Origin of the sequence: Hymenobacter sp. HSC-4F20 (assembly GCF_019599275.1) — a bacterium.
Classification (GTDB): Bacteria; Bacteroidota; Bacteroidia; order Cytophagales; family Hymenobacteraceae; genus Hymenobacter.
Map to the genome: position 1 here is coordinate 512,292 of NZ_JAHZTD010000003.1, position 110,547 is coordinate 622,838.

Here is a 110,547-nt window from a genome sequence, read left to right on the forward strand (position 1 = left end):
TCTGCTCCTTCTTCGGAACACACAACAGCAACTAGGTCCATCTTTTCGGGTGGCATATTTGTACATACCGGCCGGCTTCGCTTGGCCGGCGTTTGCTTAGCCGGGGGAGCGTAGGTAACAGAGAGCAAGCAGGAAGTCGAAAATTATTTTTAATTCAATATAATCACAGTAAAGTATCATACTATATTTTTCGGAGCTTAGCAGCCAGCCAAAACGTAGGGCTATCCGTTATAGGCTCGGCTTCGGCCAGTATTTTCCAGACTCTTTCCTTTCTCTATCGTTCCCACCCTTACTTCCATCACCATGATGCGAACCATTACTATGACCAGCCTTGGCCGGCCACTTGCCGTGGCGTTGCTGGGGCTGTTGTCTTTTTCCGGAGCCGTAGCACAAAAGCGGCCTGTGTCGGCGGCTACTAGTGTACGGCAAGGCGCGCGTGCTCCGCAGGCCGCTATCAGCTCCACCGCTACGGGCGGCAACTGGAGCGACGCCACTACCTGGGTTGGGGGCGTAGTGCCCACAGCCAACGACGAGGTAACCATTGCGAGTGGCGCTACGGTTACGCTGGACGTGAATGCCACCTGCGGCAACCTGACCGTTGCCGGCGGCGCTTCCCTGCTGACCTCGGCCAGCACGGCGTACCAGCTGCAGGTAGCCGGCAGCCTGCTCAACAACGGCACCCTGGACCTGAGTAACACCACCGGCACGGCTACCGTGGGCTCGGAGCTGCGGTTTACGGGCGCGGGAAATGCCAGCTTTAGCGGCACGGGTACCACGGATCTGCAAAGCCTCTCATTGGGCAAAGCCGCCGCGACGGATGTGGTAAGCCTGGATTTGCCGAATCTGGCGGTGCAGGGCGCGGCGGGCACGCCTAGCACCGGCACGGGCTTCCTGATAACACGCGCCGGCTCGCCGGCGGCCGATTACATGACCGGCATTTTGCGGCTGGCGGGTACAGCTACGCTCACCAATAAAGTGGTGCAGTCGGCTTCCTACATCATCCCGGCCACAGGAGGCATCTGGCTGAGTAACCCAAATTTTACGGTAGTAGGCCAGAATGGCTCCGTGACCAACAACGGACTGCTGCGCGTGTCGGCGGGCACGTACACCATTGGTAGCAGCTCGGGCAACTCGTTGGGCTTTGGCAGCGGGGCCGCTCTGACGGTGGAAGGTGGGGCCCTGAACGTGGCTGGCCGCCTGAATGCGGCATCCACAGCGCCCATTACCTTTACTCAGAGCGGAGGCACTATCAGCGTACTGACGCAGGCGCCCTCCACCAGCGCATTTGCTTCCTTTGGGCTGCTGAGCAACGACCCGGCCAACGTGCAGAACATCTCGGGCGGTACCATCGTGCTGGTGAACCGCAACGGGGCGGTTACGCCGGGCAACGACTACAACGTGCTGGGTACCATGAACTACACGGGCGGGACGCTGCAAGTCGGCTCGGGGGCCACGGCCACCAATTTTAACTTCAGAATCGGGGGTAACGTACCGGGCCTGGTCATTGACAATACCACCAACGCCAAAACGGTAGCCCTCGGCGCTCCTACCACTATCTACGGCCCGGTTACCATTAACTCAGGTACGTCTCTGGACGTGGGGGTACTGGAGCTAACCTACCGTGGCCCGGGCATTACCAACAATGGCACGCTCACGGCCACCAGCGGCCGGCTGGCCTTTACCGGCACTACTGCCCAGACGCTGGGTGGCACGGGCACCTTTTCGGCAGTGGGCACGCTCACGCTTAACAACGCCGCCGGCCTGACGCTGGGCACTCCGCTGACCGTGGCCGATAACCTGGTACTTACCAGCGGCAAGCTGGCTACTACAGCCACCAACCTGCTGACGCTGCAAACAGCCAGCCCACCCACCGGCTCGGCTGCCAGCTACGTACAAGGGCCCCTGGCTATTCAGATCAATAGCTCATCAGTGGCGGCGCGCACGTTTGCCGTGGGGGACGCCACCGCTTGGCGTCCCATCGTAGTAAGCGGCCTGACTACTACCGGCATGCAAACCTTTACGGCTACCGTACTCAGCGGCACGCCCGCAGCCACGCGTACTGCCCCGCTAACGGTAATTAACACTACCCGCTACGCCCGGGTACAGGGGCCGCTCCCGGCCTCGGCCACCGTGCAACTCAGCTACGGCTCGGACGACGTGGTAGGCAATGTTTCCTCGGCGGTAGTGGCGCAGGCCGCCGCCCCGACCGGGCCCTACACGTCGGTGGGTGGTGCCCCAACCAGCACGCCCACCACGGGCTTGTTTTCCACCGCCAGCCTGACTAGCGGCCAGGAGTACTTCGTGCTGGCCAATACGCAGCAGGAAGGTGGGGTACTGAGCAGCAGCATTGCGGGCGGCTGCCCCGGCATTGGCGGCACGCTCACGCTCACCAACTACAGCGGTACCATTGTGGGTTACCAGGTAGATACGGGCGCGGGCTTCCAAGACGTGGCCGGCACTACTACTTCCCCTACGCTGACCTTCAGCAACCTCACGCAGACGTCCACTTTCCGGGCCGTGCTGCGCACTGTAGATGGCCGTACCGTGTTTTCCCAGCCTGTTACCGTTACCGTAACGCCGGCCCCGGTGGCTACCCTCACGGCTACCTCCGCCACTACCTTCTGCGGCTCGGGTACGCTCACGCTCACGGCTCCGGCCAGCACGGGCACTGTGTTTTACCAGTTTTTGCGCAACGGCCAGCCCATTGCTGGCGCTACTGCCGCTACGTATACCACCACCGTTACGGCCAGCGCGTCGTACGCGGTAACGGTAAGCAATACCAGCGGCTGCTCAACCACCTCAACTCCTGTTGAGGTAACGGTAAACCCCGCTACCACGGCGGGCTTCAGCTACGCGGCCAGCAGCTTCTGCACCTCCGGCACGGCTAACCCCACCCCAACCCTGGCTACTGGAGCTACGGCCGGCACGTTTAGCAGCACCACGGGGTTGGTGCTGGACGCTGCTACCGGAACCATTGATTTGTCTGTCAGTAAGCCGGGCACGTACACCATTACCAACTCGGTAGGCGGCAGCTGCCCCTCCAGCGCCACGTTCCAGGTGACCATTACGGCCCCGGCTGCGGCGGGCTTCAGCTACGCCAGCACCAGCTTCTGCACTTCCGCCAGCGGCGCGGTAGCTCCCACACTGGCCACGGACGCCACGGCCGGCACTTTCAGCAGCACGGCTGGCCTGACCCTGAACCCGACTACCGGCGCCATCACGCCGAGCACCAGCACGCCGGGCACCTACACCATTACCAACACCGTAGCTGCTGCCGGAGGCTGCGCCGCTGCTACGGCTACGGCCACGGTAACCATTACGGCTCCGGCCACCGCCGGCTTTAGCTATGCCAGCGCCAGCTTCTGCTCGGGTGACGCCGCCACTCCCACCCCTGCCCTGGCAACGGGAGCTACGGCTGGCACCTTCAGCAGCACTACCGGCCTGACGATAAATGCGGCCACTGGCGCCATTACGCTGGCCTCCAGCACTCCCGGCACGTACACGGTCACCAATAGCGTGGCCGCTTCGGGAGGCTGCGCGGCGGTAACAGCTACGACTACTGTCACGATTAACGCTACCCCGGCCCGGCCCACGGTTACGGCCACCTACAGCGGCAGCACCACTACCCTGACCAGCAGCGCGGCTACCGGCAACCAGTGGTACCTGAACGGCACGGCTATTCCCGGCGCTACCAATTCTACCTACGTGGTTAGCGCTGCCGCGCAGTATGGTACCTACACCGTAGTCACTACCTCGGCGCAGGGCTGCGCCTCGCCAGCTTCGCAGCCGCTGGTAGTCACTACCAGCGTGAAGCCTCTGGCTGGCTCCTCGCTCATGATTTATCCTAACCCTACCTCCGATGGTCGCCTGACCCTGAAGCTGCAGGGCTACTCGAAAGCGGTGGAGCTGACGGTGTATAACAGCGTGGGCCAACCCGTGCGCACACTAACCGTACCAGCCGGCCGCCTCGACCAGCCCCTGGACCTGAGCCAGTTACCCAGCGGCGTATATCTGCTACGCGCCCGCACAGAGGGGGGCCTGGATGTTCGCCGCATCGTGAAGCAGTAAGCAGCTTCTTGGCTTACTCAAGGCAATGCCCCGTCGGCTTTCCGGCGGGGCATTTTTGCTGCCGATGGCCCTCGTTAGTCGCGGACAAGGGCGCGCACCCGGCGGGCTTGGCGGTTGGCAACGGCGGGCAGACTGGCGGCCGGTGCTAGGCCAGGCAGCGGCAGGTGAATACGCATCTGGCGGGTAGGCCGTAGCTTTGCTCTGATGTCGCCTTCCGTTTTCACCACCTATCTGCAGCTTGGGTTTCACCACATCTTCAACCTGCAGGCCTACGACCACCTCGTGTTTCTGCTGGCGCTGTGCGCGCCCTACGTGCTGCAAGACTGGCGGCGGGTAGTAGCGCTGGTTACCAGCTTTACCGTGGGCCACTCTATTACGCTGGCCCTGGCCACTCTCGACGTGGTCAGCTACTCGCCGGACCTGATCGAAACCCTGATTCCGATAACTATTGTTCTCACCTGCCTGCTGAACCTGGCGCGGGCTGGCCGGCCGGCCAGCCGGCCCGGGGAACGGCCCGAGGCATCCGGCCTCGTCCTGACCTTACCCAACCTGCTGGCTGCGGTGTTCGGGCTGATTCATGGGCTGGGTTTTTCCAGCTACCTGCGCCAGCTGCTGGGCCGACAGAGCCGGCCAGTGCTGGAGCTGCTCAGCTTCAACCTGGGCGTCGAGCTAGGCCAGCTGCTGATTGTGGGACTCATCTTGCTGATTGGCTTCGTGTTACTGCGTATCTTTACCGTAACCCGCCGCGACTGGCTCCTGGTAACCACCGGCGCTGCGTTAGGTATTGCCCTCACTCTTTTGGTGGGCTAAGTGGTACCGTAGTGAACTTGATTTGCAACCCGCCGCGGGCGGGTGTGTCTTTCGCCGCACGCGGCGGGTAGCAGTTGCCGCCGCCTGCGTTTCAACCCAATTCTGCCTTTTTCTCCCCTTTTACCTATATGCTGAAACCTACTCTGCTGGCCGCCGGGCTGGCGGCGCTGCTGGCCTTGCCGGCGGCGGCGCAGAACACTAACTCCGGCACCGATAAATTCGCCCAGCTGGAAACTCTGCTGCCGACCCCTAACTCCTACCGGACGGCCTCGGGCGCGCCCGGCAGCGAGTACTGGCAGCAGCGCGCCGACTACAACATCCGGGTAAAGCTGGACGACGCGAAACAGTCGATTTCCGGCGACGAGGACATTACCTACACCAACCTCTCGCCCGACGTGCTGACCTACCTGTGGGTGCAGCTCGACCAGAACATCCTCGACAAAAACTCGATTACTACCGCTACCGAAGTAGGCCAGATTCAGCCGCGCATGTCGTTTCAGGCGCTGGATTACCTGCAGCGCAGCGAGTTTGATGGGGGCTTCAAGATTGCGGAAGTGAAGATGAAGGGCGGCAAGGCCCTGCCCTACGTCATCAACCACACCATGATGCGCATTGACCTGCCGACGCCGCTGCGGCCCAAGCAGGCCGTCACGTTCAGCATTAAGTGGGCCTACAATATCAACGACCAAACCAAAATTAACCAACGCTCGGGCTACGAGTATTTCCCGGAGGACAAAAACTACCTCTACGAAATTGCGCAGTTCTACCCCCGCATGGCGGTGTACTCCGACAACCAGGGCTGGCAGCACAAGCAGTTCCTGGGCAACGGCGAGTTTGCCCTGCCCTTCGGCGACTACCGCGTAAGCATCACGGCCCCCGCCGACCACGTAGTGGGGGCTACCGGCACCCTGCAGAACGCTTCGGAAGTGCTAACCTCGACCCAGCGCCAGCGCCTGGAGCAGGCCAAAAACGCCAAGAAGCCCGTTCTGATTGTCTCGCCCCTGGAGGCGGAGCAGGCGGAGCTAAAGCGCGCCAAAGGCACCAAAACCTGGACTTTCGCCGCCAAAAACGTGCGCGACTTTGCCTGGGCTTCTTCGCGGAAGTTTATCTGGGATGCCATGGGCATCAAGCAGAACGGCACGCCCGTGATGTGCATGAGCTACTACCCCAAGGAAGGCAACCCGCTGTGGGGCAAGTACTCCACGGAAGTAGTGGCGCACACCATCAAAACCTACTCGAAGTTCACCATCCCCTACCAGTACCCGGTGGCCATTTCGGTGCACGGTCCGGTGGGCGGCATGGAGTACCCCATGATCTGCTTTAACGGCGGCCGCCCCGAGAAGGACGGTACCTACTCGGCCGACCGGAAGTATGGCATGATTTCGGTGATTATCCACGAGGTAGGCCACAACTTCTTCCCCATGATTGTGAACTCCGATGAGCGCCAGTGGACGTGGATGGACGAGGGCCTGAACACCTTTGTGCAGTACCTCACGGAGCAAGAGTGGGAGCGGAACTACCCCTCCAAGCGCGGCGAGCCGGCCAACATCGTCGCCTACATGCAGACGGACAAGAGCCTGCAGACGCCCATCATGACCAACTCGGAATCGGTGCTGCAGTTTGGCAACAATGCGTACGGCAAGCCTGCTACCGGCCTGAACATCCTGCGCGAAACCATCATGGGCCGCCAGCTCTTCGACTACGCCTTCAAGGAGTATGCCGAGCGTTGGGCCTACAAGCACCCTACCCCCGCCGACTTCTTCCGCACTATGGAAGATGCCTCGGGCGTAGACCTCGACTGGTTCTGGCGCGGCTGGTTCTATTCCGTGGATAAGACCGACCTGGCCATCGACGGCGTGAAATGGTACACGGTGGATTCCAAGAACCCCGAAATTGAAAATGCCCGCAAGCGCGAAATGATCAATAAGGCGCCCCAGAGCATTTCGCAGCAGCGCAACCTCCAGGACATTCAGAAGACGCTGGTAGATGAGAAGCCCGACCTAAAGGACTTCTATAACAACTACGACCCGCTGGCCACCACCGAAGCCGACAAGCAGCGCTACCAGCAGTTGATAAAAGGCATGAGCCCTGAGCAGCAGCAGCGCCTGAGCAACGGCCTGAACTTCTACGAGGTAAGCCTGAAAAACAAAGGCGGCCTTACCATGCCCGTGATTGTGCAAATGACTTATGAGGATGGCAAGCAGGAAATCATGAACATTCCGGCTGAAATCTGGCGGAAGAATAACGCCGAGGTAACCAAGGTGTTTATCACCGAAAAGCCAGTGGTAAGCTTCGTGCTGGACCCCTTCCAGCAAACTGCCGACACCGACCTCTCGAACAATGCCTGGCCCCAGAAAGCCGCACCTTCGCGTTTCGAGCTGTTCGAGTACCAGCAGCGCGCCCAGCCCAACCCCATGCAACAACAGTCGGCCCTGCAACAGAAGGAGCAGAAGCCGGTGAACGGCACTACCTCCCCGGGCGGCACCAACTAACTGTCATTCCTCGCTTGGCTCGGAATGACACCGCCTTTTAAGCGAAAAGCGCCGGATTACTCTGTAGTCCGGCGCTTTTGTTTTAGCTTCCTCTCCATCTTTCCACCTCACCCTTACCTCTATGGGACTCCTTGATGCCCTCCTCGGCAACGCCGCCGAAACCGACGCCCAGGAAATTCAACTCGAACTCAGCCAGCTCCTGGCTCCGGGCGAAACCGTGCGCGCGGCCTACGCCGTAGTGCGCGACCTGCTGGTATTCACTACCAAGCGCCTGATTTTGGTGGATAAGCAGGGCGTGACGGGTAAGAAGCGCGAGTACCTAAGCCTACCCTATCGCAGCATCGAGCGGTTTTCCATGGAAACCACCGGCCACTTCGACCTAGATGCGGAAATTAAAATCTGGGTGCGCGGCCAAACGGAGCCCATCAGCAAGACCTTCCGCAACGACAAGAACATTCACGACGTGTACCGGGCCCTGAGCGAGTTTGCGCTGTAGCGCGGAGGTAGTGACGTGCAACCATCTGGCCAGTAGGCAGCTCTTGGTAGTAACCTCTACTTCCTTCCCCTATGATGCGTTCGTTACTCTCCATAACCTTGGGCAGCCTGTTTCTGCTAGGCCTGCTAGTTAGCTGCCAGACTGAGGAAGAGGCGCAGGAGCCCGATCTGAGCTGTGTTTCCGTGCGGGTGCTCGGGCTCAGTTGCAACGGCATGCTCCTGCAGCTGGATGAGAATGTAAACTTCGGCAATACCATCATGTACCGCGACACTTTACGTACGCACGTAGTTGGTACGTACTCTGAGCTGCCGACCGGGGCCGAGCCAGGCCGGAAGATTACCTTTGCGCTGCGCAACCCCACGGCTCAGGAAGCCGCTTCGCGCCCGTGCCTGGCCATCTACCAGAGGTTCGACGTGCCCCAGATGGTAGTAGAGTCCCCGCGTTGCAGCAAATAGATTGTTAGCCAGTAAAAAAGCCCGGGGCATATACGCCACGGGCTTTTTTTGTTGATCATAACGGCTCTTACTGGCCGCCAGCGCTGGTGCTTCCGGCTTTCAGGTACTTGTCGTACCAGGCCAGGTACCGGTCGTAGCGGTCCTTCACGTAGCTGGGCTTGCTGATGCCGTGGAACTGGCCCGGGTAGATGATCAGCTGGGTGGGCACCTTCCGACTTTGCAAGGCCTGGTACATCTGCTCGGTGTTAAGCAGGGGCACGTTGAAGTCCTTTTCCCCGCAGAGAAACAGCGTGGGCGTGTTGATCTGGCCGGCGTGGAAGAAGGGGTAGGAAATGCGCATCCACACGTCGGTATGGTCCCAGGGGGTGCCCAACTCAGTTTCGTAGTCGCGGATGTACTGGTCGGTGCCGTAGCCGGCCAGCACGTTGGCAATGCCCGCGCCGCTGGTGGCAGCCTTGAAGCGCTTGTCGCGGGCAATGAGGTGGTCGGTGAGGATGCCGCCGTAGCTCCAGCCGCCCACGCCCAGCCGGCCTGGGTCGGCTACCCCCTGCTGCACGGCGTAGTCCACCACGGCCAGGGCGTCGTCGGAGTCCTTGTTGCCCCAGTCGGCGTAGATGGCGCGGCAGTATTCCAGGCCCCGGCCCGAGCTACCGCGCGGGTTGCTGGCTACCACCGCGTAGCCGCGGGCCGCCAGCACCTGCCACTCCGGCGAGAAGCTGTACGCAAACTGAGACACGGGCCCGCCGTGAATCCGCAGTACCGTAGGGTACTTCTGGCCGGCCTGGTAGCCCACCGGCTTCACCACAAACCCACTGACCAGGGTACCGTCCTTGCTTTTGGCCTGAATGGGCTCCACGGCCCCCAGCTGCACGGTTTTCAGCCAGGCGTCATTCTGCTTGGAGAGCGGGCGCAGGCCTTTCTTCTCGAAAGCAAACACCTCGTCGGGCAGCAGCGGCTCGCTGTTCACAACCACTACCTGGCCTTTCGGCCCCAGCTCAAACTCCGTGATTTCGCGCTGGCCATCGAGCACCCGCTCCACCTTGCCGCCGGTGGCCGACACCCGGGCCAGCACCTGGGCGCGGTCGTCTTCTAGCAGGAAGTACAGGCTCTTGCCATCTTTGGACCATTGCGGTTTCAGGGTGTTGCGGTCAAGGCCCTGGGTGAGCAGCCGGGGCGTGCCACCCGTAGCCGGAATAACGGCCAGCTGGTGCAGGCCATAGACTAACTGCTCTTTAGGTCCGCCTTCCACGAAGGCAATCTGTTTGCCATCGGGGCTCCAGGCGGGGCGGCCGCTCCAGTTGCTGGGGGCGCTGTCGGCTACGTCGGTAGTGGTGAGCTGGCGCGGCTGGGCGCCGGGGGTAGCGTCTATAGCGTACAAGTCGAAGTTGTCGTGGCGGTCAGGGTCTTCGCCGCGCTTGCTCACGAACACCAGCTGCTTGCTGTCGGGGCTCCAGGCGGGAGCGTGCTCATCGTAGCGGCCGGGCGTGAGGTTCACCAGCTTGCGCGTGGCCACATCGAACACGTACAGGTGTTGGCGCTGCTTGTTGAGGTAGCCATCCACGTCCTGCTTGAACTGAAACCGGTCAATGACAATAACCGGCGGGGTTTTCTTTTTGGCCCGCTGCACCTGGGTAAGTGAGTCGGGGTCAGCGTCGCGGATGATGAGGGCCAGGCGCTTGCCATCGGGGGCCCACACGTAGTCCTGCACGCTGCCTTTCAGCTTGGTGACTTTCTCGGCCTCGCCCCCGTTGCGGTTCAGCAGCCAAAGCTGGGCGTGGCCTTCCTCGCCCTCGCCCCTACTCGACAAAAAGCTGAGGTACGTACCGTCGGGCGAGAAGCGGGGGCTGGTTTCGTTGTCGGGGCTGGTGGTTACGCGCAGGTTGCGGCTGCCGTCGTAGCGGGCCATCCACACGTCGGCGTTGTTTTTATCGGCGGCCGTATCGGCTTGGCTGACTACGTAGGTAACCCACTGCCCATCGGGCGAGAAGTGGGCGTCTTTTACGTCGCGCAGCTGCTGCAGGTCGCGGGCCGTGAGCGGGTGCGGGGCCGATTGTGCCCACGCCGCCGCCGGGGCCAGCACTCCCAGCAGAAGTAGTAGCTTTTTCATGTAGTCAGAGGAGAAACGAGGAAAGGGAACAAGGACGGCGCTCGAGAAGTGAAGTTGCGCCCGCCTGCTTACTGAAGATAGTAGCCAGCCGAATAAGATTTAGGGGTTACTTTGCTCAGAGCCCGGAATCAGTCCTGCTTATCGTCTTTTCTCTCTGCCTTGGAACCTGCGTCAGCCTTTCTTCCTACTCCCCCTACCCCTTCCCAGTGGAGCAAGCTGGAAATAAGCTGCGTCCGGGACTACTCGGTACTGACGATGAGCCGCAGTGTGCAGCCGCTGAAGCTGCTGAACCCACGGGCCGCCGGCGGCAGCTGCCACATAGTGCTTTCCAGCTACGGGGGCGGCCTGCTGGCCGGCGACGTAATCCGGCTGCAGGTTGTAGGGCGCATGGGCGCGCGTTTCTTGCTGGGCACCCAGGCCAACACCCGCATTTACCGCTCGCCGGAGGGTAGCGTAGCCGAACAACTTACCGAAGCTGCCCTGGAGCCGGGTAGCCTGGCGGCCGTGCTGCCCGACCCCGTGGTGCTGCAGGCCCAGAGCCGCTACCGTCAGCACCAGCATTGGCACTTGGCCCCCGGGGCCCTGCTGCTGCTGGCCGACTGGTTCCACTCGGGCCGCATGGATAGTGGCGAGCAATTCGCGTTTACGTCCTACGAGTCGGAGTTGCGGGTAAGTGTGGGGGGTAGGCTGCTGGTCCTGGATCGGTTTGCTTTTCGCCCCGCCGAGCATATTGCTACCTCCCCCGCTCACTTCGACCGGTACCAAACTTCCTTGGCCGTGTACCTGGTTGGCAGCCCAACGGACGCCCGGTTCCACCGGCTTCGGCAGACGCTGGAAACCCAGCAGCCCCACTCCCGCGACGGACTTTCGCCCGAGCTTTTTACCCAGGAGTGCGTGGTAGCGGTTACCGCCGTCCGGCCGGGGGTGCACCTGCTGCGCGCCTTTGGCACCAGCCGCCACGCATTGCAGCCCATCTACGCAGCCTTGCACGAGGCCTTAGCAGCCCCGGACCTGTTGGGGTATCATCCGGGCCTCCGGAAATACTAGGGGGCTCTTTCTATACTGGCGCTGCTTACCTTCTATCCTCGCGCACCGATTCCAGGGCGCGGGCTTTGGCGGCGTGAATATGCTGAATGATGTCGTCGAGGCCATGGCCGTGCAGAGCGCGGGCAAACAGAAACGGCCCCTCGCCGCGCATGCGCCGGGCGTCCAGGTCCATCACGCCCAGGTCGGCCCTCACTAGCTCGGCCAGGTCGGTTTTGTTGATGACCAGCAGGTCTGACTGGGTGATGCCGGGGCCGCCCTTGCGCGGCACCTTGTCGCCGCCCGATACGTCAATGACATAGATGGAGTAATCGACCAGCTCACGGCTGAAGTGGGCCGCCAGGTTGTCGCCGCCGCTTTCCACAAACAGGTAGTCAAGCTGGTGGTCGAAGCGCGTCATGAGGCCTTCCAGCGCATCCATATTCAAGGAAATATCCTCGCGGATGGCGGCGTGGGGGCAGCCGCCGGTTTCCACGCCCACAATGCGGTCTTCGCTGAGGGCGCTATGCCGGATAAGAAACTCGGCGTCTTCGCGGGTGAAGATGTCGTTGGTTACTACCCCCAGCTCAAACTCATGGCGCAGCCGCTCGCACAGGGCTTTCAGCAGGGCCGTTTTGCCCGTGCCCACCGGCCCACCAATGCCCACGGTGAAAGCCCGCTGCCGAAAGTTGCGGTGCGAAGGCAGCCGCCGCGTTTCACGTTGCGCATAGTCGCCCGGCGACTCGTAGTACTCGTGGGTGTGGCCATGAAGCAGCAGGGCGAGTTTATCGATGAAGGCCATGGTGCGAAGTGAAGGATAAGAGAGTGTTAGAAACAGAAACGGACAAGCAATAGCGCTACCGCCGCATCCTGGTCAGTTTTGAAAAAGACGCGAATAGACCTGCTCATGCAGCATCTGGGCGGCGTCGAGCAGGCTGGCAGACCGGGTGGCCGCGCGGTAATCCAGGGCTTGGGCACCGGCCAGCAGGTCATCGAAAATGGCGTAGAACTCATGCTGCAGCCGGTGCCCTTCCATGGGCCCCACGCACCCCAGGCGAATGGCCGCACTAATTTGGTCGCGCAGGGCCAGGTGCAGGTAGAGGGTATGAACTTCGGGCAGTGCGTATCCCAGCCGGGCCAGGCTCAGGGCCAGCACCGGCACGAAATGCAGCGGTACTTCTTCCTGGGCAAACCACTCAGCCAGCGCTGCTACCCCTGCTTCCGGCTGAAACGAGTGTAGTACCCGCAGCCAGGTTTTGCCCTGGGTGAGGCTGCCCTTGTGCAGGGCCGGAACCAACAGCTGCGCGTCGTATTCGCTTACCACGAGCGTCAGCAGCTCCGCATCAGCGGGCAGGCTTATCTGGAAGCAGGAGTTCAGAAATGGAATTTCCAGCCCTACTACCTGCTGCAAATACGAGTACAGGTAGTTGCGCAAGCCGCTTTGGCTGCGCACCAGCCCAAACGTGCGGCTACTTTCCAACCCGTAGGAATACGCAAAGCCGCCCGTCGGCAGGGCCGAATCGGCGAGGTGAAGCAGGCGGGCCAAACGGGTAGACACGGGAAGAAAACAATTTGAGAGGGGTAGGTAATCTGCTTGTCGTCGCCTCTTTATCAGGCTGAAGGGTGGGCTCTTACTGCTTAATTAGGGTAGCCCTTATATTCGGCAGAGGGCCCTGGCCCTACCCCACCGGATAACCAGAAGATTCTAGCCAATTGCTTTATTGCAGCCAGCCAACCAGCCAGTTAACCTATCAGGCGGCGCTAAAACAGATTGTACAACTGCGCCAGCGGGAGCTTCTCTACCGGCTCACAGGTGAGGTGCACGCCATCCACGGTGACGCGGTAGGTTTCGGGGTCCACGGCAATGTTGGGCAGGTAGTCGTTCAGGGCCATGTCCTTTTTGGTCACGGTGCGGCAGCCTTTCACGGCTACTACCTTCTTCTGCAGTCCATACGTGCCGCGCACATGCTGCACTGAGGCGGCTGAGACAAAGGCCAAGGAAGTTGGACCGGTAGCGCCGCCAAAGGCGCCAAACATAGGTCGCGAGAAGGAAGGCTGCGGCGTGGGAATAGAGGCGTTGGCGTCGCCCATCTGGCTGCGCACAATTACCCCGCCCTTAATCACCATTTCGGGCCGGGAGCCGAAGAAAGCGGGCTTCCAGAGTACCAAATCCGCCAGCTTGCCCAGCTCCACCGAGCCGATTTCCTCGGCGAAACCGTGGGCGCGGGCGGGGTTGATGGTGTATTTGGCCACGTAGCGGCGGGCCCGGAAGTTGTCGGTGCCGCGGGTGGCATCTTCGGGGAGCAGGCCGCGCTGCTCGCGCATTTTGTGGGCCGTTTGCCAGGTGCGCGTCACTACCTCCCCCACCCGGCCCATGGCCTGGGAGTCGGAGGAAATGATGCTCAGGGCACCCAGGTCGTGCAGGATGTCTTCGGCGGCAATTGTCTCGCCCCGGATGCGGCTTTCCGCAAAGGCCACGTCCTCGGGAATGTTCTTATCGAGGTGGTGGCAGACCATCAGCATGTCGAGGTGCTCATCAATGGTGTTGCGGGTAAAGGGCCGGGTAGGGTTGGTGGAGGACGGAATCACGTTGGGCTCCCCGCAGATTTTAATGATGTCGGGGGCGTGGCCGCCGCCGGCGCCTTCGGTGTGGTAGGAGTGAATGGTGCGCCCCTTGAACGCGCCCACCGAGTTTTCCACGAAACCGCTTTCGTTCAGCGTATCGGTGTGGATGCACACCTGCACATCGTACTCCTCGGCCACTTGCAGGCAGGTATCAATGGTAGCGGGGGTAGTGCCCCAATCTTCGTGCAGCTTGAAGCCCAGGGCACCCGCTTCCAGCTGCTCGCGCAGCCCTTCGGGCCGGGACGTATTGCCCTTGCCCAGGAAGCCAAAGTTGAGCGGAAACGCATCGGTAGCCTTCAGCATCATTTCAATGTAGAATGCACCCGGCGTGCAGGTAGTGGCGCTGGTACCCGCCGAAGGCCCGGTGCCGCCCCCCAGCATCGTTGTCAGGCCCGATGCCAGCGCCTCGTCAATCTGTTGAGGACAGATGAAGTGAATATGACAGTCGATGCCGCCCGCGGTCAAAATTAGCCCCTCGCCCGCTATTACCTCGGTGGTTACACCGACCGTCATACCGGGCGTGACGCCCGGCATAATGTGCGGATTTCCCGCCTTTCCGATGCCGCTGATGCGCCCGTTTTTCACTCCAATATCGGCCTTGTAAATGCCGGTATAATCGAGCACCAGGGCGTTGGTGATGAGCAAATCCAGGGCCTCGGATTGCGGAATACCGGCGGCCTGGCCCATGCCGTCGCGCAGCACCTTTCCCCCGCCGAATTTGCATTCTTCGCCGTAGGTGCAGAAGTCTTTCTCCACCTCAATCACGAGGCTGGTATCACCCAACCGCACCCGGTCGCCGGTGGTGGGGCCGTACATATCGGCGTACGCGCGCCGGTCAAGGGAAAGGGACATGGGGAGAAGAACTAATCTTGGCCTAAATAAAAAAACGCACCATTTTTCTTATTCACATACCCAAACTGAGTGTTATTATAAGTTATAGATATAACCTCTTCATTTTTATCAAACCCTTCAATTTTCTTTTTTAAAATATTACAATATATACAACGCTCAAAATTAAAGCTCACTATTATTGGCCTCACAACTCTATACATCTGTGTTTTACTTTGTTTATGTGGATCCGTTTTCCATTTTACTTTCCCATTACTACCAATTGCGGTTATATATACTCTAGTTGAGTCCAGAATATACTTTGTTCCATCTTTTTTGTCAATTAGAAATAACTGCTTTGGTTTGCCATTTAGTGTGGCATGCGCGACATATTGTCTACTTTGCGCTTTGCAAATATTTACATATATTAAGTATATCAATAGCAAGAGCAGCCTTTTCATTCTTGTTGTTTTTTCAGGCAATAATCTGATTACACTTCGACGTCAGCACGCAAGATTCCTCGACTTTGCTCCGCTACGCTCGGAATACCTTCGTAAAAATCTTAATCCACCTTCCCATTAATCCGGGCGTTGCCGCCGTACACGATTCTCTCCCCAGCCAAGGCTACCAATTGTACTCGTTTCCGCTCGCCGGGCTCGAAGCGGACGGCGGTGCCGGCCGGGATGTTGAGGCGGAAGCCGCGGGCCGCGGCACGGTCGAAGTCGAGGGCGGCGTTGGTTTCGAAGAAGGGGTAGTGCGAGCCCACCTGGATGGGCCGGTCGCCGCGGTTGAGGACTTCCACGGTGAGGGTTTCGCGGCCTTCGTTCAGGGTCAGGTCGCCGGGTAGCAGGTGGTACTCGCCGGGGGTAGGCGCAACCGGCGCGGCAGCGGCGGGCTGGGTTCGGGTGAGGCCGGAGCCGTAGAGGGCCAACTCCGGGGAGCCTTGTTCCCGGCAAATGGGGTGGTGCACCGTTACCAGCTTGGTACCATCGGGGAAAGTGCCTTCTACCTGCACTTCGGCCACCAGCTCGGCCACGCCGGGCAGCACGTCCTGGAGGCCCAGAATCTGCTTGCCCTTGTCCATGAGCACGGCCACGGTTTCGCCGTCGCGGATAAACTCCAGCAACTGGGTAGCCAGCAGGGCCACGGCTTCGGGGTAATTCAGGGCCAGGCCGCGGGCGTAGCGTTTCTGAGCTACCACGCCGGCTTGGTGCAACACCAGCTTATCGAGGTCTTTGGGCGACAGGTGCATTCTTGTGAGAGCTGAGAGCTTAGATTCGAGAGATTAGGCTACCTAAGCCACTCCGATTTTCTGGCGGTGGCGTTGACCGGGTTTGAGTTCTTGGCTCCTGTTTCGGAGCCCCGAACAGATTGCCGTACACCATCCAACCGCCATAGCCGATGCTAAGCAGGGCCGAGGCTACTACCATACCAGCGCGCAGGTTGCGGCTAAAGCGCATGCGTTGGGTAAAAGGAATGCTCATCAGGCCGGTGGCGCCCAGCATGCCCAGTACCGAGCCTAGCCCGAAGAGCAGCAGGTAGGCCACCCCCAGCCAGGGATTTTTCAGGCTTCCCATCAAGAGCAAGACCAAGGCCCCACTACCCGCCAAGCCGTGCACTAGCCCCACGGCGTAGGCCGTGCCGCGGCGGTAACGCGGCGGCGCCGTTTGGTAGTAGCTTTTGTCGGTCAGGCGGCTTAGGCCCATCACCAACAGCATCAGGCCCACGGCCGCCTCGAAGTAATTGGAGTGGCTGATGAGTGCCCGGCTCAGTAGCAGTGCCCCGCCGAACACTACCAGCGTAGTGGTGTGCCCTAGCCCCCAGAACAGTCCTTCCTGCACGGCCCGTAGGCGGCTGTCGTGGCGGGCTACCAGCGTACTAACGGCAATCAGGTGGTCGGCCTCGAAAGCATGCCCCATGCCGGCCAGAAAGGCAAACGCAATGGGAAGCAAGTCGTGCATGCCAGGTTAGGTATTGGTTGATTCGGGTCTTAATCTAGGGGCTTCTAGCGGAATACTAGCTATTTTCTTTGCTTAGCACCCTAAAAAAATACCCCACCTTCTCAGGCGGGGTATTGTTCTGACTCAGGAAGCCCTTTCATACTACCCTCCTAGTACAGCTGCATTAGGTACCGGCACAGAGGGGTTATACTCGGAGGTAGAGGCGTTGTGCTGAGCCGAGTTCTTGCCTTTATCGTCCTTGAAATCGTGGCGCTTGTAAGGCCGGATGATAAGGCGCAGTGCCTTATCGGAGCTGAAGTAGCTGATGGCCCAGCTTACCAGCGTCACGGCCTTGTTGCGGAAGCCAACCAGCGTCATCAGGTGCACAAACAACCAAGTGAGCCAGCCCAGGAAGCCTCCGAAGTGCCGGTCGCCGGGCAAATCCACTACGGCGCGGTTGCGGCCTACAATAGCCATGCTACCCTTGTTGAAGTACTTGAAGGGCTGCAAGGCTTCGCCCTGCAGCAGGCGCTTAAAGTTTTTGGCCAGCTGCTCGGCCTGCTGAATAGCTACGGGGGCCAGCATGGGGTAGCCGCGCGGCATTTCCTCGGTGGCCATGTTGGCTACGTCGCCGATGGCGTACACGTTTTTGCTGCCCAACAAGCGGTTTACGGTGTCTACGTTGAGCCGCTTATTTTTAGCCACTACCTCCGCCGGAAAGCCTTCCACCGCGGCACCGTTCACGCCGGCCGCCCAAATCAGGTTTTCCGTGCGCAGAAACTCGGTATCGGAATAATAGAGCTTGCCGTCCTCGAAGCGGGTAGCCTTGGTGTTGAGTCGAATATGGATGCCCATTTCCTCCAGGTACTGCTTGGCCTGCACCTGTGAGTCGACAGACATGGGCCCGAGCACTTCCCCACCCGACTCTACCAGGTAGATTTCCATCTGTTTCAGGTCCAGCTCGGGGTAGTCCTGGGGTAGTACATCTTTACGCATTTCGGCCAGGGAGCCGCAGATTTCTACGCCGGTGGGGCCGCCGCCTACCACTACCACGTTCATCAGAGCCTGCCGCTGCATGGGGTCTTCGGTGAGCAACGCCTTTTCGAAGTTCTGGAATAGGTAGCTGCGCAGGTTCAGGGCATTGGGAATGCTCTTGATTTGCATGGCATTGCGCTCAATGCTTTCCAGCCCGAAGTAGTTGGTGAGCGAGCCGGTAGCTACCACCAGGTGGTCGTAGCGGATTTCGCCGATGTTGGTAACGACGGTGTTGCGGGCCGGATCTACCCGCTGCACATCGGCCAGGCGGAAAAAGAAATTCGGCTGGCCCACAAATATCTTACGGATGGGGTAGGCAATGCTATCCGCCTCCAGGGCGCCGGTAGCTACCTGATAAAGCAGGGGCTGGAAATTATGATAGTTATTCCGGTCGATGACGACTACCTGCACGGGCGCGTCGGCAAGGTCCTTGGCCAGCCGCAGCCCAGCAAAGCCACAGCCAATAATTACAATACGCGGCTGAGTGGTAGCCGGGAGGTTGGTATCCATATCTGATACAGCTGAATGTCGGCGTAAGAGTACGACAAACTGCGGCAAAAGCGCCAAAATCCTGTACCGAAAATCGGAAGTATAGGTTGTGCTACCTGTTTAGCTTACCCGGAGGAAAGACTAGCACGCTGCCCGGCAAGTATTTGCTACCTAACCCCTACCCTCTCGCAAATGCGCAAGCCCTTGCTGCGAGGATACACAGCAAGGGCTTGCGCGTGGAGGAGGGGTAGGGTTCGAGACGAAAAACTGTGCGGCTTGCCCGAACCACACTGGCTTAGTAGTCTACCCCTTCTTTCTTTTTAAACTCCCCATCCTTCACCTGCTTGATAAGCTGCAGCCAGCTGAATGGGTTGAGCAAGGGGTTGTTGGTAGCGGGCGTAGGAGCCATGCCCATGCGCCGCTGCTGGTCGTACTGCTGGTTTTGCATGGTTTGGCGGTAGTTGCCCATGCTCGTGACGGGCAGCGTGTTAAACATGCGGCGCATTGTCTGCTCGTTGAGCTTCTCGGCGGCCGTCCGGTCGCTTTCCGCCGGGGCTTTCATGGCCAGAAAGGCTTCCTTGAAAGCCTTTTCGGTAGCATAAGGAAAAATACGAACCTCCGGCAGCACCGTGGCATCTTCCCGAAGCTGCACAATCACGGAATAGCTCTGGCGGGGGTAGTTAGGCGGAATGACAACGTACTGATTGCGGTAGCCCAGGCTCCGAATCACGATACTGTCGCCGGCCAGCACCGGGATAGAGAAGTAGCCGTAGGGGTTGGTGGTGGTGCCACGCCCGGCCTTGGGCACAAACACGGCCGCGCCCGGCACCCCCAGCAGGGAGTCGCCGGAGGCCACAATGCCGGTGAACTGCACCACCTGGCGCTGGCCCTGCGCCCGCGCATGGCCGGGGGCCAGCAGCAAAGCCACCAGCAGCAACCCGAACAGAACGGGTAGAAAAGACATTCGAATTCGGGCCACAGCAAACATACAAGGCATTACAAGCGACAAAGATACGGCACTTTCGGGGGCCGCTGGCGGGTTTAAGGTAAATTCGGGCCCGCCCGATTTGGTTCAGGGTTCTATTTTCCTGCTTTCGACTAAAGATGCGCCTCAAACACTTTACCGTTGCATTCGGCCAGCAACTATTCAAAGCCCTCGGCGACGAGAGCCGGGTGCGCATCTTGCATTTGCTCTGGCGCAACCAGGAAATGTGCATCTCCGACCTGGAGCAGGTCTTGGATTTCACCCAGACCAAAACCTCCAGGCAACTAGCGTACCTGAAAAATGCGGGCCTCGTCAACTTCCGCCGCCTCGACAATTGGGTGTTCTACTTCATTAAGGATGAAGCCCAGGATTTTCTGCACCAGCTGCTGAGCTACATGGAGCGCGACCCCCAGCTACTCCGCGACCAGAAGATTTACCAAACGCTCTGGTCGAACCGGGAGCTGGCCGCGTATAAGCTGCAAAACCGTCGCTGGACCGGAGTTTCCGACGCTCATTGAGGTGGGAACTTCTGCCGACTGCCGGCGGCTTTTCTGCCTTTTAACCGTTGCTACCTGTGAAATCTGCCGCCGCTGTTACCCGATTGTTTGTTTGCACTGCCCAGAAAGATGAAGTTGGGAAGGACGTGGCCAGGGCGCTGAAAATAGAGCTGAAGAAGCAGGGCCTGAAAACCCTCTTGAGCGGGGGCGAAAAGCGCAAAACCCGGGTGCAAACCTGCAACTGCCTCGACCTGTGTAAGCACTGCAAGAAAGGACCCGGCGCCGCCCTCATCGTGTATCCCGAAGGCACGGTATACGGCGACGTGAAGCCCAAAGACGCTCCTGATATTGTGCGGGAACACTTAAGCGAGGGCCGGGTTGTAAAGAGGCTGCGGGTGGAGTAAACGCCTTTATAGCATCAACCTCTGCCAGGCAAGGCCGCGCCGTGCTACGGTGCTGGTGCGTACGTTTACTTTTTGCTACCCCCTCTTCTGTCCTGTACCTTCTTCACCTGCTACTTCTGCCCCTTGAAATACCGTCATATTTTCTTCGACCTCGACCATACGCTCTGGGACTTCGAAACCAATGCCAATGAAACCCTGCGTCATTTGTTTGCGCAGCACGAGTTGGGGCGCTACGGTTCCTTTACAGTTGAGGAGTTTATTCGGGTGTATTCCGATATCAACCATGGGCTCTGGCGCCTGTACCAGGGGGGCAAAATCACGCAGCAGCAGCTGCGGGCCACCCGTTTCCCGCGCACCTTCGTGAAGCTGGGCCTGACGGAAGCCGACGCGCCGGCCGATATGTCGTCGGAGTTTACGGATCTGCTACCCCACAAAACGGCCGTATTCCCTTACACCTACGAGGTGCTCGACTACCTCCGCGACAAAGGGTATGTGCTCCACCTTATTACCAACGGCTTCAAGGAGATTCAGCACGTAAAGCTCAGCGCCTCCCGCCTGACGGACTACTTCCAGGAAATTGTAACCTCGGAGTGCTGCGGCCATCTCAAGCCCGATGCCCGTATTTTCCAGCATGCGCTCGAACGCAGTGGCGCTACCGCGGCGGAAAGCCTCATGATTGGCGACAACCTGGAGTGCGACGTGCTGGGGGCCTACAACGCCGGCATCGACCAAGTGTACTTCAACCCCGAAAAGCGCCGCCACCTTGCCCACACTACCTACGAAATCAGCTGCCTAAGCGAGCTGAAGGACATTTTGTAGGTAGCTTGGAGGGCGTAGCGCCGCGGCGTAAGCTCGCCCAGACGGCACCTCCGGACGCAGGTACTTACCTTTGCGGCCATGATCAGACTGATTGGCCTCTCGGGACGCCGTGGCAGCGGCAAAGACACTATTGCCCGCATGCTGCAACAACTTCAGCCAGAGCGGCGCTGGCACATTCGCTCCGTAGGCGAGCCCATTAAGGCCGTGTGCGCCGCCCTGGCCGGCGAAGGGGTTACCCCCTACTTCTCCCAGGCTGGCAAGGCGGAGCGGCTGCCGGCGTTCGGGCGCACCCGGGGCGAACTGCTGCAGCAAGTGGGGTTAGCCCTGCGCCAATGGGAGCCCGATATCTGGGTACAGGCCTTTTTCTCTCGCCTTCCCACCGACCAGTGCACGGTCATTCCTGATGTGCGCTTCCCCAACGAGGCCGACCTGATCCGGAGCCGGGGCGGCCTGATGCTGCGCGTTGAAGGCGACCCGCTTCGCCAGCGCGGCGACGGCACCCGCGACGACAACCACCCCAGCGAAACCGCCCTCGACACCTACCCCCACTTCGACCTCCTACTCCGCAACGAAGGCTCGGTGGCAGAACTAGAGCAGCAGGTACGGGAGCTATTAGAGCGGGTGTAGAATGCTAGGCTGGCGCCGCCTGGTCTTCCCACGAAGGGGTTCCGCCCGAAAGCAGCCGGGGCCAGCCAGCTACATATTCCAGCCGGTCTAGCAGCATCACGCGGCGCGAGAAGCCTTGTTCATCATCAATAGCATCGAAGGTTGGCTGCCACGGGTCAATAGCATGGTAGGCCAGCCAGTCCTGCCCGGCCACGTCCGTAACCACGCAGTTGTGGCCGGGGGCGTGCCAGTGGTCGTTGCCTTCCAGCAGCATGGCGTAGGGGTTGCCGGTGGCTTCAGCCAGAGTTTCGAAGGGGCCGGTAGCCGCGCGGGACCGGGCTACCAGCACGCCGTAGTGGGCATCGGGGCCGCAGCAGTTGTTGCCGGAGTAAAATAGGTAGTACCAGCCGTGGCGTAGCACCACCCAGCTACCTTCCAGCAGCTGGTCGTAGCGCCGCGGGTCGCCGGCCCCGGCGGGCTCCAGCAGCGTTATTTCCTCACTGCCTGGTGCAAAGGAAAGTCGGTCTTCGGCTAGCTCCCGTACCCGCAGTGCCCCGAAGCCCGAGCCCCAGTACAGCAGCCGCTTGCCCGTGGCGGGGTCATCAAACGCCATGGGGTCGATTTCCAGGAAGCCTGTGCCGCATTGCAAGGGTGCGCCTATATCCTGGAACGGTCCGGCGGGGGTAGTAGAGGTAGCCACGGCCAGGCAAAGCCCGGCGCCCGAATCGGGTTTGGCCGAGTAATAGAGGTAGTACATGCCGTTATGCTCACTTACGTGCGGGGCCCAAAACTTTTGCGTAGTACTCGCCCAAATCGGTTTCTGCGGCAGGCCTTCGCCCAGGTATTCCCAGTGCACCAAATCCGGGGAACGAGCTACCTGCAGGTTGATGATGAGGTTACCGGGCCGCTTGGTCTGGGTACCGTAGGCGTAGTAATAGCCATCCGCCGCCCGAATGAGGGTAGGATCCGGAAAGTCGAAGTCCCAGATGGGGTTGCGGTAGGTAGCGGCGGGGTTGGGCATAACAGCGGGGGTAGTCGATACACCCGTATGCAAACGAATTTCAACTGGCTTGGATACTGGCTCTACATTTTGGGCCGGGAACATAGCCCCTGGTAGTAGCTTTACTACGCGCTCCTGGCATAGCAGTACGCCTACCCTTTTACTTATGTAAGGTGTGCTTATTGGCTCTATTGATCTGGTATTCTGTTTCTATTTCAACCACGCTCTTTCTACTTATCTCAACCTGATATGACAACTGACAGCCGCCTGAGAAAACTAGTAGTTGTTGGAGGCTGGGTGGTTGCTGCACTCTTTGTGTGCTACCAATTTTATGAGGAGAAGCAGTTAGACACCGCCTCTGTGGCCTTGGCCCGGGTACAGCGTTTCGGTAAAAACACGGGCAAGACCACTTCCTATTTTGCTCAGGTGGCTTTTCACCCCCCGAATGATACATCACGGCTTGTCCTTACTGAGGTGCCAGTAGATATGCGCCTGTATGACCGCCGACATCTCTGCGATACGCTAGCCATCCGCTATTTGCCTTCTCACCCGGAAACAGCTGCCTATCTCTCTTCCAATACAAGCATAGTCTGGGTTACTGTTATGGTGGGTTTTGCGCTGCTGGCAGTTGGCAGTGCGTATTGGCCGGCGCACTGGTTAGCTAAGCTACAGAGCTGGCAGTGGTTTCAACTCAGCAAGCATAGCAGTCTGGCGCTGCTGGGGGCAGGTGTGTTAACGGCCGGACTACGAGGGTGCATTGAATGGTCGGGGCGGGATGGGCAGTTGGGACCCTATTACCAAGGCCCGCATGTACTGGGCCGGGTAGTAGGGGCCAGCACGCCTGGTACAGCACCTGGCGTGTATGTTTCTTTCCGGCCCCCGGATGAACCCGCCTCTTTCGAGGCGCGCCTACGCCTGCTACCCCTGCCAGCAGTGTACCACTACACCTTCGGGCAAGCACTGGCACTAGGCTGGCACCCTCAGGTAGAGGTGTGGTATCCTGAGCACCATCTGGAACAGGCGCAGCTGCTGCTCCAGCTTCAGCCTACCGCCACAGAGCGGAAAGGCGGTTCTGACGGTCTTCTGGTAGTAATGGGCTTCGTCCTGCTCATGACGCAGATCAGGCTGCTTGAGGAGTGGCGTTACCGCAGGCACTCGGAGCCAGACTGAGCCCATTAGCTGCCGTATGCTTCTCCCGGCAGGTATTAGCCCTGGCCTCTTTACCTTTGCCCTCCCCCTCCACCATCTAAGTACCCAAAACCCAGTAAGGACTATGGCCAACGCCTTTTTTAACGTTCCCGCTCCGGTCAACGAACCCGTGAAAGGGTACGCTCCCAACTCGCCCGAACGCACCGAGTTGCTCAAGACTCTGAAAGAGCTGAAGCAGCAGGAGCGCGACATTCCTATGCACATCGGCGGCCAGGAAGTACGCACCGGCAACACCCAGCGCATCTTCCCGCCCCACGACCACCAGCACACCCTTGGCTACTTCCACGAGGGCGACGCCTCCCACGTACAGCAGGCCATTGACGCCGCCCTGGCTGCCCGCCCCCTGTGGGCTGAGCTGCCCTGGGAGCAGCGCGCGGCCATCTTCCTGAAGGCCGCCGAGCTGCTGGCCGGCCCCTACCGCGCCCGCCTCAACGCGGCCACTATGCTGGGCCAGAGCAAAAACGCCTTCCAGGCCGAAATCGACGCGGCCTGCGAGCTGATCGACTTTTTCCGCTTCAACGTGCACTTCATGCAGGAGCTGTACCACCAGCAGCCCCAGAGCCAGCCCGGCATGTGGAACCGCCTGGAGCACCGCCCCCTGGAAGGCTTCGTGTTTGCTCTCACGCCTTTCAACTTCACTTCTATTGCCGGTAACCTGCCTACCTCTGCCGCCCTGATGGGCAACGTGGTGGTATGGAAGCCCGCCTACACCCAGATCTACTCGGCGCAGGTGCTGATGGAGCTGTTCAAGGAGGCCGGTCTGCCCGACGGCGTTATCAACCTGATTTACGTGGATGGCCCCATTGCTGGCGACGTTATTTTCCAGCACCGCGACTTCGCCGGTATCCACTTCACCGGCTCTACGGGCGTATTCCAGAACATCTGGCAGACGATTGGCCAGAACATCAAGCGCTACCGCTCCTACCCCCGCATCGTGGGCGAAACCGGCGGTAAGGACTTCATTGTCGCCCACCCCTCGGCCCACGCCAAAGCAGTGGCTACGGCTATTACCCGCGGCGCCTTTGAGTACCAGGGCCAGAAGTGCTCGGCTGCCTCGCGCATTTACCTACCCAGCAACCTCGCCGACGAAATTCTGGGCTACGTGAAGCAGGACCTCGCCTCGTTCAAGATGGGCGACGTAGAAGACTTCTCGAACTTCATCAACGCCGTTATCAGCGAAACTTCCTTCGATAAGCTGGCCAAGTACATTGATGGAGCCAAAGCCGATGGCAACGCCGAAATTGTGGCGGGTGGCGGCTACGATAAGTCGAAGGGCTACTTCATTGAGCCCACGGTTATCGTGACCAAGGACCCCAAGTACACCACCATGTGCGACGAGCTGTTCGGCCCCGTAGTAACGGTGTACATCTACGACGAAGCCGAGTTCGAGCAGACCCTGGAGGTAGTAGATTCCACTTCGCCCTACGCCCTCACCGGCGCCATCTTCTCCCAGGACCGCTACGCCATTGAACTGGCCTCGAAGAAGCTGGTACAGGCCGCCGGCAACTTCTACATCAACGACAAGCCCACCGGTGCCGTGGTAGGTCAGCAGCCCTTCGGCGGGGCCCGCGCTTCCGGTACCAACGACAAGGCCGGCTCCCTGCTGAACCTGCTGCGCTGGGTGTCGCCGCGTGCCATCAAGGAAACCTTCGTACCCGTAACCGATTACCGCTACCCCTTCCTGGGCGTGGAAACCGGCGAAAACCTGAACGTAACCGGTCAGGGAGGTTTCTAAGGTAGTTTGAGGATTTACCAGATAAGGCCGCTTCGGGATTCCGGAGCGGCCTTATCCTTTTGTAAGGATCCACCTTTCCCCTACCCTCCCATTTCGCGTTTGTTCCGCCCGCATTTCGTGGTACCTTTGCCTTCCATGCCGTTTCTGAGCGGCCTCACGCTGTCGATATCTATGCTTCTCGCTGTTCCAACCCAATATCAACCCTCTGACTTTCTGCCGATTATTGTGCAGTTTGTGCTGGCCATAGCCTTCGTTGCGTTTTCCATGGTAGCCTCGCACTTGCTGGGGCCGCGCCGGAAGAGCGTAGTAAAGGACGAAGCCTTTGAGTGCGGTATCGAATCGGTGGGCAATGCCCGCACCCCCATTTCGGTAAAGTACTTCCTCACGGCCATCTTGTTTGTACTCTTCGATGTGGAGGTAATCTTCATGTATCCCTGGGCCGTGAACTTCCGGGCTTTGGGTACTACTGGCTTCATTCAGATGATCGTGTTCCTGGCCCTGCTGATGGCGGGTTTTGCCTACGTGATTAAAAAGGGCGTTTTGCGCTGGAACGAGTCGCGCTAAGGGCAACCTTTGCGCGCCCGCTTGTGTTGCCTGACTGAAGCCTTTCGCTTCCCCCAAACTGACTGACCATCATGGAAAATAGAGCTCCTGAAATCAAAATGGTAGACGCGCCGGAAGGCATGGAAGGCGCGGGCTTTTTTGCCACTTCCCTAGAGAAGGTAGTGGGTATTGCCCGCGCTAACTCGCTCTGGCCCCTGCCCTTTGCTACCTCCTGCTGCGGCATCGAGTTCATGGCCACCATGGGTGCCCGCTACGATATTTCCCGCTTCGGCTCCGAGCGCCCCTCGTTCTCACCTCGTCAGGCCGACCTGCTGATGGTAATGGGCACCATTGCCAAGAAGATGGCCCCTATTGTAAAGCAGGTGTACGAACAAATGGCGGAGCCCCGCTGGGTGCTGGCCATGGGTGCCTGCGCCTGCTCGGGTGGCATCTTCGATACGTACTCCGTGCTGCAGGGTATCGACCGGATCATCCCGGTGGACGTGTACATTCCCGGCTGCCCGCCCCGCCCCGAACAAGTGCTTGACGGCCTGATGCGCATTCAGGACCTGGCCAAAAACGAATCCCTCCGCCGCCGCAACTCGCCCGAGTACCAGGCTCTGCTGGCGTCTTACAACATTAAGTAAGTAGTGAGTAGTGGGTATTGAGTAGTTAGACTTTTTATGGTCGGCCTCTCAATACTCAATACCGAATACCCAATACTCAGAAATGGCTGATCAGAACGAATCCATCCCGGCCCAGGAAGTGGCCGCTGCTCAGGACCCGGCAACGCAGAAAAACGCGCAGTTGCTGGCTCTACTGCACCGCTTGTTCGGCGAGGACACTTTCACCGATGTGGAAGAGCCCTACGGTCTGCTGACCGCTACGACCACGCGGGAACGGATTCACGATATCATTGCCGGCCTGCAGCAGGATCAGGAACTGCAAGTGAACTTCCTGACCACCATGTGCGGCATGCACTTCCCCGACAAGGAAGGGCAGGAGTTGGGCATGGTGTACCATCTGCACAGCCTCGTGCACAACGTACGCCTGCGCCTGAAAATCTTCTTCCCCATCTCGGACCCAGTAGTGCCCACGATGACGGACCTCTACTCCACCGCCAACTGGATGGAGCGTGAGGCTTACGACTTCTTCGGCATTCAGTTTCCGGGGCACCCCAACCTCATTCGCATCCTCAATGTGGAGGATATGGATTACCACCCGATGCGCAAGGAATACGCGCTGGAAGATGGTACCCGCGAAGATAAAACCGACCTTTTCTTCGGCCGCTAGGCCCCTGATACCTTTATCATGGCAGTAAACGATACGCTGGAAGGCACCCGCAAAATTGTGGAAGAGGCCGAGGCGCAGAGACCCAATCTGCACCCACTGGCGCCTTCCGTCAACGACTTTAACCAGGAGCTGACCACGCTCAACCTGGGCCCTACTCACCCCGCTACCCACGGCATCTTCCAGAACATTCTGCAGATGGATGGCGAGCGGATCGTGACGGGCGTACCCACTATTGGCTATATCCACCGCGCTTTCGAGAAGATTGCCGAGCGCCGGCCTTTCTACCAGATTACGCCCCTGACGGACCGCATGAACTACTGTTCGTCGCCCATCAACAACATAGGCTGGCACATGACGGTAGAGAAGCTGCTGGGCGTGGAAGTGCCCAAGCGCGCTCAGTACATGCGCGTGATTCTGATGGAACTGGCCCGTATTTCGGACCACCTCATCTGCAACGGCATTCTGGGGGTAGATACTGGGGCTTTCACTGGCTTCCTCTACCTGATGGATGAACGGGAGAAGATTTACGAAATCTACGAGGAAGTAAGCGGCGCCCGCCTGACCACCAACATGGGCCGGGTAGGCGGTATGGAGCGCGACTTCACCGACGTAGCCATCCAAAAGCTGCGCGCCTGGCTGAAAACCTTCCCGGCCGTGATGAGCGAGTTCGAGAAGATGTTCAACCGCAACCGCATCTTCATGGACCGCGTGGTAGACGTAGGTGCTATTTCCGCCGAACGGGCGCTGAATTATGGGTTCACCGGCCCCAACCTGCGAGCTGCGGGTGTCGACTACGACGTGCGGGTGATGAACCCCTACTCTAGCTACCAGGATTTCGAGTTTGAAATTCCGGTGGGCACGAAGGGCGACACCTACGACCGGTTCATGGTGCGCAACGAGGAAATCTGGCAGAGCCTGCGCATCATCAACCAGGCGCTGGAAAACCTGCCCGAAGGTCCTTACCACGCCGATGCGCCGCACTACTACCTGCCGCCCAAGCAGGCCGTGTACAAGAATATGGAAGCCCTCATTTATCACTTCAAGATTGTGATGGGCGAGATTGAGGCTCCCGTGGGCGAGGTGTATCACTCGGTAGAAGGAGGCAACGGGGAACTGGGCTTCTACTTGGTTTCCGATGGTGGCCGTACCCCTTACCGTCTACACTTCCGCCGCCCTTGCTTCATCTACTACCAGGCTTACACCGAAATGGTAACGGGCCAGACGCTCTCCGACGCCATCGTGACCTTGTCGTCGATGAACGTAATTGCCGGCGAGCTGGACGCGTAGTTTTTTGCTGAATTTGACTTTTATGGAGACGACTGCCGTCAAGCCGCAATTTTCTGAAGCCGCCCAGGCTGAAATCAAGCGTCTGCTCACCCACTACCCCGACGACCGCCGGAAGTCGGCTCTGCTACCGGTGCTGCACATTGCCCAGGCCGAGTTCGGTGGTTGGGTAAGCCCCGAGGTACAGGACCTGGTGGCCGAGGTGTTGGATATCAAGCCCATTGAGGTGTATGAGGTGGCTACCTTCTATACCATGTTCAACCTGAAGCCGGTAGGCAAGCACGTGCTGGAAATCTGCCGGACGGGCCCCTGCATGCTGCGCGGCTCCGATGAGCTTACGGCTCACTTGGAGCGCATTACCGGCGCCAAAGTGGGCGGCCCGGCTTCGGCTGATGGTTTGTTCACGTTGAAGGAGGTAGAGTGTCTGGCGGCTTGCGGCTTCGCTCCTATTGTGCAGGTACGCGAGAAGTACTACGAGCAGCTGGACACCCCGGAAGCCGTGGATGCCATGCTCACGGAGCTGCGCAACCAGGTGCACCGCCCGGCCCTGCCGTGGGAAGAAACCGGCCTCCCGAATGCGCTGGCTAACAATTAATTGTTTGCGGCCATGGACGAACGAAATAAAGACCTACCGCTGATTGTCTCGGAAATTCTCATTGAGATGCACGAGATGAAAGAAGCTCTTAACCGAGTAGCGTCTGTTGTTGTGAAGCAACAGGAGCATATGAATTCTATGTTCAATGTGTTGCTCGATGAGAATAAAAAGAACGTGTCGTTCATGGCTTCAATAATGGCTGACGCGCGACAGGAAAATATTTCGCTCATTAATGAGGTTCGGCGCGAAGGCGAAGAAGGTCGTCAGTTCATGACCTATTCCATCAATAAAGCATTGGGGCAACAGCAGCAGATAAACGCCGCTTTCGAGCAACGTCTGGCTGTGCTAGAAGCGAAATACAACGGCTAACTGCCTACTACTATGGGACGCAAACTGCTGACCGAACATATTAACGTTGAAGGCATTAACACCTTTGAGGTATACCGCAAACACGGCGGCTACCGCTCGGTGGAGAAGGCCCTCAAGACAATGACTCCCGACGAGGTGGTGGAAGAAGTGAAGAAGTCGGGCCTGCGGGGCCGCGGCGGCGCTGGCTTCCCTACTGGTATGAAGTGGAGCTTCCTGGCCAAGCCCGAAGGGGTGCCGCGCTACCTCGTTTGCAACGCCGACGAATCGGAGCCGGGCACCTTCAAGGACCGGCAGTTGATGTCGAAGCTGCCCCACCTGCTCATCGAGGGCATGATTACGAGCTCGTACGCGCTGGGCGCCAACACCTCGTACATCTACATCCGCGGGGAGCTGTTGTATGTGCTGCGCATCCTGGAAAAAGCCATTGCCGAAGCTTACGCGGCCGGTTTCCTGGGTAAGAACATCCTGGGCTCGGGCTACGACCTGGACCTGCACGTGCATCCTGGTGGTGGTGCCTACATCTGCGGTGAGGAAACGGCTCTGCTGGAATCGTTGGAAGGCAAGCGCGGCAACCCGCGCAACAAGCCGCCGTTCCCGGCTGTGCAGGGCTTGTACGCCCGCCCCACGGTAGTAAACAACGTGGAGTCTATTGCGGCGGTACCGGTTATCGTGAATGAGGGTGGCGACGAGTACGCCAAGCTTGGCGTGGGGCGGAGCACTGGCACCAAGCTGATTTCGGCATGCGGCCACCTCAACAAACCCGGCATCTACGAAATTGAGTTGGGCCTTCCCGTCGAAGAATTCATCTACTCCGATGAGTACTGCGGCGGCATTTGGAAGGGCCGGGAGCTAAAGGCCGTAGTAGCCGGTGGTTCTTCGGTGCCGATTCTACCCAAGGAGCTTATCCTAAAAACAGCTGCCGGCGAAAACCGCCTCATGACCTATGAGTCGCTGTCGGATGGTGGTTTCGTAACGGGTACCATGCTGGGCTCGGGTGGCTTTATCGCCATGGACGAGACGACCTGCATTGTGCGAAACACCTGGAACTTCTCCCGCTTCTATCACCACGAGTCGTGCGGGCAATGCTCGCCCTGCCGCGAGGGTACGGGCTGGATGGAAAAGGTGCTGCACCGCCTGGAGCACGGCCACGGCCACATGGAAGATATCGACCTGCTGGTAAGCGTTGCCAAGCAAATCGAGGGTAACACCATTTGCCCGCTCGGTGAAGCGGCCGCTTGGCCCGTTGCCGCCGCTGTACGTCACTTCCGCCACGAGTTTGAGTGGCACGTGACCCACGCCAAGGAAGCGGCCCAGCCCGGCGCCGTGTACCGGGCTAATGCCGTGCTGGTTTAATTTCTAGTAACTGACTTTCTCTTCCCGATCAGGAAGCTTTGAATAATGGCTAAAATAACTTTCGACGGCGTTGAGGTAGAAGTTCCGGACGGAACCACTATCCTGAATGCTGCCCGCCAAATTGGGGGTAGCATTGTGCCCCCGGCCATGTGCTACTACACCCCGCTGAAAGGCTCGGGAGGCAAGTGCCGCGCCTGCCTCGTACGGGTAGCAGCCGGCTCGGCCAAGGACCCGCGCCCTATGCCTAAGCTGGTGGCCTCGTGCGTAACTCCTGTGCAAGACGGAATGGTAGTGGAAAACACTACCTCTGAGCAGGTGCTGAACGTGCGCAAGGGCATTGTGGAAATGCTGCTCATCAACCACCCGCTGGATTGCCCCGTGTGCGACCAGGCCGGGGAGTGCGACCTGCAGAACTTTGCCTTCGAGCACGGTGTAAGCACCACCCGCTACCAGGAAGAGCGCCGCACCTTCGAGAAAATCGACATTGGGCCGCTGATTCAGCTGCACATGACGCGCTGCATCCTGTGCTACCGTTGCGTGTACACGGCCAATCAGATTACCGATAACCGGGTGCACGGCGTGCTGGGCCGCGGCGATGCGGCAGAAATCGGCACGTACATCGAGAACATCATCGACAACGACTTTTCTGGCAACGTCATCGACGTGTGTCCGGTAGGCGCCCTCACCGACAAAACGTTCCGCTTTAAGCAGCGCGTGTGGTTCACGAAGCCCGTGAATGCCCACCGCGACTGTCCGAAGTGCTCCGGCAACGTGGTGCTCTGGTACAAGGGTAAAGAAGTGCTCCGCACGACAGCCCGCAAGGATCAGTACGGCGAGGTGAAGGAGTGGATCTGCAACGAGTGCCGCTTCGAGAAGAAGGAAACGTCGGACTGGACCATCGAAGGCCCCGCCCACATCGACCGTTCTTCGGTAATTTCGGCTAACCACTACGAGCTACCCGTGCTGAACCAGTCGGTAATAGCCGACCTGCCCGAAAGCACCCAGCGCGACCTGGAAAAGAACCCTCCTCTGAAACTGGGCAGCTAACAAACAGAACGTCATGCTTCCTTCGTTAGCATGGCAAACGTGAAAAACTAATGATTGAACTACCCGCTCTAGGCTGGCAATCCATTGTCATCTTCGTCGTTTTTGCGCTTTCGCTGCTGATTGCGACCTACTGCACCTACGCTGAGCGCGTTATTGCAGCCTTCCTGCAAGACCGCGTGGGTCCGGACCGTGCTGGTCCCTACGGCCTGTTGCAGCCCCTGGCCGACGCCGTGAAGATGTTCACCAAAGAGGAATTCTTCCCCGGCGGCGCCAACAAGGCCCTGTTCATTTTCGGCCCCTGCCTGGCGATGATTACGGCCCTGATGTCGTCGGCGGTGATTCCGTTCGGCAACAATGTGAGCTTCGGCAACAACGCCTTCTTCCTGCAGGGTATCGAGGTGAACGTGGGTATGCTGTGGGTGTTCGGGGTAGTATCTCTGGGGGTGTATGGTGTGATGATTGGCGGCTGGGCCTCCAACAACAAGTTCTCCCTGCTCGGCGCGGTGCGCGCAGCTTCTCAGAACATCAGCTATGAACTCGCCATGGGCATGGCTCTGATTGCGGTGCTGATGATGTCGGGCACGTTGAGCCTGCGCGAAATTACCCTGCAGCAGTCGGTGGCTGGTGAGTGGCATTTCTGGAACATCGTGAAGCAGCCCCTGGGCTTTATCATCTTCTGTGTGTGCGCCTTCGCTGAAACCAACCGCACACCCTTCGACCTGCCAGAGTGCGAAACGGAGTTGGTGGGTGGTTATCACACGGAATACTCCTCGATGAAGCTGGGCTTGTACCTGTTTGCCGAATACATCAACATCTTCGTGGCTTCAGCCGTGATGAGCGTACTGTACTTCGGTGGCTTCAACTTCCCCTTCCAGTACGAGCTGCGCGACTGGCTGGTGAGCAACCACGGCTGGGAGCTGGCTTCGGCTCAAAACCTGATTACGGTACTCGGAACCGTGGGTCTGTTCGCCAAGATCTTTGGATTCATCTTCTTCTTCATGTGGGTGCGCTGGACTCTGCCACGCTTCCGCTACGACCAACTGATGCGCCTGGGCTGGACCATCCTCATTCCGCTGGCCGTCCTTAACATCCTCATCACCGGCGGGCTCATCCTGTTCGGGGTGATTCAGTAACTTTCCATCCCTACCTCGTTGCGCCCGCTCAAGCCGGGCGTAACACCTGGTCTGACGATATATGCAACTCACGAATAGAGCCAAGAAACTAGAGAAGAAGCCGATGACTTTGGCGGAGCGGGCCTACTTGCCTGCCATCTTCCAAGGTTTGAGCATCACGATGCGCCACTTCTTTATGAAGAAGGCCACCGTGCGCTACCCCGAAGAGGTACGCCCCTTCTCCCCCGTGTTCCGCGGCCTGCACGTACTCAAGCGCGACGAGCAGGGCCGGGAGCGGTGCACGGCTTGCGGCCTGTGCGCCGTGGCCTGCCCCGCCGAAGCCATTACCATGGTAGCCGGTGAGCGAAAAAAAGGCGAAGAGCACCTCTACCGCGAGGAAAAGTACGCCATCAGCTACGAGGTAAACATGCTGCGCTGTATCTTCTGCGGCCTCTGCGAAGAAGCCTGCCCGAAGGCCGCCGTGTACCTGCAACCCGATAAGATTGCGCCCCCACGCTACGAGCGGGACGAGTTTATCTACGGCAAAGACCGTCTGGTCGAGCCAGTATCACCAGATGCGCGCTCGGTCCGCGGCATTCAGCTCACGCCGGAACAGGCAGACTCCCTTCGCAACAAGTTGGCGCAACAGCCCGCCTAGCGCATTCCTCCTACCCCTTGCCAGGGCTGCACCAGGCAACGCGGTTAAATCATCCGATATGTCTCCTCTTTTTCTCTTTCTGGCTTTTGTGGCGCTGCTGAGCGCACTAGGGGTAGTATTCGCTAAAAACCCGGTGCACAGCGTGCTGTTTCTGATTCTGACGTTCTTTGCTTTGTCGGGCCACTACTTGCTGCTGAACGCGCAGTTCCTGGCCGCCGTGAACATCATCGTGTACGCCGGTGCTATTATGGTGCTGTTCCTGTTCGTGATTATGTTCCTCAATCTGAATGTGGACACGGAGCCGCATAAGCCAGCCTTGGCCAAAATTGCCGCAGCTGTTGCCGGCGGCTCCTTACTGCTTATCCTGGTTGCGGCCCTCAAGGATGTACGACCCACCGGCGCTGCTCTGGATGCCAGCTTCGACTCGCAGATTGGCATGGTAGACCGCCTGGGGTTGGTACTCTATCAGCAGTATTTGCTGCCCTTCGAGCTGGCCTCGGTGCTGTTTCTGGTAGCCATGGTGGGTGCCGTGATGCTGGGCAAGCGGGAAGCCGGAGAACGAAACTTTTAGTAGCCTCTAAAGCACTTGGAAAAAGGCCGCTGAATCTTCAGTGGCCTTTTTTATTGGGTACCTATCAGCATGAAAGATCCTACCCTCACTCCTACTCTCTACGCGGCTTTCACCCAGATAAGCAAATTCGAGCTTATGTGCTTGTTCAAGCATCATGGCTGGCTTGTTAGGAAATCATCATGGACAGACTACGAGTTGGAAAATGAATGGTCAGCGTTAGAGTTGGATGGGCCAGACAGCGCGCCTCTCCTGCACGGCCTTATTCTTTACACTGAGCCGCATTGGATATTCCTAACAGAACTACTCGTACGCCTTGTCTGCCCTTGTCAGGTAGAAGTATACCGGGAAGATGGTATGCTGCTGTGCGAATACCAACGGGGCTGAACAAAGCCCGTGCTTAGTAAATAATAGAACTATCCTTATTTCCTTGCTTCTTAAGTTACCAGTAACGCTGTAAGTTATCAGCTGAATTTTATTAATATAATTCAAATTTATACTGCAAAAGGCTAGCAATTTTATCAAAAATATCTAATAGACTTGTACGTCTGCATTCAGGCTGCGGCAGCTGGATTTAGCTGTGATAGAGACTGTTTTATTAGGTTGGTTCTGTGAAGAAGTTGCTTGCCCTCCTACTGGGCTTGCTTGCCTTTCCGGCATGGGCGCAAACAGGGGTATCATCGTCTGAAACAGCGCCCTGTGACGCCGTGATACAGAAGTTTATGAGCCGCTGGAAGATTCCGGGCGCTTCCGTAGCTATTAGTCGGCAGGGAAAACTGGTGTATGCCCGCGGCTTCGGTTACGCCGATTTAGCCAAGACCCAGCCCATGACGCCTGCTACCCTGCTACGGGTGGCTAGCGTCTCGAAGCCGGTAACGTCGGTGGCTATTATGAAGCTGCTGGAGGAAGGACGCCTGAACCTGCAACACAAAGTATTCGGGGCGGACGGCTACCTCAATGATGCCTACTACACGAGTGTCATCACCGACCCGCGCATTTACGGCATCACGGTGCGGCAACTGCTGGAACACACGGCGGGTTGGAACCGGGACGCCGGGGTAGACGGGTTCAGCAGTTCCGACCCCATTGATTTCCCGCTGCATGTGGCGCAGGTAATGCAAGTACCTAATCCGGTGGGCGACTCCACGCTGGTGCGCTACCTGCTAAGCCGGGGACTAAACTTTACCCCGGGCACCCGCTTTGCCTACTCCAACGTTGGCTACCTGGTGCTCGGCAAGATAATCGAGAAGATAACCGGGCAGCGCTACGAGGCCTGGGTCCGCCACAGCATTCTGGAGCCGGCGGGCATTCGGGAGGCTCACTTGGGGCACAACCTGCGCACGGCCAAACTGGAAAACGAGGCGGAGTACTTCTGCCCAGCTACTGGCGAGTCGTGCTACGGTACGGGTAAGAAGGTACCGTATGCGTATGGCGGGGCTAACCTGGAGGCCATGAATGCTCACGGCGGCTGGCTGTTTACAGCCCGCGACTTGGTGCGCCTGCTACTGGCCGTCGATGGCTCGCCTACCCGCCCCGATATTCTGCTACCAGCAACCCTGGACACGATGACGGCGCCGTCGGCTGAGGCCCGGCGCTACGCCAAGGGCTGGATGGTCAGCAAGCACGGCTTATGGTGGCATACGGGCTGCCTCAACGGCTCCACCAGCCTGGTAGCCCGCACAGCCGAGGGTTACACCTGGGCCATTTTGTTTAATGCCTGCCCCAACACGACCCGCTTCTGGAACGACGTGGAAGAATTGGGCGGGAACTGCGTGAAGAGCAGTACCATGTGGCCCTCCTACGACCTGTTTCCACCCGAGCAACATGCTACCCGCCTGCGGGTGGCCCACACCAACGCCAAATCTGCTACGCTTACCTGGGCCAACGGCAACGGCACCCACCGGTTGGTAGTGCTGCGCGAGGGTGCCCCGGTGAATGCATTTCCACTGGAAGGTCAGTTGTACGCCGGCGGCCGCACCTTCGGGCACGGCGCTAGCCTGGGGCAGGGAAATTACGTGGTAGCCGCCGGCCCAGACAGCAGCGTGCAGGTAACGGGGCTGCTGCCGGGCCGCACCTATTACGCCCGCGTGATGGAATACCGACTGAACGAGGAAGCCCGGATGCAGCCGGTCTACTCGTTCGATGGTAACCCCGAACTGCACTTTCGCCTGTCCGAGGCCGCGCCGGTGGCTAAGTCACGGCTGACCAACCGCAGCAAGGCAGTGGCCAGTAAAACCCGCCTGAAAAAGCCTGCTGCTCCCGCGGCCACCAATCCGGCCTTTCCGCCTGCACCGGCTACCGCAACACAGGCTTCTTATCTGGGCCGCTTACGCTCCTTTCTAAGCTGGCGGAAAGGGTAGCACCGTACCCAATACCGGCAGCAAAAAGCCCCGGCACTGCCGGGGCTTTTTGCTGCACTAGCAGGACTAGCTTACGTCTTCGGTCGTGCGGCGCCGCATCCAGGCGGGGCCACAGGCACCCTGCATTTTCTGGCGGAAGCGCTCCTGCTCCTCCGGCGTCAGGCCGGCCATGCGGGACTCCATCTTCTGCTTCCAGATGCGCCGCCGCCGGGCCCAGGCTCCACTGCGGCCACCACGGCCCCAGCCACCAAACAAAATACGGGAAAGCACCAGCAACCCAATGGTTTGCCAGAATGTGATAAAAGGGCCGTGAAACAGTTCAGGCACCAGCCAGTTCCACAGATTCATGGTGAGGTAGCCGGCCGCGGCCACGAACAGGCTGGCGAAGAGAATAAATTTAAGGCCGCCAAGCAGCCAGAAGGAGCGGTTCATGGGAAGTAGTAGCTTGCTGGGAAGAAGAGCACCGCCGACGGCAGCCAGGCTTCTTTCTATCAAATGATTAATCGGTAAACAGCTCGGTGTAGAGCGTTTGCAGGCGTTTGCGCAGGTGCTGCACGGCGTAGTGCTTGCGCGAAATCAGGGTTTTGAGCGGCGTGCCGGTTTCCTCCTCCATTTCGCGGAAGGTTTTGTCTTCCAGCTCGTGCCAGATGAATACTTGGCGCTGGGCGGCGGGTAGCTCGGCCAGCGCATCGGCTAAGGCTTCCATCAGCGTTTCGCGGAGCAGGCGGTTTTCCGGGGCATCGTCGGCGGCAGGCAGAATGTCGGCCAGCAGCAGAGAGTTGTCCTCGTCATCATAGCCACGCACCAACTCCTCTTCCAGCGAGGAGGGGCGCTTCCGTCGGTAGAGGTCCGTAATTTTGTTGCGCGCCACCCGAAACAGCCAGGCCGCTGCCTGCTCCACGGGCTTGAGCATACGGTAGCTCTCAACCAGTTCGGCGAAAACGTCCTGCAGTACGTCCTCCGCCTCGGTTTCATCAGGAATGCGGCGACGGATGAAGGCCAGCAGCCGGCCGCGCTGGGTGCGCACGGCTTCCTGAATTTGCAGGTCCTGGTGGCCAGCCGTCATCAGCGAAGCGTCGAGGGGTAATACGATAGGTTCCATTCTGCTCCGACAGACGCGGGAGCAGGTAAAATACTTTAGGCTAGGTAGAAATTATTTCGGAACCGGCTCCCTACCTGTCATCCCGATTGGAGGCGAAGCATCCTATGCGAATGCTCCCCAGGGCCCGAGGCAGATTCCAGCTGGCACCTCAGGGGTTACCCACCTTATATGCAGGGGTCTGTCCTCTCGCCCGGAAGCATAAGGAAACCGCCAGCAGCAGGATTATACGAAATGGTACAGGAAGGTGATGACGCCCGTGTAGGCGGGCTTGCGGCTGCCTTCTACTTCTAGGGTTACCTCAATGCGCGCCTTGGCAATGCCGCGTAGGTCCTTCACCGATAACAGCTTAGCCCGGAGCCGCACCTGGCTGTCGACGGTCACAGCTTGGTTGAAGCGCAGGCTTTCAATTTCGTAGTTCACCTGCATCTTCAGATTCTCAATGGTTATAATCTGGCTCCACAGGTAGGGCAGCAGCGACACGGTGAGGTAGCCGTGGGCAATGGTAGCTCCGAAGGGCGACTCCGTACCGGCCCGCTCTGCGTCGAGGTGAATCCACTGGAAATCGAGGGTAGCGGCCGCGAACTGGTTGATTTGCTCCTGCGTGATAATGTGGTAGGCCGAAACGCCCAGTTCCTGGGCTTCGTACTGTTGCAGGTCGGTGAGGCTGCTGATGGTGAGGCTCATGGCGGAGGTAAGAGTGAGAGTTGGTGGGCGAAGGTACGGCGACTAGGCCGATACGGGTACTGTGGCCTCTGCCCGGCTGGGCCACCGCCGCGCGGTCGGCGTTTTCCTACCTACCTGCCTTGCCCCGCCTGAGCGAATCATCGTCTTACCGCCCGCGGGAAACGGGTGCATTTTGCCGTGGCGTTTTCCGATTTTCAGGATACCTTTGCCGGCTAGTGTCCCGGACCTCCTCCGTGAGGAAGGGCATTCTTTTCGCCGTCAGCTCTACCGCATGGACCAGAACATACCGCAGGTTATCCAAACGGTTCCTCTCCAGTATTACGTTTTCTTCGCCGCTGCCCTCTTCAGCATTGGCGTGCTCGGAGTTCTTACCCGACGTAATGCCATCATTATCTTTATGTGCGTGGAGCTGATGCTCAACGCCGTAAACGTCCTACTGACGGCTTTCTCCGCCTACCGCGCCGACGCGAACGGACAGATATTCGTGTTTTTCATCATGGCTGTTGCCGCCGCCGAAGTGGCCGTGGGCTTGGCCATTATCGTGATGATCTACCGCAACCTGCAGAACACCGACGTCAATCTGTTGAACCGCCTGAAGTTCTAGTTTTTCCTGTCCTCCGGAGCGCAGCGAAGGACCTCTACCGCGTAGCTAGGGGTAGTCATTACCCTCGGCAGAGGTCCTTCGCTGCGCTCCGGATGACAAACGCGCTTCTGCATCCCTGATTTATGCAAGAACAAGTAATACCCGCTGCCGGCGCCCCGTACCCCACGCTGCTGTACGTACTGATTCCGCTGTTGCCGTTTCTGGGCTTTCTGATCAACGGGCTGCTGAACCGGCGCCTATCGGGTACGGTAGCCGGCCTGATTGGCTCGGCCGCGGTGCTGGGCTCGTTTCTGATTTCGGCCACGCTGTTCGCCACCTTCCAGTACCCCTACACGGTCACCCTGTTCGAGTGGATTCGCGTAGGCTCCCTGCAGATTCCCTTCTCCTACCAGATTGACCAGCTAAGCCTGATTATGCTGCTGCTGGTAACGGGTGTGGGTTTCCTGATTCATGTCTACAGCATCGGGTACATGCACCACGACGAGAACGTGGGCAAGTTTTTTAGCTTCCTGAACCTGTTCGTGTTCAGCATGCTGGTGCTGGTGCTAGGGGCCAATTTCGTGATTCTGTTTATTGGCTGGGAAGGCGTGGGCCTGTGCTCCTACCTGCTCATCGGCTTCTGGAACAAGAATACCAGCTACAACAACGCCGCCAAGAAAGCCTTCATTATTAACCGCGTTGGCGACCTGGGCTTCCTGCTCGGCATCTTCCTGATTTACCTCACTTTCGACTCGGTGCAGTACGCCGAGGTGTTTCAAAAGGCCAGCACCTTGCAGATTGGAACGGGGGTAGTAACGGCCATTACCCTGCTGCTCTTCGTGGGCGCCACCGGTAAATCGGCCCAGCTGCCGCTTTACACTTGGCTGCCCGACGCCATGGCCGGTCCTACCCCGGTTTCGGCCCTGATTCACGCCGCCACCATGGTAACAGCGGGCATCTACATGATACTCCGCGCCAACGTACTGTTCACCCTAGCCCCCGATACACTGGAGGTTATTGCCATCATCGGTGGCGCTACGGCTTTGTTTGCCGCTACCATTGGCCTGGCCCAAAACGATATTAAGAAGGTGCTGGCTTACTCTACCGTTTCGCAGCTGGGCTATATGTTCCTGGCCCTGGGCGTGATGGGTTACAGCACTTCCCTGTTCCACGTGCTGACCCACGCCTTCTTTAAGGCCCTGATGTTCCTGGGTGCGGGCTCCGTGATTCACGCCATGAGCAACGAGCAGGACATGCGCCGCATGGGCGGCCTGCGCAAAGCCCTGCCCATCACGTTCATCACCTTCCTGGTGGGCTGCCTGGCCATTGCCGGCATCCCACCCTTCGCGGGCTTTTTCTCTAAAGATGAAATCCTGCTGCACGTGTACCAGCACAGCAAAGTGCTGTACGCGGTAGGGTTGTTCACGGCTTTCCTGACGGCCTTCTACATGTTCCGTCTGCTGTTCCTAACCTTCTTCGGCGAGTTCCGGGGCACCGAGGAGCAGAAGCATCATCTGCACGAGTCGCCCGCTTCCATGACTCTGCCCCTCATTGTGCTGGCCATCTTGGCCGCCGTGGGTGGCTTCATGAACGCGCCCTTTTTCCTGGGCGAAGAAAACGCCTTCCTCTCCAACTACCTCGCGCCCCTGTTCACCTACTCCCGGAAGCTGAACCCCGAAGCATTTGGCCTGGAGGTTGACCACGCTACCGAACTCATGCTCATCGGCCTGTCAGTAGGCGCGGGTGTACTGGGTATTGTGTTTGCCTACGTGCAGTACGTGAGCCGCGGCGTACGCCCGGCCGAGGACGAAGCGCACCGTTCGGCTCCCGAGAACCTGGTGTACCACAAGTACTACGTTGATGAGCTGTACAACGCCCTGTTCGTGCGTCCCATCATGGGCCTTTCGCGTGGCCTCTACCGCTTCGTGGAAAACGGCATCATCGACCCGGTAGTAAATGGCCTCGGCCGCCTGACCATGGGTGGCGGGCAGCTGCTACGCTACGTGCAAACCGGCTCCGTGGAGACCTACCTGATTCTGATGGTAGTGGGCATCGTGCTGGTGCTGGCCCTGAATTACTTTCGCTTCTAATTCTCTCTGACGGGTGAGGCCGGCGTTTTGCCGTGGCTTCACCTGCACCCAGATAACGTATGCTAACTGTCTTACTGCTTCTCTGGCCCGTGGCGGCCGCCCTGCTGCTGCACTTCTTCAAAGGCGGCGCTGCCCGGGTGGCAGCGTTTGGCGCGGCGCTGGTTGAACTTGTGCTGGCGGCCTACGCGGCCTTCGCCTTCAACCCCAACAACGCCGGGCAATTCTCCCTGAACCTGCCCTGGATTTCCTCCGCCGGTATCAGTTTCCACGTGGGCATGGATGGCCTGAGCCTGCTGCTGGTGCTACTGACAGCTTTCCTGGTGCCCATCATTCTGCTGGCCGCGTTCCGCCGCAACTTCGAGAACGAAGGCGTTTTCTACGCCCTGGTGCTGTTCATGGAAACCGGCCTGATTGGCGTGTTCACCGCCCAAGATGCCTTCCTGTTCTACTTCATGTGGGAGGTGGCCCTAATTCCGATTTACTTCCTGGCCGGCGTGTGGGGCGGCGTAAATCGGGCGAAAGTCACGTTCAAGTTTTTCCTCTACACCATCGTCGGCTCACTGTTCATGCTGGCCGGCTTTGTGTACCTCTACTTCCAGACTGGGGCTTCGGCCGATGGTCTGGCAGCGCACAACTCCAGCCTGGCCGCCTTTTACAACCTAAACCTGCCGGCCGAAACGCAGATGTGGTTGTTCTGGCTGATTTTTGCGGCTTTTGCCGTGAAGATGCCCATCTTCCCTTTCCACACCTGGCAGCCCGACACCTACACCGAGGCTCCGGCCCCGGCAACCATGCTGCTCTCAGGCATCATGCTGAAAATGGGCATCTATGGCTGCATGCGCTGGCTGCTGCCGGTAGTGCCCCTGGGCGTGGACCGGTGGCAGAATCTGGTGCTGATTCTGGCTGTTATTGGCATCATCTACGGGGCCATTATTGCCATCCGTCAGCAAGACGTGAAGCGGCTGATTGCTTATTCCTCCCTCTCCCACGTAGGCCTGATGATTGCCGGCGTGTTCTCCCTAACCCAAATTGGCTTGCAGGGAGCCAGCATTCAGATGCTGGCTCACGGGGTGAACGTGGTGGGTATGTTCTTCATCGCCGACGCCATTGAGCGCCGCACCGGTACCCGCACTATTGCTGACCTAGGCGGCCTCACCCGCCAGGCACCGGTACTGACCGTGTGCTTCCTGGTGCTGCTGCTGGGTACAGTAGCCCTGCCGCTCACTAACGGGTTCGTGGGCGAATTCCTGCTGCTGGAAGGCGTATTCGAGTATAACGCCTGGATGGGTGCCGTAGCCGGCGTAACCATCATTCTGGGCGCGGTGTACTTGCTGCGTATGTTTCAGCGCGTAATGCTGGGCCCGGATTCATCGTTTACCGCCACGTTCACCGACCTAACCGGCGCTGAGCTGGCCTTGCTAGTACCGCTTCTCGTGCTGGTCTTCTGGATTGGCTTGTTCCCAAACACCTTCCTGCAGTTGTCGGAAGGTAGCGTGTTAAATATTCTCAGCGAGGTAGTAAAGCGCTAACCTATAGCGCGGAGCTCCAGCCTCGCGCATCGTCTGCACCGTCATAACGATTATCGTTCGACGACTTCGTTCAACGATACGCGAAGCTGGAGCTTCGCGCTACCATCAGCCGACAATGAATTCCATCATTCTACTTTCCGTTCTGGGCCTTGGCAACCTGTTCCTCGGGTTCCGCCGCTCCAACCGGCTCCTGCTGCCCGCGGCCATGCTTATGCTGGTTGTGGTGCTCGGAGTAAACTTTCTTGATTGGGGCACGTCGCAGTCGTTTTTCAACGATATGCTGGTCATCGACAACTTCTCGGTGGCTTTCACGGCCATTGTGGTCCTGACAGCGCTGCTGCTGCTGCCCTTCTCGCAGAAATACGTGCAGGACGGCGAGGCCAATCTGGCTGAGTACTACTCTCTGCTGCTGTTCTCGCTGGTAGGCGCTATTATGATTGTAGCCTACAACCACCTGCTAATGCTGTTTTTGGGAATTGAGACGCTGAGCATTGCCATGTACGTGCTGGCCGGCTCCGAGAAGCGCAGCCTACGCTCCAACGAAGCGGCCCTGAAATACTTCCTGATGGGCTCCTTTACTACGGGCATCCTGCTCTTCGGGATGGCGCTGGTGTACGGGGCCACCGGCACCTTCGTACTGCGCGACATCAGCTTTGCGGTGCAGAACCCGGTGAATGCCTCCCTGATACCCATGCTCTACATCGGCATGCTGCTGATGCTCATTGGCATGGGCTTTAAAGTATCCGCGGCGCCTTTCCATTTCTGGACGCCCGATGTGTACGAAGGCACGCCCACGTTCTTCACGGCATTTATGAGCACGGTAGTGAAAGCCGCCGGCTTCGCTGCTTTCCTGAAACTGCTGGTACAAGCCTTTCCGGCGGCTTCGGCTCAGGGGCTGTGGCTGCCTACTCTCACGGCCATGTGCGCCCTTACGCTGCTGGTCGGGAACGTAGGTGCCGTAACGCAAACCAGCGCGAAGCGCATGCTGGCTTACTCCAGCGTATCGCACGCGGGCTACCTGCTGATTGGCTTGGTGGCTTTCAACGGGCAGCTGGAAGGCGCCTCGGCCAACGGTATCTTCTTTTACTCGTTGGCTTACTCCATAGCCACGGTAGCGGCCTTCGGCGTGCTGAAGCTGGTTTCCGATGCCCGCTCGCGCGAGGATTACAACGGTCTGAACGGCCTGGCCAAAACCAACCCACTGCTGGCCTTCGTGCTGACGGTAGCCATGCTGTCATTGGCCGGAATTCCGCTCACGGGAGGCTTCTTCGGTAAGTTCTTTGTTTTCTCGGCGGCTGTAGAGAAGGGCTATATTGGGCTGGTCATATTTGCCGTGGTCATGTCAATGGTGAGCATCTACTACTACCTGCGCCCCATTATCGCCATGTACATGCGCGACGCCGACGACGAAGCAACGGCTACGGCGGTACCGGTTTCGGGCTTCCAATCGGGCGCGTTACTGGTGCTGGCTTTGCTGACGGTCGTGCTGGGTGTGCTGCCAGGCCTGCTAGCCGGCATTCTGTAATTACGAGAATCACCTTTGCGGTTAAACAAAAAGAGCGGCGCTTGCGCCGCTCTTTTTGCTGTAGTACTACCCCCTCTACTTTTTGATAACCCGAATACTGATGCGGCGGTTGAGGGCCCGGCCTTCGGGCGTAATATTAGAGGTGACGAAATACTTGCCTCCATATCCCTTGGCCTGCAGCCGGTTCATGTCGACCCCCAGGCTGGCCAGTACCAGCATCGCCGTTTTGGCCCGGTCTTCACTGATCTGAAAGTTTTTCACAGCGTTGCCAGTACTATCGGTGTACCCTCCAATTTTAACTACGGAACGCGGGAAAGTCTTGAGGATGCTGGCTACGTTGCGCAACTGCTGAAACGACTCATCCGTGAGGGTACTTTGCCCGGTTTCGAAATACACCCGGTCGAAGTTTATCCAACCCTTGGTCCGGTTAACAGAATCCACTTGCATAGTGGGGTCGGCCAGAAACGTGTACAGCCGGTTTTCCGTGGAGGTGGCCCCCACTTTCTGCGTAGTGCCGTCAGCCAAACGCAGAATCAGCGGTTGCCCCGTGTCGTAAATGTACGTGTCATTGACGGGGTCGTAGTGGCCTGCTGTAGCAGCCGCTGCCGAAGTAGCTGCGGTGGGCGTGGCCGGGGTCATGGCTGCATTACTGGTTGCCACCAGCCCAGAGCCAGCGCTTTCTTTGCCGTCGCCCGAGTCATGGCCGAAAAAATAGCCCAAGCCTACCGCCGTCAGCAGCAGCACGCCCCAGGCCCAGGGCTGGCTGGCAATGGGCGTAGCCGGGGTTGCCGCTGGCGGAGGGGGCGTGTAGGTGCGGCCACCACCAACCGTAGCCCAGGCACCATTTCCACTCGAGGTCGTGGCCAAACCGCTACTACCACTACCCAAGGTTACTTGGGGTACTGGAGTAGATGGACGTTCAGCAGGTGCGTTACCGGCCAGCAACAGCCGGCAGATACCTTCTTCATCCTGCTGAAACCAGCGAGCAAGCGCCCCGGCATCGAAGGTATGCTCCTGACTGTACTCGCCAGCCACGCCGAGCGCGGCCACGGCCGTTACGCTCAGTAAATGCGTGACCGTTGGGGAACTGATGCCGGCGGCCGCCGCTACCTGCAGACTGGTAAAATGATAGGCTTCTCCTAGCAGCCCCCGCATCAGCGCCTCACCCCGCTGCAGCCAATTTTCCTGCCCCGGCTCCACAATGGTTTCCAGTACGCTGGCTCCGTACGCTTCCCGGCTAAGCTTCCAGATGGCCTCCGGCCCATCGGGGCCGCTGGCCCGGCCAGCCAGCGAATGCACTACCAACGGCACCAACTGGCTTAGGGCACCCCAGATTCCCGTTTGGCTCTCATGCGTTTGTTCGGCCAAGCGGCCTACTACTTCGTGTGTAAAAAATACCTGTGCAGTGTGCGTTACAGTTTGTTCCATGACTATGCATTCCCTATCAATCCAACATACCACAAAGTACAATTATTTATTGCAATAATTACGTTATAGAGCCTCTATTTTTATTTCTTTCGGTCTGTTGTTCTGCTTTTTAGCGCGGCGGGTGGCCCTTTTCGGCGCGCACTCCGCGCCCCACCAGATAGTTCAACCACCTGTATGGCCCCAGGCGGAGGTGCTTTCTTACCCCGTGCAACAGCTAGGTTTTTTTTGCTCTGCCGAAATGGCTACGCGCGTCGTGGCACAGTTTCCTCGGTGGACTCGGCGTAGATACCGCCCTGCTCGAACAGTGCGGCGTGCAGGGTATCGGGCAGAGGCGCACCGTGGTCGTAATGGGAAATCCAGCCTTTTTCGCGGCGCAGGGCATGGCATTTACGCTCCCACAGCTCCTTCAACATCTTCTTCAGGTCGTTGTGGCAACCCACGCAGGGTATGGGTTCAATATCCGGTACGAATACCTCGTCGAGTTTCAGGCCGCGGAACAGGCGCACACAGGCACGGGCAGGAAGCGAGGAGAGAAACAGGATAGATAGAAGAAGCCGCCAGCATAGAACCATACGCTGGCTTTATTACTACCCCAGGCCATTCGGCATGATCTACTTCACTCCTTTTGCTGCCGCCATTTCCTGCTGATACAACCAATAAGAATATGCGTACACGGCTACCGTTGTCCCGAGCACACCTGTCAGCAGTACGCTCATGCCTACCTCCCCCGACCAAACTAAAGCCAGAAACGCGCTCAGCACGCCGGTAGCAAAGAACAGCCACCCGCCCAGCCGGTGTGTGCGCGCCCAAATCAGGGGAAACTCCAGGGCCCAAGGCGTTTTGAACCCGACAAAGTAGTTGGGCTGCACAGTAGTTAGGTAGTTGCCCATGAGGGCAAAGAACACACCCATGACAACCGCCAGCCCCCGACCCGGCTGCACGGAAGGGTGCAGGGCCGCGTACAGACTGAATAGGCTGAGGCCACTCATTAGGGCCACCAGTAGCAGTTGCAGCTTCTGGTAGTTCGTGGTGTTGGCATCCAGCCGCCTTTTAGGGTCGAGGCGGGGCAGGAAAGTTAGCAGTAGATAAGTACCTGCCGGCAAGCCCAGGCAAAGCAGCCACATATTCTCTTTGGCCGTGAAGCCATCGGCAGTGCCGGCCGCATTGAAGTGGGTAGGAATCTGGGTCGGTAGCGCGGGCCAGGTATACGCCAGATACGCGGCCGGCAACACCAGCACTAGCAGCGTCAATAGTTTCCAGCTAATAGTCTTCATGGATTTGTATCAGTAGTGTTAGTGGGCTTGAATTGCAGGAGCCAGCTCAACAGCTCGTCCATCACGGTCATGTTCAGGGTGTAAGTCACAAACTGTCCCTGTTTATCACTCGTCACCAGCTCAGCCTGGCGAAGCAGATCGAGGTGGTGGCTGATGGTAGGCTTCGAGAACTGAAAGTGTTCGGCTATTTCGCCGGCCGTGCGCGGCTGCTGACGCAACAGTTCCAGAATGGCACGGCGCGTGGGGTCGTTGAGGGCTTTAAAGAGAGCGTTCAAGATTGGTTAGGTATTTAGACAAATATCTAATTATTTTAATAGGAAGCAACATTTCCCTATCTATATTTGAACGCTACCTCTTCCCCACCTCTATGAGAATCAGTATCCTTCTGCTACCCGGTCTTTTACTTCTTTTTGCCAGCTGTACTTCTTCAGCTGACAAAGTGGAGCGACCGGGCGAGCCTGCTATTTATAACGTAACGGCTGAGGATGCGGAAATGAACCACGCCATGAAACAGGGTAAAGCTACCTTGCCTCAGTTTCTGACCACTATCAGCAAACCTGATTCGACTATCTCCAACCCAGCTGTCAAGGTTCATTACGACGATGGTGAGCAGAAGGAATTCCTGTGGATTAGTGACCCAGTCTTGGAAAATGGTCAGTGGTATGGCACCGTAGCCAATACGCCGGAGTACACCAAGCAAGTTGCAGCAGGGCAGAAAGTGCGAATAGATACTGCCGTTGTGGTTGACTGGGATTACACACAAAATAACCACCTCATGGGAGGTTATACAGTCAAGCTACTTCGCAATAGAATGACGCCTGAAGAAAGATCAGCGTTTGACCAATCAACCGGCTGGATTTTTGACAAGCAATAAGTTAAAAAGCGGCTCCTGATGCATCAGAAGCCGCTTTCTTGTTTAGCCCAATATCAATTGTTACTTCCCTACCACTGCCGTAGCAATACTTAGCTCTTTAAGCTGCGCCTTGGAAATGGGTGAGGGTGAGTCGATCATCACGTCGCGGCCGGAGTTGTTCTTGGGGAAGGCAATGAAGTCGCGGATGGAGTCGGCGCCGCCGAAGAGGCTGCAGAGGCGGTCGAAGCCGAAGGCAATACCGCCGTGGGGCGGGGCGCCGTACTCAAAAGCGTCGAGCAGGAAGCCGAACTGGGCTTTGGCTTCCTCATCGGAGAAGCCCAGCAGCGAGAACATACGGGCCTGCACCGCCCGGTCGTGGATGCGGATGGAGCCGCCCCCTACTTCTACCCCGTTAATCACCATATCGTAGGCGTTAGCCCGCACCTCCCCAATGGTCTCAGGGTTGTCGAGCAGGGCTACATCCTCGGGCTTGGGCGAAGTGAAGGGGTGGTGCATGGCAAAGTAACGACCTTCCTCCTCGTTGTATTCGAGCAGAGGGAAATCGACTACCCACAGGGCCGAGTACGTGTCCTTGTCGCGCAGGCCGAGGCGCTGGCCCATTTCCAGACGCAGCTCCGAGAGGGCCTTGCGGGTTTTGTTTGGTTCGCCGGCCAGAATGAGCAGCAGGTCGCCGGGCTGGGCGTTGAAAGCGGCTTTCCACTGCTGGAGCACCTCCTGCGAGTAGAACTTATCTACCGATGATTTCACCGAGCCATCGGCCTCTACGCGGGCATACACCAGGCCGGTAGCGCCAATCTGGGGGCGTTTCACGTACTCCGTTAACTCATCAAGTTGCTTGCGGGTGTAGGTGGCGGCGCCAGTGGCGCAAATGCCCGCTACCAGTCCTGCAGCTTCAAACACCGGGAAGCCGTGGCCTTTTACTACCTCGTTCAACTCCACGAACTTCATTTCGAAGCGCGTATCGGGCTTGTCGTTGCCGTAGTAGCGCATGGCATCGGCATAGGTCATGCGGGGCAGCTGGCCGATTTCCAACCCCTTCACTTCCCGGAACAGGTACTGCACCAGTCCTTCGAAGGTGTTCAGGATATCTTCCTGCTCCACAAACGACATTTCGCAGTCAATCTGGGTGAACTCAGGCTGGCGGTCGGCGCGCAGGTCTTCGTCGCGGAAGCACTTCACAATCTGGAAGTACCGGTCGAAGCCCGACACCATCAGCAGCTGCTTGAAGGTCTGGGGGCTTTGGGGCAGGGCGTAAAACTCGCCGGGGTTCATGCGCGAGGGTACCACGAAGTCGCGGGCACCTTCCGGGGTGCTCTTGATGAGTACGGGCGTCTCTACTTCGATAAACTGCTGGCCGTCGAGGTAGCGGCGGGTAGCCTGGGCCACACGGTGGCGGAGCATCAGGTTCTGGCGCACGGTATTGCGGCGCAAATCGAGGTAGCGGTACTTCATCCGCAGGTCGTCGCCCCCGTCGGTTTCGTCCTCAATCAGAAAAGGCGGCAGCTTGGCCGGGTTCAGCACCTCTAGCTTCTGCACCCGAATTTCGATGCTGCCGGTGGGCATCTTGTCGTTTTTGGAGTGGCGCTCCGATACCGTGCCGGTTACGCTCAGCACAAACTCGCGGCCCAGCTGGCGGGCCTGCTCGCGCACTTCGGCCGTTTCTACCCCTTCTTCCAGGGCCAGCTGCGTGAGGCCGTACCGGTCGCGCAGGTCAACCCACAGGATGCCGCCTTTGTCGCGGGTGCGCTGAACCCAGCCGCAGAGCGTAACGGTTAAACCAATGTGTTCGGGGCGCAATTCGCCGCAGGTATGAGTCCGGAGCATCTTCTTACTAGAATGAGGAATGAAGAATGAAGAATGCGGAATAGAATTGGGAGTCACGCTGACGGCAATTCTTCATTCCTCATTCTTCCTTCCTCATTCGATTACAGGGCGAAGGTAGGCAGGAAAATCAGTCAAATGCTGAAAAAACGTCGGGCTGGGAACGGGACTTACCGGGGGCGTAGTTGAGGGAAACTAGGATTTCCCGGCTGGGGGCTCCTTTTTTGCATACTCTATCCAAATCCGGCACGGAGTATGCAAACTGCCCTGTACGAACCATTCTTCACGTGCCACACTCCCTTTTTACCTATATGAAACGCTCCGCTCTGCTCGCCCTGACTGCTACGCTGCTCTCGTTTTCCGCTGCGCAGGCCCAGACCAAGGTGAAGACCAAAACCAAGTCTGACAACGGCACGGAAATCAAAACCAAGTCGGAGGTGGAGCCCGTGACCCTGAACGGCCCCATTAAGCGGGTGGAAACCCTCTCGGGCATCGACGTATTTCCTTCTTCGAGTGGCCAGAGCATCATGCTCAGCTTTACCCAGCAGTTTACCAAACCCGGCACGCTGGTGATGACCAACTACAAGAAGCAGGCCGTGTACACCACCGAGCTGGACCCGCAGAACAATACCGGCGAGCCCGTGGACCTGGGTCGTATTCCGGCCGGCACCTACCTGATTGAAGCCAAAACCGGGAACTACGTGTACTGGAAAAAGGTGAGCATCAAGTACCCTTCGGTATCCGTTTCCAAGAAGCGTCGCTAGAAGCCGTTTTGCACGTTTTCGGGCTCCGGAGTCGTTACGGCTTCGGAGCTTTGCATTTGCGGAACTCCACCGTTTGCTCCAGACCGAGTAGGTTGCACTTCCTACCCTACCCCTTTCCCGACTATGACAACGTTTCGTTTTTTGCGGTTTGCTCCGCTCCTGCTGGTAGTAGGCGCACTTCTGGCTTTTGCTGGCCCTAAGCTTAAAAAGACGCCCATCGGCCAAAACATCACGCTGGGCGTACCCGAAGGCTTCGCGGCCCTGCCCGACGACGGTATTGCTGCCAAGTACCCGGCGGCCCGCAAGCCCCTGGCCGTGTTCAGCAACCCCAGCGGCCGCATCGACTTGAGCGTGGCCCAGAAGCCCACTACCTTCAGCAACCGCGACTACGCTCTGCTGCTGAAAATTTACAAGGCCAGCATCCAGAACATGTACTCGAAAGTGCAGTTTCTGCAGGAAGACATCCGCACCGTCAACAAGCGCGACTACGTGGCCCTGGAGTTCGTCTCGACCGTGACCGACAACCGCCGCGGCGGCAATCTGGCCCCCATTCGCAAGTACCAGTTTGTGCAGTACGCCATCGAGGGCGACCAGTTATTTGTTTTCACCTTTGTGGCTCCCGCCGAGGAGCAGGCCCAGTGGCAGCCCATTGCCCAGGCGGTTATGAATAGCGTGGCGATGAAGTAGCTAGTGGGAGGGCGAAGTAGCACGGGGGAGCTTCTGTTTGTCTCCTTTGCACTAGCTGCTCCTGCCCTCGCTGTTTCACCATCTTACCAGCTCACTACCCCATGACTCTTTCTCTTTATTCCGACGAACAGTACATGCGCGAGGCGCTTAAGCAGGCGCGCTACGCATTTGAGGAGGAGGAAATTCCGATTGGCGCCGTAGTTGTGCTGGACAAACGCATCATTGCCCGGGCCTACAACCAGACCGAGAAGCTGCAGGACGTAACGGCCCACGCCGAAATGCTGGCTTTAACCGCCGCCGCTAACCATCTGGGTAATAAATACCTCACCGACTGCACCTTGTACGTAACTGTGGAGCCCTGCGTCATGTGCGCCGGGGCCACGGCTTGGTCGCAGGTACGCAGGGTAGTGTATGGAGCGGCCGAGCCCAAGTTTGGGTTCCGCCGCCACGGCAACCTGCTGCATCCGCGGGCCGAGCTGGTGAGTGGTATCCTGAGCAATGAGAGTGAGGAGTTGATGCGGGAATTCTTCGCGCAGAAGCGGAAATAGTCTACTTTTGGCCGCTTCCGTAACCCTGAGGCCACCGCGGCGGTTATAGCTGCAGGTACCCCGGAGCGGACGCGTCCCTCCCTCTTTCCACCACTCAAACCCTTCTGTTATGGCTTTCGAACTGCCCCAACTTCCCTACGCCTACGACGCCCTGGAGCCGCACATTGATGCGCAAACCATGGAAATCCACCATACCAAGCACCACCAGGCTTACGTTACCAACCTCAACAACGCCATTGCCGGTACCGAGTTGGAAGGCAAGAGCCTGGAAGAACTGCTGCACAACATTGCGGCTGCTCCGGCCGCCGTGCGCAACAACGGTGGCGGCCACTGGAACCACTCCCTGTTCTGGACTATTCTGGGCCCGAACGGTGGTGGTGAGCCCACCGGCGCTATTGGCGAGGCTATTACCCAGGCGTTCGGTAGCTACGAGAAATTCAAGGAAGAATTCACCAAGGCCGCTACCACCCGTTTCGGCTCGGGCTGGGCGTGGCTGTGCAAGCAGCCCGACGGCTCAGTGCAAATCTGCTCCACTCCCAACCAGGATAACCCCTTGATGCCCGACACTGGCTGCAAGGGCACCCCCGTACTGGGTCTCGACGTGTGGGAGCACGCCTACTACCTCAAGTACCAAAACCGTCGCCCCGACTACATTGCGGCTTTCTATAACGCCATCAACTGGGACGAAGTAAACCGTCGTTTCGCTGAGGCCGCTTAGCACAGGCCACCAGTTCCGGCTTATAAAAAAGGCTTCCTGCGTAGCGCAGGAAGCCTTTTTGTTGGTAACCTAGTCTGAGCGCCCACGAAAACTCAGGCCTTAACCAGGTTGCGGTACCGCGCCAATGCTTCCAAGCAAAAACCAGTCGTCATTTCCTCTGAGCCCCACCCCACCACAAGCTTAGGACCACCGTAGTATAGCAGCCAGCGTGGCCACTCTCCGGTGGCATTCTGCGCGCGCAGAATATACTGTATAGCTGCCTCTAGCTCAGGCGGTTGGCAGTGCAAATTAAGTAAGCTGCACACTGCCCAGGCTGTATCGGCCAATGTTTCCCCCAAACGGCCATCAGGCTTTGCCAGGGCTAGAATTCGGTCGATAATGGGCTGACGCAGAGGTTCCAGTTTGGTAATGCCTGAATAGTAACACCGCGTGAAGGAGTAGTATACGAATAAGGAGTCCCGGTACCACAGGTCGCAGTTTCCTTCCCGCTTTTCCGCAATGATGCGCAGCAGAAAGGCTATTACCGGCTGGGTTGCCGGAATATCTCCCAGATAATACAGTGCATTGGCATTCACTACCCCATCTACGTCACCACGACTAGCCTCTACCCCGTACCAAAACAGCATACTCTGAATTGGATGCAGGAGCTCACGCACCGTTACGCGCCAGAAAGTACGGCTTGGTATCCAGCGCCAGCGCATAATGAACCAAGAGTAGAATAACCCTTCCCGGTTCCGGTTTGCCAAAAACAGGGGGGCATTCGTTGGTACCGGGCACTCAATTCCACGGGCCCGCAGCAGAGCCGATACGCACGCGGTATCGTCGACATCGAGCGGGCAGAGGTGACGCAGCCGGTGAATAGAGGTGAAGTGATTCCACAGCCCCCCAAAGTTCATCTGATTTTGCAGGAACAACGTCGTCCGCTTCAGCATCTGATCCGCTGACGGATATTCTGCTACGTGCAATAAGCAATGCGCAATCAGGGCAGTAGGAAACACTGCGCTGTCAGCATAAATCCAGCCCTGCATGGGGGCGTCACCAGCGCAATAGGATGCAAACTGGCCATCTGCAAACTGGTGTTGGTGCAAATAGGCCAATGCTTGCTGGATGGCGCAGTCAAGTTGCTCTACTCCAATGGCCGGATTACGCAAAGAGCTTTCTTCCAGTATAGCACTTTTCTCCTGATTGAATACCGCTGTTTTCAACATGCCCTGAGGTGTATAACTAGCTTAGCTTGCAATTTACCACTTGGTTTTTTGCACAAGGGCATTCTGCCATCAATATTAAAAAAATTATAAATCTATGCTACTTCCCTATATTTGAAGAGAATTTCAATTTATTTACTCAAGTTATTACGCTTGTCTTGCAGCAAGCACCTTAAAATGGCATACCTACCCTCTGCCTACGTGCAAACGCTAGGCAGGAAATTAACCGAAATCACCCGGGTACAATCGTGGTGGAGTTATAAGTTTTCGCCTGTCCTAGCTACCTTTTACGCAACTGCCTGCTTTACTGGAGCCCCGGTCTGGCCCTTGGTGCCTAAGCTACTGCTGCTCTTACTCTCCTTGGTAGTAGGCGCTACCTATGTCAGCGTCATCAACGACTGGACAGACCTGTACGATGACCGTATTGGGGGGAAGTACAACCACATGGCCGGCAAATCAAAAGTGTTTCCGGCGCTGTTGGTTGCGGGGTGTCTTCTTGTAGGTTTGGGCATGGGTGTCTACTTCTGGCAGTGGAACCCGGCCAGCGGCTGGCTCTACTTAGGGCCCTGGATTACCTTTTCGTGTTATTCTCTGCCACCCATCCGGCTGAAAAACCGTGGGTTACTGGGAGTATTAGCTGATGCATCGGGCTCTCACCTTTTTCCTCAGTTGCTTACCGCTTCGTTAGCGGCCGCCTGGATTGGCCACTCCCTGCCCGTACTCTGGTACGTGGCGTTGGGAGCCTGGGCTTGGGCCTGTGGCATCCGCAACATCCTGCGCCATCAGCTCGACGATGTTGAGGCGGATGCAAAAGCCGGCGTTCATACCTGGGTGCGGGTGCGGGGCCCACAGTTCACGCGCCAGATAGGACGAACAGCTATTTTTCCGATTGAGGTAGTGAGCTTTAGTCTGCTGCTGGTGCTAGGTCAGCAGCTGTGGCCGGTCCTGTTTCTGCTCCCGTACCTGCTTCTGGAAGGCTTCAAGTGGCGGTTGTGGGGAAACCGGGCTAAAATACTGGATCCACAGGCCCGGGTACTACTCAATGAGTATTACGAGGTATTCTACCCCCTGGCGCTTCTGCTAACGCTAGCCAGCCACCACCCTGCGGACTTGCTCGTGGTGGGGCTACACTTACTCCTGTTTGCCGGCTGCTTTTGGCAAACTGCTAAATACCTGGGCTGGGCAAGCAGCCTAACAATGCGCAAAACCCTACACCGGCTGCAATAAAGGACTAGCCTTCTGGTACGATTGCCTCGGTAAAGGCGGCGCTTCATAGACCATCCTCAGCAGCTTTCCGGCAAACTCTTCCAACGCATTCGCGGGCACAATTGCCCGGGCCTGCCGTGCTGCTTCCGCGCCTATTACAGCCCAATTGGCCCGGGCAGCCCAGGCATTTTCCAGTGCCTCATCCAGCGCTTTTACCGTGAGCCCCGCCGCCAGAAAGCCGGTCACACCGTCGGTCAGTAACTCCGCTATTCCGCCGGCATCAGCCGCAATAGCGGGCCTTCCCGATAACATGGCCTCCACTAAAGCTAAGGGCAGGCCTTCGTAGCGCGAAGGCAATACCAGCGCATGGTGGGTACGCCAGACCTGGTCAACCTGGGCCACATGACCGCCAAAACGCACCTGCTGCTGCAGGCCCAGAAACTCCACCATACCGCGCAGGGCCGCTTCATCGGGGCCGGCCCCGTACAAGGTAAGGAACAGAGGCCGCTGCCGCCACTTGGCCTGGGCTAACGTCTGCAGCAGGATATCCTGGCCTTTGTCAGATAAGAATAAGCGAGCCACGCACGCTAGACGGAATACGCCATTTTCCTCCGTAGGCCAGGGCAGTTCCCCGTCGAAAGGAACATTGTAAGGGTTTCTGACTACCTCAGCCGCCGGCAGTTGCATACCCAGCTGCAGCTGCGTCAGCTCCAGGTTATGCTGGGATACGAAGTAACTACGCCTAGCCTTCCGGTACACCTCCTGCACCTGGGCACGCTCAACCGCATAAGGGGCCCGCGAATTGGTGGCCTTTTGGGCTACCAAGGCATAAGGAATTCTTAGTTGACGACAGACGTCGGCAAACAGGATACCGTCGTAGTTCGCTCCCTGCGAAACGACTACCACGTGCGGTTTAATATCCTGTAGCCGCTTGCGCAACATCTGCTGACTACTCTTTTGCCGGGTGTACTGCCAGTGGTAAGGCAATAACCGGTTCGTCATGCGGTTAAATAGAGGAGTTGCTCTGTCTAGCTCACTGATACGACACCCTGCTGCCCGCAGCTCACCAACCAGCGGCTGGTGCTCGTCTACATTTGTCTTAAATGCATACACGTTGTGCCCGGCTCGCGCCAGCCACAAGGCAGTACCAGCCCACAACTCCTCACTTCCGCCCCAGCTTCCATCGCACGAGCTAACAAAAACAATACGTAAGCGGGACGCTTGGACGGCTTTATTGGTAAGTAAAGTAACCACGGAATAGTAGTGCTCAAGCATTCCAAGGCTGATGGCTCTCTGCTCAGCTCAACTGTATTGCGCCTCGAATATACCTACTCTGCTGCGAATACGCTTAACTAAATCTACCTATCTTCCCTAGTACCGCAGTAAGCTAGTGTGTCTAGGATATGCCCAAGAGAACAGTAGCGCAGGCCCGGCCTACCCAGCTGGTAGCCAGCATCTAGCCAAGAGACATCAACCTGGCTTATCCTCAATGGCCACGACGATAAGTAGCGGACTAATGATACCTTGTGGCTATAGTTTCTTTCGCTCCCAATCCACTCTTGCCTTAGCTTCCTCGACCATCCCGAGGGAGGCACCTACCGCATATCGTTTCCTACAAGCGCTGTTTTTTCGCTTCAGCCAGCACTTACAGCTACCTCGTAGTTTCTCTACCTTCAGCAAAGCTCATGCTGTATAGCTGAGCGCTACCCCGGGTAGGCAGCGAGGTACTCTGGTAGCAACTGCCTTCGTTTCTGGGCGAATTTTCACGGGAAAGAATTCTTGTATCTTTAGGTTCGAAATTTTGTCCCCTTCCTTTTCTCAACCGTAGTTGCATGAGTACGAAGCTGCGTCTCATTATTCTGAGCTTTTTACAGTTTTTTATCTGGGGCTCGTGGCTGATAACTATCGGCGCGTACTGGTTTCAGACGAAGCAGTGGTCGGGGGCTCAGTTTGGAGCCATTTTCTCCACCATGGGCATTGCGTCCATCTTCATGCCCTCGCTCATGGGCATTGTGGCCGATAAGTGGGTGAATGCCGAAAAGCTCTACGGCCTGCTACACATCCTGGGCGGGGCAGTTCTCTGCATTGTGCCCTTGGTTACTGACCCTGGCAATATGTTCTGGGTAATGCTGCTGAACATGATTTTCTACATGCCCACCCTGGCCTTGTCTATTGCCGTGTCGTACTCGGTGCTGAAGCGCGAGGGACTGGATGTGGTGAAGGACTACCCCCCCATCCGGGTGTGGGGTACCATTGGCTTCATTGCGGCCATGTGGACGGTGAGCTTCCTGGGCTTCGAGAAGTCGGCCAACCAGTTTTACGTAGCCGCCGCCGCGGCTTTTGCCCTGGGCATTTACTCGTTCACGCTGCCTGCGTGCCCGCCGCCCTCCAAGAACACCCCGAGCCGCTCCTTGGTGGATGCCCTGGGCCTGAAGTCGTTTGCCCTGCTGCGCGACACCAAGATGCTCACCTTCTTCCTGTTCGCGCTACTGCTAGGCGCTGCACTGCAGCTTACCAATGCCTACGGCGACACCTTCCTGCACGATTTTGACAAGGTGCCTGCCTACCAGGATACGTTTGCGGTAAAGTATCCGGCCATCATCATGTCCATCTCACAGATTTCCGAGACGCTGTTCATTCTGGCCATTCCGTTCTTTCTGCGCCGCTTTGGCATTAAACAAGTAATGCTGTTCAGCATGATTGCCTGGGTGCTGCGCTTCGGCCTGCTGGCCTTCGGTACCCCCAATTTTCCCGGCATTACTTTAATTATCCTGTCCTGCATCGTGTATGGCATGGCCTTCGACTTCTTCAACATTTCTGGCTCGCTGTTCGTGGAAACTCAGACTGCCTCTTCCATCCGGGCCAGCGCGCAGGGCCTGTTTATGATGATGACCAATGGCTTTGGCGCGGTGCTGGGCAGTTCAGTTAGTGGCATCGTCATAGAAAGATATTTCACTGCTCCCGATGGCGTAACCAAGGACTGGCAAGGCATCTGGCTGACATTTGCTTTGTACGCCTTGGTCATTGCCGCGCTGTTTGTTGTGCTCTTCAAGCACAAGCACACCCCACAGGCTGCCGACGATGAAGCACATGCCGAGCCATTGCTTGCCACCGGGCAGCCTAGCCAGGCATAGAGCACCTGTTAATCGGGCAGCCAACACCTGCCAGCCAAGCCCCCGCCGCCGGTTTCGGCAGCGGGGGCTTTTTGCTGAGTAGGGCAGAATAAGGTCGCCCAAGCAGTCCGATATTACGCGCGGGCTTATTCACCTTTTGTGCTAATTCCCTATCTATGTGGTAGCACTGCTCTCCTTCGACTTTGGAAAAACAAACGACTGCTCCCCCCTCCCCCGCTGTTGTACCAGGCCTTATGCCTATGTTCGATACGGCGTTTTACTTCCAGCCCGTTAGTTACTTCTACCAGCGGTACGGCAAATTGCCCCGGCGCCTGAACTTCCAGCTGGCCGGCAAGGAAGATCGACAAACCTTGCTTGCCCGGCTCAGCGTCTACTACGATCTGGAAGCGTCCATCATCGTGCATACGCAGTCGTACGAAAAAGCGGGCGAAAACCCGGAGGTGCTGACGACAGCGCTCCTGCTGGCGCCGGAGCTGCTGCTGTTATTCGGCGACCGAAGCGGCTACGGCGACCGGGGAGCGTTTGTGTTCTACTCCCCCGACACCAACCGCCAAGACCTGGAACGGGTAACCACGCTTCTGACCAGCTTGCTTGATGCCGGGGAACAGGAGCGCCACCGTATTCATGTGCTACGCTTGGCCTTCAACGACCTAGAATTTACCCCGCTGAGCATCAAAATTCCGGAACTGGACTTGGCCACCCACTACAACGATGATCTGCTACTCACCCACGAAACTATCGTGCAGCGCCTGCGCCAGCCCCAAGACAAAGGCATCGTGATTCTGCACGGGCAGCCCGGCACCGGCAAGACCAGCTATATCCGGCACTTGTGCGGCCTCACGGATAAGGCCAAGCTGTTCATTCCGCCTAACTTGGCGGCGCGCATCGCCGACCCGGAATTTATCAACCTGCTGCATGATAATACCAACTCGGTGCTGCTTATTGAAGACGCCGAGGAACTACTACTCAAGCGCGACGGCGGCCGCGGCAGCAGTGCTGTCAGCAACCTGCTGAACCTGTCCGACGGGCTGCTGGCCGACTGCTTCCACATTCAGATTGTGTGCACCTTTAACACCGATCTGGCCCGCATCGATAACGCCCTGCTGCGTAAAGGCCGGCTTATTGCCGCTTATCATTTTCAGCCCCTGGCTCAGCTTAAGGCGCAGGCGTTGGCTACCTCGCTAGGCCAAACAGAACCCGTGACTACCCCCCTGGCCCTCGCCGATATTTACAACCGCGATGCGCCAATCTTCGACACTCCCGTTAACGGCAGTCGTATTGGGTTCAGCCGCTGAACCAGCTTTACTAGCACTAAACTAGCACATAAGTAGTCTATAAATAGTCTGTGTATGGTACATAAAAAATCCTGCTTCATGAGCTATGAAGCAGGATTTTTCAGGTTTAACGCCATCAGAGGCCCTCGGCTTAGCTACCCTATAGCGGGGAGCCAGCATCTACCTGATGTTTAGAACTTCTCGTCGGCCGAGAAAAAGAAGTCACCTTCAATTTGCGCGTTTTCGTCGGAGTCGGAGCCGTGCACGGCATTGGCTTCGATGCTCTTGGCGTACTTCTTCCGGATGGTGCCCTCGGCGGCCTGGGCGGGGTTGGTGGCGCCAATCAGGGTGCGGAAGTCTGCTACGGCGTTGTCTTTCTCAAGGATAGCCGCTACGATGGGGCCCGACGACATATATTTCACCAGATCCTGGTAGAAGGGGCGCTCCTTGTGTACTTCGTAGAATTTGCCGGCGCGCTCGGGGGTCAGCAGTACTTTTTTCAGGCTAACGATGCGGAAGCCGCCTTCCTCAATCATGCTCAGGATGCCACCAATGTGGTTTTCCTGGGTAGCGTCGGGCTTAATCATCGTGAACGTGCGGTTCGTGGCCATGGTAGTCGTATGGTTGGGGTTGAAATGGATACTGCGTGAAGAGCAACGTGGGGTTTGCGGGCGCAAAAGTAGCGGGTTTACCCGGCATTGCGTGGTGGAACTGAAGTATTCCACAAAAGTGTCTTGCTATTCTCCGTGGGCAATAAGCGCCTTAAACGCACCTTTCCTACCGAGGTTTTGTTGGAACCCAGAATATTTCCGACTTTTGCCGCCTTTGTACGCGGCCTAATCGACCGAAATTCAGTCACCTACCCCGTAGGCAATGTCCACAATATCTGAGTTAAAGGAGTTGCTAGCGCAACCCCGACAGATCTTCATCACCACGCACCACAAGCCCGACGCGGATGCCCTGGGCTCGTCGTTGGGCCTGGCCGGCTACCTGCGCAAGAAGGGCCACTCCGTGACGGTGGTTACTCCGTCGGACTACCCTAACTTCCTGGCCTGGATGCCCGGCAACGATGAGGTGGTAGTATACGAGCCGCGCGAAAACGATGCCCAGGTCCGCGACATTATCGGGACGGCCGAGGTGCTGTTCTGCCTCGACTTTTCGTGTCTGGGCCGCATCAATGAGCTGGGCGAGTACATTCGGCGGGCGCCTGGCACCAAGGTGCTCATCGACCATCACCAGGAGCCCGAGCAATTCGCCGACCTTGATTACTCAAACTCCAAAGCGGCCGCTACGGCTGAACTGGTGTTTGAAGTTATTCGGGACCTGGGCGACCAGGACCTGATTGATACGGGTATTGGGGAGTGTCTCTACGCTGGCATCATGACGGATACAGGCTCTTTCCGCCACCCCAGCACCTCCCGCAACGTACACCTGATCATTGCCGAGTTGCTTAATGCCGGCATTAATCTCTCCGATGTACACCGCCGCATTTACGACTCCCACTCCGAGGAGCGGTTGCGCTTCCTGGGCTTCGTACTCAAGGACAAGCTCACGGTGCTGCGCGAGTACAACACGGCCTACATTGCCATTACCGCCGATGAGCTGCGGCAGTACCACTCCAAAACCGGCGACACGGAAGGACTGGTGAACTTCGCCCTCAGCATTGAAGGCATCGTGTTTGCCGCCATCCTGATTGACCGCAGCCAAGCCGTCAAGATTTCGTTTCGCTCGGTGGGCGACTTCTCGGTCAGTGAGTTTTCGCGCCGCCACTTCGAGGGCGGTGGCCACCACAATGCCGCCGGCGGCATCAGCCGCGACTCGCTGGACGTGACGGTGCGGCGCTTCCTGGACTTGTTGCCCGAGTATCAGACCCAATTAGTTACGGCTCCGCTGGCGGCCACACCGCCATCGGTATAATTCAGTGTAACTTGGGCCCACATTCTGTTTTAACGCTAAACCCTTTCATGCTCCTTCAACGCAACCTTTTGAGCCTGGCCCTCGCTGCCGGTGTCCTGGGCCTCGCCTCCTGCAACAAAGGCGGTGATTTCAGCAAGACGAAATCGGGGATTGAATACAAAGTTTTCAAAAGCACCGGCGGCAAGTATGACTCCCGCGAGCTTGGCGCCGAAGGAGACCCTACCTACAAAGACCGGGTAGGCAAAATCATGGCGCTGCACGTGGAATACCGCACGGCCAAGGACTCTATCCTGTTTAACTCGCGCAAGCAACAGATGGGCTTCCCGGTGCGCGTGCCCCTAGACTCAGTGCGGAAGGAGCAGCGCGGCGGTTTGGAAGAAGCCATTAGCCTGCTGCAACCCGGCGACTCGGCCGTGTTCCGCTTCAATGTGGACAGCATTTTCGCCAAGTCGTTCCGCCAGCCCGTGCCGCCCTTCATGAAGAAGGCTGGCAACACCATGACCATGTACGTGAAAGTCGACAAGGTGCAGTCGCGCGAGGAGGCCATGACCGACGTGCAGAAGATGCAGGTGGAGCAGCAGCAAAAGATGATGGCCCACGCCGAAGCGCAGCTCAAGAAAGATGATGTAACGCTGCAGGATTACATCAAGAAAAATAACCTGAGCGCCCAGAAAGATGCTTCGGGTGTGTACGTGGCCGTAACGCAGCCCGGTACCGGCCCCAAGCCCAAGCAGGGCCAAGTGGTATCGGTGCAGTACAAAGGCACCCTGCTCGATGGCAAGGAGTTCGACTCCTCGGCTAAAGGTAACCAGGGCAAGCCCATTGAATTCCCGATTGGCGTGGGCCAAGTAATTCCGGGCTGGGACAAAGCCATCCCGCTGCTGAACAAAGGCTCGAAAGCCGTACTGCTGATTCCGTCCTCGTTGGCCTACGGACAGCGTGGGGCCGGCGCCAACATCCCCGCCGACGCTATCCTGCGCTTCGACGTGGAGTTGGTCGACGTGAAGAACGCCCCAGCCGCGCCGGCTGGGCAACCCAACGCGGCAGATATTCAGCGGCAGATTGAGGAGATGCAACGCCAGCAGCAGGGCCAGTAACCCCGTCGCTTAGGTAGTTTCTTGCAAAAGCCCCCGGTCCGGTGCAACCGGGCCGGGGGCTTTTCTACTCTTGAACCCACACGGTTGTTTATTTTTGAGTATGCACACTTCATTTTTCCGTTTGCGGGTAGGGTGGTTACCCGTTTTTCTGCTAGGCATACTGTTTCTTTCGCTCACTTCGTGTAAGAAAGATGAAGAACAGGTAACCGTTGACTACAGTGCGCGCGACGAAGAAGCCATTAAGGCCTACATTGCCGAGAATAAGCTTACGGGCTTTCAGCGCGACTCGACGGGCGTATATATCATCATCACCCAGCCAGGGACGGGCGCTACTGCCGTAAAAAAGCAGAAGGTAACGACCAAGTATGTGGGTACTACTCTCGATGGCACAGTGTTCGACAAAAGCAATCCGGCGGCCATTGGCTTTCAGTTTGTGTTGGGCGTTGGCGACGTAATCAAGGGCTGGGACCGGGGCTTCACCTACCTCAACAAGGGTAGCAAGGCCATTCTATTGATTCCTTCGGGCCAGGCCTATGCCGAGCAAGTCGCGGGGTCCATCCCGCCGAATTCTATTCTGCGCTTTGATGTGGAGGTAGTCGACATCAAATAAAGCTGCCCTTACAACTCATTACTGGCAGGTGACTCGGCTGGCTTTGCCGCCAGTCACCGCGCTAGATACCGCTTTAGTCCTTCCTCTCTATTCTATGCACACTGCTTTTTCTCCCTCCCCACTAGCTCGGTTGCTTCTGGTACTGCTGGGCTTATCTACGCTGCTGTTAGGGGCCTGTCAGAAGGAAGATACTATCGACTACGCCGCCCGCGACGAGGCAACGATTCAGCAGTACCTCACTGACAACAAGCTTACGGGCTTTCAACGGCAGTCCTCGGGACTGTACCTAGCCATTACGCAGCCGGGTACCGGAGCCCTGGCTCAGAGAAACCAGTGGGTATCGGCCAAGTACAGTGCTAGCTTACTGGATGGCAAAGTGGTTGACAGCAACACTTCTTCCTACCGTCTACTGGATTTTGCCCTAGGCCAGAATACGATGATTCCGGGCTGGGAGGAAGGGTTCACCCACCTCAACAAAGGGGCTAAAGCGACCTTCCTGGTTCCTTCTGGCTTGGCTTACGGAGAAATCGGGGCCGGTCCAATTCCGCCCAATACCGTCCTGCGCTTCGACGTGGAGGTCGTGGACATTGCCAGCTCAATCGACTACGCCGCCCGCGACGAAGCAACGATTCAGCAGTATATTGCTGACAAGAAGCTTACCGGCTTTCAGCGGCAGCCCTCGGGCTTGTACGTGGCCATTACGCAGCCGGGCACTGGCACTGCTATCCAAAAAGGCCAAAGGGCTTCGGCCCTGTACACCGGCACTACTCTGGACGGGCAGGTGTTTGATACTACTAAGCCAGCCAGCCCATTCTCCTTCACGGTGGGTACCGGACAGGTAATAGCTGGTTGGGATGAAGGGTTTACCTTGTTGAACAAAGGCAGTAAAGCTATTCTGCTGTTGCCCTCCAACCTGGCCTACGGAAACCGAGCCATCAGTGCGCTTCCGGCTAACTCCATTCTACGTTTCGATGTAGAAGTAACTGATGTCAAGTAAATTAAGTCCGGACAACATACTCAGGAGTCCGTTACCTTTTGCGTTTACCCCATGAAAAAGTTTGCGCTGGCCCTTTCCCTGCTGGCCCTGCCGCTCCTGACCGCGCCGGCTCTCACCAGCTGCAACACGGAGCCCGACCACATCAAGAACGCCCGAAAGCTGGAGGAAGATCAGAAAAAGGCGGACGACCTCACCATTCAGGCTTACCTCACGCGGCACAGCATTACGAACTACTCCCGCCTGGAGTCTGGGATTTACCTAGTGCCCGTCACGGACGGCCCCACCAGCAACCCCCTGATTAAAGCAGGTAACAAGGTGACCATGGTGCACGTCGGGAAATTCATCGGTGAGAAGAATGACGGTCAGGTATTCGAAGCTTCCAGCGAAAACCGGTCTGTATGCGGGTGCATCGGCTTCGTGAATGGCCAGAATGGGGTTGTTCCGGGCTGGAACACCGCTACCCTGCAGATGCGGAAAGGTGACCGTAAGCTGATTCTGATTCCTTCATACTTAGCATACGGTACCATTGGCTCCAGTGCCATTCCATCTAACACGCCACTGCTGTACGACATCGAAATCACCGACGTACAATAAGACCGTTATTTCGTAGCCATTCCCTTCCTCATGCAGCACTGGCAATATGGCATTTTAGCACTGGCAGCAGGTCTGTCCCCCTTGACGGTAGTGGCCCAGCAGGTGCTGCCGGTAGCGGTGCCCACAGCCGATACGCTGCTACCCCGCGCCACCACTACCGCTTCCGGCCTGCGCTACCTGATTCGGCAGCCGGGAAGCGGCCCCACAGCCCGGCCCGGCGACAAGGTTTCGGTTCAGTACACCGGGTTTCTCCCCGATGGGCACATCTTTGATGCATCTGCCAAGCAGGGCGGGCCGCTGAAAGTGCGCGCTGGCCGGGGCGAAGTAGTGCGCGGCTGGGACGAAATGCTGCTGCTGCTACCTCAGGGGAGCCGGGCGCGGGTCTGGATTCCGGCCGCGCTGGGCTACGGGGCCGAAGGACGGCGGGACCCGGACGACGAGCGGCGCTACCTCATCCCGCCCAATGCCGACTTGGTGTTTGAGCTGGAAGTGCTGAAAGTAAAATAACCGCTGACCCAAGGGCACCCCGCCGTTGGGTCAGCTTGTTTTTAGCTCTTCCAACTAGGTATAACCAACCCGTAGGCTGTAGTGCCCTGCCCGGCTTGGACTGTCGGCCCCGAAATCCGACTTAACTTGACCGTCTGACGTTATTCTGTATGTGGCTTTCTTCCTCCCGCCTGCTTTTCTCACCTCCTGTCCTCCTCCTCCTGCTTGGGGTGCTCATCCTCACGGGCTTCCAAGAGAAGCCACCGGGCTTTAATAAGCTGAAATCGGGCTTGGAGTACCGGATTTATCACCGCGAAAACGGCCGCTACGTGCTGCGCCCGGCCTTATCCCCCGCCGGCGACCCCGCGTACGCTGCCCGCGTGGGCCGCATTATGAGCCTGCATCTGGAGTTTCGCACTGCCACTGACTCGGTGTTGATGCACTCGCGCCGGCAGGGCGGAGGCCGGCCCGTACGGGTACCCCTAGACACGATTCGGCGCCAGCAGGTAGGGGGAGTGGAAGAAGCGCTTTCGCTGCTGCAACCCGGCGATTCAGGGGTGTTTCGCCTGAATGTGGACACGGTGTTTGCCAAGTCGTTCCGCCAGCCGGTACCGCCCTTCCTTCACAAAGCAGGCTCTACCCTCACGGTGCTGGCCAAGGCCGAGAAAATTCAGACGGAGGCGGAGGTTCTGCAGGAAATCCAGCAACAAAGAGCCCAGGCGCAGGAGCAGGCCAAAAAGCAAGCTGCTCAGCAGGCCCTGAAGGATGATGCCCGCATTCAGGCCTATCTGAAGCAGAACAAGCTGAAAGCCCTGAAAACCCCAGGCGGCGTGTACTACGTCATCACCAAAGCCGGCACCGGTCTGAAGCCCAAGAAAGGCCAAACGGTATCGGTGCTCTACAAAGGCTTGCTGCTGAGTGGGAAAGTGTTCGACTCGTCGGAGAATAACGGCAACCAGCCCATTACGTTTCCGCTGGGGGCCGGCCAGGTGATTCCCGGCTGGGACCAGGGTATTGCCATGCTCACCAAGGGTAGCAAAGCCATCCTACTGATTCCATCAGGCCTAGCCTACGGGCCACGCGGGGCCGGAGCCGATATTCCACCTAATTCCGTGCTGCGCTTCAACGTGGAAGTGGTTGGGATACAGTAAGGCTTCCTGATTCTACTCACGCAACGAGGCCGGCTCTACTCCAGAGCCGGCCTCGTTGCGTGAGTAGAACAACTAACTCCAGCCCCCTTACAACTCAGCCAGCACCTCGGACAACACGGCCAGGGAGCGAATGTCGCCGAGGTGCTCCACGTGCAACTGGTAGTAGCGGATGAGCACGCCCAGCAATTCCCGCCGCACGCGGCCGTTGGGAATACTAGCCGTGGCGGGCTGGCGAAGCAGGGCGTCAAAATAGGCTTCGAACTCCTGAAACCGCATGGCGGTGGCACTGTTGCTGGTGACTGCGCCGGGTGTCTCGGAGGCAAATGCCACCTGGGAAGTAATCTGCTCCCCCGTTTCGGGCCCGAAGCCCAGGTACTGGCTCAGGCCCAGCAGAAACTCCAGGGCGAAGTTCTCGAAGTTCTCTTCCTGCCGGTCAAAGGCCAGAATGGAGTCGTGCAAAAAGCTAAACAACGGCTCGTTCTTTTCTTCCTCCTGCAGCACCCGCCCGGTAATTTCCGACAGAAACAAGGCCACGCTGCTCTTGCGTACGTCGTAGGGCAGGGAGCGGAACGGCTCGGCACACCGGTATTCGGAGAGGCGCGTCAGACCCCCGTTGCGGGAAGTATAGGCCACCAATTCCAGCAGCGTAAACGGTTGAAACAAGGCAATGCGGCCCGGGGGCTTGGCTTTGCGCACGCCGTTGACCACGTAGCTCTGCAGGCCAAGCTCCTCGGTGTAGATACGGGCAATAATGCTGGTTTCGCGGTAACGCATGTAGTTGAGCACAATACCGCGGGTTTTGATAAGCATACGCTGGATGACTAGTGAGGAAAAGAGAAACTGGCCGCTACCCGCCAAAACGCAAGGGCTTGGCCTCCGGAGCGGCTGCCGCTCCGGAGGCCTATACGGCAAGCTTGCCTCTGGTAGAGAAGAACACGCAAAACGACCAGTTAGCTCCTTCACACGGCTCGGAAGCCGATAATCAGCTCAGTTTTACCGCTCTACTACCGCTATTTTGCTTACGCACCCGTTTTTCCCGTCCGCATCAGAGGATAACACCAAGTACACTCCCGACTGCACCCGGCGGCCATTGTAGTCGGTCAGGTTCCAGGTGACAGTCCCCCCGTTGGCGCGGGTCTGGTACACAAGCTTGCCGGTCACATCGGTGATTTTGACCGGGGCGTTGTTGGCCAGCCCGGAAATGCCTACCTGCCCGGCGAAATTGGTGCGCACAGGGTTGGGAAAAACGCTGGCACAGTTGGGCTTGCCCTCCGTAACGGTAGCGGCGCCGCGGTAAGCAACCAAGCCGGCATCCGTCACCACGAACACCTCGCCGGTCTTGTCGTTTACGTCCACGTCCACGATACGGTCAGAGGGGAGCGGGCTGTTTTCAGTGGTAAAGTGCTCCAGGGCCTCGTCGCCGTCGGGGCTAAAAAGCCACAAGCCCCGGTCGGTGCCAAACCACTTGCGGTTGCCGCCATCCACAGCAATAGCGCGCACGGCTTCGTTGAACAGGGCCGGAAAGCCCGTGCCCTCCCCACGCCGCACGATAGGCGTCTGGAAGCCCAGGGCCAGGGAAAGGTCGAAGGCGGAGGCGGGGCCGTTGAATACGGCGGGGCCCAATCTGGTAGCGGCCCAAATGTCTCCGTTCCGGTCTTTTACGATGTCGTACAGTTCAGCGGAAGGCAGGCCTTCGGTGACCCCGAAATGGCGGCTTTCGTTGGTAGTTGGGTTGAGGACATTCACGCCCCCAATAGTGCCCTGGGGAGCCCGCGCGCCGGTTACCCAGGCACCGCCAGCATCATCCAGGGCAATACGGTCTAGGTTTTCACTGCCGCTGAAGTACGGCAGGGTCGTCCAGGTGGAGGCCACGGGGTCGAAGAGGAACAGGCCCGACTGCCCGGCTACTTGGTGGCGGTTCACTACCCATACCTTGCCTTCGGCATCGGCTGTTACATCCGTTACCCGGGTATAATTTTTTGCGTTGATATCAGTGCTGGTGTCGGCGCTGCGTAGCGGGTTGGGCAGGCCGGAACTGGGGTTGAAAAGCCGAAAGTCACCGGGGCCTTTCCACTCCAGCAGCCCGTTGCCGTAGCTGGCTACGTAGAGCGTGCCATCGGGCGTACGGGTTCCCCGCGCCACATCCTTGGGGTTGGGATACTGAGTTGCTGCGGGCAGCGTGGCGCTGGTAATATTGGTCCACTGCCCGTTCTTGTACTCAAAAAAGCCCCGATAGAAGTCGCGCTGCTTGTACCGCTCCTCGTACCCACCGCTGAACACGTCCACGGTGTTAGTGCGGGCATCGGCCAGCACGCTGAAGGCCTGGGCCTGGGCCGGCGCATTGGTAACGAACTGCTCGGCCAATTGACCCGTGCTGGTTTTCAGCAGCCCATTGGTGAAATCCGCCAGAAAGTACGTACCCTCCCGGGACCGAATGGCCGCCTGCGGATCTTGGAGCTGGGCCGGCCGCAGAGTAGCACTAACGGTTCCCGTAGCCGTGTTGAGCACGGCCACGTTGGTGTTGGTTACCACCAGCAGCCCCGCCCGCGAGGGCACCAGCTGGCGGAACTCTGCCCCGCGCAGGGTAGCGGCCACGGGTTGCCAGCCGGCGGCGGGGGTAGCCGGGGAATAGCGGTACAACTGGTCGCCGTTGCTGCCGGCCACCACCAGCCCCTGCTGCACGGCCACTGTCCGAAACGAATCGGTGCCCCGGCTGGGCAGGTCGGTGGTCCAGTTGCGGTAGTCGAGTAGGTTGGCGGAAAGCAGGCCCCGCATCAGGCCGTTGGACGTGGCGGCAAACAGCTGGTTACCGGCTACCGCCGTGGCATACACCTGCACTACCGTGCCGCCCGGACCGATGTTGGAGTAAGTATCCCGGATTTCCAGCCGACTTAAATCCAGTACCACAATTCCGAAGCTACTGGCCAGGTAAGCCATTTTGCCGCTGACCACAATGTGGTTGATGGTTTTGGTGCCGCTGATTTCCTTACGCAGAATGGCATTGAGGTTTACCACGGCCCCATCCTTCAGGCGCAGAATATCGAGGTTGGTGTTGCGGTAGGCGACTACCAGCTGCTGGCTGACGGAGTCGTAGGCCAGCGCGTTTACGCTCACATCGTGCAGACCGTCGCGGCGCGAGAGTAGCCGGGTGGTGTTCAGGCCCTTATCGAAGTAGAAGAAGGCATCCTCAGCGGCCACATACACCCGGTCGGCGGCCTCGGCCAGGGCTTTGGCCCGGTTGGTGGGCAGGTGCAGCTGCCAGTCGCCGTAGCCAGCCGTTGACTGGGCCCGGGCAGCAAGAGCGGACACGAAGAAAGCCGCGAGAGTAGCCCCCCGGCGCAGGCGTAACACTAGAGTCATCGGCAGAGAAGTACGGCACACTGGAAGCCGTGGCAAGATAACGCCTGCGGGCGGGCTTTCGTGTAGCTACCGGCCGGCACCCCCAGAAAAGCGCCGCGCGCAGTGCCGCTTTAGTGCACCTCGGCCTGGCTGCTGGGCTCGGTGTTTTTCTCGCGCATACCTTCCTGGAAGCAGTGGCGGCAGCGCGCCTCGTAGGCGTCGGTCTCGCCCAGCAGAATTTTGCTTTCCGAAGCCGCTACCCGGAACGAGTACGAGGCAATTTCGCCGCAGCACACGCATACGGCGTGCACTTTGGTTACGAACTCGGCCACGGCCATCAGAGCGGGCATGGGGCCGAAGGGCTGCCCCATATAGTCCATATCGAGGCCAGCCACGATGACGCGGGTGCCCCGGTTGGCCAGCTGCACGCACACATCCACCAGGGACTCATCGAAAAACTGTGCTTCATCGACGCCTACCACGTCGCAGCCGGCGGCCAGTAGCAGCATCTCCTGAGCCACCGGCACCGGGGTAGAGCGGATGCTGTTCTGGTTGTGCGAGACGACGTCTTCGGCGTGGTAGCGCGTATCAAGGGCGGGCTTGAAGATTTCCACCCGCTGGCGGGCAATTTTGGCCCGGTTCAGGCGCCGGATCAGCTCCTCCGTCTTGCCCGAGAACATAGAGCCGCACACAACTTCAATCCAGCCCCGACGGGCAATATCACGGCCGGTACCGACGCGGGGTTCGATAAACACAGGATGGGAGAGTAAAGAGGTGAGCGAATACGTCCGGAGGCGGACCTGGGCGGCAAGCCAACTACCGAAATTACACGTTTACCGTCGGATACCCGCAACTAATTAGGAGCCTAGACCGCTGGCGCACCCGCCCCTGCCTAGTCCGGCACTAGCCTACCTTACTCATTATCTGGGCCATAGCTGAGCTTAAGTTTATCGTCTTTTTCCGGGTGTAGACAGTGACTGGCTGCTTCGCAATGGGTGCGCCATCGGCCCGGTGCAGCCAGGCCCGAAGGGCTATACCACGGGCCTTACTCAGCGTAGGTAACGTGCGGCAGCTTGGTAGCGTCCGGCACGCGCCCTACCACCTGGCCGCTAACCATACGGGTCTGGCAGGTGAGTCGCTCGGTAGGTAGCAGCCGACCCGCCGCCCGGTAACGCAACTCCGGTTCCGTGGGCGGCGTTAGCAGCTCGAGGCCGCTGACTATTTGCAGCCGACAGGTGGTACACCGCCCCCGGGCCCCGCAGGCGTGCAGCCAGTCGTGGCCGGCGGCCTGTATGGCAGCCAGCAGGGTTGTGCCCGCGGGTACTGCAATGGCCCCGTGGGGCAGATTTTGCACAAGTAGAGTGGGCATCTTTCCCTAAATTGCCCGTTGAATCAGGCTTTCGATGAAGACCAAATATAGCCACGCCAAGCGTGAACAATACGGCCGGCTGCTGGCCGCGCTGCTCTGCGACCAACACTTTGGAGCCCGCCCCACCGCTACCCTCGACGGCCCGGCGGTGCTGCGCTTTACGCCCATCCGGCAGGTTAACCTGTTTGTGGTGCAGCAGCTGCTAGGTAAGTGGACGTCCGAAATGGCCAAGCTGCGCAGCCCGTATTTCGATTTTGAGGATGCGGATGTGCGCCAGGCCCTGACCCAGTTCATGAACATCCTCTCCCGGCGCATTAAGCTTAGCCGCCCCGTGTTTGAACCCTTGCTGGCTCAGGCCATTACCGATACGCTCGGTGGGGCTCTGGTGCCGGCGGAAACCTTTGCGCAAAAACTGCTGGGTGAGGCCACCACCTGCACCCCCGAGCAGCTGCGGGAGGGCCTGCGCTACCTTGACCTGAACAAGCCCGTATTCGAAAGCTTTCTGGCCACGCTACCGGCCGGCCAGGAGCAGGAGCGCGACTATCTGCTCAGTCGCTTCCGCCTGCATGAGGAGGCCAACACCGCTGATTTGCAACCCATTGCCGCGGTGCTGGAGCCTTTTAACGTGCTGCTGCCCCTGACGGAAAAAGACCTGTACGAAGAGGAGCTGCCTACTCCGGCTCCTGCCCCGGTAGCAGCGCCGACTTCTGCTTCCCCACCAACCTTTGCGCCCGGGCCTACCCCTCCGGCTCCGGTCGTAACCCCAGCTCCAGCTCCAGCAGCAGCGCCGGCGGCTCCCGCGCCGGCTACCCCGGTACCTACCCCGCCGGCGGCGCCCGAAGCTGCCACGGAGGCCCGCCGCCCGTTGGCTGAGGCGGCGGCTTCAGGCACCGCCGTCCCGCTCTACGAGAAGCTGAAGGCCGGGCAGCCCGCGGCTCCCAGCCTCAGCGAAACCCTGCGCCAGGACCGGACCAGCACTACCCTGGCTGACAAAGTCCCGAAGGTGGAATCCTTGCGCGAGGCTATTTCCATCAATCAGCGGTTCAGCTTTATCAATGAGCTGTTTAACGGCGAAAACATGGAATACCACGCCGCTATTCAGCACTTGGACACCCTGCCCGACGCCAGCTCGGCCAAGCGCTACGTTACAGAAAACCTGATGAGCAAGTACAGCTGGGTGCGCAAGGAAGAGCACATTAACAAGCTGCTCAAGCTCATCGACCGTAAGTTCGGCAATTAAGCTACGTAGCCCAGTAGCTACCTGTCTAACAGCGCGGCCCTAGCCTGGTGTACTGCCAGCCGCCGGGGCCGCGCTGTTCTTTTTACCGGGTTTCTTGCCGCCAGGCTCCCGCTACCAGGCCGGCCCCGGCCAGCAGCAGGGGCAGCACGGGCACGGCAAACCGGGCAGCTCCCAGCGGACCTGTCAGCAGGGCTACGTAGCCCACCAGGCCCACCAGCACCAGGCGCTGGACCCAGGGGTAGCGGCTACTGCAGGCAAACCGCAGCAGCAGGGCCAGCCGTAGCAGGTTGCCGGCCGCTACCAGCAGCAGCCCGCCCAGCAGGGCCAGCGGCAACCGGCGCACGGCGCCTAGCACGGCAGAATATCCTCCCTGGTTAGCCTGCTGCAGAAGGCCACCGCCCGCTTTTTCGGGTAGGCTCAGGAAGTATACCACGTCGAACCGGCCGGGGTCGAGCAGCAGATTTATCATGCCCCGGGCGTGCTGCGCGGCGTAGGTGCCCGGGTACTGACGCAGCTTGGCCAGGCTGCGACGCCGCAGCAGCAGCTGCCCCTGCCGAAAGCTCGGCTGTCGGCTGACAGCGGCTTCGGTGCTATCCACGAAGGCATCGGCCGCGGCCAGGCCCTCAGTGGCTTGGAGCACACCCCGCACGTTATAGTGCAGCAGGTTTATTTCGGCAATGCTGGAGAAGTGAAAGTAGCCGGTGCGCGCTTCGTTACGGACCATCCACAGCAGGGCTACCGCCAACGGCACAGCGCCCAGCAAGGTCAGCAGGGGCCGCCGCTGCTGCCAGGCGGCCCACCCGCCTACCCCCAGCAGCACCAGGGCAAACGGGAAGAACACAGGCTTAAGCAGCAGGGCCAGGGCCGCCGCCCCCGCCGCCCCGGCCAGGTAGTAGCATCCCCGGTGCGGCGCGCTCAGAAAGGCCTCCAGGGTCAGCCACAGCCCCACCACAGCCGTTTGCAGAAGCGTTTCGCTCATGAGCACATTGGCGTAGATGTACTGCGCCGGCATGGTGGCGGCCAGCAGCAGCACTACGGCCCACTGCCAAGCCGATTTTACGCCGCCCGCCCGGCGTGCCAGCCACCGCAATGCCAGTCCCAGGTTCAGCAGGCTCAGCAAGTTTTGCAACACCAGCGTCAATATGGGCAGGGCCTGGGGCAGCGCGCCGGTCAGGAGCAGAAACACGGGGTAGCCAGGGGGCCGGATGCTGTATTCTGGTGGGTGCAAGGGCCGCTCGGTGAGGGGCCGGGCGTAGAGGAGGCCGGCGTCGCGTAGGTTACGAGCAGCCTCCAGATACCGGTCCGAGTCGGGGAAGAGAGGCTGCCGGTGGTAGAGCTGCCAGCCCAGGGCCAGTATATGCAGCAGTACCAGCCCCAGCCACACCCACCACGGGGCACGATAGGTTGCGGGCGGGGGCGCGAGGGTAGGCTGCTTCAGAGGCATGGGGTGCAAGTTGGCACGCCCGGCAACACCACACAACACCGCCGCGCGGGCTCGGCGCTACCTCCAAGGGTTAGTACCGCTCCAAGTCCTGCTTGCGGTAGGCATCAATGGCCAGCAGAATGAAGAGTAAGGTAGTAAACGACCACAGCGAGGAGCCTCCGTAGCTGAAGAAGGGCAGCGGAATGCCCACTACCGGGGCCAGGCCAATGGTCATGCCGATGTTGACGCAGAAGTGAAAGAAGATAATGCTGGCCACGCAGTACCCATAGGTGCGTCCGAACACCGATTTCTGCCGCTCCGCCACGTACACAATGCGCGCCAGCAGGGCCATGAACAGGATAATGGTCGTCATGGTGCCTACCCAGCCCCACTCCTCCCCTACGGTGCAGAAAATGAAGTCAGTACTTTGCTCGGGCACGAAGTCGAATTTGGTTTGCGTGCCCTGCAGAAAGCCCTTGCCGGCCAAGCCGCCCGAGCCAATGGCAATTTTCGACTGCGTAACGTTCCAGCCTACCCCCAGCGGATCGGCCGAAGGGTTGATGAGCACCTCAATGCGCTTGCGCTGGTGGGGCTGCAGCACGTTGTTGAAAAAGAAATCAACCCCGAACACCATCCCGATGACCACGGCCCACACGCTCAGGGACAGGGGCAGGTGGTGGCGCATCACGCGGGAGTTGAAGGCAAACACCAGCCCCAGCAGCACGGTGAAGGCGCCCACCAGCCACAACTTAGGCACGAGCAGGGCCAGAATCAGGATGAGGCCGGCCGCGGCCAGAATCAGCAGAATCAGCGGCGACATGCCCTCCCGGAAGTAGGCCAGCAGGAACGCCCCGAACACCAGGGCCTGTCCGGTTTCGTTGGCCGCCACAATCAGCAGGGGTGGCAGCAGCGTGAGGCCGGCCAGCACCAGCTGGTCGCGGAAGTTCTGCTGGCGCAAGTTGATGCCGGCCATGTAGCGCGAGGCGGCCAGGGCCGTGATAAACTTGGCAAACTCGGCCGGCTGCAGGCGCACCGGCCCCAGTTCCAGCCAGGAGCGGGACCCGGCAATGGGCCGGGCTATAAAGGGGGTGATAATCAGCAAGGCAATCATAACCCCGTAGAGCACAAAGGCAAACGTATCGTAGGCCTTGTAGTCGATGACCAGCAGAATGACGATGAGCACGATGGAGGTGCCAATCCAGAGAATCTGCTTAAACCAGTTGAAGCCCATCAGCTCCTGAAAGCTGAGGGTGCTGAGCGGATTAGCCGGCGCATCGGGCGAGTAGCTGGCCGCGTACACGTTCAGCCAGCCCAGCCCCACCATCAGCAGGAAGAGCAGCACGGTGGGCCAGTCGATGCTACGCGAATAGCGAGCGGGGGAAGTGGGCATATACTGGTGTCACGCCGGGCGAAGCAAGCAACCGGAGGTAGTAGTTGAACCTGATCCGGATTCCTCCACCTGGCAGAAGGGCAATTAACGATGTCGGACAAACTTTTCGGCGGGCCCTTGCAGCCAGAACTCCCAGCGCTTGCGCCAGGGAGCAATGTTGCCGCGCAGGTATTTCTCCATCATGAGGGCGGCCATGGGAGCGGCGGAGGTACCACCAAAGCCCGCGTTTTCAATGAAGACGGCAATGGCAATTTTGGGGTCCTCGGCCGGGGCGAAGGCGGCGAAAGTGGCATGGTCGTCGCCGTGGGGATTCTGCACGGTGCCCGTTTTGCCGGCCACCGAAATGCCAAACTCCGCCAGCGACGCCAGGCTGCCCGTGCCACCCCGGCCGTCTACCACTGCCTGCATGCCCGGAATCAGGGCCTCGAAATGGGCGGGGTCGACGCCGACGGTGTGCCGCTCCCGGAACTGGGGCAGCGGCCCGCCCTGTCCTACGCTCTTCACGAAATGCGGGGTGTAGTAGAAGCCGCGGTTGGCAATGGTAGCCAGCACGTTCGCCATTTGCAGACCCGTAATCCCGATTTCGCCCTGCCCGATGCTGAGGGAGTATACCGTGCGGTAGTTCCAGCGGTGGAAACCGTTGCGCTTATCGTAGAAGTCGGGCGAGGGAATCAGGCCCTTTTTCTCCTGGGACATATCTACGCCCAGCCTATCACCAAGGCCGAACTTCATCACCTGCCGGCGCCACTCGCCCAAGCCCAGGCGGGCGTCCTCGAAGCGGTTGGTGGAGCGCCCGCGCATCACAGCGGCCCGCATTACCTGGTAGAAATACGGGTTACAGCTGTTCTTGATGGCAATGCCCACGTTGCTGGGGTACTCGTGGTTGTGGGTGCAGCGCACCAGCCGCTGGTTGCAGGGAAAGCCTGTGCTGGCCGTCACCACGCCCATCTGCATAGCTACTAGCTCATTCACCAGCTTGAACACTGAGCCGGGGGGGTAGGTAGCCATGAGCGGGCGGTTGAACAGTGGTCGCTCGGGGTTATTGAGCAAGTCCATGTAGCGGTTGCCCATCCCCTTGCCCGAAAGCGTGGCCGGATCGAAATTAGGAGCCGACACGAAGGCCAGGATTTCGCCGGTTTTGGGGTCAATGGCCACAATGGAGCCCCGCTTGCCCTGCATTAGCAGCTCCCCGTAGGCCTGCAGCTCCGAGTCGATGCTCAGGTGCAGGTCCTGGCCGGCCACGGAGAGCGTATCGAACTCGCCGCCCCGGAAGGCGCCCTTCTCAATGCCACGCACGTTTACCATGCGGTACTGCACCCCGCGGCGGCCCATCAGCTGCTCCTCGTAGTACGACTCCAGCCCCGTGATGCCCAGGAAGTCGCCGGCTTGGTACTTCGAGTACTTGGGCTTTTCCAGGAAGGCCGGCGGAATGGAGCCTACGTAGCCCAGGGCGTGAGCGAGCGTGTGGGTATTGTAGGAGCGAGCCATCCGCGACTTAATGGTAAAGCCTGGAAAGTCGATGAGGTTGTCCTGGATGGCGGCCAGCTCTGGTGTGCTCAGGTTTTGGATCAGGGGCGAGGCTTTCACCCGGCTGAAGGCCCGGGCCGCTTTCAGGGCGGTTCGCACTTCTTCCAGAGGCAGCTGCAGCACTTGGCAGAAGCGCAGGGTATCCAGCTGCTTGACTTCCCGCGGCGTGACCATCAGGTCGTAGACGGGGGTATTCTGTACCAGTATCTGACCTTTCCGGTCGTAGATCAGGCCCCGGTAGGGGGTCTGCACAATGCGTTGGAGGGTATTGCGGTCGGCGGCGAGCTTGTAGCTGCCGTCCAGCACCTGGATGTAGAATAGGCGCGTCGCAAACACCAGCGCGACGGCCAGGAAAATTGCCTGGATTACGTACTTGCGGCCTTCGAGGTATTGCAAAGCAGAAAAACTGAGAGGGAACGAGTCCGGCTTTCGTGCCGGATTCGCAAAGATACTACACGGTGAAATGGTTAGTTCGAGGTTCTCTTACCCGCACGGGCGCAGGCAGAACGTCAAACTCATCATTTCACCTATTTCTGCGGCGGGTGGGAAAGAAAATCAGCTGGATAATGAGCAGGGTCAGGCTGGTGTAGAGGGTGCTGACTACTATTTTGGCCAGCGTGATGCCCGGCACCTGAAACGAGCCCAGCTCCAGCAGGAAAAAGGCCAGGTGATGAATGCCCACGAGCATGGCCAGATACACCACCATCCACTGCCAGCCCATCTGATGAATGTTCACTGAGTCCTGGGCATCGTACCCGTCGCGGGGGGTAAGCAGGCGCAGCACCCAGGGCCGCACGTACATCAGCAGTACGGCGGCGGCGGCGTGCACCCCGCCCGTATCAAAGGTAATGTCCAGGATAATGCCCGTCAGGAAGCCCAGCACCAGCTGCACCACAATGGGGGTAGCAATGGGCAGAAACAGCAGGAACCCCAGGTAAATCAGGCACCAGCCCAAGTTAAACAATACGAAATCGGTGCCGCTGATGAGCAACACGTAGAGGGCAATGTAGCCGATGCCGCGCAGTAGCTGCCAGACGATACCTAACGCGCCTCCCCTCATGGCTTGCCCTCCCCTTCCGGTAGTACACCCGCCCGGGCCTCCAGCGTGTCGCGCTCGGCCTTGGGGCGGCTGGTAACCAAATACACGTATTTCAAGCTCGCAAAATCCACCGCCAGCCGCACGCGTACCGTCCAGAAGTTCTTATCCGGCTCCCGCACAAACGAGTCAACGGTTCCGATGAGCACCCCTTCCGGAAAAACGGCATTGTAGCCCGAGGTTACCACCGTATCGCCGCGCACCAGCTTGTTCTGGCGGGGCACCTCGTCGAGCAGCACGTAGGTAGGGTCTTCGCCCAGCCAGCGGACTGTGCCAATGGTGCCGTCGCGCTGAATGCGGGCGGAAATGCGCGTTTTGGAATGCAGCACCGACGTAATGGTTGTGTAATGCTCCGAGGTCACCTTTACGCGACCCACCACACCCGCCGCCGATATAACGCCCATGCCTTCCTTCACGCCATCCACTGTTCCTGCGTTCAGGGTCAGGTAGTTATCTACCCGGCGCAGGGTACCGCTTACTACTCGGGCCGGAATCAGGGGGTAGTCTGGGTCGCGGGCCGGAAGTTGGCGCAGCCCCAGCAGCAGCGAATCGGGCCGGCCAAGCCGGGCCAGGCGCGCCTGCGTCAGGCTGTCCTTGCGCACGGGCAGGGAGTCGGCCTCCCGGGCGCTCAGGTCAGGGCGGTAGAGTTGCTGACGGAGCCGGGCATTCTCCTGCATTAGCCCCTGATTTACCTCAATGAGGCGAAAGTAATCCTGCACTTGGTTGCGCCAGTCCAGGACCTGACCGACGTAGGCGTTCGAGGAGTTAAAAAATGCGGCCCGCTGGTAGGTACTGTTCCGAATCAGCAGGTATAAGCTCAACACTTCCAGCACCGCAAACACGAGGATACCCCGGTAGCGAAACAGAAAGGCGAGGAGATTATTCATGGAAGGAGGGAATGAAGAACGAAGAATGAGGAATGAGCAGTCGGGAACCCCGGCCAGTGCTCATTCCTCATTCTTCGTTCTTCATTACAATTTACGTCAGCAGTACGCTACGGAAAGCCGGAATATTTTTGATGGCCGCCCCGGTGCCGCGCACCACGGCACGCAATGGGTCCTCGGCAATGTGGATGGGCAGCTTGGTTTTCACGGCCAGGCGCTTGTCGAGGCCGCGCAGCAAGGCCCCGCCGCCAGTCAGGTGAATGCCGTTCTCGTAAATATCCGCCGACAGCTCGGGCGGGCTGATTTCCAGGGCTTTCAGGACGGCCTCTTCGATTTTGGCCACCGATTTGTCCAGGGCAATGGCAATTTCCGAGGAGGTTACTTTAATTACCTTCGGAATACCCGTCATCAGGTCGCGGCCGCGCACCTCGAAGTCGGCCGGCGGTACTTCCAGCTCAGTCAGGGCCGCACCTACCTCAATCTTGATGCGCTCGGCTGAACGCTCCCCAATCAGCAGGTTGTGCTGGCGGCGCATGTAGTCCAGAATGTCCTGGTTGAACACGTCGCCGGCGGTTTTGATAGACTGGTCGCAGACGATACCCGACAGGGCAATCACGGCAATTTCAGTGGTACCGCCCCCGATGTCAATAATCATTGAGCCCACGGGCTGCTCCACGTCGATGCCGATGCCGATGGCGGCGGCCATGGGCTCCTGAATCATCCAGACTTCCTTGGCCCCGGCGTGCTCGGCGGAGTCGCGCACGGCGCGCTTCTCTACCTCCGTAATGCCCGAGGGAATGCAGATCACCATCCGGTGCGAGGGCTGAAACAGCCGCGTGCGGGTGTCAATCATCTTAATCATCCCCTTGATCATTTCCTCGGCGGCGTGGAAATCGGCAATAACACCGTCTTTCAGGGGACGAATGGTTTTGATGTTGTCGTGGGTTTTTTCGTGCATTTGCTGCGCCTGCCGCCCCACGGCAATTACCTTATTAGTCGTGCGGTCTTTCGCAATGATGCTCGGCTCATCCACCACGATTTTATCGTTGTGAATGATGAGGGTGTTGGCCGTGCCCAGGTCAATGGCAATGTCGCTGGTCAGAAAATTAAAGAAACCCATCGAGTAACGGCAAGTAAATGAGAACGGGCCGGTTGCGGCCGTCAAAAGTGGGGGCAAAAGTAAGCAAGTTTCGGCGAAGCCCGATGCCTGCGGGTACGGCTGCACCAAAACACTACGCGAAGGTTCCGCCCCGCAAGCCAGGGTAACGTTCAGCTAGGCTGAGTTCGTACATGGTAGAGCCAAAGCCAGCCTCCTAATGGGAAAGTTTAGCATATAGGCATTTTAGTATGTAATTACCAAAGTGCCCGTTGCGCGCGTATCAGCAGTAGTAGCTGGCCTGGCAGCTTTTTCCGAGATATTGCCCAACCCGCTACCGAAGGCTATTTTTTTAGTACAGCTACCCCGAGTTTTTATGTTTCAACCTGCCCTGCCCACCCCGCCCCTGCCCCCGGCAACTCCTGATGCCGCCGCGTACGCCAAGCTACAGGAGCTGTATGAGCACCTGCAACGCGCATATGCCGCCACCGAGGCTAGCCAGGCCTACTACCAAGGACTGCACGAACACGCCCCGGTAGCCTACTGCACGCTCAGCACCGATGGCACCGTGGTGCACCTGAACCAGCAGGCTGAGCGCCTGCTGGGCCGCAGCACAGCGCAGCTGCGCGGGGTGGCTTTCGCTACGCTCGTAAGTCCGCTGCAGCGGTGGGATTTTCTTCACTCCTTCGAGCAAATTATGACGACTACGCTACCCCAAACCGGGGAGGTAGTATTGCACACCGGCTACGGCCACGCGCTTACGGTGCAGCTGGAAGGCACCACGGCCCTCACGCCCGAGGGCGAACGGCAGTGCTATCTGGCCCTGCTTGATATTACGGAGGCCCGGCAGGTGGCGGTGGTGCTGGCGGCCAGCGAGCAGAAGTTCCGGCGGCTGTTTGAGCAAAGCACCGACGCGGTAGCCTTAATGCAGAACGAACAGTTTATTGATTGTAACGCGGCGGTGCTGGAGCTGCTTGGGGCCACTGACAAGCAGCAGATTCTGGGCCACTACCCCTGGGACCTGGCCCCTTACGAACAGCGGCCCGGCGTCAGCTCCGTTTCCTACTTCCGGGAATCGGTAGCGGAGGCGTTGAGGTCGGGCTCAAAGCGGTGCGAGGGCATCCTGTGCCGCTTGTCCGGAGAGTTTATGTGGGTAGAAGCCGTCCTGACTCCGGTTAAAACCGATGGGGAGTTACTGCTGCACGTCCTCTGGCGCAATATCACGGCCCAGAAACAGGAGCAGCGCCGCCGGCAGGAGTGCGAGCAGCAGCTAGAGCTGACGCTGGCCGCCACCAATGCCGGAATATGGTCGTGGGATGTGGCGACGAACCAGGTGCACTGTAATGCCCAGGCCCGGATTTACTTCGGCTGGCCGCCGGAAGATACCACCGCCCTGTCCCTAGATCTGCTGCAAGCCACCGTGCACCCATCCGACGCCGCACCGCTGCAGGCCGCTCTGGAACACGCCTACCAGCACGGCGTCATGCCTCCACACGCGTTGCACGCTCTATGGCCCGATGGCTCTGCTCACCCGCTTGTGCTGCAAGGCCAACGAATTAGCAATGAGTTCGGCCACCCGCAACGCATTCAGGGCATTGTGCACCAGCCCTGCGCTGCTCTCCCCAACGCAGGTACCGGCGCCGCGTAACAGCACTGCCGCGGGCATCTTCCCAAGCTTCGGGAAGACGCCCGCGGCAGCGGACAGTAGAGGAAAGCCTAGTGGCCCAGCACGATTAGTGTTTGAAATGCCGAACCCCAGTTAGCACCATGGCCATGCCCAGGCGGTTAGCGGCGGCAATGCTATCCTGGTCCTTAATAGAGCCGCCTGGCTGCACCACGGCCCGAATACCGGCTTCACCAGCAATTTCAACGCAGTCGGGGAAGGGGAAGAAAGCGTCGGAGGCCATAACGCTACCCTGCAGGTCGAAGCCGAAGCTGCGGGCTTTCTCGATGGCTTGGCGCAGTGCATCCACCCGTGAGGTCTGCCCCACGCCGGAGGCCAGCAGTTGCCCGGCCCGGGCCAGCACAATGGTGTTGCTCTTGGTATGCTTGCAGATTTTAAGGGCAAACTCCAGGGCCGCTACCTCCTCGGCCGTCGGGGCCGATTCCGTAACGGTGCGGAACTCCGGGGCCCCTTCCACTACGCGGTCAAAGTCCTGCTCAATAATGCCATTAAGCAACGTTTTCACTTGCTTGGCGGGAAACTGCACTGGCTTCTGGCGCAGCAGAATACGGTTTTTCTTGCTTTGCAGAAGGGGCAGAGCATCGGCCAGGAATTCCGGGGCAATCAGCACCTCGAAAAACAGCTTGTTCAGCTCCTCAGCCGTGGCCGCATCCACCGGCTTGTTCACGATAATCACCCCGCCAAACGCGGATACCGGGTCGCAGGCCAGAGCATTGAGGTAGGCGTCGCGGAGAGTTGCGGCCTGGGCTACCCCACAGGCATTGGTGTGCTTAAGGATAGCGCAGGCAGCGGGGCCGTCGGTGGCAAACTCCTGCATCAGCAGCACGGCCGCGTCCACATCCACGAGGTTGTTATAGCTCAGCTGCTTGCCGTGCAGCTGGTCGAAGAGCGCTGCCAGGTCGCCGTAGAAGGTGCCGGCCTGGTGAGGATTTTCGCCGTAGCGCAGGGGAGTAGCAGGCTTCTGGCTGAGTTTGAGCGTAGCTCCGCCCAGCTCCGTACCCTGGGCCATATACTGGAAGATTTGGGTATCATAGTGCGAGGTAGCCTCGAAGGCGGCGGCGGCGTAGTGGCGGCGGTCTTCCAGGTCGGTAGCGCAGCCCTTGGCCTGCAGTAGCTCGGTCACGGCCGCGTACTGCTCGCGGCTGCTGACCACCAGCACGTCGCGGAAGTTCTTGGCGGCGGCGCGCAGCAGTGAAATCCCGCCAATGTCAATTTTTTCAATTACCTCCGACTCGGGGGCCCCGGAGGCTACGGTTTCCTCGAAGGGGTAGAGGTCGACAATTACCAGGTCGATGGGTGGAATCTGGTGCTGCTCGGCTTCCTGCAAGTCGGCGGCCTCGTGGCGCCGGTGCAGGATGCCCCCGAACACCTTCGGGTGCAGGGTTTTTACTCGTCCGCCGAATACGGCCGGAAAGCCCGTGAGGCTTTCCACCGCCGTTACGGTACCCCCCTGCTCTTCAATAAACTGCTGGGTTCCGCCCGTAGAATAAATGGTTACGCCGTGTTCCTTTAGTAATGCTACCAGGGGCCCCAGACGGTCTTTATAATAAACGGAAACAAGGGCGGAACGAATGGGCTGCGACATAACGAGCAACTGATTGGTGAAGAAGTGAAACGCGCCGCGAAGGTAGGCACCACCCCCCAGAGCGATGTTACGGAATTATTAACTGCCCGTGCAGCGGCCCGCACCTACCCCTCAGCTTCCCTCCCTACGGTCAAGTTATCGTATAGTCGAGTATTCCTTTGCTGGTACCTTATATGCCCGAAGCACGTATTTCACCGCCCGTTGCTCGGTTTCTGGTTACTCCTGAGCTGGCCGAAGCTGCCGCACAGGCCCCATGACTTTTTCAGCGTGCTGCCTTTTCTGACTACGAAGGAGGCTTTCCGGTAGAAGAAATCCAGTGGCTGCGCGACGTAGGGCTGCTGACGGCGCCCCTATCCCCTGTCTGGAGAGAGGCCGGCCTTGGAAAGTGGAGCACACCTACTTGCTGCTTAGCGTCCTGCGGCACAGTATCCGCGGCAACCTGGCGTTCCGGCGCGTGTACGAAGGCCACGTAAATACCCCCAGCTTCTGCAGCGCTTCGGCCGCCACAACTTGGGTAGCCGCTAGGCATCCCATACCTAAGCCGGGCACTTGTTTGGGGTGTGGAACACCGAAGCCGCTGATGGCGTGACTGGCCCCCGCTGCCGAACGGGTGCTTTTGCCTGCATGGCAGCAAAACCTTCGACTCGGGGGCCAGTCACGTCACTTGTCCGCTGCTAACGGCGACTTGGTCGGTTTGCGCGGCCAGAGTTGCAAGGGTTGTGCGCAGAGTAGCAGCTGCATCTTTAGTTCGGATAATAATGCTGGCCTGCACACCACGGATAGGCAGCAACGGGAATAGCGTAGGAAGTGAGGAATGAAACCCAGCAGAAAGCAGGTAGGAAAAGATGCCCGCGCTAGAATGCCTCACCCACGGCGAAGATGATACCGGAATTTCCGCCCGAGCCTACGCCATAGTCAAGGCGGATGTTGAGCCGGTCGCGCCGGTTAAACCGGAAGCGGGCTCCCACGCCGCCCGCGTACTTCATTTCGTCGACCTTATAGTCGCCGAGGCGGGGCGCTACCTGGCCCGCCGCCCCGAACACGACGCCGTCGAAGCGCCAGAACAGTTTCTGCCGGATTTCGGCTTGGAAGGTGGAGAATTGCCGGTCCCGGAAGCGGGCCTCGTAGATGCCGCGCATCAGGTAGGCATTGTTGTAGAGCGAGCCGCCCAGCGTAGCTCCCATGCCGCCCAACTCGCGAAACGGTACGCTACCCGTGTGGTACTGGCCCAGAAACTGCAGGGCCAGGATGGTGTTGTTGGAGCCAAACAGGGGGTTAAAGTGCCGGGCATCCACCATATAGCGGGTGAATTTGTAGTCGCTGCCGAGCCCCCCGCCATTAAAGAGCATGTGCGCGTCCACGAAGTTACCACGGTAGGTAGCCAGCACGTTGTCGCGCCCGTCGTAGAGCAGAGCGGGGCCTACTCCGGAAGTGGTGTAGCCGTTGCGCTCCTTGGCAGATAAGGTGTAGTAGGGAGTAGTATTGCCTTCCGTGTCTTTGAGCGTCACCTCACCCAGGTTGGTAAACCGGTAGCGCACCCCCACGAACAGGTTCGGCACCACCTTCACCAGCGCCTTTTCATCAAACACCCACAGCGGATACTGAATGTGGGACTCAATATCCTTATTGGTATTATTCCCGATACCGTAGTAGTTGAATGCCAGATCATAGTAGCTCAACTCGCCGGAGAAGAAGAACTTCTCCTCTTTGGTGAAGATAGTATGCGTCAGCTGGACAGTTGTTTGCTTTTTCTGCGAAATCCAGGCAATCAGGCGAGCATTCGACTTGCGCACGGTGGTATCCTGGCCAAAGCGCCACACCGGTAGAATGGCGGCCCCGCCCGCAAACCCGGTTTCCTGCTGGTAAAACGCAATCGGGACGGGAATAAAGCTGGGCTTGTTCGGGTCATCGGGGACTAGCTTGACAGGAGCGGCCGGAGCCAGCGCCCGGTTCAGGCCCACGGGAGCCCCAGCGGTAGCAGGCGCCGCTGGTTCGGTGGTCACGGCGGCAGCAGAAGCCAGCAGCGTGCCAGCAGAATCGGGCGTAGTAAGCGTCGACTGCGCCCGGGCAGCCGGAGCGGCTAGCGCACCAAGCGCCAGCAGCGGGTAGAGAAAGCGCATACGTAGATGGCTAATGTCAGGAAGTGGGATTGGGAGCGGGCCGGCCCAGCTCAGCAAGGAAGCCAGTTGGGCGGCAGCAGCACTATCCTCCTAACGGAACAGTAGCCTCTACGGTTGTCGGGGGCGGCCTCCGGCACCTAGTCGCCGGCGGTTTCCGGCTCCGGCGCTAACTAGCTGGCGGCTATGCAGCTACTACCAGCATAGACAATATGCCGGCCAGCATAATCCATTTACACCACAGGCTTAAGGTGGAAAAGTTGCGCTTACGGTCGGCCCGGCGCAGGTGGTTAGCCAGGGCCAGTAGCGGCCCGAGTACGCCCACCAGCAGCCACGCCCCCAGGCAGAACCGGCGCGTAACCAGGGCGTTATAGCTGGCTCCCATCACCAGCAATACTAGGCAGGCTAGGAAAAAACCGGCTGCCCACTTGGTACGGGCGACGCCCCACACAATAGGCAGGGTCCGGCAATTGTGCTGGGCGTCGCCGCGCATGTCCTCCACATCCTTGAGTATTTCGCGCACTACCGTCAGCAGGAAGGCCGCCAGGGCGTAGCCCCACACGGTCGTATTACCTGTTCGGGCCTGCAGGTCGGGCAGCAGCACCAGGGCAGCGGTAAGCGTGGCAATGCTCAGATTGCCCACCAACGCTACCTTCTTGAAGCGCACAGAATACCCCCACAGCAGTAGCGCCGACCCCAGGTTAACCATCCCCAGCAACGGCGACAGAAATCCACTGATGGCCACGCCTATTCCGGAAAGCAGCAGGTGGGCCAGCATGGCATGGCGCCGATTCACCACCCGGCCCACCACCAGGCGGTTAGGCCGGTTAATAGCATCTATCTTGACATCGTAGTAATCATTGATAATGTAGCCCGCGGCCCCGATGCTTAGGGCCGCTCCGGCCAGCAGCCCGAAGGAGGGAGTAAGCACCCGCTGCCACCCGGCGCCAGGTAGCAGCAAACATGCCCGCACCAGCAGCAGGCACAGGCCCATAATCAGCAGGTTAGGCAGGCGCACCAAGCGGGCCATCTGGCGCCAGTTGCCCGGCTCCGGTGCCGCGGGAGGCCCCGGTACGGAGCGAGAAGCAGAAGGCAGCGGCGCAGCAGACATGAGCAGAAAAGCAAACAAGACCAGGACTACGGCAAAGATGCACTACCCCATGAGAACCCACACAAGAAAGCCCCTCCCGAATTCGGAAGAGGCTTTCTACATATGCTAAAAACTCAAGCCAACAGCTTGTTTACAGTTTCTTCACATTCACCGCATTAACGCCCTTACGGCCTTCCTGAGTGTCAAACTCTACGCGGTCATTTTGCTGGATCTGGCCCCCGTTAAGGCCGGTAATGTGGACGAAGAAATCTTCCTTCGTACCGTCTTCCGTAATGAAGCCGTAGCCCTTCGACTCATTAAAGAATTTTACGGTTCCTGTTTTCATGAAAAAAGAAAGAGTAATAAGGTGAATGATGGTCGGGGTAAATATAGAGGGATTTTAGAAAAGCGCAACTCTACTTTCGCGAAGGGCAACTAGGGGTATAAGGGGTAAGTAAGTGGCCTATTGGAGGCGCTACCACGTATTTTGGGCTTTAAGTACGGCCTCAATCAGCTCGCGGACGGCGCCGTGGCCGCCGGGCAGGGCGGCGGTATAGTTACTGATGGCGCGCACGTCGGCGGCGGCGTCGGCGGGGCAGGCAGCAATGGCGCAGCGGCGCATTACCTCCAGGTCCGGTACGTCGTCGCCCATATAGGCAATGCGGCTGGGGTCAAGGCGGTAGGTGTTGATGTAGGTATTGAAGATTTTCATCTTATCATCAACTCCCAGGAAAATGTCGCGCACGTCCAGCGACTCCAGCCGCTTGCGCACACCTTCCTCCTCCCGGCCCGAAATAACGGCTACGCGGTAGCCTTTCGCCAGGGCATGGCGCACGGCGTAGCCATCCCGGATGTGGAAGGCCCGGGCCTGCTCCCCGGAGTTCAGGGCCAGCAGCGTGCCATCGGTCAGGACCCCGTCCACGTCGAAGATAAATCCTTGAATAGCCCGCAGATCGGGGGGGGTAGCAGAAAACGTCATCTAAACAGCTGCAGAAGCAAAGTGGGTAGGCATAGGCCGGGTCCTGACGGGCTACCGCGGCCCGCCAGTGCCGCGAGGAAGCGTATTATTGATTGTCGCGCCACTCATACACCCATTTGGCCTGAATCTGCTCGAGGTGTCCCTCGTTGGCCTGTTCGCGGGTACCCTCAAAGTTGGGTAGGGTCAGGACCCACTCCAGCAAATCGGTAAACCGGATACGGTAGATTTTGGCCTCGCTGAAGTCGTCGCCGAACTTTTCGTACAGCGCCATGGCAATATCCTCATGGTCGCTCCACTGCATGGGGGGCTCAAAGTGGTTCATCTGGTAACGGGAAATGTGGGGAATGCGCTGAAAGTAAAAGGCGCACGAACAAGTACAAGGCACACAGCACGTAGCACACGCGCTATCTTGCTACCTGCCTAGTGGCCGAGAAACTCCTGCGGGGGAATAAGCACGACCACATCTTGGTTGCCCTGCACCACGCACTGGCAGCCCAGACGGGAATTGATGCGTGGGTTTACGGCACGGTCGATAAAGTCTTCTTCCTTGTCCGAAATTTCGGGCAGGTCGTCTTCGCCTTGCAGGATGTATACGTGGCAGGTGCTGCAGCCGCAGACGCCGCCGCAGTTGTGCTGGAGCTGAATATCGTTGTTCAGGGCCACGTCCAGCACCGATTCGCCCTGAGCGGCCACGTGGGTCTGGTCGGGCTGGCCGTCCTGAAACTTAAAGGTGATGTTTACGGCTTTCACGGCGTAACGCTAGGAGAACGAGGCAAAAATGCGGGTGCGAAGGTACGCAGCCCGCTACCCGAATCAAAGCTATACACCGGGCTCATTGTTTACGGCTAGTTGCGCCTGCACCTGCTGAATGCTGGTACTCAGTGCTTTGTATAACGCCTGCCACTCGGACCGACCCTGCAGGGCGGCCTCGTGACGGGCCAGGGTGCCCTCGTCGTGCCGCACGGCCGGACCGGTTTGCACCCTGAAAGGAGGCTGAGTCAACGCCTTATCGATAGTTTCCTGAATTAAGGGGTGCAGCAATTCCCACGGCAACCCTGCTTCCGTCAGCAACGCCCGGCTGATACCCAGCAGGTGGTTGGGGAAGTTAGACGCCCACACCGCCGCTACGTGCAGGTGCAGGCGTTGCGCCGAGCTAACCAGCCGCACATCGGCGCTGAGCGAAGCAGCCAGTTCCAGCACCTGCTGCTGCCCGTGGGCTTCGGCGGCCTCCACGCACAGCGGCACCGTCGCCCAGGCAATCTGCCGGCCCGGGCTAAACGTCTGAAGCGGATACAAAACCCCACCCCGCACTTCCGGCCGGGCCGCAAACACGGCCAGTGGCAGGGCCCCGGCAGTATGAACTACCAAAGCGCCCGGCGCGAAGCGGGCCGCCGCCAGCACAGCCGGCACGGCCCCGTCGGGCACGGCAATGATGTAGACCTCAGCGGGAGGTAGCGCAGCCAGCTCGGTTCCGGCCGTAGCGCCCCGAACCGAGCTGGCCAGGGACTGAGCCGCGGGGAGCGTGCGACTCCAAATGTGCACCACTTGGTGCCCGGCCTGGGCCAGGGCTGGGCCCAGGTGGTGGGCTACCCGACCGGCCCCTAGCAGCCCAATACGATAAACAGCCATGTGCGTGCAGTTAAAGAGGAGAAGCCAGCGGAATGTAATTTCAATTTCTTCTTATGCCGGGCCACTGAGAAAAGAGCCTAGCGCCCGCCTCCTTTCAGCAGCACCGGCTTAGAGGGTAAAGCGTGCCGCCCGAAGCTAGGCAATCCGGTCAAAACCCTTCCGCGCTGCTAGTATGAGCTATTCTATGAAAATCCGTTTCTGTGTATGTTTTTGGCATTTTATCCGCAAAAAATAAATCAATTTTACACCATATGTCCCTAAAAATGGCTTTACTTTGAAAAGACGATTTTTCGTTTTTCCATTCCGCCGACGTCTTCATTCTCACATCCCAATCCTTCTTCATGTCGAAACTTTACCCGAATCTGCTCACTCCAAAGCGGTTGGCCCTGGGGGCCTTGCTCAGCGTGGGCACTTTGTCGGCGCAGGCCCAGTTCGCCTATACAACTCTGGCCAGCCTTGCCGGCCAGGGAACCTACGTTGACCTGGCCGCTAACGGCACTGTTATCAGCACTCCCAACACCGACGATGCCAACTCGGCGGCTACTCCCATTGGTTTCTCTTTTCAGTACAACGGCCAGACGTTTACTGATTTCGTGCTCAACACGAACGGCTACCTGAAGCTAGGCACTACCGCTCCGGTGGCTCCCTACTTTTACGAAGGACCGCAGAGCCCCTTCAAGGGTCCGCTGGATAACAGCGCGGAAACCAACCTGATTCTGCCTTTCAACCTGGACCTGGAAGGCTCCACTACCACGGAATACCGCGTACTTACCTCGGGCACTGCGCCCAACCGGGTGTGTACCATTCAGTGGAAGAATGTGAGTGACAAAGCCTCGGGGAACGTGGCCAAGCAATACTCCACGGCGAGCTTCCAGGTAAAGCTTTACGAAACGCTCAACCGCGTAGACTTTGTGTACGGCACGTTCACGGCTAACCCGGGAACTACCGACGCCCTGCGCACCGCCGCAGTCGGCCTGAAAGGCTCCGGCCCAGCCGCTGGCCAAACCCTGACCGTGCTGAAAACCTCCACGGCAGCTTGGACGGCGCCTACCTTCCTGGCGGGTAACTATGTCGGCGACGTGTTCAACGTGCGAAGCATCTCACGGCCCACCTCGGGCCTGGTCTACCGCTTCAATGCCTCCCAGCCCCAGGATGCTTCCGTCACCGTTATTCACACCCTGGGCAAGCTGGCCACGCCGTACTCCCTACCCCACACCGTGGCCGCGGCCGTTCAGAACCGCGGGCTGAACTCCATGACCAACGTACCCGTGACCCTTACTGTGAGCGGGGCCAACACGTTTACGAGCACCAAAACGGTGCCGCTACTGGCGCCTGGAGCCATTGCAACGGTTACGTTCGATGCCTACCCAGCCACGTTGGCTACCGGCACCAACAACCTGACGGTAGCTGTTGCAGCCGACGACAACAACGATAACAACACCCTGCGCTACACGCAGGTAGTGACGTCCGGCAACCTAGCGTACGTTGATGATACTCAACCGTACAACGCCACCGGCGTGGGCGTGGGCTCGGCGGGAGGCATGCTGGCTACGCTTTACACAGTAAGCCAGCCGACGTACGTGAACGAAGTGAAAGCAACGTTTGCTCCTTCCGCTAACAATGTGTCGTCCTACCAGCTGGTAGTACTTGATGCTACTGGAGCCGGCGGCCTGCCTGGCACTGTTTTGTATGCCACGCCGGCTCGGCCGCGCACCGCGGCGGGCGGCTCAGTAACTCTGCCCGTACCAAGCATACGCGTAACGGGGGGCTTCTACGTAGCGGTCCGGGAACTGACTACTAACCCGGCCGTGGCTTATCAGGTAGAGGATCCACTACGGAGCGGGATTTTTTATTACCAAGTGCCGGGTGGCGCCTGGACGGCCATTACTTCCACTACCCTTCGGACCCGCATTGCGGTGGAAGCTACTGTAGGTACGCAGTTGAGCTGCCCCATTGTGGCCGATGCAAGCTTCACGAACATCACCAGCACCGGTGCCACCATCCGGCTTACCGGGGTACCTACTGCCGGCACTAGCTACAACATCATTTACGGCCCCGCGGGCTTCAACCCTGCGTCTGCTGGCACTACCGCAACAGGTACCGGGCCCACCGTTGCGCTGTCTAACCTGACGGCCAACACGGTATACGAGGTGTATGTGCGCAGCAACTGCGGCGCAACGGACCAGAGCCAGTTGGTTGGCCCTTTCCGCCTTACCACCGCTACCGTTACGGGTAGCTCCGAAGCCCTGACCCGCGCTATTACCATGTTCCCGAACCCCACGGCGGGCGAGCTGGCCATTGACGTACGCGGCGTAACTACCAAGGGCGCGTTGCAGGTAGAGGTGCTGAACACGCTGGGCCAGCGGGTACACACTACTTCCATCCGCAACAACTTCGAGAACAAGGTGAGCCTGGCTCACCTGGCCAATGGTATGTACATCGTGAAGGTTCTGGCCGGCGACGAGTACATGATTGGTAACATTGTGGTGCAGAAGTAGCACTTCTTCCTTCAACTCCTCAAGAAAGGGTAGTCCGTCGGACTACCCTTTTTCATATGCTACCGTGACTAGTCTTTGCTTTCTTCTCCCTGCCTGCAGCGGGCACCACTGTTTCCAGCAGCATTAGGCCCCAACCTTACACTAGTGCAAAACGAAAAAGCCCAGGCTATTTATAGCCTGGGCTTTTCTGACTTGTAGCGGGGCTGTTTAGGCCACCTGGCGTTTCGGAGCTTTGGGCGTATAGTCGTAGTCCACTTGAGCTGCTTCAGTGTCTGCTGGCTCTACTACGGCCTCCGTTTCACGGCGGCGCTTGTAGATGGCCATGCCGAAGCCCACGGCCATGAGCAGGGTGCCACTCCAGAGCAGGTTGATAAAGGGCTTTTCTACGGCCTTCAGGATAATGTAGTCCTTCTGGGTGGTGCTCACGCCAAAAGTGAATTTGCCTTGCTGAGGATCAACGGCCAGGAAGCTCAGGCGCAGGCCCAGGTCTTCTACCTCATCCGGCACGCGGCCAATCATGCGGTTGCGCACCACAAATACCGGGTGCACATGGTACTGCTTCTTTTCCCCGAATACCAGGAAGTCGCCCTGGATGGCCAGGTCGCCCTTCTGCAGGCCCAGGCCGGCCGTCTGGTGAGCTGGCTCTACGCCGCGGAAAACGGCAAAGTAGTCGTTGAGGAAAATCGTGTCGCCCACGCTGAGCACGTGCTCTTTCACCTCGCTCCAGTCCTTCTCCTTGTCGGGTGGGGGCACGGCGCTGATGTGGGAGTAGATGTCGTGGTCGAGGAATTTCTTGATATCGGGTGAGGCCAGCAGGCCCTCTCCCATTTCCTCGTTTACCTGCGCGCGGGGGTAGAGCACAAAGGCCTCGCCGGTTTTGCGGTCCTTATACTCCACCCGGTAGTAGGTGTTCTCGGGCAGAATCTCCAGCGTGTCGCCGGCCTTGTAGTACACTTTGTCCCCGCGCTTGATGTCGGCGCGGGCCAGGGCCTTGTACTCATCGGCGGTACGGAAGAGCAGCTGCTTGTCGATGTAGCCGGGCACGCCGGGCGCGTCGAAGTACTGGCCGGTGTAGCTCACGTCGTACTTGCCCATAGGGGCTTTGTCGTTGCGCCACAGCAGCACGTTGTCGCGGTTGGTGGTTTCATCGAACTCCCGCGAGTAGAGCAGGCCCGATACGTTCTGGCTGATGATGTTGGAGTAGCCGGCCGAAGCCAGAATGCCAAGCAGCATCAGAGCAATACCGATGTGGGCTATGCCGCCGCCGGAAAGGCTCACCTTGCGCTTCATCAGCGTAAACACCATACCCAGGTTAGCCAGCACCCCGAACAGCGCGGTGGTCAGCAGCACAATGTAGCTGGCCTCCATCTTCAGGCCGTAGTACTGCACCAGCAGAATCACGAGGGCCGCGCCGAGCAAAGTCAGAATGCCAGGCACCGTCAGGGAGCTGGTCAGCGAGTCCTTGTTGTTTTTCTGCCACCACATCACCTGCGCCAGCCCCGAGAAGAAGGCCACGCCCACGCCCATCCACAGCTGGATTTTAGTGTAGTGCTGAATCTGGTCGGCGGGTAGAGCCAGGTTAGACTTGATACCGATAAAGCCTAGGAACGCATTGTACACCGGGATACTGGTTGTTACCAGCACCTGGAACGCGCCCAGGCAGAGCACCGTCGCGCCCACGAACACCCACAGCTCGGCGTTGTAGGTAGTCAGTTCCTTGGGAGAAACCGGAATCTGTTTCCAGCGCCACACCAACAAGGCCACGGCCACTACCACAAACGCCAGCAGGTAGATAATTAGCTGTCCGGAAAGGCCCAGGTCGGTGAAGGAGTGCACGGAGGCGTTGCCCAGCACCCCGCTCCGGGTCAGGAAGGTAGCGTAGAGCACCAGCAGGAAGGTGGCAATAACCAGCACGAACGAGGTGCGCAGGGCCGTGCGGCTGCGCTGCCACAGCACCAGCCCGTGCAAGGAGGCCACCAGCACCAGCCACGGAATGTACACGGCGTTTTCCACCGGGTCCCAGTTCCAGTAGCCCCCGAAGTTGAGGGTTTCGTAGGCCCAGTAGGCGCCCATCATGATGCCCACGCCCAGTACTAACCCACCCCACAGCGACCAGCGCATGGCCGGACGTACCCACTTTGTCAGTTCACCCTTCCAGAGGGCGGCCACGGCGTAGGCAAACGGCACCAGGGTCAGGGCGAAGCCCAGGAACAGGGTGGGCGGGTGAATGACCATCCAATAATTCTGAAGCAGGGCATTCAGACCCGTGCCGTCTTTGGGCACGAAGTCAGGGTTGAGCTTGAATACCGGCAGATCCGGCATAAAGTCGCGCAGCAGAATGAAAGGCGAAGAACCGATTTTCAGGTCGCCCAGCACTACCCCCAGAATCATGGAGGTGAGGAAAAGCTGCACGCCGGCAAACACCACCATCACGGGGGCTTCCCAGCGGCGGCTGTAGCGCATCAGGGCAAACCCGATGAGTACGTGCCAGAAAATCCAGAGCAAGAAGCTTCCTTCCTGCCCTTCCCAAAAGCAGGAAATCATGTAGTACACTGGCAGGTGGTTGCTGCTGTGGCTCCAGGCGTAGTAGTACTCGTAGCGGTGGCCGTGGATGATACCAAACAGAGCGGCAATAACCACAAACACGGCCAGCCCGTGCATGGCAAAAGCGCCCCGTCCTAGCCGAAGCCAGGCGGCGTCGGTGTCGCCGAGGGTGCGGCCCTGCCCGGCTTTGAAGTAGGAGTACGCCGCTACGGCGGCGGCTACAAACGCCACAATAACTCCCAGGTGTCCGACGTCGCCGATTAGTGTATTCAACATGGCTACTGCGTTGAAGAGGAAATGTTAGCCCGACGGTATACTACCCGGCCGACATGAACTTGTTTAAGATATTAGAGCCGCTGCCCGGCCAATCGTTTCATCCGGGCGCGGTGGCTGCGCCGTTCCCAAGTCTGCTGCGCTTTAGCAGCTCGTTGCGTAGCTTCCACCGTGGCCTGGGCCTTGGCTTTATCAGTCGGCGGCAGAGGTAGGCGGTAAGCATACCACTGCTGCTGCACAATTAGCGGCGGCCCCTCCCCGTCCGTTACGACCTGGTACAGATAGCGTCCCGGCTGCGCTAGGGTATCCGTCCAGGTGTACTCGGGGCTGGTGGCACCGTAAGTAGTGCGCTGCACTGGCACCGCAGCTACCTCGCCGGCCCGAAATGCCGCCGCCTCGCGCCGCAGCACCCGAAATCTGCGTGGGGCACCCACCGAGTCAGGCAGTGTCCAGCGCAGCGTAACCACCGGATTGGCCGAGGCTGCTACTGCGGCTACCTGGGGCAGCGTCAGAGCCGGCACCCCCCGGGGTTTGTCGCTGATAGCCACCGTAAACTGGCAGAAGTCCTTGAGGTAGCCATCCACGTCAAGCAAGTAGGGCTGACCGGCGCGCAAAGAATCGAGCGTGACGAATACATCATCCTGGCTACCCAGTGAGGTGCAGGACAGTACCCGGTAGGTGGTCGGATTACAGGGCTCCCCGGTCAGGACCACCAGCTGCACCCCGCGGGTGTCGCGGCACTGCTGCCCACCGATGTTGACGTAGTAGCGGCCCGTCGTGCGGGGAGTAAACTCAAACCATTGGTCGTTGTGATACTCAATGCACTTGCCGGTAAGCTTTTCATCCACGCACGCCCATTGCACTGTGCACCCAGTTGTGTTAGAGGCCACCGCCTCATTGAGGCTCAGCACCCGCCGGTTTTCGATGTTGTCGTTGGCAGCTTGTGCTTGCGCCCCCGGAAACGAACCCGGCAACAGCAACAAGCCACTAACAGCCGTCCGCCACCCAAGAGAACTTCTTCTCGTGTCTGACTTAGCCGTTCGGTACCTGTTGCGCATACGGAGGTAGTAGAGGTATTAGTTGAGGGAGGCTGTAGCACCCTTGATGTCTTTCTCCACGTATTTGGAGGGGCACTTCAGCAGGATTTTATCGGCTACAAAGAGGTTGTTACGCATGGCGCCGGTAATCACTACCTGCTCCGACTTGTCAAAGTCTTGGGGCTTGGGGTTGTAGTAAATCACCCGTTGGGCAATACGGTTGGTATCCACCAGAGTGAAGGCAAAGTAGTTGGGGTCAACCACCGGGTTGTACTCCAGGCCCAGGATGTTCTGCTGACCGTCGCGGGGTAGGCGCCCCACTACGTGCACCTTGGTCAGGTTTCCTTCGGCCGCCCGCTCGCGGGCTTCTTTAAATGAAACGTACACGCTAGCGTCTCCAGCGGCACTCATGATAATGCCAATAGCCACGGCAATAATGGCAACGGCAAGAATGTGGGCTTTTTTCATGTCGGGTTACAACAGGCTGGCTCCACCCCGGAGCCGAGGACATTCAGAACAACAAAAGCAGCGGCAAAGGTCCGCCAAAAACAGGAAATAGCGGTGTTACGGCAGATGATTTTGCGTAGTACACAGGCTGGCTACAACCGCCTTAGTTTACTCTTTCACTTCCTTCTCCAGACGGCTCAGCTTGCGGTCCAGAGAAATCAGAAAGAGCAAAAGCCCCGCCAGCACTACCGTAATGACGGCTACTACCACGTAGATTTTCCCACTCTGACGCAGGGCATCGGCCATTTCGGGCTCGTTGGAGGTGGTAGCCTGGGCGGCTACCTGCAGCACGGGCAGCAGCAAGGCTGCCAGGAGCAACAGCGCAGCGCGCAGCTTAGGCAAGCTGTTTTTCATACACTTTGAGTTTGAGCAGGGAAACGCGGCTAGCTAGCTGAGCCAGCCAAAAAGCCAGTAAAGTCCAACCGATAACGGCCGGGTAGAACACCAGGCGCATGTTGCTGTCCAGGTCGTACTTGGCAAAGGCCGGGTTGCCGCCGGCCCCGGGATGCAGGGAATCCGTGAGGCGTGGCAGGATATAGAACAGCGGCATAGCCGTGGCGAAGGCGAAGATGTTGTAGATAGCCGAAACGCGGGCCCGCTGCTGCTCGTCGGTAAAGGAAGAGCGCAGCACGAGGTAGGCCCCGTAGATCAGCATGGCAATGGCCGCGCCATTGAGCTTAGGGTCGTTCGTCCACCACGCGCCCCAGGTATATTTGGCCCAGATGCTTCCGGTAGCCAACCCCACTACCCCCATCAGAATTCCCGTGCGCGCCGCCTCATGGGCCCGAATATCCAACTCGGGAGTAGGCGTGCGCAGGTAGCGCACCGAGTAGTACACCGAAGCAATCAGGATGAAGGTCATCCCGAACCACATGGGCACATGGAAATAGAGGTTACGAATGCTCTCGTTGAGAATGGCAAGGCGCGGCACTGGCAGCAGTAAGCCGGCTACGGCCACGTACAGCAGTAGCACCACGCTCAAGGCTTTCCACCAATTCTTAGACATGAGGACAGGCAAGTAAAAAGTAAGGCCCTTGGACAATGCGCGGCATTTCGCCGGGGTAGCGGCCCGCAAGCAAGCAACAGCCGCGTCCCGGGTGCAGTGCGACAGTAAGCAGGTTTCGCAGCGGATAGTTCATGCGTCAGTGTTTACCATCACCTCAGGAGCGCCACAGAAAGGGAAACAACAGGTACGATACGGCCCCAACAATCATGTTCAGGGCCAGTAGCGTTAGCAAGGAGCTTTGGCTGGCGTCAAATTCCAGACCGTCCAGCGCGTTCTTGGATACTTTGATGAGCAGCAGCAGCATGGGCACCATCAACGGAAAACCCAGCACGGCCATCAGCGTGCTGCTGTTGGTGGCCTTGGCCGCAATGCCCGATACCAACGTGAGCGTGCTGGCAAACCCCACGGCCCCCAGTACCACATTGCCCACGAACAGAGGCACGTTTTGCACCGGGTTGCCCAGTACCACGGCGTAGAGCCCGAAGGCCACCAGCGCCAGGCCCAGCAGCAGCAGAGCATTGTACCCGATTTTCGCCAGAATTACGGCCTGGGGCCGCACCACCGTATAATAGTAAAGCATGCGCCCCCGGCTTTCCTGCAAAAAGCCTTTGGCCACGGCATTCACGGCCGAGAACAGCAGCACAATCCAGAACAGGGCGTTCCAGGCCGGAGCCGGAAGCTGGCCGCCGCGTAAGGAGAAGCTCAGGTAGCAGACGAAGACCGTGCTGCCCACGTAGAGGAGCATGCCGTTCAGGGCTGCGCGCTGGCGCCACTCCAGACGAAAGTCCTTCTGCATCAACACCCAAATTTCGCTTAGAAGCGTCACGGCAACACGGCTGGTAAAAGGACCGCAAAGATACAACCCAACTCCCGGATTCTTCCGCATCTGCCCCCGAATACCCCAACCCGCTGGGCCAGCGGTCCGTTAAAGGCTGCTTTTTGTAAACGCAACGGGCCGCTCACCCTGGTGGTGAGCGGCCCGCTACCCTACAGATGTAGGGTGATATTAGAAGTCATAGCCCAGCGTCACGTAGAGCTTGGGGCCTTTCTCAGTGTACTGTTCCCGGCCCCAGGCTACATCCCCTTTCACGTAGAAGCCCAGCATGGTGGTCCGGATGCCGGCACCGTAGCCATAAAGCATGGGGTTGGTGAAGTTGATAACTGTGGCAGAGAAGCTGTTGCCGTTGCCCGGCAAAATCTGCGTGTTGTTGGAGTTATTGACGCTGAAAGGGTTAGTTCCCGAGTAGGTAGTGCCCATATCCCCGAAAGCCGTAAGCTGTAGATTGCGGAAGAAGCCCGACTCAATGGGGTTACGCGAGAAGTACTGAATAATGGGCAAGCGCAGCTCCGTGTTGAATAGCACGTACTTCTGCCCTATCCGCTTACTGTAGTCAAAGCCACGCAGGTTGGTCACGAACTGCTGGTAGAACATCTGGGTTGGCGGTACATCGGCGGGGTTTACCACGTTGTCTTCCCTCGATACCAACTGCCCTTTCTCGTAATCGGCATTCAGCCAGTTGTCCATCCCACCCAGGCGGAAAAACGGCTGCGACGAGCCGCCCCCAATATACTGGCCGAAGCTCACGCGGTTGGCCCAAATCAATTGCCGGTGAATTTTTTGGTAGTGCCGCAGGTCTACGTACAGCTTGGTGAAATCCTTGTCGCCGCCCTCGAAGTCGTAGAGCCGGGTCATACCAATTTTCATGCGCGTGCCCTGCAGCATGTTCACCCCGGTCACCACTGAGTTATCGAACACCAACTCGCCGGCGCCCCCGAGGTAGCTGGTGTTGCTATCATTGTCCCCAGTCAGCATACTGAAGGTTCGGCGGCTGACGTTCACGAAGCGGGGGCCGCCGCGCACGCTCAGGTTGTGGGTGAGCGGGTAGGCAATGGTGGGCGCAATTTCGTGGCGGCCAAAGCGGGTGCGGCCCGTCGTCTCGTTATCAAAGAAATACGCTTGCTTCTGGTAGAGCACGCTCCAATCGACGCGGTGCTTGAGGTTGGTGTACTCGGCGAAGATGTTGCTGGTGCGCAGGTCAGTGAGAGCAAAGATGCCGGCCCGGATGCGGTGGTCTTCCATCAGATCCGACATATTCACCTGTCCCATCAGCCCCAGCCCCAGTAGTGGGTCGGCGTAGAGGGAAGAAACTACGTTATCGATGCTGAAACGGGTGTCGTAGCGGAAGGGTCCTAGCAGCGTCGCGGCTTCCGTAGGAGCTGCCTGAGGCAGGGCTACCACTGTAGCCGCCCGGCGCTTAACCGGGGTAGTGGGGGTAGCCCGCGAGGCCGGAATGTCCTCGTCGAACTCATAGTCGCTGGTGTTGATGCGCCCGGCAGATTTCGGGGCCGCGGGAGTCGGCTCCGAAGTGGTAGGCGCGGGAGTTGGCGCAGTGGCTGGTGGGGTAGTACCGGTCGGGGCAGTTTCCGTCTGTTGGGTGGCGTTGGCAATGGTTGGGCCAGGGCGGTTATTTACCGGGGCCGCAGCCTTTGCGGGCCGGGAACGCTCCTCCAGGGTTTCCTGCCGGGCGGTTTTGTACAGCGCGAGCGAATCTGGCAGCTGATAGTTGGGGTACAGGTAGATATAGTCCCGGGCTTCCTGCGCCGCTACAAACCCGAGCGTGTTGGTCGCAGGGTTGTAATCGTAGTTCTTGATGTTAGCCAGGAAGCTGGTAACGGGACGATACTTCTTGGTCGCCAGCTGCAGCCGGTAGAGGCTGCGCACACCGCTTTCCTCGCTCAGGAACAGCACTTCCGAATCAGAAATGGCGCGGGGGCGCCCTTCGTTGGAAATGGTGTTGGCCAGCACCTCCACCGGCTGCGGCCGGCCATCGAGATGGTAGAGGTAGAGGTCGTAGTTGTTGACTACTGTGCCGAAGCTACCCCGTGCCGTTCCCGCTGAATCCAGCCAGCGGTTCGAGCTGAACACGATACCGCTGCCCCCGGGCAGGAATGCCGGTTCCACGTCGTCAAAGACGTCGTTGGTTAGCTTTTCCGGCGTTCGGCTACCCGCCCGGAGCAGGTACAGGTCTGTTTGGCCATTGCGTACCCCGCTAAACACCAACGATTTGCCATCGGGCGAGTAGCTTAAATCTGTGATTTGGGAGTACTGCGCAAACAGAGAGGTGCTACGCCCGAACGTGGGCACCAAGCTTTTTAGGCGCGCTACCATGTTGGGAATGCCGCCGTTGGCCTCACGGAGCTGCAGTGTCAACTGCCCCTTATCCATTTCCGCTATGGCCAGCTGATTGTTGCCACGCCAGGCCAGCACGGGCAGGCGGGTTTCCACTTCTTGGTCGGGCGTTTTGTAGCCGCCGCGGTGAATGATGTCCCGGCCGCGACCGTCTTTGTTCATCACCACCACCCGGTAACGACCCAAATCGTTCTGCACAAAAGCCAGCCGCTGCCCGTTCGGACTTAGCACGGGCTGGCTGTAGATGGTGCCGCGGCGGTTGATGCGTACTGCCCGGCGGGCATCGTTGGCCTCTTGGTAGGGCGTCTGAGGCTGGGCGTTCAGCTGCCGGTAGTAGCCGAGCCAATCCTTCAGAAACACCTTATAGGGTACGTTCAGCGAGGAGCTAATGCCCACTTCCACGTCGCGGGTAATGCGGGTCAGGTTCAGAATGTTCTGCACCGACGTGTAGCCATAACGCTCGGCAATGTAGTTCCAGACGCTCTGGCCCGCCAGCTCGGGGTTGCGCAGGAAGAAGGGGGCCGTGCGGTTGCCCTCGTGCTCCTTGGTCATGGTCCGCATATAATCGTCCATTTCCACGCTCCAGCCCTGGGCGGCGTAGGCCGAAGCTCCGCTGATAAACCAGTTGGGCAGTTGCAGCAGGTAACTGCTCTGGATGACTTCTTTCAAGGAGCCTCCGTACATCATATCATTGAGCAGTACGCGGGTAATACGGTTGCTCAAATCCTGCTTGAAGCGTGTCTGCTGACCCTGGAACGCCAGTTGCACCTTTGTGGAGCGCACCAAGGACGTTTCGCCACCGGTGGCGTACTTATCCGCGTCGAGGCCTACGTTGCTCTGCCGCAGGTCGCCCACGGAATTGTAGAGCATAATGGTGGTCTTCGAGTAGGGGTAGTAGCCAATAAGGCCGGTAATGCGCTGCAACTCCTTCTCCGCGTACTCAGCCGCGTGTCGGGCGTTAGCTTCTCCCCCGGCGTAATAATAAATGGTAAAGTTCTGGGTGCTTAGCTGCAGCCAGTCGAAGTTCTTGTACTGCAGCCGCACGCGCCCGAAGGGCTCCTGGGCGGTTTGCCCCCGCGCGGTTTGACCGGAAAACGCCAGCCCCGCCGCCAAGGCGACCAAGCCGACCGGCCGCCGAAAAGCGGACCGGGAGAGGAAGAATATGTGCTTCATAGGGAAAAGCTAGGAGCGGGACGCAGGAGAAGCCGGGCCAGCCGAAGCCGAGGCCGGTGAATATAACGTAAGATACCGTCGAATATTGACCTCGGGCCAGGGCTCGATGCCTTTTTCCAACCAGTCACTCATTACCTGAGCCAAACGGGGCGCCATCATCACCCCCTTCGAGCCCAAGCCATTGAAAATATGTACGTTCGTAGCCGTCGGATGGGTGCCTAGCAGCGGCTTCCGGTCGCGCACTGCGGGCCGCACCCCCGCCCGCTGCCCGATGACGACAAATGGTTGGGTCGTCATCTCGCTCAAGCGCTGGCTTAATTCTTGGCGGGCTTCCACCGTGGTACCCTCGGCGAAGGGCGGCCAACGGTACGTAGCCCCAACCCGGAACCGATGGTTGCCAAGTGGCACCACGTAGGCCCCTTTATTCAGTACTTCAGCCGCGGGCAGGCCCGCACACTCTACTTCCAGCACTTCGCCTTGATTAGGGGTGATGGGCAGCCACTGAAAGTACGGGTTGTGAACGGCCGCCGCCCCTTCGCAACAAACAACGTGCTGGGCGTGCACGCGGCCGGCGTAGATGAGGCTACCATCTGGCTGGGCAACAAGCTGGGTCCAATCAAAAGTTTCGTAGAGTAGCCACCCCTGACGGAGCCCGTCAGTACTTAAGGCCGTCAGCAGTTCCTCTACGCGCACGTACCCGCCCCGCCGGATGGACAGGCCACCCAGTTCCTGCCGCACGCCGGGGCGCGTGGGCAGTTCCCCCGTAGTATCGGCCACAAAATCCTGCCAGGGCTGGTCGGCACTGCGGGCCAGCACAGAATTCTGCTCCCCCACCGACGAAAAGAGCTTGAGAATAGGTAGCTCGTGGAAAAACTGCTGGCCCAGCCGCTGCTCCTGGGCCCGGTAAAAAACGGCCGCTGCGGGGAGCAGTTCTGCCGCCCGCCAAGCCAGCGCGAAGCGCTTGCCGGCCACGGGGTTCATCAGGCCGGCTGCTACCCGCGAGGCGGAATCAGGCTGGGGCGTATCGAACACCAGCACCTGATGGCCCCGGTCGCGCAACTCCGCCGCCAAGGTAGCCCCGGCAATGCCGTGCCCAATAAGTAAGTACTCAACGCGTGTCATGGCAGGCAAGGTAAGAGAGAAATACACAACACCGTCCAGGCCAGCTAGGTGCCCGCCGGGGGTCTACTGCTCGCTTGAGTCCGACGGTTCAGGACTCCCCTGCCTGCTTCCGTTCGCCCCAAGACTCGTAACTTACCCTCGTAAATCTGCCTGGCCGGACAACCGGCCCTTTCTCTTTCCTGCATGACCGTTTCCGGCTTTACTTTCAACGCGTTTTCCGAGAATACTTATCTGCTCCACGATGCCACTGGCGAGTGTGTGGTGATTGATCCGGGCTGCTACGAGCGGGCCGAGCAGGAAGCTCTCCACAGCTTCATTACCCAACAAGGGCTGCGGGTCGTTTTGCTGCTGAACACCCACTGCCACATCGACCACGTGTTCGGCAATCAGTTTATTCTTGACACGTACCAGGTTCCGTTTCTGATTCACGAGGCTGATCTGGCCACGCTGCGGTCTGTGCCTGCGTATGCGCCTAGCTACGGCTTTGCACGCTACACTCCGGCCGAGCCTACCAGTTTCCTGCAGGTCGGGGAGCCCATCCGCTTTGGCACTACAGAGCTGGAGGTGCGCTTTACCCCAGGTCACGCACCCGGCCACGTTGTTTTATACCACGCTCCCACCAGTACCGTTATCGGGGGCGACGTGCTCTTTCAGGGCAGCATTGGGCGCACCGATTTGCCCGGCGGCGACTACGCCACGCTTATTGCCAGCATCAAAAGCGAACTGCTTACCCTCCCCGACGACACCGTGGTGTACCCAGGCCACGGGCCAGCTACCACCGTGGGGCAGGAACGAAACACCAACCCGTTTCTGCGGTAGAATCCCACCGCCCCGACACGTTTCCGACCTTATATCTTATCTAGTTACTCCTCCCTTGAAAAGACACCTCCCAAACGCCGTTACATGTCTTAATTTATTTTCGGGCTGCCTGGCGCTGTGCCACATTTTCGCCGGCGAACTGGAAACAGCGGCTTACTTTGTGGGCCTGTCGGCCTTGTTTGATTTCTTCGACGGGCTGCTGGCCCGGGCCCTGCACGTGTCCTCCCCCATCGGCAAAGACCTGGACTCACTGGCCGACGTGGTATCGTTTGGAGTAGTGCCGGGCGCCTTTCTCTTCGACCTGCTCCGGCAGGCCGGCGCAGACCTGCCCGCCTGGCTACCCTACGCGGGATTCATCGTAACGGTCTTCTCGGCCCTGCGCCTTGCCAAGTTCAACAACGACACCCGCCAGTCAGATTCTTTTATCGGGCTGCCTACCCCAGCCTGTACGCTGGTAGTAGCCTCGCTCCCCCTGATTCTAGCGCACGACACCTTTGGCCTTACCTGGCTTATTCTGCAACCGTGGCTGCTAGTCGGGCTTACCATCGCACTGTCGGGGCTACTGGTAGCGGAGCTGCCGCTTTTCGCCCTCAAATTCAAGTCGTTTCGCTGGCAGGGCAACCAGGTTCGCTTTCTATTTCTGCTGCTCAGCGTTATCTTACTACTAGTGCTCGGCGCCGCTGCCATTCCGCCTATTATCCTGCTTTACGTGCTGCTTTCCCTGCTCACGCGCCCCAAGGCGCCGGTAACCCAGGCATAAACCGCTTTTACTTAGGGCCGACTGCTTACTCCCAGAGCCTTATGCTCCTTCGTTCATGAACAGCATTTTTTCCGGCCTGCCCCCGCAATATTTTCCGAACTGGGCAGTTACCTATTCTGCGCTGAACTGTGTTCGTATCCCGCCTGTTTCCTCCCGAAAGTCGCCGCTTTTTATTTGTATTGACTTCTGCGCCCCCTCTATGCGGTATTTTACTTTCTGGCTGTTTATTCTTCTGGGGCTAGGTGGAGCAGGCAGGCCAGCGCAGGCACAGGCTACCGAGCAGGTGGTGCGTGCCCGCATTGTCTGGGCGGGTACGGTTTCGCTTACCGTCCGGGGTCAGCAACGGCGAGTTCCTTCCTTCAAGGGGGCGGCATTTGCCCCGAATGAACAGGTAGGCACCTACCAGCTCCAGCTGGCCGGCACCGTAACCACCGGCGCGTTGCGCGATGCTACCTACGAGGCACTGACCGCTGCCGATGCGCGCCAGCTCGATCTAGCTGCCCTGCCTACCCTACCCGCCCTCCGGCTGACCAGTGGCCTGGCCCAGCACCAGCCCGTAACGCTGCTGGCCGTTCAGCCCCTGCGGCGCAATCCGCAAACCGGCCAGGCCGAGAAGCTGGTATCCTTCGCCTACGCCTATACTACCGCGGCCCAACGGCCGGGGGCCAGCGCCCGCACTTATGCCCGTGCCTCAGTGCTCAGCCAGGGCGACTGGTACAAGATTGGGGTGCCGGCCAGCGGCATCTATAAGCTCGATAAAAAAGCGCTGGCCGATCTGGGCCTAAACGTGCAGAGTCTCGATCCGGCGCGGCTACGTCTGTTTGGCAACGCCATGGGCACCCTGCCCCAACCGAACCAAACGTTTCGTCCCGATGACCTGGTAGAAAACAACATCCGCTTTGTGGGGGATGCTAATGCTACCTTCGACGACGCGGAGTACTTCCTGTTCTACGCCCGCGGCCCCCATACCTGGACGCGCGCCGGCAGTGCTGCCCGCTTTCAACACCACCAAAACCCCTACACCGATACAGCCTACTACTTCCTGACAGTAGGGAGCAGCGCCGGCCGCCGGGTGGCTGCTGCACCCGTGGTTACGGGCTCTGCCTCCGCTCGTATCACAGCGTTTACGGAGCGACAATTTTACGAGCGGGAGCTGGTAAATCTCGCTAAATCGGGTCGTTTGTGGCTGGGTGAACAGTTTTCTGCCACCGACCAACGGTCCGTTAGCTTTACCGTGCCCGACCTGGTCCCGAACACGGCCGTGCAGGTGACGTCGTCGGTGGCGGCTGCCTCAGTGGCCCCTACCTTTTTTCAAACCAGCATCAACGGACAAACAGCCGCTAGCCAAGTAGTGCCGGGGTATTTCTGCACGGGAGGGCCGGGCTGCTACCCTGAGGTAGGCAACACCAACCTGACGACGCTGAACTACTCCGTGCCTGCCTCAGCTCCTACCGATATCAAGGTCGACCTTACTTACAATGGAAGCAACGACCCAGCCGCCAAGGGCTACTTGGACTATCTGGAACTGAACGCCCGCCGCCAGCTGCGTTTTACAGGCAGCCAGCTGGAATTTCGCTCTCTGGAAAACATTGCCCCCGCGGCCGTTAGCCAGTTTGAGCTAGCTAATGCCGCTGGAGTTAGTATCTGGGATGTCACCAACCCGCGCCGGGTCAATGAGGTAGTAGCTACCAATGGTGTGTTCCTGGCTCGCACTGACACGCTGCGCGAATTTGTAGCCTTCAGCGGCAGTAGCTTTCCTACCCCGCGTAACTTCGGCCGGGTAGCCACCCAGAACCTGCACGCACTGAACCTCGACGGCAAGCTGGAACTAGTTATCCTGACGCATCCTGCTTTCCTGACCGAAGCTAACCGGCTGGCCGCCCACCGCACCACTCACGATGGCCTAACTACCCAAGTCGTTACGACTACCCAGGTATTCAATGAGTTTGGATCTGGTGGCCAGGATGTCTCGGCCATCCGGGATTTTATGAAGATGGTGTACGACCGGGCCCCCGCCGGCAAGCGGCAGTATCTGCTGCTGTTCGGTGACGCTTCTTACGACTACAAGGCCGACCCTGCTAATAAGGCCGACCAGTTGCCCGCCTGGTGGAAAGACCGGCTCCCCGCCAACGCCGACAAGATCAACCAGAACTTTGTGCCAGTGTACGAGTCAGCGGAAGGGCTCGACCTGATTATGGGCGCCCGTCCCGGCGGCCAGGGCATTACCTATTCTTCCGATGACTACTACGGCCTGTTGGATGACACCGAGGGCGCCTGGATACCCAACACCAGTTCGGAGCTACTCGATATCGGGATTGGGCGCCTGCCGGTTCGTACCGCGGACCAGGCCCGCTTGGTAATCGACAAGCTGATTGCGTATGATTCGCCGACTAGCTACGGCAAGTGGCGCAACCGGCTTTCTTTCGTGAGCGACGACGGCGACACCAACCTGTTTACTACGTACACCGAGCAGTTGACCTCCCCCCTCGATACGCTTGCTACGGCGCGTGGGTACAACGTGTATAAACATTACCTGGACATGTATCCGCAACTGGTTGTGGCGGCGGGGCAACGCTCGCCGGCAGCGGAGCAAGCCATTGACGAAGCATTTGAGCAGGGCTCCCTGCTGATTAACTACATCGGGCACGGCGGCCCCAAAGGATGGGCCGACGAACAGATTCTGACCAATGCATCGGTATTGCGCCTGCAGAACAGCAACCGGCTGGCCTTCCTCTTTACCGGTACCTGCGACTTTAGCACCTATGATAACCCGGAATTCACTTCGGCCGGCGAACAGTCGCTGACGGATATCACGGGTGGCGCCATTGGGCTGTTCACGACGACCAGGGTGGTGTACGCCGACCGGAATCAGAACATGGCCGTTGAGTTCTTCCGCGACTTATTCACCCCGCACTCCGATGGCAGCATGCCCCGTATGGGTGACATCTGCCTGGCCACTAAAAACGCTGCCGTATCCGGCGACAACAACCGCAATTACGCGCTACTCGGCGACCCCTCCATGCGGCTGGCCTACCCCAAGCAGGAAGCCACAGTAACCGAAATAAATGGCAAGTCGGCTAGTTTCACGCAGTTGGATACGTTGAAAGCTCTGCAGCAGGTAGAGATAAAGGGCGAAGTGCAACGGGCCGGCCAGCGCGACACGCGCTTTACCGGAACGGCACAGATTCAGGTATTCGAAAAGAAGTCTATCGTTAAAACTCTCGGTAACGATCCAACGGACTCTATTATTTCCGTTGCCATCCGCGAGAACGTGCTCTACGATGGCCCAGCCACGGTAAGCAACGGGCAGTTCCGCGTGCAGTTCGTGGTTCCGAAGGATATCAACTACCAAGTAGGTCTGGGCAAGATCAGCCTCTACGCCGCCGACGCCGCCGCCCGCACCGATGCCCATGGCGAGTTGCTGGTGCCCATCGGCGACGCGGCCCAGCTGGCCTTCCGCGATACCATCCCACCCCGCATCCGCTTGTTCATGGATAATGAGAACAGCTTTGTGTTTGGGGGCTTAACAGGCACTACTACCACCCTCATTGGCAATCTGCGCGACGAGAGTGGCATCAACACCGCCGGCACGGGCATCGGCCACGACCTCACCGCCACTCTGGATGGAGACCCTTCCCAGGTAACTATACTGAATGAGTTCTACACCGCGAAAGTGGATAGCTTTCAGGCGGGCCAGGTGAAATACCTGTTCAAGAGCCTCAGCCCCGGGCCGCATGAGTTGCGCGTGAAAGCCTGGGATACGTGGAATAATTCTGCTGAACGAGCTATTGAGTTTATTGCGGCTCCTACCGAAAAGCTCGCGCTGCAGCACGTACTGAACTATCCCAATCCTTTCGCAACTGCTACCACTTTCCACTTCGACCATAACCGCCAGGGAGAGGAGCTAGAGGTACAAGTTCAGATTTTCACAGTTTCTGGGAAGCTCGTCCGTACCCTTCAGGCCTCAGCCCTCAGCAGCGGCCCCCACGTTGCCTCTATCAGTTGGGATGGCCGCGACGAATACCAAGACCAACTAGCCCGTGGAGTGTACGTTTACCGCGTCAGCGTCCGCTCCCCCCGCGACGGATCTACTGCTTCTAAGTTTGAAAAACTGGTTTTACTTAACTAACCAAAAGCTGCCGCATTTCGCCTACCTTCCGCCTCTATTTTCTCTTCCTCTATGACACTAACGAAACTGACCCTGCGCTCCATGCTGCTGCCGGGTCTGCTGGGTCTGGCCACTGGTGCACACGCACAAACCCGGGTGAATGCCATCACCACCGCTGTTCCCATCCTTACCGTTAGCCCCGATGCGCGTTCCGCCGCCCTCGGAGAGGCTGGCGTGGCTATCAGCCCCGATGCCAACGCTGGCTACTACAACCCGGGCAAGCTAGGTTTTGTGCGGTATCAGTACAGCGTAGCCACCTCGTACACGCCCTGGCTGGCTTCCATTGCCAACGACATGGGCTTGGCCTATTTGAGCGGCACTACCAAGATTGGCGAGCGGTCTACCCTCTCGGCCAACCTGATGTATTTCGATCTGGGCTCTATCCAGTACCGCGACGAAAGAGGAACCGACAAAGGCACCTACAACCCCAAAGAATACGCCTTCAGCGTCGGCTACGGGCAAAAGCTCAGCGACAAGTTTGGGGTTGGCCTGAATGCGCGCTACGTCCGCTCCAATCTCACTGGTAGCACAATCGATTTTAAGCCGGGTAACGCCATAGCGGTGGATCTGGGAGCATATTACACTACCGACCTGACCATCGGTGCCGGTGAGTATAACCTAGCCTTCGGCGCGACCGTGTCGAACATCGGCAATAAGATTTCCTATACCGATGAGCAGAACTTCCTGCCCACTAATCTGAAGCTGGGCACGGCCATCACCAAAGAGCTTGACCCTTACAACAAGCTCACTTTTACGGTTGATGCCAATAAGCTGCTGGTGCCCACCCCGTACTACAAAGAAGGAGTGCCCGACAACGATCCGACAGTGGTAGCGGAAAACGAGCGCCGCGCTGATTTTGGCATTGTTCAGGGCATCACCAGTTCCTTTAGCGACGCGCCCGGTGGCTTTAGCGAGGAGTTAAAGGAAATCAACCTCTCGGGCGGCATTGAGTACACGTACAACGATTTGCTGATGGCCCGCGTAGGCTACTTCTATGAAAACCCTATAAAGGGCGACCGGCAATACCTCAGCTTCGGCGCCGGCGTGCGTTACCAGGTTTTTGGGGTCGATGGCACTTACTTGGTGCCTAACTCTAAAGCCAACCCGTTAGCACAAACTTTACGAGTGTCGCTGCACTTCAACTTCAACGAGCTAAGTGAAGCTTTCGGCTCGTCCGGTGACACGTCCAACTAATTTTCTCTCTTATTGATGCTCGACCGAAAAGTCGCTCCTCCCGTTCAGCCGCTGGCCCGCGTAACGCTGCCCGCGGCTGACGTGTTTTCGCTCCCTAATGGAGCCCGCCTGCACACTCTGCGCAATGATGCCCAGCCCGTGGTACGGCTACAAGTTGTATGTAAAGCGGGCAAGTGGTATGAACCCAGTACGGGTGTGTCTTTGCTCACAGCCCGCATGCTGCTTGAAGGCACCCGCACCCGCACCGCCCGACAAATAGCCGATGAAGTAGCTTTCTATGGCGCCTCTTTGGAGTGTGAGCAAGGCTTTGACCGTGCTACCCTCACGTTATACTGCCTTACCCGCCACCTACCAAAACTCTTGCCACTGGTAGTTGATATAGTAACCGAGCCTACTTTTCCTGAGCCTGAGTTTGCCTTGCTCAAAGCTCGTACCATCCAGAACGTGCGTGTGGAGCGGCAAAAGCCGAGCTACCTGGCTGCTGAACAGTTCTCTCAGAATTTATTTGGGGCAGCAAGTCCGTACGGCAGCAAGTTCGATGAAGATGCCTTCCAAACTGTTACAACTGCCCAGGTCCGCCAATTTCATCAGCAAGCCTATGTGCTTTCTCAGAGCGAGATTTTCCTTTGCGGTGATGTAACGGACGAACACAACAAGCTAATTGCACAACTGTTCGGCAGCATAACTCCTGCGGGTAGCTCTATACTATACACTCCTACCATTGTATCATCTGATCTTCCTAACCGCGACTATGTTTCGGTTAAAGGAAGCCTGCAATCCTCCCTACGGATTGGTCGTCTTTGGCCGGCTCTCACCCACCCGCAAGCTCACAACCTACAAGTGCTGGTAAAGGTATTAGGTGGCTATTTCGGTTCGCGACTGATGCGAAATATCCGCGAGGACAAAGGCTTTACCTACGGTATCTATTCTAGCGTCGGCCCGCGCGAGCATGCTACTAGCTTCGTTATTGGTTCCGATGTGAATGCAGCCAACGCTGATGCCGCTATTCAAGAGGTGTATCGGGAGCTTGAACGTCTACAAAATGAGCGCATCCCAACAGATGAGCTACAGACTGTTAAAAATTACATGACGGGTAAATTTGCTAATGAGCTCAGTACCGTATTTGAGCAGTGTGATAAGTACAAGATACAGGTCCTACATGATCTTCCTCAGAGCTATTACTCCGAGTTTGTTGAGCGCGTACAAAGTGTACAAGCTGAAACATTGCTTACGCTAGCTCAAGAATACTTAGCACCTAATTGCATGATTGAGGTGGTTGCTGGTCCTAAATAGTAAGCAAAGAATAAGGGAGCTTCTCAAGAGAAGCTCCCTTATTCTTTGCTTACTATTTAGTTAGACGCTTCCACGTAAAGAACGGCACAAAGGGATATTAATCTCACCTTGTATAAAGCCATGTATATCAATCCGGAACACCTATGTCCTTGCACGATGGAGCTAATAGCAACAGCACAAACCACAGTATGCCTCAATAGACCCATTCCAGTGTGCCCGACAGTAACAGTTTAACCTGGGAATAAACAGAGGAGAGCCGGCGGTACGATCGTACCGCCGGCTCTCCTCTGTTTATTCTCAGGCTTCTCCCAGGCCGGAGGCTGCGGCCGGGCCTGGCCGGGAGGGGGCCCTTAGAGCCCGAGCGCTGCCACGCTGCCGGGGGGGGAACGCAACACGGCCCCCCGCAGCACGA

Annotated in this window: 99 protein-coding genes; 51 read left to right on the forward strand and 48 right to left on the reverse strand. The window is 58.7% G+C overall.

Features of this window, described 5'->3' with window-relative positions:
• Positions 1 to 303 precede the first annotated feature (303 nt).
• The 5 genes from K3G63_RS18215 to K3G63_RS18235 all read left to right on the forward strand — a co-directional run bounded on the left by K3G63_RS18215 (position 304) and on the right by K3G63_RS18235 (position 8,321).
• Positions 304 to 4,068 (forward strand): T9SS type A sorting domain-containing protein, encoded by a 3,765-nt coding sequence (locus K3G63_RS18215; RefSeq protein WP_220615539.1) that lies wholly within the window; start codon positions 304 to 306, stop codon positions 4,066 to 4,068.
• Between the two features lie 204 nt (positions 4,069 to 4,272).
• Positions 4,273 to 4,878: a HupE/UreJ family protein gene (locus K3G63_RS18220; protein ID WP_220615540.1), complete on the forward strand. Its 606-nt coding sequence runs from the start codon at positions 4,273 to 4,275 to the stop codon at positions 4,876 to 4,878.
• 128 nt (positions 4,879 to 5,006) lie between these two features.
• Complete coding sequence (locus K3G63_RS18225) at positions 5,007 to 7,370, forward strand: M1 family metallopeptidase (protein ID WP_220615541.1); 2,364 nt, start codon at positions 5,007 to 5,009, stop codon at positions 7,368 to 7,370.
• Between the two features lie 121 nt (positions 7,371 to 7,491).
• Positions 7,492 to 7,866 carry a PH domain-containing protein gene (locus tag K3G63_RS18230; RefSeq protein ID WP_220615542.1) on the forward strand — a complete coding sequence of 125 codons (375 nt, stop codon included), beginning with the start codon at positions 7,492 to 7,494 and terminating at the stop codon, positions 7,864 to 7,866.
• A 71-nt stretch (positions 7,867 to 7,937) separates the two neighbouring features.
• Positions 7,938 to 8,321 (forward strand): hypothetical protein, encoded by a 384-nt coding sequence (locus tag K3G63_RS18235; protein ID WP_220615543.1) that lies wholly within the window; start codon positions 7,938 to 7,940, stop codon positions 8,319 to 8,321.
• A 67-nt stretch (positions 8,322 to 8,388) separates the two neighbouring features.
• Here the strand turns inward: K3G63_RS18235 and K3G63_RS18240 are convergent, their stop codons facing one another.
• Complete coding sequence (locus K3G63_RS18240) at positions 8,389 to 10,428, reverse strand: S9 family peptidase (protein WP_220615544.1); 2,040 nt, start codon at positions 10,426 to 10,428, stop codon at positions 8,389 to 8,391.
• A gap of 159 nt (positions 10,429 to 10,587) precedes the next feature.
• Between K3G63_RS18240 and K3G63_RS18245 the strand changes: the two genes are divergently transcribed.
• Complete coding sequence (locus K3G63_RS18245; RefSeq protein WP_220615545.1) at positions 10,588 to 11,475, forward strand: urease accessory protein UreD; 888 nt, start codon at positions 10,588 to 10,590, stop codon at positions 11,473 to 11,475.
• 25 nt (positions 11,476 to 11,500) lie between these two features.
• Here the strand turns inward: K3G63_RS18245 and ureG are convergent, their stop codons facing one another.
• From ureG to K3G63_RS18285, 8 genes are all read right to left on the reverse strand, one after another.
• Positions 11,501 to 12,253: an urease accessory protein UreG gene (ureG, locus tag K3G63_RS18250; RefSeq protein WP_220615546.1), complete on the reverse strand. Its 753-nt coding sequence runs from the start codon at positions 12,251 to 12,253 to the stop codon at positions 11,501 to 11,503.
• Positions 12,254 to 12,325: 72 nt separating this feature from the next.
• A complete protein-coding gene (locus tag K3G63_RS18255; protein ID WP_220615547.1) occupies positions 12,326 to 13,009 on the reverse strand; it encodes an urease accessory protein UreF in 684 nt (227 codons plus the stop codon).
• A 203-nt stretch (positions 13,010 to 13,212) separates the two neighbouring features.
• Positions 13,213 to 14,928 (reverse strand): urease subunit alpha, encoded by a 1,716-nt coding sequence (gene ureC / locus K3G63_RS18260; protein WP_220615548.1) that lies wholly within the window; start codon positions 14,926 to 14,928, stop codon positions 13,213 to 13,215.
• Between the two features lie 11 nt (positions 14,929 to 14,939).
• Positions 14,940 to 15,365, reverse strand: a complete 426-nt coding sequence (locus K3G63_RS18265; RefSeq protein ID WP_220615549.1) for a hypothetical protein — start codon at positions 15,363 to 15,365, stop codon at positions 14,940 to 14,942.
• A 101-nt stretch (positions 15,366 to 15,466) separates the two neighbouring features.
• Positions 15,467 to 16,156: an urease subunit beta gene (locus tag K3G63_RS18270; RefSeq protein ID WP_220615550.1), complete on the reverse strand. Its 690-nt coding sequence runs from the start codon at positions 16,154 to 16,156 to the stop codon at positions 15,467 to 15,469.
• Between the two features lie 19 nt (positions 16,157 to 16,175).
• Entirely contained in the window at positions 16,176 to 16,865 is a 690-nt protein-coding gene (locus K3G63_RS18275; RefSeq protein WP_220615551.1) for an urease accessory protein, read from the reverse strand.
• Between the two features lie 141 nt (positions 16,866 to 17,006).
• Entirely contained in the window at positions 17,007 to 18,389 is a 1,383-nt protein-coding gene (locus K3G63_RS18280) for an NAD(P)/FAD-dependent oxidoreductase (RefSeq protein ID WP_220615552.1), read from the reverse strand.
• Between the two features lie 274 nt (positions 18,390 to 18,663).
• Positions 18,664 to 19,332, reverse strand: coding sequence for a carboxypeptidase-like regulatory domain-containing protein (locus tag K3G63_RS18285; protein ID WP_220615553.1), 669 nt, complete (start codon positions 19,330 to 19,332; stop codon positions 18,664 to 18,666).
• Positions 19,333 to 19,472: 140 nt separating this feature from the next.
• Between K3G63_RS18285 and K3G63_RS18290 the strand changes: the two genes are divergently transcribed.
• The 4 genes from K3G63_RS18290 (at position 19,473) to K3G63_RS18305 (ending at position 21,700) form a co-directional block, all read left to right on the forward strand.
• Entirely contained in the window at positions 19,473 to 19,871 is a 399-nt protein-coding gene (locus tag K3G63_RS18290; RefSeq protein ID WP_220615554.1) for a metalloregulator ArsR/SmtB family transcription factor, read from the forward strand.
• Between the two features lie 56 nt (positions 19,872 to 19,927).
• Entirely contained in the window at positions 19,928 to 20,254 is a 327-nt protein-coding gene (locus K3G63_RS18295; RefSeq protein WP_220615555.1) for a ferredoxin, read from the forward strand.
• Positions 20,255 to 20,377: 123 nt separating this feature from the next.
• Positions 20,378 to 21,073, forward strand: coding sequence for a YjjG family noncanonical pyrimidine nucleotidase (locus K3G63_RS18300; protein WP_220615556.1), 696 nt, complete (start codon positions 20,378 to 20,380; stop codon positions 21,071 to 21,073).
• Positions 21,074 to 21,151: 78 nt separating this feature from the next.
• Positions 21,152 to 21,700, forward strand: a complete 549-nt coding sequence (locus K3G63_RS18305) for a hypothetical protein (protein WP_220615557.1) — start codon at positions 21,152 to 21,154, stop codon at positions 21,698 to 21,700.
• Between the two features lie 4 nt (positions 21,701 to 21,704).
• Here the strand turns inward: K3G63_RS18305 and K3G63_RS18310 are convergent, their stop codons facing one another.
• Positions 21,705 to 22,700, reverse strand: coding sequence for a glycoside hydrolase family 43 protein (locus K3G63_RS18310; RefSeq protein ID WP_220615558.1), 996 nt, complete (start codon positions 22,698 to 22,700; stop codon positions 21,705 to 21,707).
• Between the two features lie 582 nt (positions 22,701 to 23,282).
• Here K3G63_RS18310 and K3G63_RS18315 point away from each other — a divergent pair.
• From K3G63_RS18315 to K3G63_RS18380, 14 genes are all read left to right on the forward strand, one after another.
• Entirely contained in the window at positions 23,283 to 23,849 is a 567-nt protein-coding gene (locus tag K3G63_RS18315) for a hypothetical protein (RefSeq protein ID WP_220615559.1), read from the forward strand.
• 103 nt (positions 23,850 to 23,952) lie between these two features.
• Positions 23,953 to 25,623: an L-glutamate gamma-semialdehyde dehydrogenase gene (gene pruA / locus K3G63_RS18320; RefSeq protein WP_220615560.1), complete on the forward strand. Its 1,671-nt coding sequence runs from the start codon at positions 23,953 to 23,955 to the stop codon at positions 25,621 to 25,623.
• 171 nt (positions 25,624 to 25,794) lie between these two features.
• Entirely contained in the window at positions 25,795 to 26,187 is a 393-nt protein-coding gene (locus K3G63_RS18325; protein WP_220615561.1) for an NADH-quinone oxidoreductase subunit A, read from the forward strand.
• A 71-nt stretch (positions 26,188 to 26,258) separates the two neighbouring features.
• Positions 26,259 to 26,813 (forward strand): NADH-quinone oxidoreductase subunit B, encoded by a 555-nt coding sequence (locus tag K3G63_RS18330; protein WP_310794609.1) that lies wholly within the window; start codon positions 26,259 to 26,261, stop codon positions 26,811 to 26,813.
• A gap of 82 nt (positions 26,814 to 26,895) precedes the next feature.
• Positions 26,896 to 27,459, forward strand: a complete 564-nt coding sequence (locus K3G63_RS18335) for an NADH-quinone oxidoreductase subunit C (protein ID WP_220615562.1) — start codon at positions 26,896 to 26,898, stop codon at positions 27,457 to 27,459.
• Between the two features lie 18 nt (positions 27,460 to 27,477).
• Positions 27,478 to 28,746 (forward strand): NADH-quinone oxidoreductase subunit D, encoded by a 1,269-nt coding sequence (locus tag K3G63_RS18340; protein ID WP_220615563.1) that lies wholly within the window; start codon positions 27,478 to 27,480, stop codon positions 28,744 to 28,746.
• A 22-nt stretch (positions 28,747 to 28,768) separates the two neighbouring features.
• Positions 28,769 to 29,338, forward strand: a complete 570-nt coding sequence (gene nuoE / locus K3G63_RS18345; protein WP_110978644.1) for an NAD(P)H-dependent oxidoreductase subunit E — start codon at positions 28,769 to 28,771, stop codon at positions 29,336 to 29,338.
• A gap of 12 nt (positions 29,339 to 29,350) precedes the next feature.
• Entirely contained in the window at positions 29,351 to 29,707 is a 357-nt protein-coding gene (locus K3G63_RS18350; protein WP_220615564.1) for a hypothetical protein, read from the forward strand.
• 12 nt (positions 29,708 to 29,719) lie between these two features.
• Positions 29,720 to 31,060 (forward strand): NADH-quinone oxidoreductase subunit NuoF, encoded by a 1,341-nt coding sequence (gene nuoF / locus K3G63_RS18355; RefSeq protein ID WP_220615565.1) that lies wholly within the window; start codon positions 29,720 to 29,722, stop codon positions 31,058 to 31,060.
• A 45-nt stretch (positions 31,061 to 31,105) separates the two neighbouring features.
• Positions 31,106 to 32,107 carry a 2Fe-2S iron-sulfur cluster-binding protein gene (locus K3G63_RS18360; protein WP_220615566.1) on the forward strand — a complete coding sequence of 334 codons (1,002 nt, stop codon included), beginning with the start codon at positions 31,106 to 31,108 and terminating at the stop codon, positions 32,105 to 32,107.
• Positions 32,108 to 32,157: 50 nt separating this feature from the next.
• On the forward strand, positions 32,158 to 33,240 hold the full coding sequence (gene nuoH / locus K3G63_RS18365; protein ID WP_220615567.1) for an NADH-quinone oxidoreductase subunit NuoH: 1,083 nt from the start codon (positions 32,158 to 32,160) through the stop codon (positions 33,238 to 33,240).
• 61 nt (positions 33,241 to 33,301) lie between these two features.
• Positions 33,302 to 33,877: an NADH-quinone oxidoreductase subunit I gene (locus tag K3G63_RS18370; protein ID WP_220615568.1), complete on the forward strand. Its 576-nt coding sequence runs from the start codon at positions 33,302 to 33,304 to the stop codon at positions 33,875 to 33,877.
• A 58-nt stretch (positions 33,878 to 33,935) separates the two neighbouring features.
• Complete coding sequence (locus K3G63_RS18375; RefSeq protein ID WP_220615569.1) at positions 33,936 to 34,448, forward strand: NADH-quinone oxidoreductase subunit J; 513 nt, start codon at positions 33,936 to 33,938, stop codon at positions 34,446 to 34,448.
• A 704-nt stretch (positions 34,449 to 35,152) separates the two neighbouring features.
• Positions 35,153 to 36,805, forward strand: coding sequence for a serine hydrolase (locus K3G63_RS18380; RefSeq protein WP_220615570.1), 1,653 nt, complete (start codon positions 35,153 to 35,155; stop codon positions 36,803 to 36,805).
• 66 nt (positions 36,806 to 36,871) lie between these two features.
• Here the strand turns inward: K3G63_RS18380 and K3G63_RS18385 are convergent, their stop codons facing one another.
• The 3 genes from K3G63_RS18385 to K3G63_RS18395 all read right to left on the reverse strand — a co-directional run bounded on the left by K3G63_RS18385 (position 36,872) and on the right by K3G63_RS18395 (position 38,591).
• Positions 36,872 to 37,237 carry a hypothetical protein gene (locus K3G63_RS18385; protein ID WP_220615571.1) on the reverse strand — a complete coding sequence of 122 codons (366 nt, stop codon included), beginning with the start codon at positions 37,235 to 37,237 and terminating at the stop codon, positions 36,872 to 36,874.
• 67 nt (positions 37,238 to 37,304) lie between these two features.
• The gene (locus K3G63_RS18390; protein ID WP_259404554.1) at positions 37,305 to 37,907 is read right to left on the reverse strand and encodes an RNA polymerase sigma factor; all 603 of its coding nucleotides are present in this window, start codon (positions 37,905 to 37,907) and stop codon (positions 37,305 to 37,307) included.
• Positions 37,908 to 38,129: 222 nt separating this feature from the next.
• Positions 38,130 to 38,591, reverse strand: a complete 462-nt coding sequence (locus K3G63_RS18395; RefSeq protein ID WP_220615572.1) for a MaoC family dehydratase — start codon at positions 38,589 to 38,591, stop codon at positions 38,130 to 38,132.
• Between the two features lie 271 nt (positions 38,592 to 38,862).
• Between K3G63_RS18395 and nuoK the strand changes: the two genes are divergently transcribed.
• From nuoK to K3G63_RS18415, 4 genes are all read left to right on the forward strand, one after another.
• Positions 38,863 to 39,195 carry an NADH-quinone oxidoreductase subunit NuoK gene (gene nuoK, locus K3G63_RS18400; protein ID WP_220615573.1) on the forward strand — a complete coding sequence of 111 codons (333 nt, stop codon included), beginning with the start codon at positions 38,863 to 38,865 and terminating at the stop codon, positions 39,193 to 39,195.
• Between the two features lie 122 nt (positions 39,196 to 39,317).
• Complete coding sequence (nuoL, locus tag K3G63_RS18405; protein WP_220615574.1) at positions 39,318 to 41,264, forward strand: NADH-quinone oxidoreductase subunit L; 1,947 nt, start codon at positions 39,318 to 39,320, stop codon at positions 41,262 to 41,264.
• 59 nt (positions 41,265 to 41,323) lie between these two features.
• Positions 41,324 to 42,793, forward strand: a complete 1,470-nt coding sequence (locus K3G63_RS18410) for a NuoM family protein (RefSeq protein WP_220615575.1) — start codon at positions 41,324 to 41,326, stop codon at positions 42,791 to 42,793.
• A gap of 115 nt (positions 42,794 to 42,908) precedes the next feature.
• On the forward strand, positions 42,909 to 44,318 hold the full coding sequence (locus K3G63_RS18415; RefSeq protein ID WP_220615576.1) for an NADH-quinone oxidoreductase subunit N: 1,410 nt from the start codon (positions 42,909 to 42,911) through the stop codon (positions 44,316 to 44,318).
• A gap of 75 nt (positions 44,319 to 44,393) precedes the next feature.
• Here K3G63_RS18415 and K3G63_RS18420 read toward each other — a convergent pair whose 3' ends face one another.
• The 4 genes from K3G63_RS18420 to K3G63_RS18435 form a co-directional block, all read right to left on the reverse strand.
• Positions 44,394 to 45,746 carry an OmpA family protein gene (locus tag K3G63_RS18420; RefSeq protein WP_220615577.1) on the reverse strand — a complete coding sequence of 451 codons (1,353 nt, stop codon included), beginning with the start codon at positions 45,744 to 45,746 and terminating at the stop codon, positions 44,394 to 44,396.
• Positions 45,747 to 45,988: 242 nt separating this feature from the next.
• Positions 45,989 to 46,252 (reverse strand): hypothetical protein, encoded by a 264-nt coding sequence (locus K3G63_RS18425; RefSeq protein ID WP_220615578.1) that lies wholly within the window; start codon positions 46,250 to 46,252, stop codon positions 45,989 to 45,991.
• Positions 46,253 to 46,357: 105 nt separating this feature from the next.
• Positions 46,358 to 47,020 (reverse strand): SdpI family protein, encoded by a 663-nt coding sequence (locus tag K3G63_RS18430; RefSeq protein WP_220615579.1) that lies wholly within the window; start codon positions 47,018 to 47,020, stop codon positions 46,358 to 46,360.
• Complete coding sequence (locus K3G63_RS18435; RefSeq protein ID WP_220615580.1) at positions 47,017 to 47,295, reverse strand: autorepressor SdpR family transcription factor; 279 nt, start codon at positions 47,293 to 47,295, stop codon at positions 47,017 to 47,019. Before K3G63_RS18435 ends, K3G63_RS18430 begins: the two co-directional genes overlap by 4 nt.
• Before the next feature lie 92 nt (positions 47,296 to 47,387).
• Between K3G63_RS18435 and K3G63_RS18440 the strand changes: the two genes are divergently transcribed.
• On the forward strand, positions 47,388 to 47,894 hold the full coding sequence (locus K3G63_RS18440) for a DUF2314 domain-containing protein (protein WP_220615581.1): 507 nt from the start codon (positions 47,388 to 47,390) through the stop codon (positions 47,892 to 47,894).
• A gap of 60 nt (positions 47,895 to 47,954) precedes the next feature.
• Here the strand turns inward: K3G63_RS18440 and aspS are convergent, their stop codons facing one another.
• The gene (aspS, locus tag K3G63_RS18445) at positions 47,955 to 49,718 is read right to left on the reverse strand and encodes an aspartate--tRNA ligase (RefSeq protein WP_220615582.1); all 1,764 of its coding nucleotides are present in this window, start codon (positions 49,716 to 49,718) and stop codon (positions 47,955 to 47,957) included.
• A gap of 308 nt (positions 49,719 to 50,026) precedes the next feature.
• Here aspS and K3G63_RS18450 point away from each other — a divergent pair, with 308 nt between their 5' ends.
• The 4 genes from K3G63_RS18450 to K3G63_RS18465 all read left to right on the forward strand — a co-directional run bounded on the left by K3G63_RS18450 (position 50,027) and on the right by K3G63_RS18465 (position 52,432).
• Positions 50,027 to 50,479, forward strand: coding sequence for a hypothetical protein (locus K3G63_RS18450; RefSeq protein WP_220615583.1), 453 nt, complete (start codon positions 50,027 to 50,029; stop codon positions 50,477 to 50,479).
• Between the two features lie 123 nt (positions 50,480 to 50,602).
• The gene (locus K3G63_RS18455) at positions 50,603 to 51,166 is read left to right on the forward strand and encodes a hypothetical protein (RefSeq protein WP_220615584.1); all 564 of its coding nucleotides are present in this window, start codon (positions 50,603 to 50,605) and stop codon (positions 51,164 to 51,166) included.
• 101 nt (positions 51,167 to 51,267) lie between these two features.
• Positions 51,268 to 51,714 (forward strand): nucleoside deaminase, encoded by a 447-nt coding sequence (locus K3G63_RS18460; RefSeq protein WP_220615585.1) that lies wholly within the window; start codon positions 51,268 to 51,270, stop codon positions 51,712 to 51,714.
• 109 nt (positions 51,715 to 51,823) lie between these two features.
• A complete protein-coding gene (locus K3G63_RS18465; RefSeq protein ID WP_220615586.1) occupies positions 51,824 to 52,432 on the forward strand; it encodes a superoxide dismutase in 609 nt (202 codons plus the stop codon).
• 92 nt (positions 52,433 to 52,524) lie between these two features.
• Here the strand turns inward: K3G63_RS18465 and K3G63_RS18470 are convergent, their stop codons facing one another.
• Positions 52,525 to 53,640, reverse strand: coding sequence for a hypothetical protein (locus K3G63_RS18470; RefSeq protein ID WP_220615587.1), 1,116 nt, complete (start codon positions 53,638 to 53,640; stop codon positions 52,525 to 52,527).
• Between the two features lie 174 nt (positions 53,641 to 53,814).
• Between K3G63_RS18470 and K3G63_RS18475 the strand changes: the two genes are divergently transcribed.
• Positions 53,815 to 54,864: a UbiA family prenyltransferase gene (locus tag K3G63_RS18475; protein ID WP_220615588.1), complete on the forward strand. Its 1,050-nt coding sequence runs from the start codon at positions 53,815 to 53,817 to the stop codon at positions 54,862 to 54,864.
• Here K3G63_RS18475 and K3G63_RS18480 read toward each other — a convergent pair.
• Complete coding sequence (locus tag K3G63_RS18480; RefSeq protein WP_220615589.1) at positions 54,847 to 56,118, reverse strand: glycosyltransferase; 1,272 nt, start codon at positions 56,116 to 56,118, stop codon at positions 54,847 to 54,849. The genes K3G63_RS18475 and K3G63_RS18480 overlap by 18 nt on opposite strands.
• A 557-nt stretch (positions 56,119 to 56,675) precedes the next feature.
• Between K3G63_RS18480 and K3G63_RS18485 the strand changes: the two genes are divergently transcribed.
• Together K3G63_RS18485 and K3G63_RS18490 are read left to right on the forward strand one after the other, a co-directional pair.
• Positions 56,676 to 57,977: a nucleoside permease gene (locus tag K3G63_RS18485; RefSeq protein ID WP_220615590.1), complete on the forward strand. Its 1,302-nt coding sequence runs from the start codon at positions 56,676 to 56,678 to the stop codon at positions 57,975 to 57,977.
• Positions 57,978 to 58,210: 233 nt separating this feature from the next.
• On the forward strand, positions 58,211 to 59,272 hold the full coding sequence (locus K3G63_RS18490) for an AAA family ATPase (protein WP_220615591.1): 1,062 nt from the start codon (positions 58,211 to 58,213) through the stop codon (positions 59,270 to 59,272).
• Positions 59,273 to 59,442: 170 nt separating this feature from the next.
• Here the strand turns inward: K3G63_RS18490 and K3G63_RS18495 are convergent, their stop codons facing one another.
• Complete coding sequence (locus K3G63_RS18495; protein ID WP_220615592.1) at positions 59,443 to 59,862, reverse strand: nucleoside-diphosphate kinase; 420 nt, start codon at positions 59,860 to 59,862, stop codon at positions 59,443 to 59,445.
• A gap of 262 nt (positions 59,863 to 60,124) precedes the next feature.
• On the opposite strand from K3G63_RS18495, the gene K3G63_RS18500 reads away from it, so the two are divergent.
• The 7 genes from K3G63_RS18500 to K3G63_RS18530 all read left to right on the forward strand — a co-directional run bounded on the left by K3G63_RS18500 (position 60,125) and on the right by K3G63_RS18530 (position 66,103).
• Positions 60,125 to 61,168: a bifunctional oligoribonuclease/PAP phosphatase NrnA gene (locus K3G63_RS18500; RefSeq protein WP_220615593.1), complete on the forward strand. Its 1,044-nt coding sequence runs from the start codon at positions 60,125 to 60,127 to the stop codon at positions 61,166 to 61,168.
• A 47-nt stretch (positions 61,169 to 61,215) separates the two neighbouring features.
• Positions 61,216 to 62,265: an FKBP-type peptidyl-prolyl cis-trans isomerase gene (locus K3G63_RS18505; protein ID WP_220615594.1), complete on the forward strand. Its 1,050-nt coding sequence runs from the start codon at positions 61,216 to 61,218 to the stop codon at positions 62,263 to 62,265.
• A gap of 100 nt (positions 62,266 to 62,365) precedes the next feature.
• Positions 62,366 to 62,875: an FKBP-type peptidyl-prolyl cis-trans isomerase gene (locus tag K3G63_RS18510; RefSeq protein WP_220615595.1), complete on the forward strand. Its 510-nt coding sequence runs from the start codon at positions 62,366 to 62,368 to the stop codon at positions 62,873 to 62,875.
• A gap of 94 nt (positions 62,876 to 62,969) precedes the next feature.
• Positions 62,970 to 63,872: an FKBP-type peptidyl-prolyl cis-trans isomerase gene (locus K3G63_RS18515; RefSeq protein WP_220615596.1), complete on the forward strand. Its 903-nt coding sequence runs from the start codon at positions 62,970 to 62,972 to the stop codon at positions 63,870 to 63,872.
• Between the two features lie 51 nt (positions 63,873 to 63,923).
• Complete coding sequence (locus tag K3G63_RS18520; RefSeq protein ID WP_220615597.1) at positions 63,924 to 64,466, forward strand: FKBP-type peptidyl-prolyl cis-trans isomerase; 543 nt, start codon at positions 63,924 to 63,926, stop codon at positions 64,464 to 64,466.
• Positions 64,467 to 64,496: 30 nt separating this feature from the next.
• On the forward strand, positions 64,497 to 64,973 hold the full coding sequence (locus tag K3G63_RS18525) for an FKBP-type peptidyl-prolyl cis-trans isomerase (protein WP_220615598.1): 477 nt from the start codon (positions 64,497 to 64,499) through the stop codon (positions 64,971 to 64,973).
• A gap of 149 nt (positions 64,974 to 65,122) precedes the next feature.
• Positions 65,123 to 66,103: an FKBP-type peptidyl-prolyl cis-trans isomerase gene (locus tag K3G63_RS18530; protein WP_220615599.1), complete on the forward strand. Its 981-nt coding sequence runs from the start codon at positions 65,123 to 65,125 to the stop codon at positions 66,101 to 66,103.
• A gap of 87 nt (positions 66,104 to 66,190) precedes the next feature.
• Here K3G63_RS18530 and recO read toward each other — a convergent pair whose 3' ends face one another.
• The 4 genes from recO to K3G63_RS18550 all read right to left on the reverse strand — a co-directional run bounded on the left by recO (position 66,191) and on the right by K3G63_RS18550 (position 70,811).
• Complete coding sequence (gene recO / locus K3G63_RS18535) at positions 66,191 to 66,913, reverse strand: DNA repair protein RecO (protein ID WP_220615600.1); 723 nt, start codon at positions 66,911 to 66,913, stop codon at positions 66,191 to 66,193.
• A 183-nt stretch (positions 66,914 to 67,096) separates the two neighbouring features.
• Positions 67,097 to 69,463: a T9SS type A sorting domain-containing protein gene (locus K3G63_RS18540; RefSeq protein WP_220615601.1), complete on the reverse strand. Its 2,367-nt coding sequence runs from the start codon at positions 69,461 to 69,463 to the stop codon at positions 67,097 to 67,099.
• A 110-nt stretch (positions 69,464 to 69,573) separates the two neighbouring features.
• Positions 69,574 to 70,197 carry a thymidine kinase gene (locus K3G63_RS18545; protein ID WP_220615602.1) on the reverse strand — a complete coding sequence of 208 codons (624 nt, stop codon included), beginning with the start codon at positions 70,195 to 70,197 and terminating at the stop codon, positions 69,574 to 69,576.
• Between the two features lie 290 nt (positions 70,198 to 70,487).
• Positions 70,488 to 70,811: a 2Fe-2S iron-sulfur cluster-binding protein gene (locus tag K3G63_RS18550; RefSeq protein WP_220615603.1), complete on the reverse strand. Its 324-nt coding sequence runs from the start codon at positions 70,809 to 70,811 to the stop codon at positions 70,488 to 70,490.
• A gap of 34 nt (positions 70,812 to 70,845) precedes the next feature.
• Between K3G63_RS18550 and K3G63_RS18555 the strand changes: the two genes are divergently transcribed.
• Complete coding sequence (locus K3G63_RS18555) at positions 70,846 to 72,051, forward strand: hypothetical protein (protein WP_220615604.1); 1,206 nt, start codon at positions 70,846 to 70,848, stop codon at positions 72,049 to 72,051.
• A gap of 82 nt (positions 72,052 to 72,133) precedes the next feature.
• Here the strand turns inward: K3G63_RS18555 and K3G63_RS18560 are convergent, their stop codons facing one another.
• From K3G63_RS18560 to K3G63_RS18585, 6 genes are all read right to left on the reverse strand, one after another.
• Positions 72,134 to 73,495 (reverse strand): hypothetical protein, encoded by a 1,362-nt coding sequence (locus K3G63_RS18560; protein ID WP_220615605.1) that lies wholly within the window; start codon positions 73,493 to 73,495, stop codon positions 72,134 to 72,136.
• Between the two features lie 70 nt (positions 73,496 to 73,565).
• Positions 73,566 to 74,864 carry a rod shape-determining protein RodA gene (gene rodA, locus K3G63_RS18565; protein ID WP_220615606.1) on the reverse strand — a complete coding sequence of 433 codons (1,299 nt, stop codon included), beginning with the start codon at positions 74,862 to 74,864 and terminating at the stop codon, positions 73,566 to 73,568.
• A gap of 84 nt (positions 74,865 to 74,948) precedes the next feature.
• Complete coding sequence (gene mrdA, locus K3G63_RS18570; RefSeq protein WP_220615607.1) at positions 74,949 to 76,787, reverse strand: penicillin-binding protein 2; 1,839 nt, start codon at positions 76,785 to 76,787, stop codon at positions 74,949 to 74,951.
• Between the two features lie 127 nt (positions 76,788 to 76,914).
• On the reverse strand, positions 76,915 to 77,451 hold the full coding sequence (locus K3G63_RS18575) for a hypothetical protein (RefSeq protein WP_259404555.1): 537 nt from the start codon (positions 77,449 to 77,451) through the stop codon (positions 76,915 to 76,917).
• The gene (mreC, locus tag K3G63_RS18580) at positions 77,448 to 78,374 is read right to left on the reverse strand and encodes a rod shape-determining protein MreC (RefSeq protein ID WP_220615608.1); all 927 of its coding nucleotides are present in this window, start codon (positions 78,372 to 78,374) and stop codon (positions 77,448 to 77,450) included. The genes K3G63_RS18575 and mreC overlap by 4 nt, the downstream gene beginning before the upstream one ends.
• Positions 78,375 to 78,465: 91 nt before the next feature.
• Positions 78,466 to 79,491 (reverse strand): rod shape-determining protein, encoded by a 1,026-nt coding sequence (locus tag K3G63_RS18585; protein WP_220615609.1) that lies wholly within the window; start codon positions 79,489 to 79,491, stop codon positions 78,466 to 78,468.
• A 352-nt stretch (positions 79,492 to 79,843) separates the two neighbouring features.
• Here K3G63_RS18585 and K3G63_RS18590 point away from each other — a divergent pair, with 352 nt between their 5' ends.
• Positions 79,844 to 81,115, forward strand: a complete 1,272-nt coding sequence (locus K3G63_RS18590) for a PAS domain-containing protein (protein WP_220615610.1) — start codon at positions 79,844 to 79,846, stop codon at positions 81,113 to 81,115.
• 85 nt (positions 81,116 to 81,200) lie between these two features.
• Here the strand turns inward: K3G63_RS18590 and purH are convergent, their stop codons facing one another.
• The 9 genes from purH to K3G63_RS18630 all read right to left on the reverse strand — a co-directional run bounded on the left by purH (position 81,201) and on the right by K3G63_RS18630 (position 88,551).
• The gene (gene purH / locus K3G63_RS18595) at positions 81,201 to 82,736 is read right to left on the reverse strand and encodes a bifunctional phosphoribosylaminoimidazolecarboxamide formyltransferase/IMP cyclohydrolase (protein WP_220615611.1); all 1,536 of its coding nucleotides are present in this window, start codon (positions 82,734 to 82,736) and stop codon (positions 81,201 to 81,203) included.
• A 655-nt stretch (positions 82,737 to 83,391) separates the two neighbouring features.
• A complete protein-coding gene (locus tag K3G63_RS22910; RefSeq protein ID WP_259404556.1) occupies positions 83,392 to 83,526 on the reverse strand; it encodes a hypothetical protein in 135 nt (44 codons plus the stop codon).
• A 64-nt stretch (positions 83,527 to 83,590) separates the two neighbouring features.
• The gene (locus tag K3G63_RS18600) at positions 83,591 to 84,856 is read right to left on the reverse strand and encodes a BamA/TamA family outer membrane protein (RefSeq protein ID WP_220615612.1); all 1,266 of its coding nucleotides are present in this window, start codon (positions 84,854 to 84,856) and stop codon (positions 83,591 to 83,593) included.
• 181 nt (positions 84,857 to 85,037) lie between these two features.
• Entirely contained in the window at positions 85,038 to 85,964 is a 927-nt protein-coding gene (locus K3G63_RS18605; RefSeq protein WP_220615613.1) for a geranylgeranylglycerol-phosphate geranylgeranyltransferase, read from the reverse strand.
• Between the two features lie 130 nt (positions 85,965 to 86,094).
• Positions 86,095 to 86,289, reverse strand: coding sequence for a cold-shock protein (locus K3G63_RS18610; protein ID WP_110978692.1), 195 nt, complete (start codon positions 86,287 to 86,289; stop codon positions 86,095 to 86,097).
• A gap of 129 nt (positions 86,290 to 86,418) precedes the next feature.
• Entirely contained in the window at positions 86,419 to 86,922 is a 504-nt protein-coding gene (locus K3G63_RS18615; RefSeq protein WP_220615614.1) for an HAD family hydrolase, read from the reverse strand.
• 85 nt (positions 86,923 to 87,007) lie between these two features.
• On the reverse strand, positions 87,008 to 87,244 hold the full coding sequence (gene iscX / locus K3G63_RS18620) for a Fe-S cluster assembly protein IscX (RefSeq protein ID WP_220615615.1): 237 nt from the start codon (positions 87,242 to 87,244) through the stop codon (positions 87,008 to 87,010).
• A 98-nt stretch (positions 87,245 to 87,342) separates the two neighbouring features.
• Positions 87,343 to 87,672 carry a 2Fe-2S iron-sulfur cluster-binding protein gene (locus K3G63_RS18625; RefSeq protein ID WP_220615616.1) on the reverse strand — a complete coding sequence of 110 codons (330 nt, stop codon included), beginning with the start codon at positions 87,670 to 87,672 and terminating at the stop codon, positions 87,343 to 87,345.
• A 69-nt stretch (positions 87,673 to 87,741) separates the two neighbouring features.
• Complete coding sequence (locus K3G63_RS18630) at positions 87,742 to 88,551, reverse strand: Rossmann-like and DUF2520 domain-containing protein (protein WP_220615617.1); 810 nt, start codon at positions 88,549 to 88,551, stop codon at positions 87,742 to 87,744.
• A gap of 341 nt (positions 88,552 to 88,892) precedes the next feature.
• Between K3G63_RS18630 and K3G63_RS18635 the strand changes: the two genes are divergently transcribed.
• Complete coding sequence (locus K3G63_RS18635; RefSeq protein WP_220615618.1) at positions 88,893 to 91,049, forward strand: T9SS type A sorting domain-containing protein; 2,157 nt, start codon at positions 88,893 to 88,895, stop codon at positions 91,047 to 91,049.
• A gap of 207 nt (positions 91,050 to 91,256) precedes the next feature.
• On the opposite strand, the gene ccsA (K3G63_RS18640) is transcribed toward K3G63_RS18635, so the two are convergent.
• The 8 genes from ccsA (K3G63_RS18640) to K3G63_RS18675 all read right to left on the reverse strand — a co-directional run bounded on the left by ccsA (K3G63_RS18640) (position 91,257) and on the right by K3G63_RS18675 (position 101,901).
• Positions 91,257 to 93,869 (reverse strand): cytochrome c biogenesis protein CcsA, encoded by a 2,613-nt coding sequence (ccsA, locus tag K3G63_RS18640; RefSeq protein ID WP_220615619.1) that lies wholly within the window; start codon positions 93,867 to 93,869, stop codon positions 91,257 to 91,259.
• A 71-nt stretch (positions 93,870 to 93,940) separates the two neighbouring features.
• A complete protein-coding gene (locus tag K3G63_RS18645) occupies positions 93,941 to 94,849 on the reverse strand; it encodes a hypothetical protein (protein ID WP_220615620.1) in 909 nt (302 codons plus the stop codon).
• Positions 94,850 to 94,942: 93 nt separating this feature from the next.
• On the reverse strand, positions 94,943 to 95,371 hold the full coding sequence (locus K3G63_RS18650) for a cytochrome c maturation protein CcmE (RefSeq protein ID WP_220615621.1): 429 nt from the start codon (positions 95,369 to 95,371) through the stop codon (positions 94,943 to 94,945).
• A gap of 147 nt (positions 95,372 to 95,518) precedes the next feature.
• Entirely contained in the window at positions 95,519 to 95,764 is a 246-nt protein-coding gene (locus K3G63_RS18655; RefSeq protein ID WP_220615622.1) for a CcmD family protein, read from the reverse strand.
• Positions 95,745 to 96,416, reverse strand: a complete 672-nt coding sequence (gene ccsA, locus K3G63_RS18660) for a cytochrome c biogenesis protein CcsA (RefSeq protein WP_220615623.1) — start codon at positions 96,414 to 96,416, stop codon at positions 95,745 to 95,747. Before ccsA (K3G63_RS18660) ends, K3G63_RS18655 begins: the two co-directional genes overlap by 20 nt.
• A 154-nt stretch (positions 96,417 to 96,570) precedes the next feature.
• Positions 96,571 to 97,212 (reverse strand): heme exporter protein CcmB, encoded by a 642-nt coding sequence (locus K3G63_RS18665; RefSeq protein ID WP_220615665.1) that lies wholly within the window; start codon positions 97,210 to 97,212, stop codon positions 96,571 to 96,573.
• Between the two features lie 210 nt (positions 97,213 to 97,422).
• Positions 97,423 to 100,779, reverse strand: coding sequence for a hypothetical protein (locus K3G63_RS18670; RefSeq protein WP_259404557.1), 3,357 nt, complete (start codon positions 100,777 to 100,779; stop codon positions 97,423 to 97,425).
• Between the two features lie 9 nt (positions 100,780 to 100,788).
• On the reverse strand, positions 100,789 to 101,901 hold the full coding sequence (locus tag K3G63_RS18675) for an FAD-binding oxidoreductase (RefSeq protein WP_220615624.1): 1,113 nt from the start codon (positions 101,899 to 101,901) through the stop codon (positions 100,789 to 100,791).
• 183 nt (positions 101,902 to 102,084) lie between these two features.
• On the opposite strand from K3G63_RS18675, the gene K3G63_RS18680 reads away from it, so the two are divergent.
• From K3G63_RS18680 to K3G63_RS18700, 5 genes are all read left to right on the forward strand, one after another.
• The gene (locus tag K3G63_RS18680) at positions 102,085 to 102,720 is read left to right on the forward strand and encodes an MBL fold metallo-hydrolase (RefSeq protein ID WP_220615625.1); all 636 of its coding nucleotides are present in this window, start codon (positions 102,085 to 102,087) and stop codon (positions 102,718 to 102,720) included.
• 55 nt (positions 102,721 to 102,775) lie between these two features.
• Entirely contained in the window at positions 102,776 to 103,480 is a 705-nt protein-coding gene (gene pssA / locus K3G63_RS18685; protein WP_220615626.1) for a CDP-diacylglycerol--serine O-phosphatidyltransferase, read from the forward strand.
• Positions 103,481 to 103,679: 199 nt separating this feature from the next.
• Positions 103,680 to 107,609 carry a type IX secretion system sortase PorU gene (gene porU / locus K3G63_RS18690; RefSeq protein WP_220615627.1) on the forward strand — a complete coding sequence of 1,310 codons (3,930 nt, stop codon included), beginning with the start codon at positions 103,680 to 103,682 and terminating at the stop codon, positions 107,607 to 107,609.
• Between the two features lie 51 nt (positions 107,610 to 107,660).
• Positions 107,661 to 108,842, forward strand: a complete 1,182-nt coding sequence (gene porV, locus K3G63_RS18695) for a type IX secretion system outer membrane channel protein PorV (protein ID WP_220615628.1) — start codon at positions 107,661 to 107,663, stop codon at positions 108,840 to 108,842.
• Between the two features lie 15 nt (positions 108,843 to 108,857).
• Complete coding sequence (locus K3G63_RS18700; RefSeq protein ID WP_220615629.1) at positions 108,858 to 110,135, forward strand: pitrilysin family protein; 1,278 nt, start codon at positions 108,858 to 108,860, stop codon at positions 110,133 to 110,135.
• Positions 110,136 to 110,547: the final 412 nt, after the last annotated feature.

What these genes read in the sequence shown, in the direction of transcription:
- K3G63_RS18330 (WP_310794609.1), top strand. Translation starts at nt 26,259, where the DNA reads ATGGAAAATAGAGCTCCTGAAATCAAAATGGTAGACGCGCCGGAAGGC.
- K3G63_RS18585 (WP_220615609.1), bottom strand. Translation starts at nt 79,491, where the DNA reads ATGGGTTTCTTTAATTTTCTGACCAGCGACATTGCCATTGACCTGGGC.
- K3G63_RS18475 (WP_220615588.1), top strand. Translation starts at nt 53,815, where the DNA reads ATGGCATACCTACCCTCTGCCTACGTGCAAACGCTAGGCAGGAAATTA.
- K3G63_RS18360 (WP_220615566.1), top strand. Translation starts at nt 31,106, where the DNA reads ATGGCTAAAATAACTTTCGACGGCGTTGAGGTAGAAGTTCCGGACGGA.
- K3G63_RS18230 (WP_220615542.1), top strand. Translation starts at nt 7,492, where the DNA reads ATGGGACTCCTTGATGCCCTCCTCGGCAACGCCGCCGAAACCGACGCC.
- K3G63_RS18240 (WP_220615544.1), bottom strand. Translation starts at nt 10,428, where the DNA reads ATGAAAAAGCTACTACTTCTGCTGGGAGTGCTGGCCCCGGCGGCGGCG.
- K3G63_RS18575 (WP_259404555.1), bottom strand. Translation starts at nt 77,451, where the DNA reads ATGAGGGGAGGCGCGTTAGGTATCGTCTGGCAGCTACTGCGCGGCATC.
- K3G63_RS18305 (WP_220615557.1), top strand. Translation starts at nt 21,152, where the DNA reads ATGATCAGACTGATTGGCCTCTCGGGACGCCGTGGCAGCGGCAAAGAC.
- aspS (WP_220615582.1), bottom strand. Translation starts at nt 49,718, where the DNA reads ATGCTCCGGACTCATACCTGCGGCGAATTGCGCCCCGAACACATTGGT.
- nuoF (WP_220615565.1), top strand. Translation starts at nt 29,720, where the DNA reads ATGGGACGCAAACTGCTGACCGAACATATTAACGTTGAAGGCATTAAC.
- K3G63_RS18610 (WP_110978692.1), bottom strand. Translation starts at nt 86,289, where the DNA reads ATGAAAACAGGAACCGTAAAATTCTTTAATGAGTCGAAGGGCTACGGC.
- K3G63_RS18440 (WP_220615581.1), top strand. Translation starts at nt 47,388, where the DNA reads ATGAGAATCAGTATCCTTCTGCTACCCGGTCTTTTACTTCTTTTTGCC.
- K3G63_RS18540 (WP_220615601.1), bottom strand. Translation starts at nt 69,463, where the DNA reads ATGACTCTAGTGTTACGCCTGCGCCGGGGGGCTACTCTCGCGGCTTTC.
- K3G63_RS18280 (WP_220615552.1), bottom strand. Translation starts at nt 18,389, where the DNA reads ATGGATACCAACCTCCCGGCTACCACTCAGCCGCGTATTGTAATTATT.
- K3G63_RS18485 (WP_220615590.1), top strand. Translation starts at nt 56,676, where the DNA reads ATGAGTACGAAGCTGCGTCTCATTATTCTGAGCTTTTTACAGTTTTTT.
- K3G63_RS18270 (WP_220615550.1), bottom strand. Translation starts at nt 16,156, where the DNA reads ATGCACCTGTCGCCCAAAGACCTCGATAAGCTGGTGTTGCACCAAGCC.
- iscX (WP_220615615.1), bottom strand. Translation starts at nt 87,244, where the DNA reads ATGAACCACTTTGAGCCCCCCATGCAGTGGAGCGACCATGAGGATATT.
- K3G63_RS18700 (WP_220615629.1), top strand. Translation starts at nt 108,858, where the DNA reads ATGCTCGACCGAAAAGTCGCTCCTCCCGTTCAGCCGCTGGCCCGCGTA.
- nuoL (WP_220615574.1), top strand. Translation starts at nt 39,318, where the DNA reads ATGCAAGAACAAGTAATACCCGCTGCCGGCGCCCCGTACCCCACGCTG.
- K3G63_RS18630 (WP_220615617.1), bottom strand. Translation starts at nt 88,551, where the DNA reads ATGGCTGTTTATCGTATTGGGCTGCTAGGGGCCGGTCGGGTAGCCCAC.
- K3G63_RS18285 (WP_220615553.1), bottom strand. Translation starts at nt 19,332, where the DNA reads ATGTCTTTTCTACCCGTTCTGTTCGGGTTGCTGCTGGTGGCTTTGCTG.
- ccsA (WP_220615619.1), bottom strand. Translation starts at nt 93,869, where the DNA reads ATGTTGAATACACTAATCGGCGACGTCGGACACCTGGGAGTTATTGTG.
- K3G63_RS18350 (WP_220615564.1), top strand. Translation starts at nt 29,351, where the DNA reads ATGGACGAACGAAATAAAGACCTACCGCTGATTGTCTCGGAAATTCTC.
- K3G63_RS18525 (WP_220615598.1), top strand. Translation starts at nt 64,497, where the DNA reads ATGCAGCACTGGCAATATGGCATTTTAGCACTGGCAGCAGGTCTGTCC.
- K3G63_RS18315 (WP_220615559.1), top strand. Translation starts at nt 23,283, where the DNA reads ATGGTGGGTTTTGCGCTGCTGGCAGTTGGCAGTGCGTATTGGCCGGCG.
- K3G63_RS18385 (WP_220615571.1), bottom strand. Translation starts at nt 37,237, where the DNA reads ATGAACCGCTCCTTCTGGCTGCTTGGCGGCCTTAAATTTATTCTCTTC.
- K3G63_RS18390 (WP_259404554.1), bottom strand. Translation starts at nt 37,907, where the DNA reads ATGGAACCTATCGTATTACCCCTCGACGCTTCGCTGATGACGGCTGGC.
- K3G63_RS18235 (WP_220615543.1), top strand. Translation starts at nt 7,938, where the DNA reads ATGATGCGTTCGTTACTCTCCATAACCTTGGGCAGCCTGTTTCTGCTA.
- K3G63_RS18340 (WP_220615563.1), top strand. Translation starts at nt 27,478, where the DNA reads ATGGCAGTAAACGATACGCTGGAAGGCACCCGCAAAATTGTGGAAGAG.
- recO (WP_220615600.1), bottom strand. Translation starts at nt 66,913, where the DNA reads ATGCTTATCAAAACCCGCGGTATTGTGCTCAACTACATGCGTTACCGC.
- nuoK (WP_220615573.1), top strand. Translation starts at nt 38,863, where the DNA reads ATGGACCAGAACATACCGCAGGTTATCCAAACGGTTCCTCTCCAGTAT.
- K3G63_RS18460 (WP_220615585.1), top strand. Translation starts at nt 51,268, where the DNA reads ATGACTCTTTCTCTTTATTCCGACGAACAGTACATGCGCGAGGCGCTT.
- K3G63_RS18515 (WP_220615596.1), top strand. Translation starts at nt 62,970, where the DNA reads ATGCACACTGCTTTTTCTCCCTCCCCACTAGCTCGGTTGCTTCTGGTA.
- mreC (WP_220615608.1), bottom strand. Translation starts at nt 78,374, where the DNA reads ATGAATAATCTCCTCGCCTTTCTGTTTCGCTACCGGGGTATCCTCGTG.
- K3G63_RS18560 (WP_220615605.1), bottom strand. Translation starts at nt 73,495, where the DNA reads ATGCCTCTGAAGCAGCCTACCCTCGCGCCCCCGCCCGCAACCTATCGT.
- K3G63_RS18215 (WP_220615539.1), top strand. Translation starts at nt 304, where the DNA reads ATGATGCGAACCATTACTATGACCAGCCTTGGCCGGCCACTTGCCGTG.
- K3G63_RS18500 (WP_220615593.1), top strand. Translation starts at nt 60,125, where the DNA reads ATGTCCACAATATCTGAGTTAAAGGAGTTGCTAGCGCAACCCCGACAG.
- K3G63_RS18430 (WP_220615579.1), bottom strand. Translation starts at nt 47,020, where the DNA reads ATGAAGACTATTAGCTGGAAACTATTGACGCTGCTAGTGCTGGTGTTG.
- K3G63_RS18465 (WP_220615586.1), top strand. Translation starts at nt 51,824, where the DNA reads ATGGCTTTCGAACTGCCCCAACTTCCCTACGCCTACGACGCCCTGGAG.
- K3G63_RS18480 (WP_220615589.1), bottom strand. Translation starts at nt 56,118, where the DNA reads ATGCTTGAGCACTACTATTCCGTGGTTACTTTACTTACCAATAAAGCC.
- K3G63_RS18325 (WP_220615561.1), top strand. Translation starts at nt 25,795, where the DNA reads ATGCTTCTCGCTGTTCCAACCCAATATCAACCCTCTGACTTTCTGCCG.
- K3G63_RS18420 (WP_220615577.1), bottom strand. Translation starts at nt 45,746, where the DNA reads ATGGAACAAACTGTAACGCACACTGCACAGGTATTTTTTACACACGAA.
- K3G63_RS18225 (WP_220615541.1), top strand. Translation starts at nt 5,007, where the DNA reads ATGCTGAAACCTACTCTGCTGGCCGCCGGGCTGGCGGCGCTGCTGGCC.
- K3G63_RS18530 (WP_220615599.1), top strand. Translation starts at nt 65,123, where the DNA reads ATGTGGCTTTCTTCCTCCCGCCTGCTTTTCTCACCTCCTGTCCTCCTC.
- porU (WP_220615627.1), top strand. Translation starts at nt 103,680, where the DNA reads ATGCGGTATTTTACTTTCTGGCTGTTTATTCTTCTGGGGCTAGGTGGA.
- K3G63_RS18600 (WP_220615612.1), bottom strand. Translation starts at nt 84,856, where the DNA reads ATGCGCTTTCTCTACCCGCTGCTGGCGCTTGGTGCGCTAGCCGCTCCG.
- purH (WP_220615611.1), bottom strand. Translation starts at nt 82,736, where the DNA reads ATGTCGCAGCCCATTCGTTCCGCCCTTGTTTCCGTTTATTATAAAGAC.
- K3G63_RS18505 (WP_220615594.1), top strand. Translation starts at nt 61,216, where the DNA reads ATGCTCCTTCAACGCAACCTTTTGAGCCTGGCCCTCGCTGCCGGTGTC.
- K3G63_RS18310 (WP_220615558.1), bottom strand. Translation starts at nt 22,700, where the DNA reads ATGCCCAACCCCGCCGCTACCTACCGCAACCCCATCTGGGACTTCGAC.
- K3G63_RS18220 (WP_220615540.1), top strand. Translation starts at nt 4,273, where the DNA reads ATGTCGCCTTCCGTTTTCACCACCTATCTGCAGCTTGGGTTTCACCAC.
- K3G63_RS18665 (WP_220615665.1), bottom strand. Translation starts at nt 97,212, where the DNA reads ATGCAGAAGGACTTTCGTCTGGAGTGGCGCCAGCGCGCAGCCCTGAAC.
- K3G63_RS18520 (WP_220615597.1), top strand. Translation starts at nt 63,924, where the DNA reads ATGAAAAAGTTTGCGCTGGCCCTTTCCCTGCTGGCCCTGCCGCTCCTG.
- K3G63_RS18375 (WP_220615569.1), top strand. Translation starts at nt 33,936, where the DNA reads ATGTCTCCTCTTTTTCTCTTTCTGGCTTTTGTGGCGCTGCTGAGCGCA.
- ureC (WP_220615548.1), bottom strand. Translation starts at nt 14,928, where the DNA reads ATGTCCCTTTCCCTTGACCGGCGCGCGTACGCCGATATGTACGGCCCC.
- K3G63_RS18675 (WP_220615624.1), bottom strand. Translation starts at nt 101,901, where the DNA reads ATGACACGCGTTGAGTACTTACTTATTGGGCACGGCATTGCCGGGGCT.
- K3G63_RS18590 (WP_220615610.1), top strand. Translation starts at nt 79,844, where the DNA reads ATGTTTCAACCTGCCCTGCCCACCCCGCCCCTGCCCCCGGCAACTCCT.
- ureG (WP_220615546.1), bottom strand. Translation starts at nt 12,253, where the DNA reads ATGGCCTTCATCGATAAACTCGCCCTGCTGCTTCATGGCCACACCCAC.
- K3G63_RS18650 (WP_220615621.1), bottom strand. Translation starts at nt 95,371, where the DNA reads ATGAAAAAAGCCCACATTCTTGCCGTTGCCATTATTGCCGTGGCTATT.
- K3G63_RS18605 (WP_220615613.1), bottom strand. Translation starts at nt 85,964, where the DNA reads ATGTCTGCTGCGCCGCTGCCTTCTGCTTCTCGCTCCGTACCGGGGCCT.
- K3G63_RS18555 (WP_220615604.1), top strand. Translation starts at nt 70,846, where the DNA reads ATGAAGACCAAATATAGCCACGCCAAGCGTGAACAATACGGCCGGCTG.
- K3G63_RS18490 (WP_220615591.1), top strand. Translation starts at nt 58,211, where the DNA reads ATGCCTATGTTCGATACGGCGTTTTACTTCCAGCCCGTTAGTTACTTC.
- rodA (WP_220615606.1), bottom strand. Translation starts at nt 74,864, where the DNA reads ATGCCCACTTCCCCCGCTCGCTATTCGCGTAGCATCGACTGGCCCACC.
- K3G63_RS18335 (WP_220615562.1), top strand. Translation starts at nt 26,896, where the DNA reads ATGGCTGATCAGAACGAATCCATCCCGGCCCAGGAAGTGGCCGCTGCT.
- K3G63_RS18290 (WP_220615554.1), top strand. Translation starts at nt 19,473, where the DNA reads ATGCGCCTCAAACACTTTACCGTTGCATTCGGCCAGCAACTATTCAAA.
- K3G63_RS18265 (WP_220615549.1), bottom strand. Translation starts at nt 15,365, where the DNA reads ATGAAAAGGCTGCTCTTGCTATTGATATACTTAATATATGTAAATATT.
- K3G63_RS18510 (WP_220615595.1), top strand. Translation starts at nt 62,366, where the DNA reads ATGCACACTTCATTTTTCCGTTTGCGGGTAGGGTGGTTACCCGTTTTT.
- K3G63_RS18670 (WP_259404557.1), bottom strand. Translation starts at nt 100,779, where the DNA reads ATGAAGCACATATTCTTCCTCTCCCGGTCCGCTTTTCGGCGGCCGGTC.
- K3G63_RS18395 (WP_220615572.1), bottom strand. Translation starts at nt 38,591, where the DNA reads ATGAGCCTCACCATCAGCAGCCTCACCGACCTGCAACAGTACGAAGCC.
- K3G63_RS18370 (WP_220615568.1), top strand. Translation starts at nt 33,302, where the DNA reads ATGCAACTCACGAATAGAGCCAAGAAACTAGAGAAGAAGCCGATGACT.
- porV (WP_220615628.1), top strand. Translation starts at nt 107,661, where the DNA reads ATGACACTAACGAAACTGACCCTGCGCTCCATGCTGCTGCCGGGTCTG.
- pruA (WP_220615560.1), top strand. Translation starts at nt 23,953, where the DNA reads ATGGCCAACGCCTTTTTTAACGTTCCCGCTCCGGTCAACGAACCCGTG.
- K3G63_RS18680 (WP_220615625.1), top strand. Translation starts at nt 102,085, where the DNA reads ATGACCGTTTCCGGCTTTACTTTCAACGCGTTTTCCGAGAATACTTAT.
- nuoE (WP_110978644.1), top strand. Translation starts at nt 28,769, where the DNA reads ATGGAGACGACTGCCGTCAAGCCGCAATTTTCTGAAGCCGCCCAGGCT.
- K3G63_RS18550 (WP_220615603.1), bottom strand. Translation starts at nt 70,811, where the DNA reads ATGCCCACTCTACTTGTGCAAAATCTGCCCCACGGGGCCATTGCAGTA.
- K3G63_RS18615 (WP_220615614.1), bottom strand. Translation starts at nt 86,922, where the DNA reads ATGACGTTTTCTGCTACCCCCCCCGATCTGCGGGCTATTCAAGGATTT.
- K3G63_RS18450 (WP_220615583.1), top strand. Translation starts at nt 50,027, where the DNA reads ATGAAACGCTCCGCTCTGCTCGCCCTGACTGCTACGCTGCTCTCGTTT.
- K3G63_RS18275 (WP_220615551.1), bottom strand. Translation starts at nt 16,865, where the DNA reads ATGCACGACTTGCTTCCCATTGCGTTTGCCTTTCTGGCCGGCATGGGG.
- ccsA (WP_220615623.1), bottom strand. Translation starts at nt 96,416, where the DNA reads ATGTCTAAGAATTGGTGGAAAGCCTTGAGCGTGGTGCTACTGCTGTAC.
- K3G63_RS18470 (WP_220615587.1), bottom strand. Translation starts at nt 53,640, where the DNA reads ATGTTGAAAACAGCGGTATTCAATCAGGAGAAAAGTGCTATACTGGAA.
- K3G63_RS18495 (WP_220615592.1), bottom strand. Translation starts at nt 59,862, where the DNA reads ATGGCCACGAACCGCACGTTCACGATGATTAAGCCCGACGCTACCCAG.
- K3G63_RS18415 (WP_220615576.1), top strand. Translation starts at nt 42,909, where the DNA reads ATGAATTCCATCATTCTACTTTCCGTTCTGGGCCTTGGCAACCTGTTC.
- nuoH (WP_220615567.1), top strand. Translation starts at nt 32,158, where the DNA reads ATGATTGAACTACCCGCTCTAGGCTGGCAATCCATTGTCATCTTCGTC.
- K3G63_RS18455 (WP_220615584.1), top strand. Translation starts at nt 50,603, where the DNA reads ATGACAACGTTTCGTTTTTTGCGGTTTGCTCCGCTCCTGCTGGTAGTA.
- K3G63_RS18635 (WP_220615618.1), top strand. Translation starts at nt 88,893, where the DNA reads ATGTCGAAACTTTACCCGAATCTGCTCACTCCAAAGCGGTTGGCCCTG.
- K3G63_RS18410 (WP_220615575.1), top strand. Translation starts at nt 41,324, where the DNA reads ATGCTAACTGTCTTACTGCTTCTCTGGCCCGTGGCGGCCGCCCTGCTG.
- K3G63_RS18655 (WP_220615622.1), bottom strand. Translation starts at nt 95,764, where the DNA reads ATGAAAAACAGCTTGCCTAAGCTGCGCGCTGCGCTGTTGCTCCTGGCA.